Annotated in this window: 115 protein-coding genes and 2 pseudogenes (2 of these 117 only partly in view); 69 read left to right on the top strand and 48 right to left on the bottom strand. The window is 54.5% G+C overall.

Annotated features, from left to right (window positions below; all coding sequences use genetic code 11):
• Positions 1-91, top strand: the final stretch of a protein-coding gene (locus tag OSB_RS10600; protein WP_074202224.1) for a LysR family transcriptional regulator. Its footprint begins 836 nt before the window's first position; the window shows 91 of its 927 coding nt (coding positions 837-927); its start codon lies beyond the left edge, outside the window; it ends in the stop codon at positions 89-91.
• Between the two features lie 503 nt (positions 92-594).
• Here OSB_RS10600 and OSB_RS17015 read toward each other — a convergent pair.
• The 4 genes and pseudogenes from OSB_RS17015 to OSB_RS10585 all read right to left on the bottom strand — a co-directional run.
• A pseudogene (locus tag OSB_RS17015) lies at positions 595-987 on the bottom strand (tyrosine-type recombinase/integrase); the annotation flags it as partial.
• 664 nt (positions 988-1,651) lie between these two features.
• Positions 1,652-2,446: a metal ABC transporter permease gene (locus OSB_RS10595; protein WP_049834976.1), complete on the bottom strand. Its 795-nt coding sequence runs from the start codon at positions 2,444-2,446 to the stop codon at positions 1,652-1,654.
• The gene (locus tag OSB_RS10590) at positions 2,446-3,207 is read right to left on the bottom strand and encodes an ATP-binding cassette domain-containing protein (RefSeq protein WP_049834975.1); all 762 of its coding nucleotides are present in this window, start codon (positions 3,205-3,207) and stop codon (positions 2,446-2,448) included. Before OSB_RS10590 ends, OSB_RS10595 begins: the two co-directional genes overlap by 1 nt.
• The gene (locus tag OSB_RS10585) at positions 3,204-3,716 is read right to left on the bottom strand and encodes a transcriptional repressor (RefSeq protein WP_049834974.1); all 513 of its coding nucleotides are present in this window, start codon (positions 3,714-3,716) and stop codon (positions 3,204-3,206) included. Before OSB_RS10585 ends, OSB_RS10590 begins: the two co-directional genes overlap by 4 nt.
• Positions 3,717-3,772: 56 nt before the next feature.
• Here OSB_RS10585 and OSB_RS10580 point away from each other — a divergent pair, with 56 nt between their 5' ends.
• The 4 genes from OSB_RS10580 (at position 3,773) to OSB_RS10565 (ending at position 7,456) form a co-directional block, all read left to right on the top strand.
• Positions 3,773-4,774 (top strand): zinc ABC transporter substrate-binding protein, encoded by a 1,002-nt coding sequence (locus OSB_RS10580; RefSeq protein WP_049836124.1) that lies wholly within the window; start codon positions 3,773-3,775, stop codon positions 4,772-4,774.
• Positions 4,775-4,890: 116 nt separating this feature from the next.
• Positions 4,891-5,994: a CobW family GTP-binding protein gene (locus tag OSB_RS10575; protein ID WP_049834973.1), complete on the top strand. Its 1,104-nt coding sequence runs from the start codon at positions 4,891-4,893 to the stop codon at positions 5,992-5,994.
• The gene (gene zigA, locus OSB_RS10570; protein WP_049834972.1) at positions 5,991-7,199 is read left to right on the top strand and encodes a zinc metallochaperone GTPase ZigA; all 1,209 of its coding nucleotides are present in this window, start codon (positions 5,991-5,993) and stop codon (positions 7,197-7,199) included. Before OSB_RS10575 ends, zigA begins: the two co-directional genes overlap by 4 nt.
• Positions 7,199-7,456, top strand: coding sequence for a DUF6525 family protein (locus OSB_RS10565; protein WP_049834971.1), 258 nt, complete (start codon positions 7,199-7,201; stop codon positions 7,454-7,456). The genes zigA and OSB_RS10565 overlap by 1 nt, the downstream gene beginning before the upstream one ends.
• A 20-nt stretch (positions 7,457-7,476) precedes the next feature.
• Here the strand turns inward: OSB_RS10565 and OSB_RS10560 are convergent, their stop codons facing one another.
• Genes OSB_RS10560 through OSB_RS10535 form a run of 6 tightly spaced genes read right to left on the bottom strand, consistent with a single transcriptional unit; the run spans position 7,477 to position 11,588 of the window.
• Entirely contained in the window at positions 7,477-7,989 is a 513-nt protein-coding gene (locus tag OSB_RS10560; RefSeq protein WP_049834970.1) for a DUF3299 domain-containing protein, read from the bottom strand.
• The gene (locus OSB_RS10555) at positions 7,983-8,486 is read right to left on the bottom strand and encodes a DUF3299 domain-containing protein (protein ID WP_049834969.1); all 504 of its coding nucleotides are present in this window, start codon (positions 8,484-8,486) and stop codon (positions 7,983-7,985) included. Before OSB_RS10555 ends, OSB_RS10560 begins: the two co-directional genes overlap by 7 nt.
• Positions 8,487-8,504: 18 nt before the next feature.
• Positions 8,505-9,755, bottom strand: a complete 1,251-nt coding sequence (locus OSB_RS10550; RefSeq protein ID WP_049834968.1) for an ABC transporter permease — start codon at positions 9,753-9,755, stop codon at positions 8,505-8,507.
• The gene (locus tag OSB_RS10545; RefSeq protein ID WP_049834967.1) at positions 9,752-10,453 is read right to left on the bottom strand and encodes an ABC transporter ATP-binding protein; all 702 of its coding nucleotides are present in this window, start codon (positions 10,451-10,453) and stop codon (positions 9,752-9,754) included. The genes OSB_RS10550 and OSB_RS10545 overlap by 4 nt, the downstream gene beginning before the upstream one ends.
• Before the next feature lie 12 nt (positions 10,454-10,465).
• Positions 10,466-11,173, bottom strand: a complete 708-nt coding sequence (gene zrgA, locus OSB_RS10540; protein ID WP_049834966.1) for a zinc uptake protein ZrgA — start codon at positions 11,171-11,173, stop codon at positions 10,466-10,468.
• A gap of 28 nt (positions 11,174-11,201) precedes the next feature.
• The gene (locus tag OSB_RS10535) at positions 11,202-11,588 is read right to left on the bottom strand and encodes a Fur family transcriptional regulator (RefSeq protein WP_049834965.1); all 387 of its coding nucleotides are present in this window, start codon (positions 11,586-11,588) and stop codon (positions 11,202-11,204) included.
• Positions 11,589-11,796: 208 nt separating this feature from the next.
• On the opposite strand from OSB_RS10535, the gene OSB_RS10530 reads away from it, so the two are divergent.
• The 5 genes from OSB_RS10530 to OSB_RS10510 all read left to right on the top strand — a co-directional run bounded on the left by OSB_RS10530 (position 11,797) and on the right by OSB_RS10510 (position 17,183).
• Positions 11,797-12,291 carry a hypothetical protein gene (locus OSB_RS10530; protein WP_049834964.1) on the top strand — a complete coding sequence of 165 codons (495 nt, stop codon included), beginning with the start codon at positions 11,797-11,799 and terminating at the stop codon, positions 12,289-12,291.
• A 9-nt stretch (positions 12,292-12,300) separates the two neighbouring features.
• Positions 12,301-13,560, top strand: coding sequence for an imelysin family protein (locus tag OSB_RS10525; RefSeq protein ID WP_049834963.1), 1,260 nt, complete (start codon positions 12,301-12,303; stop codon positions 13,558-13,560).
• 75 nt (positions 13,561-13,635) lie between these two features.
• Positions 13,636-15,168, top strand: a complete 1,533-nt coding sequence (locus OSB_RS10520; protein WP_049834962.1) for a di-heme oxidoreductase family protein — start codon at positions 13,636-13,638, stop codon at positions 15,166-15,168.
• Positions 15,169-16,122 (top strand): imelysin family protein, encoded by a 954-nt coding sequence (locus tag OSB_RS10515; protein WP_049834961.1) that lies wholly within the window; start codon positions 15,169-15,171, stop codon positions 16,120-16,122.
• Entirely contained in the window at positions 16,122-17,183 is a 1,062-nt protein-coding gene (locus OSB_RS10510; RefSeq protein ID WP_049834960.1) for a DUF1513 domain-containing protein, read from the top strand. Before OSB_RS10515 ends, OSB_RS10510 begins: the two co-directional genes overlap by 1 nt.
• A gap of 91 nt (positions 17,184-17,274) precedes the next feature.
• Here the strand turns inward: OSB_RS10510 and OSB_RS10505 are convergent, their stop codons facing one another.
• The 4 genes from OSB_RS10505 to OSB_RS10490 all read right to left on the bottom strand — a co-directional run bounded on the left by OSB_RS10505 (position 17,275) and on the right by OSB_RS10490 (position 20,897).
• Positions 17,275-18,597 (bottom strand): TRAP transporter large permease, encoded by a 1,323-nt coding sequence (locus OSB_RS10505; protein ID WP_049834959.1) that lies wholly within the window; start codon positions 18,595-18,597, stop codon positions 17,275-17,277.
• Position 18,598: 1 nt separating this feature from the next.
• Entirely contained in the window at positions 18,599-19,159 is a 561-nt protein-coding gene (locus OSB_RS10500) for a TRAP transporter small permease (RefSeq protein WP_049834958.1), read from the bottom strand.
• Positions 19,160-19,244: 85 nt separating this feature from the next.
• On the bottom strand, positions 19,245-20,228 hold the full coding sequence (locus tag OSB_RS10495; protein ID WP_049834957.1) for a TRAP transporter substrate-binding protein: 984 nt from the start codon (positions 20,226-20,228) through the stop codon (positions 19,245-19,247).
• 150 nt (positions 20,229-20,378) lie between these two features.
• On the bottom strand, positions 20,379-20,897 hold the full coding sequence (locus OSB_RS10490; RefSeq protein WP_049834956.1) for a redoxin domain-containing protein: 519 nt from the start codon (positions 20,895-20,897) through the stop codon (positions 20,379-20,381).
• A gap of 103 nt (positions 20,898-21,000) precedes the next feature.
• On the opposite strand from OSB_RS10490, the gene uxaC reads away from it, so the two are divergent.
• On the top strand, positions 21,001-22,407 hold the full coding sequence (gene uxaC, locus OSB_RS10485) for a glucuronate isomerase (protein ID WP_049834955.1): 1,407 nt from the start codon (positions 21,001-21,003) through the stop codon (positions 22,405-22,407).
• 69 nt (positions 22,408-22,476) lie between these two features.
• On the opposite strand, the gene uxuA is transcribed toward uxaC, so the two are convergent.
• Both uxuA and OSB_RS10475 read right to left on the bottom strand, forming a co-directional pair.
• A complete protein-coding gene (gene uxuA / locus OSB_RS10480) occupies positions 22,477-23,625 on the bottom strand; it encodes a mannonate dehydratase (protein ID WP_049834954.1) in 1,149 nt (382 codons plus the stop codon).
• A gap of 82 nt (positions 23,626-23,707) precedes the next feature.
• A complete protein-coding gene (locus tag OSB_RS10475; protein WP_049834953.1) occupies positions 23,708-24,670 on the bottom strand; it encodes a sugar kinase in 963 nt (320 codons plus the stop codon).
• 314 nt (positions 24,671-24,984) lie between these two features.
• Between OSB_RS10475 and kduI the strand changes: the two genes are divergently transcribed.
• Genes kduI through OSB_RS10460 form a run of 3 tightly spaced genes read left to right on the top strand, consistent with a single transcriptional unit; the run spans position 24,985 to position 27,574 of the window.
• On the top strand, positions 24,985-25,812 hold the full coding sequence (gene kduI, locus OSB_RS10470; RefSeq protein WP_049834952.1) for a 5-dehydro-4-deoxy-D-glucuronate isomerase: 828 nt from the start codon (positions 24,985-24,987) through the stop codon (positions 25,810-25,812).
• Positions 25,809-26,534 carry a 2-dehydro-3-deoxy-D-gluconate 5-dehydrogenase KduD gene (kduD, locus tag OSB_RS10465; protein ID WP_049834951.1) on the top strand — a complete coding sequence of 242 codons (726 nt, stop codon included), beginning with the start codon at positions 25,809-25,811 and terminating at the stop codon, positions 26,532-26,534. The genes kduI and kduD overlap by 4 nt, the downstream gene beginning before the upstream one ends.
• On the top strand, positions 26,531-27,574 hold the full coding sequence (locus tag OSB_RS10460; protein ID WP_074202260.1) for a Gfo/Idh/MocA family protein: 1,044 nt from the start codon (positions 26,531-26,533) through the stop codon (positions 27,572-27,574). Before kduD ends, OSB_RS10460 begins: the two co-directional genes overlap by 4 nt.
• Positions 27,575-27,618: 44 nt before the next feature.
• Here OSB_RS10460 and OSB_RS10455 read toward each other — a convergent pair whose 3' ends face one another.
• The 8 genes from OSB_RS10455 to OSB_RS10420 form a co-directional block, all read right to left on the bottom strand.
• Positions 27,619-28,362 carry an SDR family NAD(P)-dependent oxidoreductase gene (locus tag OSB_RS10455; protein WP_049834949.1) on the bottom strand — a complete coding sequence of 248 codons (744 nt, stop codon included), beginning with the start codon at positions 28,360-28,362 and terminating at the stop codon, positions 27,619-27,621.
• A gap of 76 nt (positions 28,363-28,438) precedes the next feature.
• A complete protein-coding gene (locus tag OSB_RS10450; protein ID WP_049834948.1) occupies positions 28,439-29,320 on the bottom strand; it encodes an NAD(P)-dependent oxidoreductase in 882 nt (293 codons plus the stop codon).
• Positions 29,321-29,356: 36 nt separating this feature from the next.
• Positions 29,357-29,689, bottom strand: a complete 333-nt coding sequence (locus OSB_RS10445; protein ID WP_049834947.1) for a cupin domain-containing protein — start codon at positions 29,687-29,689, stop codon at positions 29,357-29,359.
• Between the two features lie 24 nt (positions 29,690-29,713).
• A complete protein-coding gene (locus OSB_RS10440) occupies positions 29,714-32,044 on the bottom strand; it encodes a DUF4962 domain-containing protein (RefSeq protein ID WP_049834946.1) in 2,331 nt (776 codons plus the stop codon).
• A gap of 76 nt (positions 32,045-32,120) precedes the next feature.
• Positions 32,121-33,683, bottom strand: a complete 1,563-nt coding sequence (locus tag OSB_RS10435) for a type 2 periplasmic-binding domain-containing protein (RefSeq protein WP_049834945.1) — start codon at positions 33,681-33,683, stop codon at positions 32,121-32,123.
• 32 nt (positions 33,684-33,715) lie between these two features.
• The gene (locus OSB_RS10430) at positions 33,716-34,597 is read right to left on the bottom strand and encodes a carbohydrate ABC transporter permease (RefSeq protein ID WP_049834944.1); all 882 of its coding nucleotides are present in this window, start codon (positions 34,595-34,597) and stop codon (positions 33,716-33,718) included.
• A 12-nt stretch (positions 34,598-34,609) separates the two neighbouring features.
• Complete coding sequence (locus tag OSB_RS10425) at positions 34,610-35,578, bottom strand: ABC transporter permease (protein WP_049834943.1); 969 nt, start codon at positions 35,576-35,578, stop codon at positions 34,610-34,612.
• Positions 35,575-36,678 carry an ABC transporter ATP-binding protein gene (locus tag OSB_RS10420; RefSeq protein ID WP_049834942.1) on the bottom strand — a complete coding sequence of 368 codons (1,104 nt, stop codon included), beginning with the start codon at positions 36,676-36,678 and terminating at the stop codon, positions 35,575-35,577. Before OSB_RS10420 ends, OSB_RS10425 begins: the two co-directional genes overlap by 4 nt.
• Positions 36,679-36,831: 153 nt before the next feature.
• Here OSB_RS10420 and OSB_RS10415 point away from each other — a divergent pair, with 153 nt between their 5' ends.
• A complete protein-coding gene (locus OSB_RS10415; RefSeq protein WP_049834941.1) occupies positions 36,832-38,094 on the top strand; it encodes an enolase C-terminal domain-like protein in 1,263 nt (420 codons plus the stop codon).
• An 81-nt stretch (positions 38,095-38,175) separates the two neighbouring features.
• Positions 38,176-38,859 (top strand): GntR family transcriptional regulator, encoded by a 684-nt coding sequence (locus tag OSB_RS10410; RefSeq protein ID WP_049834940.1) that lies wholly within the window; start codon positions 38,176-38,178, stop codon positions 38,857-38,859.
• A 10-nt stretch (positions 38,860-38,869) separates the two neighbouring features.
• Here the strand turns inward: OSB_RS10410 and OSB_RS10405 are convergent, their stop codons facing one another.
• From OSB_RS10405 to OSB_RS10395, 4 genes and pseudogenes are all read right to left on the bottom strand, one after another.
• Positions 38,870-40,237 carry an MATE family efflux transporter gene (locus tag OSB_RS10405; protein ID WP_049834939.1) on the bottom strand — a complete coding sequence of 456 codons (1,368 nt, stop codon included), beginning with the start codon at positions 40,235-40,237 and terminating at the stop codon, positions 38,870-38,872.
• A gap of 75 nt (positions 40,238-40,312) precedes the next feature.
• Positions 40,313-41,356, bottom strand: coding sequence for a dTDP-glucose 4,6-dehydratase (rfbB, locus tag OSB_RS10400; RefSeq protein WP_049834938.1), 1,044 nt, complete (start codon positions 41,354-41,356; stop codon positions 40,313-40,315).
• Positions 41,353-41,927 (bottom strand): annotated as a pseudogene (rfbC, locus tag OSB_RS16520) (dTDP-4-dehydrorhamnose 3,5-epimerase). Before rfbC ends, rfbB begins: the two are co-directional and overlap by 4 nt.
• Positions 41,928-42,045: 118 nt before the next feature.
• Positions 42,046-44,781, bottom strand: a complete 2,736-nt coding sequence (locus tag OSB_RS10395) for a calcium-binding protein (protein ID WP_049834937.1) — start codon at positions 44,779-44,781, stop codon at positions 42,046-42,048.
• A 254-nt stretch (positions 44,782-45,035) separates the two neighbouring features.
• Between OSB_RS10395 and OSB_RS10390 the strand changes: the two genes are divergently transcribed.
• The 4 genes from OSB_RS10390 to rfbA all read left to right on the top strand — a co-directional run bounded on the left by OSB_RS10390 (position 45,036) and on the right by rfbA (position 48,082).
• A complete protein-coding gene (locus tag OSB_RS10390) occupies positions 45,036-46,025 on the top strand; it encodes a DUF2793 domain-containing protein (protein WP_049834936.1) in 990 nt (329 codons plus the stop codon).
• Positions 46,026-46,061: 36 nt separating this feature from the next.
• Complete coding sequence (locus OSB_RS16705) at positions 46,062-46,220, top strand: hypothetical protein (RefSeq protein WP_158454116.1); 159 nt, start codon at positions 46,062-46,064, stop codon at positions 46,218-46,220.
• Between the two features lie 130 nt (positions 46,221-46,350).
• Positions 46,351-47,190 carry a dTDP-4-dehydrorhamnose reductase gene (rfbD, locus tag OSB_RS10385; RefSeq protein WP_049834935.1) on the top strand — a complete coding sequence of 280 codons (840 nt, stop codon included), beginning with the start codon at positions 46,351-46,353 and terminating at the stop codon, positions 47,188-47,190.
• Between the two features lie 25 nt (positions 47,191-47,215).
• Entirely contained in the window at positions 47,216-48,082 is an 867-nt protein-coding gene (gene rfbA, locus OSB_RS10380) for a glucose-1-phosphate thymidylyltransferase RfbA (protein WP_049834934.1), read from the top strand.
• 18 nt (positions 48,083-48,100) lie between these two features.
• Here rfbA and OSB_RS10375 read toward each other — a convergent pair whose 3' ends face one another.
• A complete protein-coding gene (locus OSB_RS10375) occupies positions 48,101-49,525 on the bottom strand; it encodes a mannose-1-phosphate guanylyltransferase/mannose-6-phosphate isomerase (protein WP_049834933.1) in 1,425 nt (474 codons plus the stop codon).
• A 174-nt stretch (positions 49,526-49,699) separates the two neighbouring features.
• Here OSB_RS10375 and OSB_RS10370 point away from each other — a divergent pair, with 174 nt between their 5' ends.
• Entirely contained in the window at positions 49,700-50,563 is an 864-nt protein-coding gene (locus OSB_RS10370; protein WP_049834932.1) for a sulfotransferase, read from the top strand.
• Here OSB_RS10370 and OSB_RS10365 read toward each other — a convergent pair.
• The 5 genes from OSB_RS10365 to OSB_RS10345 all read right to left on the bottom strand — a co-directional run bounded on the left by OSB_RS10365 (position 50,560) and on the right by OSB_RS10345 (position 57,164).
• Positions 50,560-51,414, bottom strand: a complete 855-nt coding sequence (locus tag OSB_RS10365) for a DUF6473 family protein (protein WP_049834931.1) — start codon at positions 51,412-51,414, stop codon at positions 50,560-50,562. The two genes, OSB_RS10370 and OSB_RS10365, sit on opposite strands and share 4 nt — an antisense overlap.
• 12 nt (positions 51,415-51,426) lie before the next feature.
• Positions 51,427-52,245, bottom strand: coding sequence for a sulfotransferase family protein (locus tag OSB_RS10360; protein WP_049834930.1), 819 nt, complete (start codon positions 52,243-52,245; stop codon positions 51,427-51,429).
• A 6-nt stretch (positions 52,246-52,251) separates the two neighbouring features.
• On the bottom strand, positions 52,252-52,989 hold the full coding sequence (locus OSB_RS10355; protein ID WP_049834929.1) for a sulfotransferase family 2 domain-containing protein: 738 nt from the start codon (positions 52,987-52,989) through the stop codon (positions 52,252-52,254).
• Positions 52,990-52,993: 4 nt separating this feature from the next.
• A complete protein-coding gene (locus OSB_RS10350; protein WP_049834928.1) occupies positions 52,994-56,206 on the bottom strand; it encodes a glycosyltransferase in 3,213 nt (1,070 codons plus the stop codon).
• Positions 56,207-56,336: 130 nt separating this feature from the next.
• On the bottom strand, positions 56,337-57,164 hold the full coding sequence (locus tag OSB_RS10345) for an ABC transporter permease (RefSeq protein WP_082166454.1): 828 nt from the start codon (positions 57,162-57,164) through the stop codon (positions 56,337-56,339).
• Positions 57,165-57,256: 92 nt separating this feature from the next.
• On the opposite strand from OSB_RS10345, the gene OSB_RS10340 reads away from it, so the two are divergent.
• Genes OSB_RS10340 through OSB_RS10320 form a run of 5 tightly spaced genes read left to right on the top strand, consistent with a single transcriptional unit; the run spans position 57,257 to position 62,704 of the window.
• Positions 57,257-58,456 carry a KpsE/RkpR family capsule polysaccharide export protein gene (locus tag OSB_RS10340; RefSeq protein ID WP_234967373.1) on the top strand — a complete coding sequence of 400 codons (1,200 nt, stop codon included), beginning with the start codon at positions 57,257-57,259 and terminating at the stop codon, positions 58,454-58,456.
• A gap of 8 nt (positions 58,457-58,464) precedes the next feature.
• On the top strand, positions 58,465-59,133 hold the full coding sequence (locus OSB_RS10335) for an ABC transporter ATP-binding protein (RefSeq protein ID WP_049834927.1): 669 nt from the start codon (positions 58,465-58,467) through the stop codon (positions 59,131-59,133).
• A gap of 48 nt (positions 59,134-59,181) precedes the next feature.
• Entirely contained in the window at positions 59,182-60,498 is a 1,317-nt protein-coding gene (locus OSB_RS10330) for a glycosyltransferase (RefSeq protein ID WP_082166453.1), read from the top strand.
• A complete protein-coding gene (locus OSB_RS10325; RefSeq protein ID WP_158454115.1) occupies positions 60,495-61,727 on the top strand; it encodes a glycosyltransferase in 1,233 nt (410 codons plus the stop codon). The genes OSB_RS10330 and OSB_RS10325 overlap by 4 nt, the downstream gene beginning before the upstream one ends.
• Complete coding sequence (locus OSB_RS10320; protein WP_049834924.1) at positions 61,724-62,704, top strand: glycosyltransferase; 981 nt, start codon at positions 61,724-61,726, stop codon at positions 62,702-62,704. The genes OSB_RS10325 and OSB_RS10320 overlap by 4 nt, the downstream gene beginning before the upstream one ends.
• On the opposite strand, the gene nagA is transcribed toward OSB_RS10320, so the two are convergent.
• The 3 genes from nagA to OSB_RS10305 form a co-directional block, all read right to left on the bottom strand.
• Positions 62,701-63,858, bottom strand: a complete 1,158-nt coding sequence (nagA, locus tag OSB_RS10315) for an N-acetylglucosamine-6-phosphate deacetylase (RefSeq protein WP_049834923.1) — start codon at positions 63,856-63,858, stop codon at positions 62,701-62,703. The two genes, OSB_RS10320 and nagA, sit on opposite strands and share 4 nt — an antisense overlap.
• 91 nt (positions 63,859-63,949) lie before the next feature.
• On the bottom strand, positions 63,950-64,171 hold the full coding sequence (locus OSB_RS10310) for a DUF1653 domain-containing protein (protein WP_049834922.1): 222 nt from the start codon (positions 64,169-64,171) through the stop codon (positions 63,950-63,952).
• A complete protein-coding gene (locus tag OSB_RS10305; protein WP_074202222.1) occupies positions 64,168-65,892 on the bottom strand; it encodes an adenosylcobalamin-dependent ribonucleoside-diphosphate reductase in 1,725 nt (574 codons plus the stop codon). Before OSB_RS10305 ends, OSB_RS10310 begins: the two co-directional genes overlap by 4 nt.
• A 183-nt stretch (positions 65,893-66,075) precedes the next feature.
• Between OSB_RS10305 and OSB_RS10300 the strand changes: the two genes are divergently transcribed.
• The 3 genes from OSB_RS10300 (at position 66,076) to ade (ending at position 70,596) form a co-directional block, all read left to right on the top strand.
• Positions 66,076-66,747, top strand: a complete 672-nt coding sequence (locus tag OSB_RS10300; RefSeq protein WP_082166452.1) for a glutathione S-transferase family protein — start codon at positions 66,076-66,078, stop codon at positions 66,745-66,747.
• Positions 66,748-66,792: 45 nt separating this feature from the next.
• On the top strand, positions 66,793-68,838 hold the full coding sequence (locus OSB_RS10295; protein ID WP_049834920.1) for a putative bifunctional diguanylate cyclase/phosphodiesterase: 2,046 nt from the start codon (positions 66,793-66,795) through the stop codon (positions 68,836-68,838).
• A 63-nt stretch (positions 68,839-68,901) separates the two neighbouring features.
• Positions 68,902-70,596, top strand: a complete 1,695-nt coding sequence (ade, locus tag OSB_RS10290) for an adenine deaminase (protein ID WP_049834919.1) — start codon at positions 68,902-68,904, stop codon at positions 70,594-70,596.
• Here the strand turns inward: ade and OSB_RS10285 are convergent.
• The 4 genes from OSB_RS10285 to glmU are packed head-to-tail and all read right to left on the bottom strand — an operon-like array spanning position 70,593 to position 75,150.
• On the bottom strand, positions 70,593-71,237 hold the full coding sequence (locus tag OSB_RS10285; RefSeq protein ID WP_049834918.1) for a nucleoside/nucleotide kinase family protein: 645 nt from the start codon (positions 71,235-71,237) through the stop codon (positions 70,593-70,595). The genes ade and OSB_RS10285 overlap by 4 nt on opposite strands.
• 54 nt (positions 71,238-71,291) lie before the next feature.
• On the bottom strand, positions 71,292-71,981 hold the full coding sequence (locus OSB_RS10280; protein WP_049834917.1) for a DNA alkylation repair protein: 690 nt from the start codon (positions 71,979-71,981) through the stop codon (positions 71,292-71,294).
• Positions 71,978-73,795, bottom strand: a complete 1,818-nt coding sequence (glmS, locus tag OSB_RS10275; RefSeq protein ID WP_049834916.1) for a glutamine--fructose-6-phosphate transaminase (isomerizing) — start codon at positions 73,793-73,795, stop codon at positions 71,978-71,980. Before glmS ends, OSB_RS10280 begins: the two co-directional genes overlap by 4 nt.
• A 2-nt stretch (positions 73,796-73,797) precedes the next feature.
• A complete protein-coding gene (gene glmU, locus OSB_RS10270) occupies positions 73,798-75,150 on the bottom strand; it encodes a bifunctional UDP-N-acetylglucosamine diphosphorylase/glucosamine-1-phosphate N-acetyltransferase GlmU (RefSeq protein ID WP_049834915.1) in 1,353 nt (450 codons plus the stop codon).
• 117 nt (positions 75,151-75,267) lie between these two features.
• On the opposite strand from glmU, the gene OSB_RS10265 reads away from it, so the two are divergent.
• The 35 genes from OSB_RS10265 (at position 75,268) to OSB_RS10095 (ending at position 103,544) form a co-directional block, all read left to right on the top strand.
• Positions 75,268-75,936, top strand: a complete 669-nt coding sequence (locus tag OSB_RS10265; RefSeq protein WP_049834914.1) for an HAD-IA family hydrolase — start codon at positions 75,268-75,270, stop codon at positions 75,934-75,936.
• Positions 75,937-75,977: 41 nt separating this feature from the next.
• Positions 75,978-77,198 (top strand): DegT/DnrJ/EryC1/StrS family aminotransferase, encoded by a 1,221-nt coding sequence (locus tag OSB_RS10260; protein ID WP_049834913.1) that lies wholly within the window; start codon positions 75,978-75,980, stop codon positions 77,196-77,198.
• Between the two features lie 161 nt (positions 77,199-77,359).
• Positions 77,360-77,788: a hypothetical protein gene (locus tag OSB_RS10255; RefSeq protein WP_143831247.1), complete on the top strand. Its 429-nt coding sequence runs from the start codon at positions 77,360-77,362 to the stop codon at positions 77,786-77,788.
• Positions 77,785-78,279 (top strand): lysozyme inhibitor LprI family protein, encoded by a 495-nt coding sequence (locus OSB_RS10250; protein ID WP_049834911.1) that lies wholly within the window; start codon positions 77,785-77,787, stop codon positions 78,277-78,279. Before OSB_RS10255 ends, OSB_RS10250 begins: the two co-directional genes overlap by 4 nt.
• Entirely contained in the window at positions 78,276-78,794 is a 519-nt protein-coding gene (locus tag OSB_RS10245) for a lysozyme inhibitor LprI family protein (protein WP_049834910.1), read from the top strand. The genes OSB_RS10250 and OSB_RS10245 overlap by 4 nt, the downstream gene beginning before the upstream one ends.
• 44 nt (positions 78,795-78,838) lie before the next feature.
• Entirely contained in the window at positions 78,839-79,294 is a 456-nt protein-coding gene (locus OSB_RS10240; protein WP_049834909.1) for a hypothetical protein, read from the top strand.
• A 162-nt stretch (positions 79,295-79,456) separates the two neighbouring features.
• The gene (locus tag OSB_RS10235) at positions 79,457-79,822 is read left to right on the top strand and encodes an NADH-quinone oxidoreductase subunit A (RefSeq protein ID WP_049836120.1); all 366 of its coding nucleotides are present in this window, start codon (positions 79,457-79,459) and stop codon (positions 79,820-79,822) included.
• Entirely contained in the window at positions 79,822-80,346 is a 525-nt protein-coding gene (locus OSB_RS10230; RefSeq protein ID WP_049834908.1) for a NuoB/complex I 20 kDa subunit family protein, read from the top strand. The genes OSB_RS10235 and OSB_RS10230 overlap by 1 nt, the downstream gene beginning before the upstream one ends.
• A gap of 5 nt (positions 80,347-80,351) precedes the next feature.
• Positions 80,352-80,963, top strand: a complete 612-nt coding sequence (locus tag OSB_RS10225) for an NADH-quinone oxidoreductase subunit C (RefSeq protein WP_049834907.1) — start codon at positions 80,352-80,354, stop codon at positions 80,961-80,963.
• A gap of 109 nt (positions 80,964-81,072) precedes the next feature.
• Positions 81,073-82,299: an NADH-quinone oxidoreductase subunit D gene (locus OSB_RS10220; protein ID WP_049834906.1), complete on the top strand. Its 1,227-nt coding sequence runs from the start codon at positions 81,073-81,075 to the stop codon at positions 82,297-82,299.
• A 109-nt stretch (positions 82,300-82,408) separates the two neighbouring features.
• Complete coding sequence (locus OSB_RS10215; protein WP_049834905.1) at positions 82,409-82,672, top strand: hypothetical protein; 264 nt, start codon at positions 82,409-82,411, stop codon at positions 82,670-82,672.
• Positions 82,669-82,962 carry a hypothetical protein gene (locus OSB_RS10210; RefSeq protein ID WP_049834904.1) on the top strand — a complete coding sequence of 98 codons (294 nt, stop codon included), beginning with the start codon at positions 82,669-82,671 and terminating at the stop codon, positions 82,960-82,962. Before OSB_RS10215 ends, OSB_RS10210 begins: the two co-directional genes overlap by 4 nt.
• On the top strand, positions 82,955-84,091 hold the full coding sequence (locus tag OSB_RS10205) for an NADH-quinone oxidoreductase subunit E (RefSeq protein ID WP_049834903.1): 1,137 nt from the start codon (positions 82,955-82,957) through the stop codon (positions 84,089-84,091). The genes OSB_RS10210 and OSB_RS10205 overlap by 8 nt, the downstream gene beginning before the upstream one ends.
• Positions 84,092-84,260: 169 nt before the next feature.
• Positions 84,261-85,487: an NADH-quinone oxidoreductase subunit E gene (locus OSB_RS16805; RefSeq protein ID WP_049834902.1), complete on the top strand. Its 1,227-nt coding sequence runs from the start codon at positions 84,261-84,263 to the stop codon at positions 85,485-85,487.
• Between the two features lie 84 nt (positions 85,488-85,571).
• Positions 85,572-85,790, top strand: coding sequence for a DUF5337 family protein (locus tag OSB_RS10195; protein WP_049834901.1), 219 nt, complete (start codon positions 85,572-85,574; stop codon positions 85,788-85,790).
• A 41-nt stretch (positions 85,791-85,831) separates the two neighbouring features.
• Positions 85,832-87,115, top strand: coding sequence for an NADH-quinone oxidoreductase subunit NuoF (gene nuoF / locus OSB_RS10190; protein WP_049834900.1), 1,284 nt, complete (start codon positions 85,832-85,834; stop codon positions 87,113-87,115).
• 186 nt (positions 87,116-87,301) lie between these two features.
• Positions 87,302-87,571 (top strand): hypothetical protein, encoded by a 270-nt coding sequence (locus tag OSB_RS10185; protein WP_049834899.1) that lies wholly within the window; start codon positions 87,302-87,304, stop codon positions 87,569-87,571.
• Complete coding sequence (locus OSB_RS10180) at positions 87,568-87,798, top strand: hypothetical protein (RefSeq protein ID WP_049834898.1); 231 nt, start codon at positions 87,568-87,570, stop codon at positions 87,796-87,798. Before OSB_RS10185 ends, OSB_RS10180 begins: the two co-directional genes overlap by 4 nt.
• Positions 87,795-88,280 (top strand): hypothetical protein, encoded by a 486-nt coding sequence (locus OSB_RS10175; protein ID WP_049834897.1) that lies wholly within the window; start codon positions 87,795-87,797, stop codon positions 88,278-88,280. The genes OSB_RS10180 and OSB_RS10175 overlap by 4 nt, the downstream gene beginning before the upstream one ends.
• Entirely contained in the window at positions 88,280-88,729 is a 450-nt protein-coding gene (locus tag OSB_RS10170) for a DUF3291 domain-containing protein (RefSeq protein ID WP_049834896.1), read from the top strand. The genes OSB_RS10175 and OSB_RS10170 overlap by 1 nt, the downstream gene beginning before the upstream one ends.
• Positions 88,730-88,859: 130 nt before the next feature.
• Entirely contained in the window at positions 88,860-89,258 is a 399-nt protein-coding gene (locus OSB_RS10165; protein ID WP_049834895.1) for a DUF5333 domain-containing protein, read from the top strand.
• A gap of 198 nt (positions 89,259-89,456) precedes the next feature.
• Positions 89,457-91,475: an NADH-quinone oxidoreductase subunit NuoG gene (nuoG, locus tag OSB_RS10160; protein WP_049834894.1), complete on the top strand. Its 2,019-nt coding sequence runs from the start codon at positions 89,457-89,459 to the stop codon at positions 91,473-91,475.
• Positions 91,475-91,855, top strand: a complete 381-nt coding sequence (locus tag OSB_RS10155) for a hypothetical protein (RefSeq protein WP_049834893.1) — start codon at positions 91,475-91,477, stop codon at positions 91,853-91,855. Before nuoG ends, OSB_RS10155 begins: the two co-directional genes overlap by 1 nt.
• A gap of 9 nt (positions 91,856-91,864) precedes the next feature.
• Complete coding sequence (gene nuoH / locus OSB_RS10150) at positions 91,865-92,905, top strand: NADH-quinone oxidoreductase subunit NuoH (protein WP_049834892.1); 1,041 nt, start codon at positions 91,865-91,867, stop codon at positions 92,903-92,905.
• A gap of 1 nt (position 92,906) precedes the next feature.
• Positions 92,907-93,401 (top strand): NADH-quinone oxidoreductase subunit NuoI, encoded by a 495-nt coding sequence (nuoI, locus tag OSB_RS10145; RefSeq protein WP_049834891.1) that lies wholly within the window; start codon positions 92,907-92,909, stop codon positions 93,399-93,401.
• Positions 93,398-93,787: a carboxymuconolactone decarboxylase family protein gene (locus tag OSB_RS10140; protein WP_049834890.1), complete on the top strand. Its 390-nt coding sequence runs from the start codon at positions 93,398-93,400 to the stop codon at positions 93,785-93,787. The genes nuoI and OSB_RS10140 overlap by 4 nt, the downstream gene beginning before the upstream one ends.
• Positions 93,784-94,221 (top strand): carboxymuconolactone decarboxylase family protein, encoded by a 438-nt coding sequence (locus OSB_RS10135; RefSeq protein ID WP_234967371.1) that lies wholly within the window; start codon positions 93,784-93,786, stop codon positions 94,219-94,221. Before OSB_RS10140 ends, OSB_RS10135 begins: the two co-directional genes overlap by 4 nt.
• Entirely contained in the window at positions 94,218-94,823 is a 606-nt protein-coding gene (locus tag OSB_RS10130) for an NADH-quinone oxidoreductase subunit J (protein WP_049834889.1), read from the top strand. Before OSB_RS10135 ends, OSB_RS10130 begins: the two co-directional genes overlap by 4 nt.
• Before the next feature lie 2 nt (positions 94,824-94,825).
• The gene (nuoK, locus tag OSB_RS10125) at positions 94,826-95,131 is read left to right on the top strand and encodes an NADH-quinone oxidoreductase subunit NuoK (RefSeq protein WP_049834888.1); all 306 of its coding nucleotides are present in this window, start codon (positions 94,826-94,828) and stop codon (positions 95,129-95,131) included.
• Between the two features lie 5 nt (positions 95,132-95,136).
• The gene (gene nuoL, locus OSB_RS10120; RefSeq protein ID WP_049834887.1) at positions 95,137-97,329 is read left to right on the top strand and encodes an NADH-quinone oxidoreductase subunit L; all 2,193 of its coding nucleotides are present in this window, start codon (positions 95,137-95,139) and stop codon (positions 97,327-97,329) included.
• Positions 97,329-98,873, top strand: coding sequence for an NADH-quinone oxidoreductase subunit M (locus OSB_RS10115; protein WP_049834886.1), 1,545 nt, complete (start codon positions 97,329-97,331; stop codon positions 98,871-98,873). Before nuoL ends, OSB_RS10115 begins: the two co-directional genes overlap by 1 nt.
• Before the next feature lie 12 nt (positions 98,874-98,885).
• Positions 98,886-100,325 carry an NADH-quinone oxidoreductase subunit NuoN gene (nuoN, locus tag OSB_RS10110; protein WP_049834885.1) on the top strand — a complete coding sequence of 480 codons (1,440 nt, stop codon included), beginning with the start codon at positions 98,886-98,888 and terminating at the stop codon, positions 100,323-100,325.
• Entirely contained in the window at positions 100,315-101,073 is a 759-nt protein-coding gene (locus OSB_RS10105; RefSeq protein ID WP_049834884.1) for a biotin--[acetyl-CoA-carboxylase] ligase, read from the top strand. The genes nuoN and OSB_RS10105 overlap by 11 nt, the downstream gene beginning before the upstream one ends.
• Positions 101,074-101,095: 22 nt before the next feature.
• Positions 101,096-101,872: a type III pantothenate kinase gene (locus OSB_RS10100; protein ID WP_049834883.1), complete on the top strand. Its 777-nt coding sequence runs from the start codon at positions 101,096-101,098 to the stop codon at positions 101,870-101,872.
• Between the two features lies 1 nt (position 101,873).
• On the top strand, positions 101,874-103,544 hold the full coding sequence (locus OSB_RS10095; RefSeq protein WP_049834882.1) for a ribonuclease J: 1,671 nt from the start codon (positions 101,874-101,876) through the stop codon (positions 103,542-103,544).
• Positions 103,545-103,612: 68 nt separating this feature from the next.
• On the opposite strand, the gene OSB_RS10090 is transcribed toward OSB_RS10095, so the two are convergent.
• From OSB_RS10090 to OSB_RS10065, 6 genes are all read right to left on the bottom strand, one after another.
• Positions 103,613-103,834, bottom strand: coding sequence for a DUF2798 domain-containing protein (locus OSB_RS10090; protein ID WP_049834881.1), 222 nt, complete (start codon positions 103,832-103,834; stop codon positions 103,613-103,615).
• A gap of 3 nt (positions 103,835-103,837) precedes the next feature.
• Entirely contained in the window at positions 103,838-105,364 is a 1,527-nt protein-coding gene (locus OSB_RS10085; protein WP_049834880.1) for a DEAD/DEAH box helicase, read from the bottom strand.
• 129 nt (positions 105,365-105,493) lie between these two features.
• Positions 105,494-106,051 (bottom strand): hypothetical protein, encoded by a 558-nt coding sequence (locus OSB_RS10080; protein WP_234967370.1) that lies wholly within the window; start codon positions 106,049-106,051, stop codon positions 105,494-105,496.
• 35 nt (positions 106,052-106,086) lie between these two features.
• Positions 106,087-106,527 (bottom strand): hypothetical protein, encoded by a 441-nt coding sequence (locus tag OSB_RS10075; protein WP_049834878.1) that lies wholly within the window; start codon positions 106,525-106,527, stop codon positions 106,087-106,089.
• Between the two features lie 101 nt (positions 106,528-106,628).
• Positions 106,629-108,224 carry a peptide chain release factor 3 gene (locus OSB_RS10070; RefSeq protein ID WP_049834877.1) on the bottom strand — a complete coding sequence of 532 codons (1,596 nt, stop codon included), beginning with the start codon at positions 108,222-108,224 and terminating at the stop codon, positions 106,629-106,631.
• A gap of 58 nt (positions 108,225-108,282) precedes the next feature.
• Complete coding sequence (locus OSB_RS10065) at positions 108,283-109,266, bottom strand: Hint domain-containing protein (RefSeq protein WP_049834876.1); 984 nt, start codon at positions 109,264-109,266, stop codon at positions 108,283-108,285.
• A gap of 137 nt (positions 109,267-109,403) precedes the next feature.
• On the opposite strand from OSB_RS10065, the gene OSB_RS10060 reads away from it, so the two are divergent.
• Both OSB_RS10060 and OSB_RS10055 read left to right on the top strand, forming a co-directional pair.
• Positions 109,404-110,183, top strand: coding sequence for an SDR family oxidoreductase (locus OSB_RS10060; RefSeq protein ID WP_049834875.1), 780 nt, complete (start codon positions 109,404-109,406; stop codon positions 110,181-110,183).
• A gap of 112 nt (positions 110,184-110,295) precedes the next feature.
• Positions 110,296-111,339, top strand: a complete 1,044-nt coding sequence (locus OSB_RS10055) for an ABC transporter ATP-binding protein (RefSeq protein WP_049836118.1) — start codon at positions 110,296-110,298, stop codon at positions 111,337-111,339.
• Here the strand turns inward: OSB_RS10055 and OSB_RS10050 are convergent.
• Positions 111,286-111,972, bottom strand: coding sequence for a helix-turn-helix transcriptional regulator (locus OSB_RS10050; RefSeq protein ID WP_049834874.1), 687 nt, complete (start codon positions 111,970-111,972; stop codon positions 111,286-111,288). The genes OSB_RS10055 and OSB_RS10050 overlap by 54 nt on opposite strands.
• Positions 111,973-112,167: 195 nt before the next feature.
• Between OSB_RS10050 and OSB_RS10045 the strand changes: the two genes are divergently transcribed.
• The 3 genes in view from OSB_RS10045 to tatC are tightly spaced (at most 38 nt apart) and all read left to right on the top strand, a layout consistent with a single transcriptional unit that may run on beyond the window.
• Entirely contained in the window at positions 112,168-112,380 is a 213-nt protein-coding gene (locus OSB_RS10045; protein WP_049834873.1) for a twin-arginine translocase TatA/TatE family subunit, read from the top strand.
• A 38-nt stretch (positions 112,381-112,418) separates the two neighbouring features.
• Positions 112,419-113,015 (top strand): Sec-independent protein translocase protein TatB, encoded by a 597-nt coding sequence (gene tatB / locus OSB_RS10040; RefSeq protein ID WP_049834872.1) that lies wholly within the window; start codon positions 112,419-112,421, stop codon positions 113,013-113,015.
• On the top strand, positions 113,012-113,117 hold the beginning of the coding sequence (tatC, locus tag OSB_RS10035; RefSeq protein WP_049834871.1) for a twin-arginine translocase subunit TatC. It continues 827 nt past the right edge of the window; 106 of the gene's 933 nt are visible here — the first part of the coding sequence; it begins with the start codon at positions 113,012-113,014; its stop codon lies off the right edge, out of view. Before tatB ends, tatC begins: the two co-directional genes overlap by 4 nt.

Raw genomic sequence — 113,117 nt, 5'->3', positions numbered from 1 at the left:
ATCCGGGCACAGCACAGTCGTGCGAGACCGCGTCCGAACCCTGATAACCGATGCCCTGAGCCAATTCAGGGAGGCTAAACTTGAATGCTAAGCCTGCCCTAAGGATGCGCGCATTGAGCTCGAAAATGACGCGCGTTGGCCCGTAGTTTATTACCTGGAAAAATTTACTTAGGTGGTCCGCGTTCGCGGCATCCGCCCCTATCGGCCGCCGCAATTCGCCTCTGGATTCATGTCGCAATGTGCACGAATGGCCGCTTGTCCCGCTGCACGAAATTCTTCGCTCACGCCGCATTTTGTCGCTCGGAGCGTATGCAGCCATAAAATCAAAATAACAGTGTGGGCGGTTTGCTGCCGTTCGCTGCTATCTGCACGAACGGTCGTTTCAGCGAAATCGCGCGATTGATGACGGTGTATGAAGCAGATCAAATTGTTAACTCTGTCTCGACGTAGGCTGCTCGGCCTTGAATTATTCTACCAGGTGGTCAAATTCACATAAGGGTCAATATGTTAGTTGGGCCCGAACGATGCCCTGCTTCTCCAGTTACAGCGCACTCCCTGCATATTGCGACATAACCCAATCCGCCCAGTCTTGCATCATGGCTCTTCATTATTCGAGTTAATCCCTGCGGTGATAAGCGGCCTTGTCGTGTACTTGATTGTGTGGGCAAGGGCGCGTTCGGCTAAATCTCTCACACAAGCGTTCTCTGAAGCCCAGTGGCGAAAACTTGATCGAAACCCGTGCGCCCTTGCAACGCGACCCAGAACATCGCTTGAAATTCGGTTGTCGCGGAGGACCTTGGTCAGCGTCATATCACTCAATTCGACATCGGGACGCGTTGAAAAGACAAACTCGCAGCCAAGATGATGAGGTTCGCGATACCGAAGAAGATCCATCGCGTGGGTAGAAATTGGTATTCGATGCTGGCGACCAGCTTTCATTCGAGCTGAGGGGATGACCCAGACATGTTCAGCGAAATCAATTTCAAGCCATTTAGCCCCTCTGACCTAACCAGATCGCGCTGCGGTTAAGATCAAGAATAATTGGGCTTGTCGTCCGGCACTTACAGAAGCCCCCGGAAAAATCTGCATAGAACCGTGAGGCATTTCCCGCCAAGGCACCGCTGGAAAATGCACGACTATATCATGCTTCGCTTTCTGCTTCGGCAACAGAGCTGTCACTGAAGAATCAGGTTTTGCGCTTCAATAGCGGCAATGCGTGCGGCTGCTAAGCTGATCGCAGGGTAGGTTCCAAGCCCCATGCTGCTTCCCTGACTTAGGTGAAACAAAGCGAAATGTATATTTTCCTGTTCCGACTCAAAAGCCTGCCCGAAAGTAAAGGTCAGTTACACCACCGACCGCTAACGGTTTTTACCCGGTCGTATTTTGCGAGCCTTTGTGTCAATTAGCATGTGTTCGTGTCGCTCCATTAGCCCTTAGGCCCCACATCTGGACCCACATTTCTCTTGAGTTAGGGTGATGCAATATGAGACCAAACTAAATCAACAACGTGTTAAAAATCGCAATAAATAGAAATCTCCCGTTCTTATTGTACAAGATGATACGAGACTATTCATGCTTATGGCGGACTGAGCCTTAGCCATCTCACCATTCAATTGATATATGGATGCTTATTTTAGAGCGAGTAGAGGGCTTAAGCTGTCGTTCTGAAGGTTCTAAGTATGCTCGACATCACGAAGCTGAGGGCCGCGACGCAGACGATAGATGGGCCCGCAGGGGTGTCGAACACAAAGGCTGCGCGTAGGCCGACGATCACTGAGGTCATGCCGATCAACCCGGCTGTCACTGCCATGCCCTCAGGTGTTCGTGACAAAGGTCGTGCTGCTGCTGCGGGGATGATCAGCATTGCGGCAATCAACAAAACACCGACGACCTTAATCGCGACGGCCACGGTGATTGCCAATGCTAAAGTTAGGACAAGCTGCTCACGTTTTGGGTTGATGCCGTTCGCATAGGCCAGGTCTTCGTTCAAGGTTGTGGTCAAAAGGGCCGACCAGCGCCATCCGATCAGCGCTACGACAATAGCTGCGCCGGACCAAATCACACCTAAGTCCACGCGCGATACGGCAAGAATGTCACCAAATAGATAGGCCATAAGATCGATGCGAATACCCGATAAAAACGATACGGCGACCAAACCAAACGCAAGGGCAGAATGTGCCATTACCCCCAGCAATGTGTCCATTGCGTAGCCTCTGCCGGACAAGAAATTCACGGTCAGCGCCATCAAGAGGGCCACAACCATTGCACCGACAAAGACTGACATTGAAAATGCGAGCGATAGGGCGACCCCAAGGATCGCGGCATGAGCAGTTGCGTCGCCGAAATAGGCCATCCTGCGCCAGACCACGAAACACCCAAGCGGGGCCGCAGCCAAAGCCACTCCAGTCCCTGCCAATGCGGCGCGCACCATAAAATCATCAAGCATTATTCGGCGGCCTCTGTGTGATCGTGGTCGTGGTGATTATGTGCATGGTCATGATCGTGCCCGTGGTCATGTTCATGACGGTAAAGCGCCAATGCGCCACCGGTTCCAGTTCCGAACAAGGCACGGTATTCTGGTGCAGAAGCCACAACAGCCGGCGTGCCTTCGCAGCACACATGACCGTTCAGGCAAATCACACGGTCAGACGCACTCATCACGACGTGAAGTTCGTGGCTGATCATCAAAATCGCGCATCCGGTTTCTTTTCTAACTTGTTCAATCTGCTGGTAAAAGGCGGCAGATCCGCGTTGGTCAAGGCCCTGCGTTGCCTCGTCTAATAGCAATACATCCGGCGTCCCAAGTAGGGCGCGGGCCAGCAGGACACGCTGGAATTGCCCACCGGATAATTTGGATAATTGTGCGTTTAATAGATCTGGCGCACCGGCTTGCGTCAGCGCTTGATGGATCATGTCGGGCTTTGCGCCATTTGGCAGGCGCAGGAACCGTGCGACGGTCATCGGTAGCGTTTCATCAATATGGAGCCGTTGTGGCACATAACCAAGCGTCACATTGCGCCCGAGTTCCACAGTGCCGCGAACAGGTTTAACCGCCCCGATGATAGCACGCAAAAGGCTCGTCTTGCCGGATCCGTTCGGCCCGACAATCGTAACGATTTCCCCAGCTTCAACAGAAAGAGAAACGCGCGACAAGACAGTGCGCGCACCGTAATTGATGCTCAGGTCTTTGACAGTGATCAGGCTCATGCTTCGACTTTATCCACACATGCAGGACAAACGCCTTCCGCCTCTACGACAGTCCGTTCAATTTTGAAACCTGTGGCTTGGGCGGCCTCGCCGAGTGCGCCACGTGCGGCTGAAGATTGTGTTTCAGCGACGGACTCGCACAAGCGGCAAATCATGAAGGCGGGTGTGTGGGCGTGATTGGGATGAGAACAGGCGATAAAAGCGTTCAGGCGCTCAATCTTATGGGCCAAACCATTCGCGACAAGGAATTCCAGCGCACGGTATGCGACGGGTGGTTGTGACCCGAACCCGTCTTCGCGCAAGTGATCCAGAATTGCGTATGCACCCAGTGCACGGTGTTCCTGCAAAAGGATTTCCAATACCTTCCTGCGAACAGGCGTGAAACGCTGACCACCTTGTGCGCATAGCGTTTCAGCGGCCAGAAGACCGTCGCTCACGCAGGCACCATGGTTGTGTTCGGCGAACCCAAGGGGGCCGGTGTCGTGTTTATTTTTTGAATCACTTGTCATGTTATTACATTTTGTTTAGGAGGCCTGTAATGTTATACAATCACATAGGTGCGATGATGTCCAGAAACCTTCTTTCACTCTCCTTAACGGCAACTTTGATGGGCGGAACGGCCTTCGCCGATGCACCTAGCGTTGCGGTAGATATTGCGCCAGTTCATTCTTTGGTCGCCCGCGTCATGGATGGGGTCGGCACCCCTGATCTTATCGTTCAATCCGGCGCGAGCCCGCATGAATACAGCCTTCGCCCGTCTGAAGCATCCGCGCTTCAGAATGCTGATCTTGTGTTTTGGGTTGGTGAGGATCTGAGCCCTTGGTTGGAAGACGCGATTGAGAACTTAGCACCAGATGCCTCCGTTACTGAGCTGTTGGAAGCTGATGAAACGTTGAAGTTGGAGTTCCGTGAGGGCGCATTGTTTGAAGCGCATGATCATGGGGATGAAGACGACCACGATGATCATGACGAGGATCACGACGATCATGATGAGGATCACGACGATCATGATGATCACGCTGAAGCAGATGGGCACGAAGGCCATAACCACGGTGCGCATGATCCGCACGCATGGTTGTCACCAAACAACGCCTCCGCTTGGTTGAACGTGATTGCTGCACAATTGTCCGCTGCAGACCCTGAAAATGCAGGCACTTACTATGCCAACGCAACCGCAGGCCGCGCCGAGATCGAAGCGATGATGGCCGAGGTCAACGCGACGCTTGAACCTGTTCGTGGCGGTAAGTTCGTGGTCTTCCACGACGCCTATCAATATTTTGAGACCGACTTTGATTTCGCGGCATCTGGCGCGATCTCGATTGGCGATGCGTCCGACCCGAGCCCTGCGCGGATCGCAGAAGTTCAGGCCCGTGTTGCGGAAGAGGGTATCGCCTGCGTGTTGTCCGAGCCGCAGTTCAATGCCGGCCTTGTCGCGACTGTTCTGGATGGTTCAGAGGCCAAGACAGGCGTGATCGATCCGCTTGGTTCTGAACTTGAAGTTGGCGCTGACCTTTATCCGCAGTTGATCTCCAACATTGCGACCGTTCTAAGCGAGTGCCTTGAGTAACACGTGCGACTGACCTCTGCCGCGTCCTGATCGGATGTGGCAGAGGTTTAAACGACCCCTGAAACGTTCCCATTTTCGCAAATTATGTTATGTGATAACATTGAGTTGAGGCCGATTTGAATACCCCGCAATCCCCGAATGATACGCGTATACCGATCACCCTGTTGACGGGGTTCTTGGGGGCAGGGAAGATCACGGTTCTTAACGGGATTTTGGCCTCGGGGCAGGGGCCAAAGATTGCTGTTATTGTCAACGAATTCGGTGATGCGGGTTTGGATCATGATCTGATCGAAGCGGTCGATGAAGATGTGATCCTGATGCAGTCGGGATGCTTGTGTTGCTCGATGCGCGACGATCTGGTGCAAACCCTGCACGACCTGATGGACCGACGTAAGAGCGGCGAAATCGCGTTTGATCGCGTCGTGATCGAAACGACGGGCCTCGCTGATCCGGCACCCGTATTGCAGACGCTTTTGATGAACCCCGCACTTGCGCGGCGCGTTCGGATGGATGGCACGGTAACAGTTGCTGACGCCGCCGCAGGGCCGGACACGCTGGATCGCCAGTTTGAATCTGTGTCGCAGGTCGCAATGGCCGATCTTATTCTTTTGACGAAAACGGACCTCGTTCTTGAACCCAAATGGCGGGCTTTTGAAGAACGCTTGCGCGGGCTTAATCCAACGGCTGAAATTCGTCGCACGGATCATGGCAGGGTCGATCCGGCTGGGCTTTGGAACCTCAACGGGATGCTTCCTGGGATCAAGCAAGAGCAGGCGACAGACTGGCTGTCACTTCCGGTTTCTGCTGATCCGCTACAAAATCTGTCAGGGTTCGCTGTCAACGCGGAACCCAATGAAATTCAATCCCCCCATGATGCGCGTATCGGATCCGTTTCGGTTGTTTTGGACGAACCAATTGCGGTCGAAGCTTTCGATTTGTGGTTGGACACGTTGATCGCCTTGCGTGGCCCCGACATTTTGCGCGTCAAAGGGATCGTGCATCTGGAAGGCGTCGACACGCCGTTTGTTTTTCACGGCGTTCAGCACCTGTTTGATCCGCCTGTACCCATCAATGACTGGGAAGGGGACGTTCGCCAGACTCGCATCGTTGTTATTGCCCGCGACATGACTCGCCCAGAACTGACGCGCAGCCTCGACATGCTGCGCGCGCAACAAACTGAACCAACATCTGGCCTCATATCTGAAGGAGTTCTCTTATGAGTAAAAAACTTCCCGTAACTGTTCTCTCTGGCTTTCTTGGCGCTGGAAAAACGACCCTGCTTAATCGCGTCCTGAACAATCGCGACGGCCGCCGCGTCGCGGTGATTGTCAATGATATGTCCGAAGTGAACATCGACGCGGACCTCGTGCGCGTGGACACAGAGCTAAGCCGCACAGACGAAACGCTGGTCGAAATGTCGAACGGCTGCATCTGCTGCACCCTGCGCGATGACCTTCTTGAGGAAGTGCGTCGACTGTCGGCAGAAGACCGTTTTGATTACCTGTTGATCGAGTCCACGGGGATTTCCGAACCGCTGCCTGTCGCTGCGACGTTTGATTTCCGCGACGAGCATGGCGAGAGCCTTTCGGATGTGGCCCGTCTGGATACGATGGTGACCGTTGTTGATGCCGTGAACCTTCTGCGTGACTATTCCAGCCATGATTTCCTGAGCGATCGGGGAGAAGTTATGGGCGAAGAAGATGAACGTACTTTGGTGAACCTGCTGGTTGAGCAAATTGAATTTGCCGATGTCGTGATCCTCAACAAAGTGGCTGACGCCGAGCCGCATCAGGTGCAGGCGGCCCGTCAAATCATTCGCAGCCTGAACGCGGATGCCGAAATTATCGAGACTACCCATTCTGATGTTCCTGCCGATGCGATCCTGGACACGGGGCTGTTTGATTTTGAAAAAGCGCATGAGCATCCGCAGTGGGCCAAAGAGCTGTATGGTTTCGCAGATCACGTGCCGGAAACTGAAGAATATGGCGTCGGATCGTTTGTTTACCGCGCGCGCAGACCGTTTGAGCCTGAAAAAATCATGGATGTACTGAACGGCGAATTGGCTGGTGTGATCCGTGCCAAGGGGCATTTCTGGATCGCGACGCGCCCTGAATGGGTGGCCGAGTTTTCATTGGCTGGTGCGCTGTCATCGGTCAAACCGCTGGGAACCTGGTGGGCGACGGTTCCAAAAGAACGGTGGCCAGATCACGAATCCGGTCAAGCCTACATCAACCAACACTGGCAGGAGCCATGGGGTGATCGTCGTCAAGAAATCGTATTTATCGGTGCAGGTATTGATTGGGCAGATATCAAAGCGCGGTTGGATGCCGCCCTTATTCCGGATGATCAGGACATAACGCCGGAAACGTTGCCGGATTATCCTGATCCGTTTCCAAACTGGCAGCGCGCGGAAAATGCCGCCTAATGAAACGGAACCTTGGCGAAATGAGTTTGGCACGTCGAAAGAGAGCGGCAGATCCAATGCGCGCATATGATGCGCTGCCAAAACCGTTGCGTGAATGGCTGTCGAATGCGGCTTTGCCTTGGTCGCCTGTGTCCTGCAAGCGCATTTGGAACAAGGCCTGCAAAGAAGGCCTAAGTCTTGATGACGCGCTTGCACGGATGATGACGGCCGAACGAAAAACGCTTGAGCGGGACAAGTTCAATCGTTTGAATTTTTAAACGGGCTGATGTTGCGCTGTCTAGGTGGGGAAGGGTTCGATTGAATCGGCCGAGAGTGCATAGGAAATGTCTGCAAGCTGCGTCGAGGTGGACGCTGTTCCAAACATGCCCACGACGGTGACGGCTTCAAACATGCCGGAGCTTTCGTAGGGCTTTGACGTTGTGACAAACACCAACTGGTTGGCGGGTGGTGGCGGCACGTGAACACAGGCCCCGACATATGGAACAAGAATAAATGCCGTAACGCCTGAGCCTGAAAAGTCGATTGGCACGATAAACCCCGGAAGGCTGACGACCTGTCCGTTCCAATCCGTCCGCACGCCACTTGAACGGGGTTGCTCGCTTGTCAGGGTGTCTGTTTCGTCGTGCTCAAATAGTCCTTGGACGGAGGGCGGAATAGGGATTTCCGTTTCCGGAACCAAATCACGCCATTTCAAATCTATAACGTCATCGGCAAGTGCGCCGCGGGGGGCGCAGGCAAGTGCCGCTAAGCCGACAAGCAATGAACGTCGATTTGGCGGTAGGGTTACCATACATAGATTTCCATAAACTCTGCCTCCAAAACATAACCCGTTTCCGCGACCTCCGTCGTTTGGATGTCATGTTGCATACGGCCTGTGACCCAGACCGCGTCCCACAAGTTGTCAGAAGGCCACGGTGTAATTGTGTTTACGAAGACGAGCTGATTGGGCGGCGGAGGGGGCGTGTGAAGGCAGGCCCCGACATAGGGCACCAGAACGAAATTGGTCACGCCCGTGTTTGAGTACTCAATCGGGAGAATATAGCCGGGCATCTTGATGTACGCCCCGTCGAGGGCGGGATTAAGTTTGGTCGCGTTCGCGTCAAACTGGGGAAGCCAAAGATCGTTGCGTTCATCCATCACGCCTTCGCCGATGATTTCCGAGTAGGGAACACCTGGCGGGATCAAATCGTCCCAAGTGATTTCCGTTGCGCGATTGGCGAGCGCGGCCTTCGGCAATGCGGCACTTGCTGCGGACAGCGCCATCAATTTGCGACGTGATATGTTCATTAACGGGCTCCTGCGGCGTTAAATTCGCACCATCATACCATCGGCAACGGACATTCGGTAAGCCCTGATTGCAGGAACCATGCTCACAATTGCGCCAGCGAGGATAACTGCGAGGAGAACCCAACCCTCGCGCATGCTGGGCGCGGTGATGGGAATCCACAGGCCAAATGCGCTGTCGATCAATGGTTGCGCGACGAGTAGGCCGAGGTAGAGCAAGGCAAGGCCAAGCAGTGCGCCAATCGCGGACATCACGGTGGCTTCGAGCACCAGCAGGCTAAATATTACCCGTGGCCGCGCGCCCATCGCCCGAAAGATTGCCATTTCTCTGCGTCGTTCACTAAGGCTGGAAAAGATGGTCGCCATCATGCCGATCAATGCCGTCACGATGACCATGGCTGAAACGGCGATCAGTGCGGTTTCCGCGATCCCGACGATCTGCCAAAGTTCCTGAAGCGCGATGCCGGGAAGAATGGCGAGAAGCGGTTCTTGCGCGTATTCATTGATGCTGCGTTGCAATCCGAACACCTGAAGGCGACCTTTTACACCGACTAAGGCCGCCGTAATGGCTTGGGGTTGTAGGTCCATCTGGCGGATCACATCCGCAGGTGTCGATTGGCCAGGAATTTGCGCGCCGCTTTGCCAATCAACGTGGATCGCCTCAATCGCTTCGAGGCTGACAATGACCGTGCGATCCACAGGTGTTCCGGTCTTTTCCAAGATCCCCGAGACGCGAAATGGCTGGTCTTTGTGTTCGGAAAATGAGGCCAATCCGTGGGCCACAACAATCGGGTCACCTATGGAATAGCCTAGTGTTTCAGCGACATCGGCCCCAATCGTTGCATCAAACAGGTCATCCATGAGCGCGCCGTCGCGCACAGCTAAGGATTGGCCTGAGCGATACTTGTAGCGCTCGAAAAACGCCGTGGTTGTCCCCATGACGCGGAACTGGCGGTGGCTGTCGCCCAATGAGATCGGGACGATCCAATCAACAGCGTCGTTTTCGGCGATGTCTTGATAGCTTTCCCACGTCATGTTGTTGGTCGCATTGCCGATGCGAAATACGGAATACAAAAGCAACTGAACTGACCCAGATCGCGCACCGACAATCAGGTCCGTCCCCGAAATAGTGTCGGCAAAACTGGCCTTGGCGCCTGTGCGAACTTTTTCAACGCCTAAGAACAGCATGACCGACAGGGCGATCGCCAAAATGGTCATCGCGACGGTCAAGCCGCGTGCCAACAGCGATGCAAAGGCCAGACGCAGGATCATGCCGCGTTCCTGTCTGTCTGAGCGACATCATCCATATGAATAACGCGGTCAAATTGATCTGAAAGGCGTGCGTCGTGGCTGACCATCAACACGGTTGAGCGGTGCGCACGAGATTGCGAGAACAGCAATTCAAGAAACGCAGATTGTGTTGCCGCGTCCAACGATGACGTGGGTTCATCTGCGATGATTAGGGGCGGTGCGCCGATCAAGGCGCGTGCTGCGGCCACGCGTTGTTGTTGGCCCACGCTTAGCTTGCCCGCTTGTTCGTTCATGACGTTGTTGGGTAATCCCAACGCGCGGCACAGTGTTTCTGCTTCGGTTTCGGGGTCTGACACCCGCGCGGCGCGGTCTGGTGCGAACCGAAGCGGCAGCAAGATGTTGTCGCGCACATTGGCAAAGGGCAACAGATTGAACTGCTGAAAGATAAGGCCGATTTGTTCGGCGCGAAAACGATCGCGTTTACCGGCAGACAAAGATGAGATGTCCGTGCCCGCAACCGCCACCCTGCCGCTTTGTGCGGTGATTGTTCCGCAAATCAGCGACAGGAGTGTCGATTTTCCGGATCCACTTTCGCCCAACAACAGCACCGTTTCAGCAGGTGCCAATGCCAGTTTAGGCACCGATAGCTCAAACGGTGCCCGCCCCGGCCAGCGAAACTGGACGTCCTTTAACTCAAGGGTGGGGGGCGGTGTTGGCAACGATCACTCCGATTAGTTTAGATCGCTAAGGTCCAACATTGGAGAGTCGCGTTCAACCTCAAATGCAGTCGCGCCCGCGTTTGATACAATCTGTACTTCAACTTCGAGAGCATTTGGGAAGACAGCGAAGTAGGCGAATGAAATCTCGCTGAGGGCCGAGATGTCACCGCATTCAAGTAGGTATTCCGCGTGAAATTCGGTGTGGGACCCTGCGTCGGCTTCATCTGCGTGATCATCGTGGTCGTGTTCATCATGATCGTCTTCGCCGTGGTCGTCATGGGCCTCGTGCTCTTCATGATCAGCGTGGTTGTCTTCTTCGTGACCATCTTCATCATGGTCATCATGGTCATCATGGTCATCATGGTCATCATGGTCATCATGGTCATCATGGTCATCATGGCTGTCTTCGCTTTCCAGTTCGGCATGCGCTTCAAGAACGGTGCATTCAGCTGCGTCCGGTGTGCCAAAAAGATCAAGTGGCTGCGCCAGAACCGCCAATGCAGCGTCGACCTTGGCAACATCTTCTGCGCTTTCCGCGATGTATTCGAAACCAACAATGTCAGCGCCAGGGGCGTGCAGTTGCATTGCGATCTGTGATCCTTCGATTGCGATATCGAGTTGGCCGACACCGTGCTCGTGGCTGTCCAACTCGCGCGTTTGTTGGGCAAGTGCAGGTGCGGCAATGATTGTTGTCAGGGCGAGGTAGGATAGAATTTTCATTGGGAGTTCCTAGTTGAAAACGGGAAAATTAGGCAGAACATTCGTCACACAGCCCGTGCATTTCAACGATATGGCGCGTGGCTGTGAATTTGGATTTGCTTGAGATTGCGGATAGCTCAGCTAGCAGGGGCGAGCTGTCGTGCTCTTCAACGGTTCCACAATCTTCGCAGATGGCGAGGACAGGAACCGCAGAATGGTGGTCGCATCGACACGGCACGAATGACTTGGTGGACTCAAGTTTGTGCGCGCGTCCTTGGTCGGTAAGGGCGGCCAGTGCGCGGTAAATTGTTGGGGCCGCAAGATCAGGCTCTTCGCGCTTTAGGCGATCCAGAATGGCATAGGCTGTCATGGGTTTGTCTTGATCGTTCAGGATGTTGAGAACGTCAGACTGCCGAACGGCTGCTTGTTTGCGCATTTGATCTATCTCCATCGGTGTCAGTAGTTTGTTATTTTATAAAGTAACAAATCACAACGTTTGTAAATTGTACGCTGTGAAATGCGCAGGATTGGGTGATTCTGTCAGGTCTGTTGGCCATGGTGTTGGTTGGAGGCTGCTTTGTTCAATTATACCTGAGTATTTTTATAGGGTTTACAGTTCTGACTATTTTTGTCAGGTACTCAGTATGAAACACGAAACCATATCACGAGGCGGCGCGCCAGTCGGTCATCTGGGCGAGCTAGACGCAGTCGAAGCAGCGGCGGTTATCTACTGGCGGCTGTGGTCGCAAGGGATCGACGGGCAACGGCAAACCAAGGCCGACCTCCACCGCGTTCTTGGCGAAAAGCACGGGTTCGAGGCGGCCAGCGCTTTGGCCCAGATTTTTGATCTGTGCGTGCGACATGGCCGACGCCCGCTTATGCGCCATGACATTAATTGCAAATGCCTTGGTGCGGATGAAAGCTGTATCGCGAATTTCATCGGCTATGCGTCCGAGTGCAAACGCGAAGACGCAGCCTTGATTGCCAGTCTAATCGTCACACCCGATTTGTGCCTGCCCATGGCTGCGCTCGCCCAGACGTTTGGGTTGGCGCTGCGGCGGATGGCATTGGCGGAATTACCACGCGACGCGACCCGCGTTGCGTTTGAGAGCAACCCAACTTCAAAAACAATCCACTAAGGGAACACCATGAAGAAGATCCTACTTTCCACGGCACTGTCGTTCGCTGCTCCTATGGCATTCGCCGACGTTAATGCATCTGAGGTTTTGACGAACTACGCCAACATCGCTGAAGCGAAATATCAAGACAGCCTTATAACGGCCCAAGCGCTGCAAACGGCAGTCGATGCGTTGATTGCGGACCCGTCAGAAGGCAACTTGCAAGCTGCGAAGGCCGCTTGGTTTGCGGCCCGTGTTCCATATCAGCAGACTGAAGTTTACCGTTTCGGCAACGCGATCGTTGACGACTGGGAAGGCAAGGTGAACGCTTGGCCGCTGGACGAAGGTTTGATCGATTACGTTGACGCATCCTATGGTGGACCGTCCGATGAGAACGAATTCGCAGCACTAAACGTCATCGCGAACCCGTCGTTCACATTGTCCGGTGAAGAAATCGACGCATACGAGATCACACCTGCGTTCCTTGAAGGTCAGCTGCACGAAGCAGATGGCGTAGAAGCAAACGTTGCGACGGGCTACCACGCAATCGAGTTCCTGTTGTGGGGCCAAGATTTGAACGGCCACGGCACTGGTGCTGGCAACCGCGCATGGACAGATTATGCCTCCGGTGAAGACTGCACGAACGGCAATTGTGATCGTCGTGCTGACTACCTGAAGGCGGCGACTGATCTGTTGGTGTCTGATCTTGAATGGATGACGGCGCAATGGGGCGTTGAGGGCGACGCGCGCGTTGAAGTGCTGGCTGACGAAACAGCTGGTCTGTCCGCAATGCTGACTGGAATGGGATCTTTGTCTTACGGTGAAGTGGCCGGTGAACGCATGCGTCTTGGCGTCATGCTGAACGACCCAGAAGAAGAGCATTCTTGCTTTGCCGACAACACTCACAACGATCACTACTATGACGGATTGGGTGTGCAGAACGTCTACCTTGGCAGCTACACACGGATCGACGGTTCAGTCGTTTCTGGTGCGTCCCTCGCGGAGCTCGTTGCTGAAACGAATGGCGAACTGGATGTCGAAATGCGCACCAAGCTGTCCGCAACGATGCGCGAGCTGGGCGACATTAAGCATGCGGCAGAAGCTGGCTTTGCTTACGACCAGATGCTTGAAGCGGGCAACGCGGCTGGCGAAGATTTGGTGATGGGTGGTGTGAACGCGTTTATCGATCAGACGCGTAGCATTGAACGGATTGTTGGTGCTCTCGCGGTTGGGGACGTCGCGATTGAGGGTTCCGACAGCCTTGACGACCCGGATGCCGTTTTCCAATAGAGCGCCATCACCAAATATGGCATGCGCCGCGGGATCTCGCAGCGCATGCCGTTTCTTATTCGGATACCAATACCTATGAATACGCGTTTCATCTTTGCGGCTATGATTTTGCTCCTGACCACCCCGTTTGCCGTGGCGGAACTGGATCGTTATGCGCTCATCTCGGGTGATCCGCATCTAAACGTTGTTGCGCGAACGCAAGATGAACAGGCACGTATTGCGAACGTTACAGCCCTAAGCACTGATTTCAGCGTGCCCCAACAGTTTGAGGAACGTCCAGCAGGTGCCGCGACAGTTCGTGTAACGTCAGATGCAAACGCGTTCAGCATGCCGTCTGGCAACATCACGTTTGAGGATGAGTTGTTGTTTAAGGTCGGTAACGGTTTGTTCCGTAAAATCTGGGTGTCCTCACCGTCCTCAACATTGGCGTCAGACGGGCTTGGCCCGCTGTTCAATGCGCGATCCTGCCAGCGCTGCCACATCAAAGACGGTCGCGGGCATGCCCCCGAAGGCGAAGATGATACGGCTATTTCCATGTTCTTACGGGTTTCGGTGCCATCTGTGGACGCGCCCTATGCAATCGACGGATATCACGCGACGCAGGGTGACCCGATCTACGGTTCGCAGTTGCAAGACTTTTCATTGGCAGGCCTTGCTGCCGAATACCGACTTGAGATTTCCTATGAAGAAATCCAAGTGGCTTTGGCGGGCGGCGAAACCGCAAATTTACGCGCCCCGACCTATACGGCCGCCGATCTTGGATATGGCCCCTTGGCTGACGGCGCGATGTTGTCTCCACGGATTGCCCCGCAGATGATTGGGCTTGGCTTGCTTGAGGCAATTCCTGCAGCAGATATCCTTGCTCTTGCTGATCCGGATGACGCGGACAGTGACGGCATTTCTGGCCGTCCTAATATCGTCTGGTCGCAAGTCTATGATCGGCCAATGTTGGGCCGCTTTGGATTAAAAGCAGGTTCGCCATCAATTCTGGAACAATCCGCTGCGGCCTTTGCAGGTGACATCGGAATATCCAACCCGCTACATCCCAACGGTGCAGGCGAATGTACCAACTTGCAGACGGACTGCATCAACGCACCGCACGGCGACGGGGATGCGCGGGTGTTTGAAGTCGATCAAGAAATCCTTGACCTCGTGACGTTCTATAGCCGCAACCTTGGTGTGCCCGCGCGGCGCGATGCAGGCAGTGATGATGTGTTGCGCGGCAAAGAGGTTTTTAACGATATCGGGTGTGTCGGGTGTCACCAGCCATCGTTCGTGACGCATCGACTGGAAGATCAGGTTGAGCAAAGCTTCCAGCTCATTTGGCCCTACACCGATATGCTGTTGCACGACATGGGCGATGGGTTGGCCGATAACCGCCCAGAAGCGATTGCCAATGGCCGGGAATGGCGCACGCCACCTTTATGGGGGATCGGGTTGACCGAGCAGGTCTCGGGGCATACCCAGTTTTTGCATGACGGACGTGCGCGCAACCTGTTGGAAGCCGTGTTGTGGCATGGCGGAGAAGCGCAAGCTGCGCGGGACCGCGTTGTTGATCTACCGCCAGAAGACCGCGCCGCGTTGATTGGTTTTTTGGAGAGCTTGTAAATGAAGTATGTCGTAGCCCTGCTTTTCGCGCCAACGCTTGCCATTGCTGACCCGCGTATTGATGCCGCACTGGACGATCACATCTTGCCCAAGTTTGCTGCGTTGACGGAAGCGAGTGAAGCCCTAGCGAATGCGCAGACCTGTTCAGTTGAAGATGAATGGAACGATGCCGCCGCCGCGTGGATCGCAGTTTCTCATTTGCGATTTGGCCCGACCGAAGCAGATAGTCGTGCGTTTTCACTCGCGTTCTGGCCTGATCCACGTGGGTCTACGCCCACGGCGTTACGAGGCCTTTTGGCCGATGACGCGCCCGCGATCGTCGATGCCTCCGTTGCGGGGCGCGGGTTTTATGCGATGGAATTCTTGCTGTTTGATCCGGCGTTTGCGAATGCGGTGGGGCGATGTGAACTGATCGCTGCCCTAGCAGATGATGCGTTTGAAACGGCGCTAGCGATCGAAACCGATTGGCAAGATCGCTACGTGGACCTGATGCGTCAGACCGGAAATGACACGTATCGTGATGATACCGAGGCCCTTCAGGAACTTTACAAATCGCTGACGACGGGTCTGGATTTCACCGCTGATATGCGTTTGGGCAGGCCCCTTGGAACGTTCGACCGTCCGCGACCGACACGTGCGGAAATGCGGCGATCGGGCCGGTCATTGGCGAATATTTCGGTGTCGCTTTCCAGCCTTGAAGAGCTTTCTCTGATCCTGTCCGGCGATGCGCTTGCTGCCGCGCTTCAAGAGAAGTTTGAAGCGGTGCAAGCGCAAGTTGGCTCAATCTCTACGCTCGAGGGCAGCGCAGATTTGAGCCTCGTGGCGAATGCTGGGGATCGCTTTAAGGTCGAGGCACTGCAACAACGGATTGCTGAGGTGCGCGTTTTCTTGGGCGAGGAGCTTGGGCCGGAGCTGGGCGTGATCGAGGGCTTCAATTCGCTGGACGGTGATTGATGGCGACCCGTCGTGGATTTCTAGCTGGGCTGATCGCAAGTGGAATTGCGCCCGCTGCGACATGGGCCGACGCGGGCAATCCGTCGTTCCTGTCGGCAGCGCGCACGCCTGACGGCGCATATGTGCTGGTGGGGCTAGACGGGCAGGGGGCGGAGCGGTTTCGCATTCCACTGCCCACACGCGGACACGCTGCTGCAGCGCATCCAACACGCCCTCACGCCGTGGCATTCGCCCGCAGGCCAGGGACCTATGCAGTGGTGCTTGATTGCCAAAGTGGCGATGTCATTGCGCGCCTGAACAGCCCGTCGGGGCGACATTTTTATGGCCACGGTACGTTTGATGCCACGGGTGATTTGTTATTCACCACAGAGAACGATTATGAACTGGGCCAAGGCCGTATTGGCGTTTGGGACGCACGCCATGGTTATGTGCGCGTCACCGAGATGCCATCAAACGGGGTCGGTCCCCATGATTTGCGCCTGATGCCAGACGGAACCCTTGTTGTCGCCAATGGCGGGATTGATACCCATCCGGCGTCGGGGCGTGAAAAGCTAAACATTCCAACGATGCGCCCAAACCTAAGCTACTTGGAATTCGACGGGCGGTTGATTGAGCAAATCGAACCAGATGATCATCTGGCCAGTATCCGGCATCTCAGCGTGCGTGCAGATGGGCTGGTTGCCGTTGGGATGCAATGGCAGGGGGATATGGCGACGTCGCCGCCCTTGGTTGCCACGCACTCCCGCAATGGTCCAATGCAATACATGGGCGACGGGGTTGAGGTTGAAGGCTACGTGGGTAGCGTCGCGTTTTCTGGGGATGGTTCGCGGGTCGCGATCACATCGCCGCGGGCCGGCGAAGCGCAGATTTTTGAGGCCGCAAGCGGCGCGATACTTGAACGGATGTCGAACCGTGATGTTTGCGGCGTATCTGCGTTAGGGCGCGATATGGTTCTGACGAACGGGGCAGGGCAGGTCTACCAATTGGCAGGCGACGCGTCATTGCTGTCATCCCATGACCTGTCTTGGGACAATCATCTTGTGGCGGTTGGTAACGTGTAACGTGAACACAGCTCAGGCGGCAGACTAGAAAAGCAAACGGCCCCGCAGAAAACTGCGGGGCCGTCTTTTTGTTAACCGTGATGCTGCTCTCTTAGATGAACGGCACCAAGTTCGAAATCCAAAGCCATACGACCGAGAAGTCTACCGATGGGAGCCAGAGCGAAACCGCAGGCACATAGGTAACAAGGATCAACGCACCGAGAATAGCCAGATAGAACGGCCAGATCGACTTAAGCGCTTCCTCGATCTTGATCTTACCGACGGCGCACCCAACGAACAGGCAGGTCCCGACTGGTGGCGTACACAGCCCCAAACCAAGGTTCATCAGCATCATGATACCGAACTGGGTTGGGTCCATGCCAAGTCCCTTGGCGATTGGCAGGAAGATCGGCGTACAGATCAGGATCAGTGCTGCCATGTCCATGATCATACCGAGGATCAGCAGGATCACGTTGATCATCAACAGGATCATGATCGGGTTGTCAGAGATCGTTACGAGTGCGTTGCTGAGAGTTGCAGGCACTTGGTAAAGCGCAAGAAGATATGCGAACGAGCTGGCGAATGCGATAAGGATCATCACCATCGACGTTGTCCGTACAGTCCCGACAATGGCGGTCTTGAAGGATTCCCATGTCAGGCTGCGGTAGAAGAACGTGGTAAGCAGGATCGCGTAGATCGCGCCGAATGCACCGGATTCTGTTACTGTGAAGATACCCGACAATGTACCACCAACGATGATGACAGCCGTCAAGAAACCTGGGATCGCGTCACCGGCACTGCGGCCAACTTCTTTCCATCCGGGGAAGGGCTCGGACGGGTAGTTGTGCTTGACCGACATAGCGTAGGCTGCAATCGCAAGGCTGACGCACATGATCATGCCGGGGATAACCCCTGCGAGGAACAGCTTGGACACCGAGATCCCGCCACCAGCCGCCACAGCGAAGATGATCATGTTGTGGCTCGGTGGAATGACGATGCCGGCGATAGATGACGTCACCGTGACGTTCACCGCAAAGTCAGGGCGATAGCCGCGCTCTTTCATAACCGGCACAAGGATCGAACCCAGCGCTGAAATGTCAGCAACCGCTGAACCAGAAATCCCGCCAAACAACATGGACGAGAAGATATTCACCATCGCGAGACCACCCTTGAGGTGACCGACAAGCGCGGAGGCGAGTTTTACGAGCCGCACGGCGATACCGCCGTGCAGCATGATCTCACCAGCCAATACGAAGAATGGAATGGCGAGAAGGGAGAAAACAGACACACCAGCTGTCGCACGCTGGAAGGTGATGAGCATCGGGAAGCCTTCGTACCAGAAGGCGGACGCTGCAGCGATACCCATCGCAAAGGCGACAGGCATGCCGATAACGACGCCAACGCCAAAGACGAGCATAAGAATTGTAAGGCCCATATCAGATCTCCTGCCCGGAATTGTCGATTTTGGCTTCGGTATTGGCTTCTGGGTCTGGGAGCCAATCGGAATAAGAAAGAATGCGGATGATACCGCGTGAGCCCGCGTGAAGAACGATCAGAGCGCCACAAATGGTGATTGCCATCGTGCGGAAGCTTTCTGGAACGTCCAGCATCGGAATAAGGGAGTCCCAACCAAATGCCATTAATTGCGTACCAGCCAAGAACATGATGGCACCAAACGTGGCGAGCATGAAATCAATGATGATAATGACAGTCTTTTGGACGTGGATTGGGGTGATGTCGCGGAACAGCGTCACTCCAAGGTGGGTGTCATCGCGGACCCCAGCGGCGGCGCCCAGAAAGGCGATGTAACAGATGAGCATAAGGGCCAATTGTTCAACCCAAGTCGGTGTTACGTTCAAAACGTAGCGGCCAAACACCAGCCAGCCAAACGTGACGATCAAGACGACTAGGGCGATAGATGCTGTGAAAATACTGGCCCATTGGACCCCTGCGAGCACGGTTTCACACCGCTCAATTATGGTTTTCCGGCTACTCATAGTCGCCCCTCGTGGATTTTGTTGGTGGATTGCAAAACGGCCCATGCCACATCAGGGCACGGGCCGCCTACAAAAGCAAAGGTGCTTAGCCGCCGTTGCGGATCAGGTTAACCAGATCAGCAAGGTCAGGGTTCGCTTCGAGGAAGCCGTCGTAGACTGGAGCCATTGCGTCCTGGAACGGGCCTTTGTCTGCGATTGTGTTCACGACTGTGCCGCCAGCTTCAACGATTTCCATGGAAGCCGCTTCACGGGCCTGCCACAGTTCACGCTGCAATGTTGCAGAGTTCGCGCCAGCTTCTTTCAGGATTGTCTGCTGCTCTTCTGTCAGACCGTCGAATGTGATCTTGGACATGCAGAGACACTCAGGAATGATCAAGTGCTCAGTCAGGGAGTAGAAGGAAGCAACTTCGTAGTGGGAAGTTGACTCGTAGGATGGTGGGTTGTTTTCCGCACCGTCAACAACGCCAGTCTGGATAGACTGATACACTTCGGCGAATGCCATTGGTGTCGCGTTACCGTCCATGGATTCAACCATCTGAACAAACAGATCGTTGGACATGACGCGGATCTTCAGACCTTCAACATCAGCAGGTGTGTTGATTGGACGTACAGAGTTGTAGAAAGAACGAGCACCAGCATCGTACCAACCGAGAGGCTCAACGCCACGTGCACGCATGCCTTCAGAAATTGCTTCACCGACTTCACCGTCCATCATTTCATACATCGCTGGGATGGATGGGAAGATGAATGGCAAAGAAACAACGTTGGCTTCAGGTACAGATGTACCGAATGGGCCAAGGCTGAATTCACCAAAGTCGATTACGCCAAGACGAAGCTGTTCGATCGCGTCAGGCTGGCTGCCCAGAACGCCGTTGTGGAATGTTTTAGCAGTCAGTTCACCACCAGTACGCTCCGCAACTTCAGTTGCGAACGATTCCATCGCGATGGATACCGGATAGTCTTCTACGTGGATGTTCCAGCCGCGAAGTTCTTCAGCGGAAACTGCTGTAGATGCGAGTGCTAGGCAGCTGCCAGCGATGGCACTGCTAAGTGTGAAACCTTTAGTCATGTGATCCTCCCAGATACATTGTTTTTGCAAGTTGACCCTACGTGAATGAACCAGTCGGGTCGCCAACAGGTATACTAGTATTGCCAGATCGGCGGTGAGTCAATCAAACCCGTGCCAGAAGCGGCGAAGAAACTTAACATGCCTGTGAGTTTAGACTTTCCCGCGGGCAGGTCTGTCGTTTGTTTTGTTGAAAATCATACCATCTAGAAGCTCTGACAGGTCAGGGCGCACGGCGGGACCATTTGAAATCGCAACAATAATTTGGCTGCCGTCTGGACGCAGCACGAAGGTGCCGGGCTCAGCAAAGCGGCCGTCAGCTTCAGCAGGGGAAAGGGGGTCGGTAACGTATACGCCGAGTTGATCCATCTGTGCCTCGCTCAACCCATAGCCGAGATCGAAGTCCCAACCGAACTCTGTTTGGTCGGCTTGCGCCTTTTCGAGCGAATCTGCTGAGACAACGGCAATGTCGAAGCCAGCGTCGGTCCAATCGTTTCGCATGTTATTCAAAACATTGAGGTACTTCTTGCAACGCGGGCAGTGCTTGCCACGGTAGACGATAAGAAGCGTCCAGTTTTCTGTGTCCCCACCAACTGTAATTTCGCCACCACCGACACGGGGGAATGACATTGGCGCAAGGATACTATCGGCGACTGGTTTTGGCGTTGGCATTTGAATGGCTCCAATTGTTTGCAATGAGTAGGGCTTGTTTACGGAGTGACAGATAACACTCTGGGGACTAGGATACCAGTTTACAGGGCTTTAGGGGGATGTCATGGCATTATTGAACGAAGACCGCTTATTTCCGGTTGAACCCGCCGTGCGCGACATTGCTCGATCGCTTTATCAGGACGTGCAATCCCTCCCAATCATTAGCCCGCATGGGCATACCGACCCCCAATGGTTCGCTGAGAATAACGCGTTTCCCGATCCCGCAAAGCTGTTCGTGACACCGGATCATTACGTTTTCCGCATGCTGAATTCACAAGGTATCCCCCTTGAGGCGCTGGGCGTGCCGCGTATGGATGGGGGCGAAACGGAACAGGACCCGCGTAAAATTTGGCGCCTCTTTGCGGACAATTATCATTTGTTCCGCGGCACGCCGTCTCGCATCTGGGTCGATCACGCGTTGCAGAAGGTTTTCGGTGTAACGCAGCGGTTATCGACGCAAACGGCGGATGAAATTTATGACCAAGTTGCAGATTGCCTGACGCAAGATGCCTATCGCCCACGCGCGTTGTTTGAGCGTTTCTATATTGAGGCGATCTCAACCACTGAAAGCGCGATAGATGATTTGCGTTGGCACAAGATGATCCGCAAAAGCGGTTGGTCCGGCAACGTCGTTACGGCCTATCGCCCTGACGCCGTTGTTGACCCAGACTTTGAAGGCTTTGCTGGAAACGTCGAAAAGATGGGTGAGATGGCAGGCGAGAATGCGACAACATGGGCGGGTTATCTGGCCGCGCATCGCAATCGCCGCGCATTCTTCAAAAGTTTTGGTGCGACATCGTCGGATCACGGCCATCCGAATGCGCGCACTGAGGATCTACCTACGGATGTTGCCGCAGCGCTGTTTGATAAAGCCCTTCGTGGGGCCTGCACACCAGATGAAGCGGATGCCTTTCGTGGGCATATGTTGACCGAGATGGCGCGGATGAGTTTGGATGACGGGTTGGTTCTGCAAATCCACCCTGGATCATTCCGTAACCACAGTGACGCAGTTATGGCGCAGTTTGGCCGTGACAAGGGCTACGATATTCCAACACGCACCGACTATGTTCACGCGCTAAAGCCGCTGCTTGATGCGGTGGGGCAAGAACCGAGCATGTCGATCATTGTGTTTACCTTGGACGAAACATCGATTGCACGTGAACTGGCACCATTGGCGGGTGTGTATCCCGCGTTGAAGTTAGGCCCACCTTGGTGGTTCCACGACAGTGCTGAAGGCATGCGACGGTTTCGCGAAACCGCGACGGAGACGGCCGGCTTTTACAACACGGTTGGATTCAATGATGACACCCGCGCGTTTTGTTCGATACCTGCGCGCCATGACGTGGCGCGGCGCGTGGATTGCGCGTTTTTGGCGACTTTGGTCGCAACGGGGCGGCTTGATTTGGATGAAGCACCGGACGTGGCGCATGATCTTGCGTATGGCTTGGCCAAGAAGGCCTACAAATTTTGAACGCCTGTTGGCTGACTTAACCTACATTGCCACAACAGGCTTCACGCACGTCGCCGATTCAAAAATCCGTTAGCTTAGCGCGGCAATCACGCCCCTTAGTTCGGCAAGTCCACGCAGGCGTCCGACAATCGGATAGCCAGCTTGGGTTTTCAACGCTGCGTCATTCAACAGGTCGTGCCCATGATCAGGTCGGAAGGGGACCGACGTTTGGTTGCGGCTTTCTGCCTCAAGCAATTCGTCGATCAACGCGACCATGTCCGTGTCGCCCGACAAATGGGGCGCTTCCTCGAATGAGCCGTTCGGTTCCTTGGCGACATTGCGAAGATGCGCGAAATGAATGCGGTCTCCGAACGTGCGTGCGATTGCGGGAACGTCATTGACAGGGTTGGCACCAAGGGAGCCGGAACACAGCGTCAACCCGTTTTCAGGTGCATCAACCGCACCCATGATCCAAGCAATATCATCGGCGTTTGATACGATACGAGGAAGGCCCAAAATGTCGCGCGGCGGATCGTCGGGATGAACGCAAAATTTCATGCCAAGGTCTTGGGCTGTCGGAATGATTTCTTCCAAGAAACGTTTGTAGTTCTGTCGCAGCTCGTCACGTCCGATGCCGTCATAAGCCGCCAAGGCGGCTTGCAGTTGCGGGATGTCATAGCGATCAAACGCGCCGGGCAGGCCGGACATAATGGATCGCAAAAGCTCGTCGCGTGCAGCGTCGTCGCTGGCTTGGAACCAAGCATCGGCGGCTGTGATCGTCGCCTCAGAAAACTCATCGCGGGCGGCGTCGCGCCCAAGCATATGGATTTCGAATGCGGCCATTTTTGGAGCATCAAAGCGCAGGCACGTACCACCACGGGCAACGGGTGCGGCAAGGTCCGTACGGGTCCAGTCGAGAACTGGCATAAAATTGTAGCAGATGGTCTTGATACCCTCGGCCGCGAGGTTGGCCATGGATTGGCGGTAGTTGGCGAACAACGTGCTTAGATCGCCTTCGCCTTTTTTGATGCGCTCATGGATCGGTAGGCTTTCGACCACATCCCATGTGAAACCCGCTGCTTTAATCTCATTGTGGCGCGCTGCGATGCTGTCTTGCGACCAGACCTCGCCGTAAGGGATTTCGTGCAAGGCAGTGACGATACCCGCCGCACCCGTCTGGGCGATGTCGGGCAGGGTGATTGCGTCAAACGGGCCAAACCAACGCCAAGTTTCTCTCATGTCTTATCCTTTGAGTTTCGCGATAGTGTCGTCGCTTATCGGGATTGCGCTGGTTGGTGCCGGGGGCGTCATTTTCTGTCCTTTAGGTTCCGATAAAATCCGCGGGCAGGGGCACAAGCGCGCCTTTTTGACTGATCACGTGCCCGGCGACTTGGGCGGCTTTCAAGATCGCGCCGCGAACAGACCCAGTTTGGTGAAGGCTAACCAAGAAACCAGCGTTGAAACTGTCACCCGCAGATGTCGTGTCGACGACGGCGGTTGCAACAGGTGGCGACACATGGCCGGATTGTTCACCGTGTGTGAAGTGCACATCGCCTTCACCATTCTTAACGATGACGGTCGTGGCACCGGTGGCCAGGTAACGGTCGCGGGTGGCTGTGATGTTGGCATCGCCGAAATGATCTGCCTCGTCGTCGTATGACGGCAGCACAATGTCACTGACCGCGGATGCACGCATCACGGTGTCGCACATGGTTTTTGGCGAGTCCCAAAGACGTGGGCGCAGGTTGGAATCAAAGACGGTCGTTTTGCCGTCCGCGCGTGCTTTCGCAACGGTATCAAGCAGGGTTTCACGCCCCTTTGCATCCAGAATGGCCATAGTGATTCCAGAAAAATAGATCACGTCGCTGTCGTCTGTTGCGGCCTTTAGTGCTGCGGCATCATCGGCCAATTGCCGGGCTGCAGACGAGTCACGCCAATACGAAAAGCTGCGTTCGCCGTTGTTTAGACTGATGAGGTAAAGCCCGACCGAGCGATCAGGGCTGCGCAACATGTGTTCCGTGTCGATGCCTGCATGCGCCATCATATCAAGCATCTTGTCAGATGCGTCATCCGTTCCGACGCGACTGACGAAGCGCGACTGACAACTTGGGAACAAGGCTTTAGCGTACCACGCCGTGTTGAATGTATCGCCCGCGAACCCGAGCTTGTATTCGTCTGCGTTAATGGTTGGTGCCATTTCAACCATGCATTCGCCAATGGAGACGAACCGCAAGGACTGGTCAGCTTTCGTAGAGGAGGTCGAATGTTTCAAGAGCGAGGACATGGTGCGTAGGGCTTCCTTTTGCGGAACTGGTATACTATCATACCAGTTATTGAAAGTCCTGTGGTTTTGCCAGTCGAATGGCGCAAAAATGTTGGACTTTCCTAAGTTAGTTATCAAAAGATATAGCAAATCAGAGGAGCATTAAAATGAGCATTTTGCAGCAGCCTGTGCAGGCAAAACGTTCATTTCCAAGCTCTGTTTGATTGCCCAGACCATATTCGCGTTGAAGTTAGCCGTTTTGTCGGTTGCGACACGCCAGACCTCGACTGTTTTCTCTCGCGCGTTGCGCGCGACGTCCTTTGAAAGGGAACTTCATGACACTTAAGACCGAAACACGTTACGCAATTGATCCGACCACTGCCAAGGCGTTTGATACCGATGGATTGCGTCAGCATTTCCACAAGGATGGTTTGTTTGAGGATGGCGAAATCAACCTCGTGTACACCCATTATGACCGCTTTATCCTTGGGTCCGCTGTGCCTGCTGGAAAAGCCCTGACGTTGGATCATATGGCGGAAACGGGAACGGCGACTTTTCTTGAACGCCGCGAGATGGCTGTTTTGAACATCGGGGAAACGGGTTCGGTATCCGTTGCAGGCGAAACCTATACGATTGAGAACGGCGAGGTTCTTTATATCGGTATGGGCGCGGGAAAGATCGAATTCAGCGGGGCGGGGCGGTTCTACATCACGTCTGCTCCGGCGCACCAAACCTACCCGACAAAGCTGATCAAGATTGCCGATGCGCGCCGCGTGGAACTTGGCGCAAAGGAATCCGCCAACGAGCGGGTGATCATTCAGCTGCTGCACCCAGATGTTTGCCGGTCCTGCCAATTGCTGATGGGATACACACAGTTCGCACCGGGAAGCGTTTGGAACACGATGCCCGCGCATGTGCATGACCGCCGCATGGAGGCCTACTTGTATTTTGACGTTCCAGAAGACGCACGCGTGTTCCACTTCATGGGTGAGCCAAGCGAGACGCGCCACATTGTGATGGGCAATGAAGAGGCGGTCATCTCGCCGCCTTGGTCGATCCATTCCGGTGCTGGTACGGCGTCTTATACGTTCTGTTGGGCGATGGCGGGCGACAACGTCGACTTCACCGACATGGACATGGTTGCCATGGATGAATTGCGATGAACCCGTTTTCGCTAGCTGGTCAAACAGCATTGGTAACAGGTGCTAACACGGGCATCGGCCAAGCGATTGCCGTCGCGATGGGCCGCGCAGGTGCGCACGTAATTTGCGCGGGTCGTTCAAACTGTGATGAAACCGTCGGGTTGATCGAGAGCGGAGAAAGCCTGTCTTTGAATTTCGCTGACCCAATGGCTGCACGGGATGTTTTTGCGGATCGTAAGATCGATATCCTTGTGAACAACGCAGGTATTATTCGTCGCGATGATAGCGTTGATTTTTCGGAGACTGATTGGGACGACGTGATGGATGTAAACCTGAAGGCGGTGTTCTTTACCTGTCAGGCATTCGCAAAAGCGGCACTGCCACGAGGTACCGGAAAGATCGTCAACATCGCTTCATTGCTTAGCTTCCAAGGCGGTATTCGTGTCCCAAGCTACACCGCATCCAAGCATGGTGTGGCGGGGCTGACCAAAATTTTCGCCAATGAGTGGGCCGCCAAGGGGCTGAACATTAACGCGATCGCACCGGGGTATATTGAGACGAACAATACCGAAGCGTTGCGTGCGGATCTGGATCGCAACAAAGCCATTCTTGACCGCATCCCAGCAGGGCGTTGGGGGAAAGCGGATGACATTGCGGAAACGGCGGTGTTCCTGTCCTCGCCTGCTGCAAACTACATCAACGGTTCCGTCTTGAACGTTGACGGTGGATGGTTGGCACGGTGAGTAATCCGCGCACAGGTGTCGCCCTGATTGGTGCGGGCATGATTGCACCGACCCATCTGGCGGCGCTTGAAGGCGCGAATAACATCGCGCGCTTACACACGGTTGTCGTGCGCGATGTTCCCAAAGCCAGTGGGCTGGCCAAGCACCTGAAGGCACAACAACCGAACTTCACATCTGATCTGGCCGAGGTGACAGAGAACGCAGATGTGGATGTTGTGATCGTTGCCACGCCGCCCAGCGTGCGTATCGATCTGATCACGCAACTGACGCAGGCCGGTAAACATATTCTGTTGGAAAAACCGATTGGCCGAACGGTTTCCGAGGCTGAGCAGGTCGTTGAAATCTGCGAAACGGCGGATGTTCAACTTGGCATATTGGTGCAGCATCGCATGGGGCCTGCGGCGACTGCAGCCGTGCAGGTCATTAATGAGGGCCAACTTGGGGCGCTTGGGCATGTTGAGATCGCCGCCGCGCTTTGGCGCGACCAAACCTATTACGACGAACTGGGACGCGGGACCTACGAGCGCGACGGTGGAGGCGTGCTGATTACGCAAGCGATCCATCTGATTGACCTTGCGCTTAGCCTGACTGGGCCGGTGATGTCAGTACAGGCGATGACGGCAACGACGCCACTGCATAGTATGGAGGCCGAAGATTTCGCGGTTGCAGGATTGCAGTTCACCAATGGCGCGGTTGGTTCGCTTGTCGCGACCACCGCGACGTTCCCACATCGCGAAGAAACGATCACGCTCCATTTTGCGGCCGGGTCGCTGCGAATTGAACGGCGTCGGCTGGTGGTGTCTTGGCGGGATGGTCGGATCGAGACGCACCCGATGACGCCAGAGGCTGTCACCGATGAGGGTGCGGCGAGTGTGTCCAAGCACGATCTACATCAGGCAATGATCGAGGATTTTATCGGGGCGGTCCGAAAGGGCAGCCAACCGATTGCGACGGGGCGCGATGTTCTGGCGTCTCACCGCTTGATTGAAGCGATTGAGGTGTCGTCACGGACGGGACGAAAAGTCGAAATGCCAGGGTGATTTAGTTTGGGCAGCGCAGTTAAACCGCGCTGCCCAAAGTTGGTTTAGCTGAACAGCATACCGCCGTTGATATCAACGTTTGTGCCAGTCAGGAACGCGCTGTCTTCACAGGCGAGGAACAGCACAAGGTTGGCCACATCTATAGGCAAACCTTGGCGTTTCATCGGAGCTGCTGCTTCGTAGCCGCGACGACCTGCGTCTGGTGTGTGGATGTTGTGGAAATCCGTGTCGATCATGCCTGGGCAAAGACCATTCACACGCACATTAGGGCCAAGCTCTTTGGCCAAGCCGCGTGTGATTGTCATGACAGCACCTTTGGACGCTGCATAAGCAACGGAACCGGGGCCGCCGCCATCACGTGCCGCTTGGCTGGCGATGTTCACAATCGCGCCTGTCTTCATGTGCGGGCCAACAGCCTTAATCATCAGGAACGTGCTTGTAAGGTTCAACGACATCACGTCATTGAAGTGCTCAAGCGACATTTCAGCGAAGGTCTTGCGTGCGATCAGACCGCCGGAATTGTTGACCAGAACGTCGACGCTGCCAAATTCGGCAACCGTTGCGTTCACCAGCGCATCGACGCCTTCTTGGGTTCTCAGGTCGCCCTGCAAAGCAATGGCATTGCCGCCCGCTGCTTTGATTGTCGCAACTGTTTCGTCGGCCCCTTTGGAGCTGGCGAAGTAATTGATCGCGACGTTCGCGCCTTCAGCGGCGAGCAAAATTGCTGTTGCCGCACCGATATCACGGCCACCGCCTGTGATGATCGCTGTCTTTCCTGCGAGTTTCATAAGGAACCCTTTCCGTTTCTTGTTGTCCGGCGCGTCATGTTTTCATGAGCGCCGGAGTATGCGTTTGTTGTTTAGATTAGCTTTTAAGCGTCATGAAGTAGTCAAAGATTTCAGGAACATTGCCTTCACCCATGCCCGCGTCGACCGCCGCTTGGAGGTTGTGCGATGTGCCTTCTGCGATCTCAGCCCGTGTGCCGAGGTCTTCTGCCATTTTAAGGAAATAGCCAAGGTCTTTGTTGGCGTTGTTTATGGAGAAGCCCAAGTCACTGACGCCATCAACGGCGTAGTTCTTACAGAAGCCCATGAACGGTGAATTGGACGGGCCAGCCGACATGATTTCGAACAACTGTTGGCGATCAACACCAGCGCGGTCAGCTACGGCAAACGCCTGTGACATGGTGGCGACTGTTGTCATGCCCATGAAGTTGTTGATGAGCTTGGTAACGTGACCAGTGCCGAGTGCGCCGATGTAAAAGACGTTTTCGCCTTGCTCGTCGAGGACAGGCTTAACCTTTTCGAAGGTCGCCTTGTCGCCGCCAGCCATAATGTTGAGCAAGCCATCTTTGGCGTGTGCAGGTGTGCGGCCGAGCGGTGCATCAACCATGCCAGCGCCCTTGGCTGCCAAGTCAGCACCAATTTTGCGCGTCGATGCAGGAATGGATGTGCCGAAGTCGATCAGCACGGACCCTTCTTTGATGCCTGCAAGAATGCCGTGGTCGCCGTAAACCAATGCTTCAACAACGTCGGATGTCGTCAGTGCCAACATTACGATGTCACTTGCTTCAGCAAGTTCCTTTGGCGTGGACGCTTCCGTCGCGTTGCCGCGATCAAGAACCGCTTTCACAGCGTCCTTGTTGAGGTCCATAACAACCAGCTCAAAGCCACGCTTCTGAAGGTTCTCAACCATATTGCCGCCCATAAGGCCGAGTCCGATAAATCCGATGGTAGGTTTGGCCATGCCAAGTTCTCCCTTAAGTCTTTTCTAATTATTGTTTCAGAGAAAATCTTCACGGTGTGGTGTGAAGATATCCAGCAAGGTGCCTGCTTCTAAGCAAGTTGCACCGTGTATGATGTCGGGTTGTTTGTAGAGCGAGTCACCGGCCGCAACGATGTAAGTCTCGTCGCCGACTGCGAACTCAAACTTACCCGAAATGACATAGGTAATCTGTTCGTGCGGGTGGCTATGAAGCGCGGCCACGGTACCTTTTTCAAAGTGTACTTCGACGCACATCGCATTGTCGTTGTACGCAGCGACCTTGCGTGTCAGCCCGCCGCCAGCATCGAACAGTTTGTTTTCGCTTCCAGGAAAGTAGTTCTTTACGGTCATTTCGCGTTTCCAGTTTGAGTATTGTTACGTGTTCGCCAGCTTTTTCATGACCACTTTGAATGTGTTTTCATCGGGGTCGGTGAAATAAAGGTCGGCGTCATAGCCTTGGTCATCCATGAAGTGGAAGATGCGTTTCGGGTCTTTGTGGCTATAGGGCACAAGCAACGTTGCAATTCGGTGCCGTGTTGATGCCGGATATTGTGCGTGCAGGCAGGTGCTGACAGGCAGGCCTTTGTAATCGGCAGGGTCAACATCAGGGAAACCCGTTTCCTGCGTGAGGATTGGTTTACCTGCTTCGGACCAAACGACCTGACCGTAAAAACCAGCCTTCTCGCCGTTGTTGCGGAAGGATGTTTTGCCGAGGTCGTATTTTTCGTTCGCGTGCAACAGCCAGTCGATGGTGACGGGTGTTTCAGCATCTACTTTGTCGACGATCACGAAATAGCTGCCACGCACGAAGTAGATCTCACGCTCGGCCAGGGTCACTTCTGGCGACAGGCTTTGATATGCTGCCGTTGCATCGCCTTTGATATAGATGTGGTCGTCGTGTTCTTCGGCGGCAAGGATTTTACCACGCGCCTTCATCGCCTTGGACTTGTCCTTGTCGGCGTACTGGCCTTTGCCGTTGATCAGGATCGCGTTCTTGGAACGGGTCTGACGACGCCAATTGCGGTGCATCGTTGAATTGAAGGCCACGTAGTGGCCCGATTGGATCGCCATGTCTTCGCCAAAAGCAGCCATACAGAATGCGTTCTGGTCGCCGTGGCTGTGGCTGATTGATCCGAATTGCGAGGACTTGAACACCAGTTGGATATTCTTGTCGGCGTCCGCCATTTCATGCTGAACGCCGACCCAGCCGATGCCCTTAAAGTGTCGCAAGCCGTTAACGGGAGAAGTTGCTTGAACAGGGGCACAGCTGGAATTGTAAATGAGATCGTCGAAATTGGTGTCCCACCAACCCCAGTTGTAAAACGCCATCTCGGTGCCTGGGTTCAGACGTTCGAGTTCTTCGTAATACCACTGGTAAGCACCATTGCCGGTTTCACCCGCGAATTGACGCAAGTTAAGGCCGGTTTTAATGCAAGGCAGATCGCCTTGTGTTGAGTCATCGCCAAAGGTCGAGCGGCGCGTGCTTGGGGCTTTGCAATAGAGCGGGAAGTCACCTGTGTTCTGGAAGAACGGGCGCTTGTACAAATCAAAGCCTGCATATGATTTCAGCAGGTTCGCTGCATCGATCAGATAGGCCATGCCCATCATCCAATAGTTCGTGCCTTCGGCCCAGCCGCCGTCGCTGTCGCCCCAAGGCGAGTAGACGGTGAACAGGAATTCGATGCAGTAATCTAACCATTCACGAGCTTCGTCATCCTCGTCGTCCCCAAGAAGCGCGATACAGGCAGGGATGAGCGTCAAAGACACAGACCGAACAGCATGGCTGTCGTAAGGGAAAAGGTGGATTTTGGCGTTGATGATGGCGTGTTCTGCGATGTCGCGGGTGCGTTCCAGCAACGCGGCGCGAACTTTCGTGCGTTCCGCGTCATTCATTTGATCGTAGAGCCAATCATAGCCCCACGCCAAAGCGTTACACACGCGGTAGGCCCATTCGTCCGTGTATGCGCGGGACGTATTACCCATCGGGTTCCATTCGGCCGTGGACAACAGCCATTCCTTGGCGCGGTCCAGCATGGCTTGGTCTTGCGTGACCTGACCACCAATCGCAAGGTGGCGTATCGCGTAAAGCAATTCCTGACAGTCGATATAGGTTTGACGCCAGACAGGGGCGACGCGTTTGTTGTCAGGATACCCAGCCGGCTCTTTATAAACGTCTTTGTCCATCCACGGCAGGACGGATTTTTCATAAAAGTTCGACCAAGTGCAGTGGCTCGCATCTTTAGACACGGCTTTGCGGAAGTCGCCCAACTTGTCAGGTGTCAGCCAAAGGCGTGGATGGGCGCGGGTGGCGCTATCAAGACGCGCCGCGCGCAGGGGCAGGGGTGTTTCGGGCAGGTCAGCAGTGATCGTAAATGCGCGATCTTTGCTCCAGCTTGTAAGTGCCTTTCCGGCCTCATCGCAAACGGCGTATGACCAGACATAGTCGCCCACTGGCAACGTGACGTCAGGTGTGAAGAAGTTCAGCGGTAGGCATGTGTAGTTGGTCGTCGTTTTGGCGGGGTACTTCGGGTCCGTCGAGATGCGCAAAGCATACTGCGCCTCATCTTCGATCACCGGAAGCCAAGTAAAACGGGGTGGGTTTTCAGCCACAGGGGCCGCGTCGTCCACATTTGAATCCGGTCCATACTGGATCATCAAACGGCCTGGGTTTGGTTCATCTAGTGTCGGAAGAGCTTGTGTGGACATGAGAATTCGGTCTTTCGGATAAAGGGAAAAGTAGGAGGAGCGACTGTGCCGCTCCTCCCGATCGTGAGTGGCTAAATTACTCGCCGTACTGACGGGCGTATGCGGAGTTCATAACTTCAAGAAGCTCCTGGTAGCCCATGTCGTTGAGTGTCGCGATGTATGCATCCCAGTCCTCGTTGACGTCGGAGTTACCAAGGATCCAACCCTGCTGACGCTCAAGCATGTAGTCACGGATTGAAGAGAACGTGCGGTCATAAACGCGCTGTTCATCTGCGTTGAATGCGACGCCGAGGAACTGATCTACGAGGTAGTCGCCTTCGTCATAAAGCGCGATGCCTTCGAGGGCGAACTCGTTAGACCACTGTGCTTCGTAACCGTAGTCTTGGTAGTAACCACGTGCCTGAAGTTGGGAGCCAACACGGTACAGCTGGTTGTTCACCGGCTCGCCATTTGTGAGGAACTCTTCAGTGAACGTCGCTTCGCCATCGACCATTGTGTACTGCTGGCCTTCGACGCCGAAGTTAGCCAAACGACGGCCTTCTTCTGTGAACCAGAAATCAAAGTACTTGATGGTTTCGATTTGGTGCTCGTTGGTTGCGCCAATCGCCCAGCCATCTGGCTTGATTGGAATACGGCGGTGCTCTTCCATGCGAACGCCGGACACGGATGCCGGTGGCGCAAGCGCTTCGAATGCAAAGCCTTCGATGTCAGCGGACAGACGGTTGTAGCCACCTGTAGATGCGAACCAATCGTGTGTCATGCCGCCAAGGTTTTCACCCAGCAGATAGTCACGAGAAGAACCGCCACGGGTGAAGACTTCAGCGTCGATCAGACCTTCAGCGTACCAACGGGACAGGTTTGCGATACCTTCACGGTAGCCTTCCTGTGCGTATGGGTGAACCAGCTGGTCACCTTCAACGTAGAAGTCGTGGTACGTGTCAGAACCGGAAGAACGACCGTCCCACAGTGTTACGAGACGGATAAGCTCAGGCCACTGACGTGCGAAGTAAGGCACTTCGTCAGCCAAGCCGTTGCCGTTTGGATCGCCGTCACGGAATGCAACGAGAACTGCTTCGAGTTCTTCAACGTTCTCAGGGCGCTCAAGGCCAAGTTGCTCGAGCCAGTCGGTGCGGATGAAGTACGCACGGCCGTATTTGCCATCTGGAAGATACGGAATGTAGTACATGTTGCCGTCTGCCGCAGAGATCGCAGATGCGATTTCAGGGCGTTCGTCAAAGAACGCCTGTAGGTTTGGCGCGTGCTCAGCGATCAGGTCGTTCAGTGGAACGAACGCACCTTCTGGACCGTACTGGTTCACGAAGTCTTTGATGCGGCTGGAACCAACGATGTCAGGGATCACGCCACCAGCAAGCATCAAGTTCAACGCTTCGGTTTTACCTGTGTTTTCGTCGGTGCGCATGTTCGCACCAACGGTGTCGTCCACGAGGTGGATGTTTGTCATCGCGCGTGCTGCGACTTCAACAGGCCAATCTTCGATGTACGTCGGGTAGCGAACGTGGTTCATCTGAATGGTTAGTTCCAGAGGCTCGTCCACGATCAGCAAGTGACCGTCGGCAAACGCCGGAGCTGCCATTGCGGTACCCGCAAGGAGAGCTGAGGTTAAAGTTAGTTTACGCATAATGGTTTCCTCCCAGAAAAGTTGCGTTTTCGTTATTCTTTGACCCCACCCATCAGAATTCCTTTTTCGAAATACTTCTGGATGAAAGGGTAGACGATGATGACTGGAATGATCGAACAAACGATAATTGCAGCAGACACCGTTTCGGCCGAGTAGTTGGTTGATGCGAGTGTTGCCCCGAATTCGTGGTCATCCGAAAGCGTCGCAATTGTGTGGCGCAGGTAGACTTGCAACGGGATCTTGTCTTCGTCGCGCAGCAAAACCATCGCCCAGAAAAAGCCGTTCCAGCGAGACACGAGGCAGAACAGAGCTACGGTAGCGATGGCAGGTTTGGCTAGCGGCACATAGACCTTCCACAAAACCTGAAAGTCGTTGGCGCCGTCCATTCGTGCGGCTTCTTCAAATGAACTTGGAACGCCTTCAAAGAAGTTGCGCAGCAAGATCAGGTTAAAGCCGTTCACTGCGAAACCGATGATGATGCCGATATAGCTGTCCAGCAATCCAAGGTCGCGCATGTTTAAGAAGAACGGGATCAGGCCCGCGTTGAACCACATGGTGAACGCTACCATCAGGTTGAAGAAACGGCGGCCAAACAGCTGTGGACGTGACAGGGCATAGGCGCCCGGGATCAAGAACAGCAGGGAACAAATCGTGCCGAAGATCGTGTAGAAGAATGTGTTGCCGTAAGACACCCAGAACATGCGTTGTGACAGGATGTATTTGTAGGCTTCGAATGTTGTCTCAATCGGGGTCAGAACGACCTGCCCAGCACGTGCCGCAAAGCCAGAGCTGAAGGACAGAGACCCGATATAGATGAACGGATACATGGTTGAGACCGTAAAGACCGCAATCAGGATCATGTTGATGATGACGAAACGCTTATCGCCAGCGGAATAGAGGTTGAGATTAGCCACGTTGATATCCTCCTACCACAGTGATGTGCGCGAGTAGCGCTTAGCGATTGAGTTGGCGCCGATGACGAGAACGAATGCGACGACAGCGTTGAACAAGCCCGCAGCAGCAGCAAAGTCGTACTGACCGTTCTGCAAACCTTGACGGTAGATGAAGGTGTTCACGACGTCGGCGGTTTCATAGGTGCTTGGCTGATAGAGCAGGATGATCATCTCGAAGGAAACTTCGAGCATGTTACCGATGCGGATGATCAACATGATGATCAGCGTCGGTAGGATGCATGGAATGGTGATTTTCCACATCATCTGCCAACGCGTGGCCCCATCAACAACCGCCGACTCGTAAAGTGTGGGAGACACGCCAGCGATGGCAGCAAGGTATACGATGGATTGGAAGCCCGCCTCTTGCCAGATGGTCGTGCCGATAAAGATCGGGCGGAACCATTCGGGTTTTGTCAGGAAGTAAACAGCATCCATTCCAAACCAACCCATCACGGTGTTCACGATACCCGCAGATGGAGAGAACGCCGTGATCACGATACCCGCAATGATAACGGATGAGATGAAGTGCGGCAGGTAAACGATTGTTTGAGCTGTGCTTTTAAACTTACGATTCAGGATTTCGTTGAACATAAGCGCAAGAATGATCGGCACAGGGAAGCCAATAACAAGGCTCCAGAAACTGATCGCGATGGTGTTTCTTAGCGCCCGCGTAAAGCCTTCGCTGCCGAACAACGTCTCGAAATGTTCAAACCCGATCCAAGGGCTGGCCGCGACGCCTTTAAAGATACTGTAGTCCTTGAACGCGATCTGCAGGCCGTACATTGGCTTATACAGAAACACGATCAACCAGATGATCGTTGGGAGAAGCAGCACATAAAGCTGCCAGTCGCGTTTGAGGTGATCGGCGATACGCGTCACTCGTGAGCGTTGCGTGTAGGCCACTTTGGGCGTGTCGGCCTTATGCCCGTCCGCGCCGTTCATGCTTCACGCGTTTGGCCAGACAGGGCCAAGCCAGTTTTCGCGTCAAATACTTTGATCAGGTCTGGCTTCGCCGTAAAGCCAGTGACGGCCTCGAGCGTGTCCATGTTGCCGAGCGTATCGGTGCGGATCACAAAGGGCTCATCGCCAACAGTCGTGTGCAGCAGTGCTTCGGACCCGAGCGTTTCAACCAGCTCAAGATCACAGGCAACAGAACCAGGCGTCGCTTCAGTAGCGATCTGCGCATATTCAGGACGGATACCGACAGTCACCTTGCGGCCAACTGAGTTTTGCAATCCTGAGAGCTTTGACAGGGCCAGCTGCCCACCAGCAAAACTAGCAACCGGAGACGTATCCCCTTCGCCAATCGTGGCTTCGATCATATTCATCGGGGGTGCGCCCAAGAAACCAGCGACAAAAGCATTTACTGGATTGAGGAATAGCTCCATCGGCGTGCCGATTTGCTCAATCCGGCCATCGTTCATCACAACGATACGGTCAGCGAGAGTCATCGCTTCGACCTGATCGTGCGTCACATAGATGGACGTAACGCCAAGGCGCTTGTGCAAACGTTTGATTTCAGCGCGCATCTGCGTGCGCAGCTTGGCGTCTAGGTTTGAAAGGGGCTCATCGAACAGAAACACTTTCGGGCGGCGAACAATCGCACGGCCCATAGCAACGCGCTGACGTTGCCCACCAGACAGATCAGACGGCTTGCGTTCTAGGTAATCTGTGAGCCCGAGAATGCCGGCAACTTCGTCAACGGAAGCTGCGATTTCTTCTTTGCTGTTCTTGCGGATTTTAAGGCCGAACGCGATGTTGTTTGCCACATCAAGGTGCGGATAAAGTGCGTAGTTTTGGAAAACCATCGCCACATCGCGGTCCTTTGGGGCGACACGGTTCATGACGCGACCATCGATGGTCAGCTCACCACCAGAAATTTCCTCAAGACCTGCGACCATGCGCAACGTCGTGGACTTACCGCAACCGGACGGTCCGACAAGAACGACAAATTCTTTTTCTTTAACTTCAAGGTCGATTCCGTGAACGACCTGCACCGCGCCATACGCTTTAACGATGCTCTCCAACTTTACGCCAGACATTAGTATCCCCCCTAGTGCGCTTTCGCGCTGTGCCTCCCGAGTGGACGAAAGAATCGCCCAATTTGATCTGGTATACCAGTTCTCAATCTGGACTACTAGTATTGATTTGTGCGTAAATTGCGGCTCTGATGGCTGGGATACAATGAGGCTAGCATGCGTATAACGAATGTAAAGATCACACCGATCGCAATTCCCGATGTTCCATTGGCGAATACTAAAGGCGTGCATCCGTCCGTGTTCTTACGTGCTATTATTGAGGTTGAGACTGACACAGGTTTGACGGGTCTCGGTGAGGCGTATGGTGCAGCTCGTACGTTGAAGGGACTGCAAACTGTGGCGCCTACACTTGAAGGTCTCGACCCATATAACCTTCGTGACTTGCGCCAGCGCGTTGAAACCGCATTGCCAGAAGGGGGTGGCGTCAATGCGCCAACTGCCTTGGCAGATCATAAGGTTGTCGATGTTGTCTACAGTGCGTTCGAGATCGCGCTGCTGGATATTCGTGGCAAAGAAATCGATCGGCCTTTGTATGATTTGCTCGGCGGTGCTGTGCGTAAGACCATCCCGTTTGGGGGGTATTTGTTTTACAAGTTTGCCAAGCAGGACCTAACGTTCGGTCCCGACATCATGGGCGAAGTGATGACGCCGGATGCGCTGATAGAACAAGCGAAAGAGTTTTCTGCCAAATACGGGTTCAAGTCGTGGAAACTGAAGGGCGGAGTTCTTCATCCCGACCTAGAGGTCGAAACCATGTTGAAGCTGCGCGAAACGTTTCCGACACATGGATTGCGCATTGACCCGATGGGCGCTTGGTCTCCGAAGACAGCACTGAAAGTCATCAAAGATCTTGGGGGCGTTGAAGGTGGGGTGCTGGAGTACCTTGAAGATCCTTGCCGCGGTATGGATGCGATGGCGGAGCTTTCGGCGCAAACGGATATGCCTTTGGCCACGAATTTGGTCGTCGTCGAGTTCGACGAGATCATCGAGGCCGTTAAAAAGGACGCGGTGCAGATCGTGCTGTCGGACCATCACTATTGGCGCGGAGCGACCGGAGCGATTCACCTTGGTGAGATGTGTCGCGCGGCGAACTTGGGTGTTTCGATGCATTCTAACTCGCATCTTGGAATTTCCCTCGCTGCGATGTGTCATGTGGCCGCTGCGACACCAAATCTGACCTATGATTGCGATACGCATTACCCATGGTCCGCCAAAGAGATCATCAAAGGTGGGCGTCCGACGTTCCAGAATGGCACGCTTCAAGTCCCTGAAGGGCCCGGACTAGGGGTTGAACTGGATCATGAAGCCGTCGCGCAACTGCATGACCTTTACAACACCGCGATGGTTCAAGATCGTGACGATACTGACGAAATGCTGAAGTACATTCCTGATTACGTTCGAAAGGTACCTCGTTGGTGAGCCAACCTTATACGTCCGTTCGAAAGGTTTGTCTTTTGGGACAAACCTTACTAGAAAGCCTGCAATTGTGGAGAATTAATCATGCCTAGCGCAAACCAAGTTCGTGATCGACGCACCAGTGTGGATGTTGTGTTCGACCATCTGCGCGATGAGATCGCCTCTTTGAATTTGCTGCCAGGGGACAAGATTTCCGAAGCAGAGATTGCTGCGCAATTTGGCGTGTCGCGTCAGCCGGTCCGAGATGCATTCAGCCGCCTTGAGAACCTTGACCTTCTGTTGATCCGCCCGCAGCGCGCTACGGAAGTGAAGCGCTTTTCCATGCGTGAGATTGAAAAATCACGATTTGTACGTGCTTCTGTTGAGTCTGAAATACTGCGCCGTGCAGCGCAGCATTGCGATGCCATTGGCGCGTCCCAATTAGACGCAAGCCTAATCCAGCAAACCGCAGTTGTTGAAGCCGATGACTACGATCGATTTGGCGCGTTGGATTATCAATTCCACCAAACCCTATGTGAAATCGCCAAAGTCGACTTCGCGTTCGAAGTCATCAAGCAAGAGAAAGCCAACGTAGACCGTTTGTGCATGTTGAGCTTGTCCAAAGTGAACCGTTTGAGCCAGCTTTTGGACGACCACAAAGCGATTACAGAATGCGTCCGCAATCACGATGGTGACGGGGCTGTCGCAGCTGGAATGATTCACCTCTCACGTTTGGATGCCACGATCGACGCAATCTTGGATGCACACGGGGACTATTTCGACCCATAGGGCGGATAAATCAGTCGTCAAAAACCTGTGCGCGTTTCCAGTTGCCCGTGAAAAGGCGTAAGTGGAATGGCGGAAACTTGACCAGTTCTTCGATCAGGACCAGTGCAAATACCCATGCGATGTGCAGATCCAAATAGATCACGAACAGAATGGTTAGTGGGACTTTGAATACCCATTGCCCCAATAAGAATATGTTCATAACCCGCACCGTATCGCCCGCCGCACGTAGCGTTTGACCGCAGATGGCGTTCGATCCCTTTGGGAACGGCAAAAGAAGCAGCACAGGTAGGAATGTCATCAGGTACGCGCGGGTCTGTTGCTGAAGGTCATCGTAAAGACGATCCGACATTAGGATTATCACCAAATATGCAAGCGCCACAAAAACGGATGCAACAAATGAGGCGCGCCATGCGCGGCTGAGGAATTCATCCAAGCTCGCCTCGTCGAGGTCTTTGCCGAGCAGTTGTGCCACCGCGATGCCGACGGCCTGTGCCCAAGCCATACCGAAGACGCCAGCTGTCTGGACCCACGGCATGATGAGCGTCATAGCGGCGAATTCGTTGACCGTCATCGTAGCGTAAACAAGCATGCTTACCTGCGTGCCGATAGACATGCTGATAAAGGTCGCGGCAATCGGTAACGAGAACAGCCAGTGCCGTTTCAGCGCATGGCGAAACGTGTCTTTCGACCACCCCTTCGCGGCAATGATATCGCCTTCGCTGCGCCAGAACCGCCAGCCCAAAAACGCGACCCGCGCGGCCGCTGCCGCCGCACTACCATAGGCCGCGCCAACAACGCCAAGTTCTGGGAAACCGTATAGGCCATAGATCAACACAATGCTGAGCCCGATGTTGATCGGCATCGCGATTAGGTAGCTATAAAACGACAGCTTTGTGTTTCCGCAACCGTTGAAATGGCTGGACAAGCATTGGCCGACGGCTTCGAACACAACCAACCAAAGAAAGACGTGAAGGTAGCCAATTGCTTGGTCGGCAATTTCGGGTGTGTGGGCAAAGTAGTCGATTATCTGATCGCCAAAGAATATGACCACGACCAAGCCAAGGGCGGTTGCTGCAAGGTTGATCAGCAGTCCGCAAAAAAAGCTGGTCTTCAGAGCAACGGGACCCGCTGCACCAAAGGCTTGCGCAATTCTGATCTGGGTTGCGTTCGAGAAAGAAAACAGGATGCCCAACAGCAAACCTGCAAGCGCGCCGGCCAATCCCATCGCCGCAAGGGCGGCCTCACCGAGGGGCGCGACGAGATAGGCATCAACGACAATGATACCGTGCAGCATGATCGCTTTGAGGCCAAGCGGCCAAGCCAACCCAAACAGATCACGCGTTGAAGGGGTGCCCCGATTTTGGGCCGTCTGTGACAAAACGCGATCCTCGGGTTTGTGGTTTGAGGGTGCTTAACACGAACTCTGGGATACTAGAATTGAAAAGGGTGTGGTTTAGGCCGCAATCGTACCCAAACGCGTCCCAACGCCGTCTCGGGCTAAGATCGCGCGCCACCAGTCCTCGTTATCAAGGAACCACTGAACGGTTTTCTCAAGGCCTTCATGTAACGTCACGGAGGGCCGCCATCCAAGTTCCGCCGAGATGCGGGATGCGTCAATTGCAGTACGTTCATCGTGGCCGGGACGGTCTGAAACAAAGGCGATTTGATCCGCATACGGACTGCCCGTAGGGCGTTTATCGTCCAATAGCGCGCAAATGGTTTTCACCAGATCAATATTGCGGACTTCGTTGTTGCCCCCGATGGTGTAGCTGCGGTTTGCCGCACTGCCTTTTAAGACGGCTAACAAAGCATCCGCGTGGTCGTCAACAAACAGCCAGTCACGAATGTTCTCCCCAGTGCCATAGATTGGAATGTCTTTGCCCGCCAATGCGTTGATAATCACCACAGGGATCAGCTTTTCGGGGAAATGGTATGGCCCGTAATTGTTTGAGCAGTTCGTAAGGAGAACTGGCAGGCCATAGGTCTCGCCCCATGCGCGCACGAGATGATCGCTCGCAGCCTTCGAAGCGGAGTAGGGCGAGCGAGGCGCGTAGGGCGTGGTTTCGCTGAACTTGCCGGCTTCGCCAAGCGAGCCGAAAACTTCATCCGTTGAGACATGTAAAAACCGGAACGTCCTGGGCTTTCCTTGGGAAACCCAATGGGTCCGCGCCGCTTCGAGGAGATTAAAGGTGCCGGTCACATTGGTTTCAACAAAAACGCATGGGCCGTCAATTGATCGGTCTACATGGCTTTCGGCAGCAAGGTGCATAACTGCGGTCGGGCTATGGGCTTCGAATACCTGCGATAGGGCTGCGGCGTCGCGAATGTCGGCTTTGACGAAGGAGTAAAGGGGATTGTCTTGCACGTTTTTGAGGTTGTTGGAGCAGGCGGCGTATGTGAGGGCATCGACATTCACCACGCGCATCCCACGTGCAATTGCAGCGCGGACAGCGGCAGATCCGATAAACCCAGCACCACCAGTTACCAACAAGGTCATTGGGTAACGTCCCAGGTGAACGGGCTTTGCAGGTCGGCGAATTTCCCTGCGACCGCGTCTTTATCAGAGAGGACGGCGTCGGTTGCGTGCACGCCCCAATCAAACCAATGTCTGGATCATTCCAAAGGAGACCATGTTCCGCTTGGGGTGCGTATTCGTGCGAACATTTGTAGACGACCTCGGTTTGCGGTTCACGTGTTACGAAGCCGTGCGCGAACCCTGCTGGAACCAATAATTGACGCCCGTTTTCGAAACTAAGTTCAACCCCTGTCCATTTTCCGTAAGTTGGAGAGCCCGCGCGAATATCAACTGAAACATCAAAACACGACCCGCGCCCGCAGCGCACCAGCTTTGTTTGGGCGAAAGGTGGAGATTGGAAGTGCAGCCCACGCACTGTGCCAGCGGCCAATGAAAACGAGTGATTGTCTTGAACAAAAGCGATGTCGATACCGCCCTTTGTGAGTGCGTTAAGATTGTAGGATTCAGAAAAGAACCCGCGTTGGTCTGTGAAGCGGTCGGGCGTGATGACAAGCACGCCGTCCAAATCAGTCGTCTCGATTTTTACAGCCATTGCGAACCCTTCGCGGAATACCAACACCAGTGACAAGACGTCGATAGGTGTTGGTTAACGGATACTGGATCGCGGTTAATGAAGTGTTACGACGAGTATCCAGGGAACGGAAATCTCTTTAAAATAAGAAGTCACCTTCATCCAGCAGGTTGATGTCCACGTTCTCGATCAGCACAGAGCTATTTGTGCCAGTTATGATGACCACATGATCGCCGATTTGCGTCATGGCGTTCAAAACGTCGGCGTAGTTCACGATCTGATCAACGCGTGCAAAATCAATACGTTCCAAGGTGTTGTTCGCGTCGAAGTCCAGAATGATATCGTGACCGTGATTGTCTTCGAACACAAAACGATCCGCATTGAAATTTCCGGCAAGAGTGTCGTCCCCTGCGCCGCCGACAACCGTATCAAAACCTGATCCACCATAGAGCGTATCTGCGCCGTCTTCCCCAAGAAGCATGTCGTTACCAGAGCCGCCAAAGAAGCGGTCATCGCCAGTCCCACCCCATGCAGTGTCATTTCCATCGCCGCCAAAATGCCCGTCATTTCCGTCGCCGCCAGAAAGAAGATCATCGCCCACACCACCGAAAAGCCGATCTAACCCAAGATCGCCAAACAGGGTGTCGTTGCCTGCGTCGCCATAAATATTGTCGGCCTGATGTCCGCCATCCATGATGTCGTCACCATCGCCACCCACCAATAGGTCGTAACCTGCGCTGCCGAACATCGTGTCATTGCCCGCGCCGCCCCAAAGGCCGTCAACGGTGATGCCGTAGTTGCTCCCAGCATCCATGTAGTCATCCCCGTCACCGCCATAAAGTCGGTCCGCCGTGGTGCCAGCCCACAGGAAATCATCGCCGTTGCCGCCAAATAGCCAATCGTAGCCGTCGCCCCCAATAAGCTGATCTGCGCCATCATCACCGTACAGCGTGTCGGCGTGATCTTCGCCATAAAGGACGTCGTCTCCTGTGCCGCCATGCAACGTGTCAAAGCCAATACCGCCAAATAGGTGATCGTTGCCGCTTTCGCCCTCAAGAATATCCGCACCACCGTCACCAGCGAGTTGGTCGTTGCCAGACCCGCCCGCAATGGTGTCGTCCCCAGAAAGCCCGAAAACAGTATCATTGGTGCTTGAGGCGGCGATGTCATCGGGCGCATTGGTGCCGTTGGTCACGGTGCCGTTGGTCGACGGAACCATGTTCGGTGTCCCTAAACGGTTCAATTGGTCTGGGGGCGTACCAGGTAAGATAGTTGGCGAGAGTTCCTGAACAGTCGGTGTGACCGGCCCATAAAGCGACGTGTCATAGAGCGACGGATCGACGCCCATTCGATTGCCGATGATGACATTCAAATGCGTGAAATCATCGGCACCAAGGGCCGTCCCATCAGAGCTATAGACGTCGAGCACGGAGTCGAAAAACTGTAGTTCAGCGCCCCAAGTGTAGGACGTGATATGCAAATTGTTGAGCCCGCCAATGAGGCTGAGCGCGGAAAGATCTAGCACGTCTTCGTTGGGATCAAAGTCGGTGATGATGTCGGTGTATTCATCTTTCACCAAAATAAAGAGGTCCGCGCCGATCGAGCCAGTCATGACATCAAGGCCATTACCGTCGATGATGGTGTCCTCGCCGTTATTTCCGGTCAGTGTATCGTTTCCATCGCCGCCGATGATGATGTCGTCATTGGCTTGGCCATTAATCGTATCATCGCCACCAGTCCCGAGCTTAACCTTACCAATGTCATCAAAGGTGATGTCATACTCGACAAGGTAGGGCGCGCCTTGGGTCGTTGCGAAGACACGCGCGCCGTTTACTGTTTGGGTCGCGGTGATGCCCGTAATCCCCTGCAACGGAGAACCGACACTGCCCGCAATTGTTTCAACGTGTTGGAGACGACCTTCGCTGAGCAGTGCAAACAGGCTGATGCCATCATCCGCGCCCGCGGCAAGAACGTAATCCACTCCGTTCATAGTGACCGTCGTGACGTGGGATGCAGATTCAAACCGCGTGTCGAGCGTATCAAACAGGTGATCGACAACCCGCATTTCTTCGCCATTGTTCGCAATTTCCAAAACCGAGAGCGTGCTGCTACCAGATGATGCGAGGATCGCGTAAAGCCCGCCGTCAATTCCGTTTGCAAAGGTTATTGCTCCGGGGTCGTTAACCCAAAGCCCGTTGTCGTTGGTCAGGTTATGCAGATGCACAAGGTCGCCGTTACCGTTTTCGTGAAATAGGGACACAGTGTCAGACGCACCGTAACTGACCAGCGCAATCGCATCACCGTTGTGGGTCGCCGTTTCAATATGGGTCGCAACCGCGCTGGACAGGGAATTCGGGACGGATATGGTTTCATATCCCAGCGACCCGTTCGCGTTGAACGTAACCTGCGCCAGTCCTCCATCGTTAAGCGCGACAAGTCCATTTGAGGAGCCATCCCAAAGAGCGATCGTGCTGATGTTTGCGGCATCCATACCGGACGCGGACCAATCAGTTGCTACATCAAAGGGCGATGTTGCGCCGTCGGGGGAAAGGGTAACGCCTTGCAAGTCGGCATCGTTGAGGCCGGCCAAAAACAGCTCAAACGTGTTAGCGCCCGTGTCGCGGATCGCTAGGTCGGTGGTTTCCAAATGCAAGTACGACGCATCAATTTCCCAAGCACCAACTTCAATGGCATCGCCAGCATCACTGCCCAAATCAAACGCGGTCAGCCAGCCATCCCCACGCGTTGCAACGAACAACATCGGGCCGTCAGCGGTGTCCAGAATTTGCACGTCCGTAATCCCGATATGCGGATTATCCTCAATCGGACCGCCGAACACGGAGACGGCACCATAAGCTGAAAAAGACGCTAGCATTTTAATCCCAAAACCATCTCACCGAAGACACTTGTGCGGTTTCGTTCGGGCAAAGAGCGGCGCCAAATCGGGGCAGAGGGGGGGCAATCCCGGCGAATTTTAGATGATCTTTCAGGAGTCGAGGTGTTGCATAGATCCGCTTTGGTGCGAACGCAGGGTTTTCATCTTCTTAAGTTGGAAATCGGACGGTGCAGCAAATGCACCTCAATGCCATTTTCTGAACGCGCCAGATATTTCCTTGAAAGGACGCCCCTATGTCAGACCAATCCCAGATTCTATCGATGCCTTATATTCAGCCAGCTCAGGCGCAAAAACACGTCACGCACAATGAGGCGTTATTCTTGTTGGATGCGGTCGTGCAGTTGGCGGTTGAAGATGTGAACCTGACCGCGCCACCCGCTAGTCCTGGGGCGAATGAACGCTACATTGTCGGTGCGTCCGCAACGGGGGCCTGGGCAGGTAATGACAACAGTGTTGCGCTTTACGCAAATGGCGCATGGACGTTCTTTACCCCCGTCGCGGGTTGGCATGCAGATATTCTATCAACGGGTGAAACACTGCGATTTGATGGCACGAACTGGGTCTACCCAACCAGCGCACCGCTACAGAATGTGGATCATGTGGGCGTGAATGCGGCTGCAGATGACACCAACCGATTGACGGTTGCCGCTGATGCGACGTTGCTGACAAATGATGGTGACGGCCACCAGTTGAAAGTGAATAAGGCCGCGCCGGCGGACACCGCTAGCCTGTTGTTTCAAACCGGTTACTCGGGGCGCGCTGAAATGGGCACGACGGGGGGCGATGACTTCACAATCAAGGTCTCGGACGACGGCTCAAGCTACCGCGATGCAATCGTAGTTGAGGCGGACACAGGTGCCGTTCAGATGCCGCAAGGCCAGTGTTACTTTGAAGACCTCTTTATTTTGAACGACACTTCTTACAACATGCCAATCCCGTTCTCGGACCCTGCGCGGATTTTGATGTGGCTGTCTGTCAACATCATCGGTCGCTTCTACCTTTTCTCGATCACAGGTAACCTGAGTGGTGCGAATAATTTTGGGTCGATGTTCATCAGCCCTCCAGGATCGTTGAACTTCCTGAGCGGGCCGCTCACCGGAACAACAGGCCCCGCCAACGCAATCAACATTTCTGTCGATACAACGGCGGCAACCAAGCAGCTGTACATCGAAAACCGCCTCGGTTCGAACCGGTTCTTCACACTGTCCACGATGGGCAAGTAAGGCGTTTCCCAACCAAACTTCTGAACGGAGAAAAACATGTCCACGACAAAACCAATTGATGATGCACCAAAAGTTGTTGAATACCGAATTTTCAATTTACCCGGCCACGGACGGGTGCGCGCACCTGTTACGATGACAGAAGAAAGCTTGATCGCAGCATTGCACGCCGATGACCCGACGGTCGCGTTTAAGTAACGTAAACGCATGTTAGTAACTGTTAACGATTGTGAAAGTTTTCGAATTTAGTGTGTGTTCCTTAGAAACAGGACCCTGAACACATGAATAGTTTGAGACGTCATTCGTCCTCTGGTTTTGGAAACCCGCAATGACGATTTTAGTCTTTGGAAAAACGGGGCAGGTGGCGACTGAATTGTCGCCCCTGTCCGACGTGCTTTGCCTTGGTCGCGCGGATGTTGACCTGACTGACCCGATGGCCTGCGCCAATGCGATTGCGTCACATCGCCCGCGCGCCGTGATCAACGCCGCTGCCTATACCGACGTCGACGGCGCCGAGGTTGAAGAAAACATCGCGCAGGTCGTGAATACACGTGCACCGCATGCGATGGCACGGGCTTGCGCCGACATCGATATCCCGTTTGTGCATATTTCAACCGACTATGTCTTTGACGGTTCTGGTTCGGAACCGTGGACGTCAGATCACCAGCCGAACCCGCAAAATGCTTACGGGCGAACCAAGATTGCCGGTGAGGCTGCGATACGTGAAATTGGGGGCCGCTTTGCGATTTTGCGCACGTCATGGGTGTTTTCGGCCCATGGCAAAAACTTTGTGAAATCCATGCTCAAATTTGGCGCGACACGGGGCGAGCTTTGTGTGGTGTCAGACCAAATTGGCGGCCCAACCCCAGCGCGCGAAATTGCGTTGGCCTGTCATGCCATTGCCAAAGCGTTAATGGATGCACCTGAAAAGGCCGGCGTGTATCATCTGTCTGGGACGCCTGATTGTAACCGTGCCGATTTCGCCCGCCAAATTTTCAACGCCGCTAAAGTGTCCTGCAAGGTAGATGAAATTCCGTCATCGCAGTTCCCTACGCCAGCGGAACGTCCGTTGAACTCGCGGTTGGACTGTCAGGGATTAGAGCAAACTTTTGGTGTACGACGCCCAGATTGGCGTGCATATTTACGCGACCAGTTAACTGAAAATTAACGACGCTTCGACACTACTGGCGGACATGCGCAAAGGTATAATTCTAGCTGGCGGAACGGGCTCTAGGTTGTATCCAATAACAATTGGCGTGTCCAAGCACCTTTTGCCGATTTACGACAAACCGATGATCTATTACCCGATCAGTGTTTTGATGTTGGCAGGCATCCGTGTCATCGCGATCACCACAACGCCCCAAGACCAGTGCCAGTTTCAACGCACGCTTGGCGATGGCAGCCAATGGGGGATTTCGCTTTCCTATATTGTGCAGCCGTCCCCGGATGGGTTGGCGCAGGCTTATTTACTGGCAGAGAATTTCTTGAACGGCGCGCCTTCAGCGATGGTGTTGGGGGACAATATTTTCTTTGGGCATGGTTTGCCTGAGATACTGCATGACGCAAATCAGCATACCGACGGCGGAACTATCTTTGGCTATCGCGTTGCCGATCCAAACCGCTATGGCGTTGTCGACTTCGACGACAATGGCGTCGCGCAGCAGATCATCGAAAAGCCGATCGAGCCGCCGTCAAACTACGCAGTTACAGGTCTATATTTTCTTGACGCAGATGCCCCCAAACTTGCGCGTGATGTTCGCCCATCTCAACGTGGTGAGCTTGAAATCACCTCCCTGTTGGAGATGTATTTGGAGGCCGGAAAACTGCGGGTGAATAAAATGGGGCGCGGCTATGCATGGTTGGATACCGGTACGCACGCAAGCCTGCTGGATGCTGGAAACTTTGTGCGGACACTAACGCAGCGACAAGGGCTTCAAACCGGTTGCTTGGAAGAAATCGCCCACGCGCAGGGTTGGATTTGTGACGAAACGCTTTGCGCATTGGCTGCACGGTTCTCAAAGAACAGCTACGGCACGTATTTGAATGGTTTGCTCGACTAACGCGAGGCTCCGCGCACCTTATTCGCGCGCATAATCATCCTCATAGCGGACAATGTCGTCTTCACCCAAGTAACTTCCAGTCTGCACTTCGATGAGTTCCATCGGCACATGGCCAGGGTTTTCAAGTCGGTGTTTAGCACCCAACGGCACGTAGATTGACTGGTTTTCAGATACGAGGCGCACATCATCCCCAACCGTAACGCGCGCGGTGCCTGCGACGACGATCCAGTGCTCCGAGCGATGAACATGGCTTTGCAAGCTAAGCGCAGCACCGGGCTTTACGACGATCCGTTTGACCTGAAAACGGTCGCGCAGGGTTAGCGTTTCGAAATAGCCCCATGGCCGATAATCGCGGGGGAAGGTGTCTGCTTGGCGGACCTTTCGCGCGCGTATTTCCTTTACCACGACACCCAAATCAGCCACGCGGCTGCGGTCTGCAACCAACACCGCATCCGGCATCGCAATCGCAACGATATTGTTAAGGCCAAGACCGACAAGCTGCACATCATCGCTTTCAGAACGCAGCAAGCTGTCCGTGCAATCCACCGCCAAACTTGGGCCATGTGTGCTTACACCCGCGTCATCAACGGGCATTTGTTTTTGGATCGCATCCCAGCCGCCGAGATCAGACCAATCGCCTTCGTGTTCGATCACGGCAAGATTGTCCGCCTTTTCCATGATGGCGAAGTCGATAGAAATATCTTCGCAAGCCGCCCAAGCGGTCGGATCAAGGCGCAAAAAGCCTAGATCATGACGGGCGTCGGCAACCGATGTTTTGACGGTCTCCAGCATATCAGGTGCGTGCTTTGAAAACGCCGTTACCAACGTGCTGGCCTTGTACAAAAAGATACCAGCGTTCCAAAGGAACCGATCCGTTGCCAACATGTCCTGCGCAGTTTGCAGGTTCGGTTTTTCAACGAAACGGCGCAAGGCGATGCAGCCGTCAGGCGTTTCATCCGCGAGTTCAAGGTAACCATATCCAGTTTCGGGATGTGTTGGCATTATGCCAAACGTCACGATCTGCCCGCCGCGGGCACAAGGAATGGCGCGTTCAACGCTGGCGAGGAATGCCTCAGTATCTTTGATGAAATGGTCAGACGGGGCGGCAAGTATCAGAGCGTCCGGATCGTCATCTGCCACTTTCAACGCTGCCGCGAGGAGCGCAGGGGCGGTGTTTCGTGCTTCCGGTTCAATCAACACCGCGCCAGGATCAATGCCGACATCAGACAGTTGTTGGGTCGCCGTGAAACGAAAGTCGGAGTTGGTCACAATGACAGGGGCAGCAAAGGATGTTGATGTAAATCGTGAGGCTGACTGCTGAAACAGGCTGCTGTCCCCAATGAGTTTGGTGAACTGCTTGGGGTAGCTTTTGCGCGAAAGGGGCCACAGCCGCGTACCTGATCCGCCGCATAGAATGACTGGGGTGATGGTGTGCTTTGTCATTGCTCTCACTCAATACTCATTTCAGCGCTTCGCGGCTGCCTGCCTGTGTTTTGCATAACATTTGGCCGAAGTTATGGCCAATTCCCAAGTTTTCTTATTGTTCGTTAACCTTAACGGCGTCTTAAGATTTCGCAGGTAGCCTGTGCTGGTACGTAAGAAGTCTGGACATCACGCATGGCGGCCACAAAAATGTTTGGGAACCTGTTTTTAAGCATTGGCGCAATGAAAGCGGGGACCACATGGCTTTATTCTGTGCTGGCCCGCCATCCGGAACTGCATTTTGCGATGGAAAAGGAAATTCACTACTTCAATCATCGCTATGTGGACGACTCGCTTCTAAGCGAGGAACGCCGCCTGTCTGAAGCACGAGAGAGGTATTTGTGGCGGTTTGATCCGCAAAAGGCCAACATCGATGCGATCCGCCAGAACCTGCATTGGGTTGCCGCATATCTTGACCGGCCGGTCGACGATTTCTGGTATCGCAACCTGTTTCAACTGCGCAAATTTCAAACCTATGCGTGTGATTTTTCCAACCTGAATGCCCATCTTCCAGCTGAGGTTTGGCCAAAGATTGCGTCGAAATGTGACACCTTGCGCGTGCTTTATACCATGCGCGATCCGGTGAAACGGCTTTGGAGCCATACCAAATTCCATCTGCAAGTGACGGGCGAACTAGACAAGTTGAACACGTGGTCAAAGTCTGAATTTGAGGCCTTCATCCGCCAGCCGCATATTTGGGACAACGGGGAGTACGGCGCGGTATTACGGCGGTTGTCACAGGGGTTGGATCAGGTGCAATATAAAGCGATCTTTTATGAAGACTTGCACGATAATCAGCGCGGAATTTTGCATGATATTGAAGGGTTCTTAGGCATCACGTCGTTTGACTATCCGCAAGCGGAACTGGACAGACGAGTCACCGAAAGCAAAAAGCATAAGATGCCTGATTTCTTCCCTGAATTGGTTGCAGGAGACGTCGCGCGCATCCGACGTGAGGTTGAAGCGCAAGGATACGTTTTGCCGTTATCGTGGGGTTAAAGCAGTGCTTTGCACAGCATACGTGCCGCTTTGTCATGTAGGGCGGGCGTCGCGTAATAAACATTTAGGGCGCGCAGTTTGTCTGGTCGGTTCGGGAACTTCTGGGTATCGAAAACCCGCTCAACCATATGGCTATGGTCGTTTATCAAAATTTGAACCGGTTCTGGGTTCAGGACACATTTAATAACCTCAAACCCCATGTCGGGCAGCTTTGAAACCATTTCACCAGTGACCATGTGGGGAAACTGCCCAATCGCTGAACGGGAGTAATCAAGGTTGTCGTTAGGCGCTTCATTGGACAGCCACAGGAAGACCTTGCGGCCTGAAATCTGGTCTGCAAGTTCTCGATGTTGTTCAAGCCATTTGTCTTGCACGGCTTTGCGTTGGGCCAGCAATGCATCCTCGCCGTAATCGGTTTTCACTATTCGATATGCTTCTTCCGCCATATAACTTTCGCTTTTGCAGGGGCCGGTTTGGAACTCAAGGACACCATTGTTGCGCGCCGTTTTGAATACGCCTGCGCTGACGGATCGTGCGGACATGCTTTGCACAACCACGGTGTCGGACGTGGCCAGAAGTGCCATGAGTTCGGGGCGCTTTAGGTAAAACTCGGCCCCGGCACCGGAAAACCCGAGGTTCGCAACAGGGCGTTCAAGAAAACGCCCGACTTGCTGCGGGAAAGGGTGCTTTACGAAGCGCCCAAAGGTTTGCGCGGCGCCGATGAAGCTAATGCGATTTGCGGCGTCTAACTCACATTGGGGTCCGCGCAGTGCGAGGTTGGGAAGGCCTGCGTCAAACCAGATATCATAGTCAAACGCGTTGCGGTCCGTCTTTTGATAGCCAAGCCCCATGTCAGCCCCCCTTCAAAGCGCGAGCGCGGTTAGCGCGTCGAGTTTTTCGATGTCGGTCATTTTCTTTGGGTTCAGCGCAATCAACGCCCGTTGCGCCACCGCGAACTTTACGGATGGCAAATGTTGGTACGTTTCAATCAACTGCTCCACCGCCGTTGCGCGATCGGTCTTCTTAACCCCCCCGTGCGAACTCGCAAACTTTGGATCAGCAGCGCCGACAATCGTTTCATCAGGCATGAGGGCTTTTTGATGCGGTTCGAGCGAAACCGGTATAAGCGCCATAAGTCGCGCAATCTCGGTTTCCGGCGCGGCACAAAAGCGATCATAGCTTGCAATCCGGAAATGAAACCGCCGTGCGTTTTCGCAAATCAGCCGGATCGCCGCGCGCTGCCGTGTAAAAAAATGTGCAACATTATCCTCGGTGATTTCGGTGAGCTTCTTTTCTTCCCAATGTTCACGGGAGGCCTCGACTTGAGACAAGAAGGCCTCAAACGGACACCGTAGGATTAGGACCAGACCGGTGTAGATGCCATTTTGCTGAGCGTTCTGGGCAAGCCCCAATGATAATTCAACATTGCGCAAACGGGTCGTCGTTTCCTTCATTGCCAGATTGGGCGTTTTGGCGAAATCTAAATCATAGTCGTTTTGAAATGCGGCAAGGTTGGTCGTTTCATATCCGTCTTTGCGCACGCGTTGATACGGTTCATGAATGCCGCAGACAGTGGAGTGCGACATGAACGCATTGCCAATCAAAGTGGTGCCGCTGCGTGGTGCCCCGATCAGCAAGGTTAAGCTGTCGGGCGGAGAAGTGGGGGGATCTGTTTTAGCCATAGTGTTTTATCCGCCTTTCTGCGCAACCAGCAGGTCACGCAAAGTGCGCAAAACCACGAGGTCATCGGAGTTCTTTTCGCGCAGCAATTGGGTCAGTTCTGGCGAAATGGGCGTGTTGTCAGATTTGGACGAATTCGCGCGGGCTGGGCTCCAATTGAAGTTCGGGGCTAATGTGCTTAGCCGTTTGGAAATCAATTTCATTGCCGCATCAAAGTTCGACACAAGGCCGATAACGCCAGACGTATTTATCAAGCGAATGCCATCAAACGCGCGCATGAGTTCGGGTTGATTGCTTGGGCAAAATGCGGCGAGGCGGCCGGTTTGAAAGTTACGGCACTGCCGGTCTTTTGCGCGGGCAAGTCGTGCGCGAACGTAGCCACCAAAATCGTTTTGCTTGGCGAGTTGCGCGCCCCAGCTGTCAGAGGTCTGATTGCGTTCAAATTGATAGGCCGAGCGGATACGTGCAACGGGATCGCGTAGCAGCATAACGGGGATAATTTGAACGCCCTCGATAGACGGAAGCGGCCCGACGATTGTGTGGGATGAGAACGCGCTGGCCGTCGGGTTTTGGGTGATCCACTTCTCGACCGCTGCGGTATTGGACCCGTTACTTGTGTCAAATTCTGCTGTGACCCAACTGTCTGGAAAGTTCCGTTTTAGGATTTGGTCAAGAGAGGTGCCGGCGTTCTTGAACAGATGGTAGTGCAGCATGACGGTGCGTGTGGGGGACGTTGTCGGGTTCATAAAATCAGTCGACGGTGTTGTAGAGATCAGCGGCCTCAAACGCGGATCGCATCTGCGCGCGACCTTGGTTGAATGAAAATGCATCCCACATATAGGCTTGCGCATTGGCCGAAATCGCGTGCCAAAGATCGTCGTCCTCGGTTAGCCGTGCGATTGCGTTTGCCCACTCGGACGGTGTGTTCACGATAAAGCAATCATGGCCATTGCGCAGGCCAATCCCTTCGGCCGCGGTAGGGGACAAAACGCAGGGAATACCATGGGCGAGGGCGCTCAGCACCTTGCCTTTAATTCCGGCGCCAGAGCGCAGTGGGGCGACAAAGATGCGGTGGTTATCATAGGCGTCGCGAATGTTCTCTACGAAGCCAATCGGGTTAACCGCATCGCTGGCCAGCGCTTTGATGTCGTCCGTCATGGCGGCACCATAAATGGACAGATCAACGGGACTGGGCGTTGCATGAATCGCTGCGGGTAAAATGTCGCGGATGAACCACGAAACACCCTCGCCGTTGGGATGGTGGCGAAAGCTGCCAAGGAAAGACAAGCCGCGCCGCTTGCTTAGGGGCGTGCGCATCTCGGGCACATCGACAACCCACGGGCATTTCACAACTTTCGCCGCACCATCCGAGTAAGCCTGAATGACCGAATGTTCGACGTCGTTATACGACAACACCACATCGACATTGTTGATGATCTCCATCTCATCCGTGCGGGTTTGGCGGGCCTTCTCGAGCATGGTTTCGTCGTTTTCGGACTGTGCCGCGCGGATTTCGCGCAGGAAATGCAGGTCAGCGTTATTGAACAACACACGCGCTTCTGGGGCGAGTTTGCGCAGCTGGCTTAATACATCACGGGCCACGTAATAGCGGGTGATGTAGAAGGCATCAAAATCAACAGCGTGCTGCGCGAGGTATTCCGATTGGCTGAGGTAGAAGGGCGCGTAGATCATCTCAACGCCCATCTTTTGTAACTCTTCGGTGTAGCTGCCAAGATGCGCCATGTTGGAGGGAAGAAAGCTAACTTTATAGCCAAGCGACTGCACCAAACGGATTTCCTGCAACGCCGCGTAGGACCCTGCGTCTTGGTCGGGGCGCGGCGTTGAATAGTCGATGAACAATACCCGCCCGACAATCCCACGGTCTTTTTCAAGGTCAGGTGTGCAGCCTTCCTTGCCGAACTTGGCAAAGTCCTTGGCCCAGCGGCGTTTGAATTTCGGGCGGTTCACTTCTTGGTATTTCTTGAAGCCTGTCGTGACGTCTGTGCCAGATGTCATGCCTTCGAAATGATATACGACCGAGGAGGGGACGAACCATGTGCTGTAGCCGGCTTCACGGACCTTAAAGGCGAAATCGGTGTCCTCAAAATACATCGGCTCCATGTAAGATGAGAACCCATCAAGCGCGCGCCACAGATCGGCAGGAACCATCATCGCGGCACCACAAAGGTAGTCCGTTTGGCGGGCATAGCTGAAGCGCGGGTCTTCGGGGTTTTGGCGGTTGCCATAGTTCCACGGGTTGCCAGTTCCCCAAACGATCCCGCCAGCGTCCTGTAATGCGCCGTCCGGATAGAGCAGTTTTGAACCTGCCAGCCCGACATTGTCGAACCGATCAAATGCGTTGAGAAGTTCATCGAGCCAGCCAGATGTGACTTCGACGTCATTGTTCAGCAGCGCGATGAAGTCCCCTTTGGCCTCTGCCGCACCTTGATTGCACGATCGGATGAAGCGTTGGGCGGTGTCGTTGTGCAGCACCGTGATACCGCTGACGATGTCTTCAAGGTGGCGGGTTTCATCGGTTGATGCGTCATCAACTACGATAACTTCAAAGCTGGCATGGTTATGGGCCACCAACAGCGAACACAGCGCGAGGTAGGTCACCTCGACCTTGTTGTGCGCGGGAATTACGACCGTCACTTTGGGTGCATCGGGCTGCGCGAACGTCAGCGGTTTGAGTTTGACGTTGTCATGACCGCCCTCAAGCACCGACATCGCGTAAGCAACCTGCGCCATATCCACCGACGCGTCGGCGTTTTCCATATGGGCCTTCAGGCTTGCGTAGCGGCGCGGCGTTTGTGCAAAGACGGTTGAGGGGAAGGGCGCGGCGGCTTCGCGCTGCAACACGTCGGCAGGCGTGATGATCGCAGGGGCGAGGTGTTGCGTTTCCCAATAGGTGATCGAGCCTGAACGATCCTTGAAGCACAGGTGCCGCGTCGTGCCTGTCAGATACTTGGATGGAAGGCGTACAACGTTATGACTGGTCCCGAAGTTGACCTGTTCAATAGGTTCGCCGTCGATGAGCAACAGCAGTTCTATCGCTTGATCCGATGCAATGACCAGCGTGTGGCCGTAGTCTTCTTTCAGGGTCAAAATTGGGGGCGTGATGTTCAGTAAGATCTGCTCGTTACCGCCGATTGAGAGCCTGATTTCGTCGCCGTTCATAACGTGACATGGGATGTCGCCCTCCATCCAAACCTTGGTGCGTTCTTCACCGGGTTTACCGATGCGGATCGGGTCAACCAAGGACGTTGACGGGATTGACGGGACGCTTACGCGTGTGTCCGCCAAGAAGAAAAACGGTTCAACATCGTGACCATCAGGAACGTACCCTAGGTAATCAACTGCAAGCCAGACTTGCCCAGCATCAAAACCCTCAGGGAGCGGAATGCGTACATGTTGGTAATTCTCACGCGCAATTCCACCCTGAAAGGTGGGGTCAAAACTGATCGAGTGGGACGTCGTGCGTTGGGTTTGTGAGCAGGTGAAATGCACCAAAAGGTTGGCGCGGCCACGATGCTGCGCCAGCCAAGTTTCAAACACCATACCGGCGGTGGTGGCTTCAATGTTTATGGTGCGCTCAATCTCAATCCGGCTGGGCGTGTCGCGATCTGTCATCATCAGTTGCACGGTTTGCGCGCCGGCCAACACCCAGTCCGTCAGATGGTTTACCCAGACCGAGTAGATTTCGCCGGGGGACTTTTCCTTCGGGTCCGACGAAATGGCGGCGGCCAGATGATCTACATCCAACACAATATCTGCGTCCATCGCATAGGTTCGCAGCGGGTTGTTGCTGCTTGGGTTGAGCGGCGCAGTGATTGCGCCAACCGAAACCTCAACCCGCGATTTTGCCTGCACTTCGGACACGGCTGCATAGACGGATCCGTTCACGATTATTGCAGAACTGTCGTCCGGTTTTGCGAGGGGTAAATTAACGCGAGGGATCATCTAGGTTACTTTCTTACAGCCAAGTGCGCGTAATCACGGCACAAAAGAGTTAACGCCCTCTCATTTGCGCGAAGGGAGGTTAATAAACCGTAAAAGGGACATTAATTTTTGGTGGGTTGCAGGCGAGAGATCAGCGCTGAAGAATGTCGCGGTGATAACGGTTGAGCAAAAACAAACCGACCACTAGCAGACCGAGCCCCAAGGCGATTGGATACGCAACGGAGACGTATGTTGGTTGGTAGTATGGGTAGTACCCGTCCCGCATCATGCCCACGATATGAACCAGTGGATTGTACCAGAGGATATCCCGGTAGGGCTGTGGGACGACCTCGAACAAAAAGAACAAACATGACGCCAAGAACAAGGGGCGGTTCAACACAGCCCAAGCGGTCGCCCAGATCGGAAAGGACAGGGTGAGGAAACTGTTCAACGTCCCGACGCCCGCGCTCAGCACGATGATCATCGCATAGGCGGTTAGGATTTTGGGGAAATCGATTGCCGTGTCGGGCGCGCTGAACCAAAGAATGAACCCCAACACGATGCAATGCACGATCAATTGCGTCAGCGTATTCAGCGCCATCCGCGCAATCAGTGCATCTACAAACGTCACGCGCGGGTATTCCAGCAAGGCGCGGCTGTATTGGATCGTTTGGCCCAGCTTCGCTGAAACATCTGAATACATCAGAAACGGGAGCAAACCGGTTGCGTAAAAGAACGCAAAGTCCACGCCAAGAGGCGGCGCGCGAAATCCGATCGAAAAGATGACTGTAAGAAGTGCGATGCCCGCCGCGGGTTCAAGGATCGCCCAAAGGTACCCACCAGGAGATCGCCCATAGGTCGTCGATATTTCGCGCAAGATGAGGGCGATGATAGCACGCGGCGTTGCAAAGGGGGCGCGAAGCCGCCGCAAAGGTGCAGGCGGGGTTTGCGATACCGCGGGGCGCGTGGCGAAACCCATCTGACCCGTCTCCTGAGGTTTAATGCTCGTTAATAACTTTTGGTTAACGCTTCGGTCATAAGTATGAACGCTCATTGATTGAAGAAGTGTTAATGTCGGACAGCAACCAAGACGCACCTGCGAGGGAGGCCCTAAAATCGGCCCCAGAATCAACACCAATACCGCCCACCTTCGGCCCCGCGCGGCGCAAGCGTCGGCATGTGTTTTTGATCCTGTCGCTGATCTGGATCGTGCTCGTCCCGATTGCGGTCAGTGCTTACTATCTTTGGGGAATGGCGGCAGACCAATACGCGTCCAAAATCGCGTTTTCTGTCCGCTCGGAGGAGCAAAGTTCCCCGATTGAACTGCTGGGAGGAATTACTGATCTCTCCGGTTCCAGTTCATCTGATACGGACATTCTGTACGTTTACCTCAACAGCCAAGAGCTTGTGGCGAAGGTTAATGAACAGGTGAATTTAGCGAATATCTGGGGCAAAGTGTCCACCGATCAGGACCCCGTATTTGCCTATGATCCAAGCGGAACCATCGAGGATTTACACCGGCATTGGGACCGGAAAGTCGACATCATTTATGACAGCGGGACCCAGCTGATTGAGATGCGGTTTCTTGCCTTCAACCCCGAAGATGCACGCGCGATTGCGGTCGCTGTTCTCGCGGAAAGCACAGCGATGATTAACAATCTATCCGCCTTAGCACGTGAAGACGCGGTGGGATATGCACGTGAGGATTTAGAGACTTCGCTTGCTCGGCTGAGGACTGCGCGGCAGGCGTTGACGTTGTTTCGCAACCGCACTCAGATCGTTGACCCGACCATTGATACGCAAAACCAGATGGGTGTGCTTGTGACATTGCAACAGCAACTCGCAGATGCCTTGGTCGAGGGGGACCTGCTGCGTGATACCACAAGCGCGGGCGATGCGCGGATTGCGCAGGCCAACCGCCGCGTTGAGGTTATTCAAAACCGGATCGATGCAGAACGACAGAAACTGGGCCTTGGAAATGAAGGCGAGGGCGGCGTGGTGTTCGCCGATTTGGTCGGCGAATACGAGGGGCTGATTGTGGATCGCGAATTCGCGGAAGTGGCCTACACAACTGCGCTCGCCTCCTTTGACGGTGCCCAAGCAGAAGCCCGTCGGCAAAGCCGGTATCTGGCCGCCCATGTTCAGCCGACCTTAGCGCAAAAGGCGCAGTATCCGGAACGTTTGAAATTCATCTTATTGATCGCATTGTTCTGCACGCTGACATGGTGCGTTTTGTGCCTCGTGTTTTACAGCCTTCGCGATCGTAGCTGAGGCGCACTATGATCCAGCTTGACCGTCTCACAAAAAGTTTTGCGACCCGTGGTGGGCGTAAGATGATTGTCAAAGACCTCAACGTTATTTTTCCGACAGGGGCGAGCGTGGCTCTGCTGGGGCGAAACGGCACCGGCAAAAGCACGCTACTGAAACTTATCGCTGGAACGATAAGGCCCGATTTTGGACAGGTGTTGTCAACGGGGACCGTGTCTTATCCGGTCGGCTTTGCGGGTTCGTTTCACGCTGATTTAACCGGCCGCCAAAACGCCCGTTTCGTTGCACGCCTTTATGGTGCTGACACGGATGACCTTGTGCATTTCGTGAAAGACTTTGCTGAACTGGGCGAGCATTTTGACATGCCGTTTCGAACCTATTCCGCGGGCATGCGATCACGGCTGTCTTTTGGTGTCTCGATGGCGATCCCGTTCGATACATATTTGGTGGATGAAGTGACGTCCGTTGGCGACGGCGCGTTTCGCCAGAAAAGCATTCGGATGTTTGATAAACGACGTGAAACCTCTGGCGCGATCGTCGTGAGCCATTCGCCCCCAATGGTGAGGTGTATTTGCGATATGGGGGCGGTGTTAGAAGATGGCGCATTGCATTTTTACAACGACGTTGATGCCGCTTTAACCCATCACGAAGAGACCCTGAAACGTCCCGTGACCACCTGACAGTAAATCAAATGTTAACACTTTTGCCGCATTTGAGAATGTAGACCTATGACACGTTTGCTCGCTCAGATATTCCGACCCACCTTGGTCCAACGCTTCCTCATGGCTGCGCGTCATGAAGGGCTTGGTGTTGCCTTGCGAAAGGCTCGTATCTACGTCGGTATGCTTTGGCGCGGCGAAGGTCGCAGTGCGCTGCAAGCAGGGGGAAAGGACGACGTCGCGCCCGAGGAATACCTGCAAAGCATCTGGCAGCAACTGGCGCAGGGAAGCGCGTTTCATCCCGCGCCCCCACATAAAGGAAACAAACCATTTGTCTCCATCATTGGTGATCTGAATTTGCCGCAGTGCCGCAAGTATCGTGTTGAGCAACTGGCGCAGTTTTGGGAAAGCCAAGGTGTGGCTTGCGACTTCGCGCATTACCAAGACCTGCCGCGCGTCACGCGGCTTTTGACCCGTGCGACCCATGTGATTGAGTACCGCCTCAAATCCTCTCCCGTGACCGATATGATCCGCTATGAGGCCCGACGCCTTGGTTTACCAATTATGTATGATATCGACGATCCGTTGTTCTCGATTTCGGCCTATGAAACCTATGGCAATATGGGCGCGCTTGATCCCGGATTGAAAGCGCATTTCCTGAGTGAAGCGCCGAAGTATTTGGCGATGATGAACGGCGCGGATTTGATCTCTGTTTCCACGCCCAAGCTTGCGGATCACGCGCGTCTGTTTACCAAACGTCCTGTTCATGTCCGTCGCAACTTTGCGGATGAGGCGACCCTAAACGCGGGTGCTTCGGCGATGGAAGGGCGCGAAGCGCAGGACGGTATTTTTCGCGTTGGTTTCGCCAGTGGATCGCAGGGCCACGAAATCGACCTTGCCAGTATTTACGACCCGTTAGAGGCGTTCATGGCCGAGAGTGACAGCCGCCGATTGGTGTTGCTGGGGCATTTCAACCTCGACCTGCTCCCGAAGGGGTTGCGCGAAAAGGCTGAGGTGAAACCGTTCACGACATATGAGGCGTATTTAGGTGAACTTGCGCAAACCGATTGCGCCGTGATGCCGCTGTGTGATGACATGTTTAACCGCTGCAAAAGCGCAGTGCGTTTGATCGATGCCGCATCGGTCGGGGTGCCCTCAATCGTTTCACCCGTTGGGGACCTGCCATCGTTGATTGAACAGGGCAAAACGGGGTTTGTCGCTAAGAACCAATCTGAATGGCTCACGGCGTTGCGACGCTATGAAGGTGCGCGTGAAACCACACGCGCGATTGGTCTCGCGGCACGCAACAACCTCGAGGCTAAATGGGTTGGCGCAGCTAATCCCAATATCATCGACACAGAAATACTGGATTGGATGGTGTCTTGACTAAATGCCATATCCTTTTGGCAAACGTGTTTTTTGCACCCTTCACATACGGGGGCGCGACGGTTGTCGCAGAGGAAGTCGCGAAAGCCTTATTGGCGACAAAAAGCGCCGCGTTCGAATATCAGATCACCGCCGTGTCATTGTGTTGCCACAGCGGGTTGGCCAATTACACGATGGTCAAATCCGAACGGGATGGCATCCAGAACTTTGTTATCAATGTTCCGTCTAACCGCACCTATAAAGAGCTTTATAACAACCCACATGTGACCCGCCTTATCGAGGAACTGATGGATGATCTGCGGCCCGATGTTGTTCACGCCCACTGTATTCAGGACATCGGCGGCGGGGTTCTTAGGGCAGCGCAGGCGCGTGGCATTCCAAGCATTCTAAGCGTGCATGATTTTTGGTGGCTTTGTGAACGGCAATTCATGATTAAGCCTGATAGGACGTACTGCGGACAAAACCCGATCAAGATTGACGCGTGTCGCGGCTGCGTTTCGGATTTTGACGCAGCGCAATCGCGATTTACCTATTTGCAAGACATCTCGCGCATACCAGAGCGTGTGACTTACCCAAGTAAATTTGCCCACGATCTGTACGTATCATCCGGCTTTGCAGCGGGCCGCAGTGTCATTTGGGAAAATGGCGTTCACCTGCCTGAGCCTGATTTTGAAGCAAAGCAAGCGGCCCGCCGAGAACGAGATCCACGGCTAACGTTCGGGTTTGTTGGCGGACCATCCCAAATCAAGGGTTGGCCGCTAATACGTGCTGCGTTCAAATCCTTTGAACGTGATGACTTCCGCGTACTACTGGTAGATGCCTCTGCCGAGGGTGATTGGTGGAAGGGCGAGCGGTTTGATGACCTTCCGGGAGACTGGGAGGTTTACCCACGTTTTGATCAGTCAGAAATGGACGCGTTTTATTCTGAAATTGATGTTTTGTTGTTCATGTCCCAGTGGAAGGAAACGTTCGGGTTGGCGGTGCGTGAAGCATTGGCACGGGGCGTTGGTGTCATTCAAACAGACAGTGGGGGGAGCGTGGAACATGGGGCTTTAAGTCAAAGTGACCTCATTCCAATTGGTGCATCGTCTGACGTGCTGTTAAGCGCCTTGGTCAAAGCGCTTGAACAGCACCCAAAGACCGTAACGCCACGGGCCGTGACAGGGTTTCAAGCGCAAGCGGCGGCATTCGAAAACATCCTTCAAGATGTACTTGAGGGCGCATCATGATGTTGCGCCCAAACGATCTTCACAAAGAACACAGCACCTTTGTTGGTACCGCAGGCAATAGTTCTGCCTGCGTCCATATATTGATGGCAGTGCATCAGGGCGAAAAGTACCTGCCGCAACAATTGTCGAGTTTCACGACGCAAACCTATCCGAACTGGGCCTTATGGGCTGGTATTGATGCGCCCAAAGCAGGCGAGGATCAGAGCCGCGAAATTTTGAATGCCTGCGTTAAGAAACCAGTTGTGCTTGACGGACCAGCGCTTGGTGTGGCCGCGAATTTCATGGCCCTTATGTCCGCCGCTCCAGCTGGAGAGATCTGGGCGCTGGCGGACCAAGATGACGTCTGGTTGCCCGATAAGCTGGCGCGCGCAGTTGAGCAATTGAACAAAATTTCCCCAGATACTCCGGCGCTTTATTGCGCCCGTACCTTGATTGCCGATAATCGCCTTGGTCGAATGCGACTGTCCCCGATGCGCCGTCGCGGTCCCAGTTTTGCAAATGCACTGGTTCAGAATATAGCCAGCGGAAACACGATCGTTTTGAATAGCGCCGCCACGCAGTTGGTGGCTTCGGTTATTGCGGATACGCCCACGCCGGTCATTCACGATTGGTGGCTTTACCAGCTCATCACAGCTGTGGGCGGACAGGTGATTTGTGATGAACAACCCGTTCTGTTGTATCGCCAGCACAGCAACAACGTGCTTGGCGCGAATGACTGTTGGCGTTCGCGATTGCGCCGCGTCAAGCTGATTTGGCAGGGTGTTTGGGCTGGGTGGACGGATCGAAATATCGATTGTTTGACGGCGATCTCAGGCCAAATGACCCCGCAGAACCAACAGCGCTTACGAACATTCACGCAAGCGCGAGAGGCATCTTTGTGGCGAAGATTGTTCCAGTTGCGCCGCTCTGGTATTTATCGTCAAAGGTCGGCCGCTGGCGGTGTTATGTGGCTCGCGGCGTTGTTCGGTCGCCTTTAGGTTTGGACACGTAAGACCGATGCGGATGTTGCGTCTTTCGCAAGGTACACAGCCATCTTCGCACCAGTTCCCAAACGGCCCAAAGACCCCGCATCCCGCAGCAATTGCGCGGGTGTTGATGTTGCACGCATGACTGTTCTTTCAATGGCGTCTTTCGCATCGTTGACCATCACGGATAGGGCCTTTGGCATGTTTAGGTCAGCTCCTGCGAGTGTGCCATCAGCCAGCGTCAAACGGTTCTCACTGCGAAAAATTTCGCGCCCGTTGAGGGTGAAGGACGCGATCTTGGAGTCAACGGTCGACATAGCGTCGGTCACCAAGAACATGCGTTCTGGTTTTGAGGTCAGCGCGATGGAAATAGTTTCGGGGTGAACATGGATGCCATCGGCAATGAGCCCCGCAAAAATTTCAGGGCGTGCGAGCGTCGCGCCAACAAGCCCGGGTTCGCGGCTTCCGAGCTGGCTCATGGCGTTGAACAGGTGGGTGACACAACGCGCGCCAGCATCAAATGCGGCATGGCACGTGTTCGTATCAGCATCGGTGTGGCCCAGGGAAACAACGATACCGGCCTGCGACATTGCTTTGATTTGCGTCAGCGTAACGTTTTCGGGGGCAACGGTGACTATGATGTTGGAAATTCGCGTCGCCGCGTCTAGCAGAACTGACAGGTCATCATCCGTCATTGGCCGGATAAGTGCTGGGTCATGGGCACCTTTGCGAGCCACGCAAAGATGCGGGCCTTCAAGGTGGATGCCGGCAATACCGGGCACTCCTTGCTGAATTGCGTGTTCGACCGCGTCGATTGCGGCTGAGGTTCGGGCAGGGGTGTCGGTGATCAGCGTGGGTAAAATCGCGCCGGTTCCTGTCTGGGCATGGGCCGCGGCAATGGTGCGCAACGTGTCCACAGATTGGTCATCATTGAACATCACGCCGCCACCGCCATTAACCTGCAGGTCGACGAATGCAGGTGTGATTATGCCGCCATCTAGTTTTTCGAGGGGACAATCGTTGGGCAGCGCAGCAACAGGAACAACGTCAAATACCCCGTGCTTTAACAGAGCCAAAGCGTGATCCGCGTGCAGGGTTTCCCCGTCATGTATTGCCGCGCCGATATAGGCTTTGGTGACGGTCGACGGGGTCAGTAGGGTCGGCATGGCGTCGCTCCTCTCGAATGCTCGGCGAATCCTTGTAAGGGATATACCAAACCAAGTGGCGACACATCGACTACATTGTTGTCACGCGCGCCTAGAGGGGGGTGAAGCGGCCATCGTTGAACTCATCCGCTGAACGCACCCAGACTGTGCCGTCCGCATCATCGTAAATTACCACGGCTGAGCGGTCCGCCTCGAGGATCGCAGGCCCAACCACGCGGTACAGCCTGCCTTTGCGGTGACGATGCGTGGCCTTCCATCGTGCGTTGCCTGAGCCATCAGTTAGTCGGCGCAAGAGGGCGGTGACTTTTTTCATAGGGACAAAATAGATCCAGTGACATTGTTGGGCCTATAAGTCGTACACCCTTTGCAGCCTGTATTATAGGCGTCTCGGTAGATGGTTTTGAAGTCGTCAAAAGCAATGTCTTCGGGGCAGTTCACAGTCTTGGAAATCCCGCTGTCGACCCATTTTTGCGCGGCGGCTTGCATCGCGACATGGTCTTGTGGTGTCAGATCGGCAGTGGTGACGAAACTCTCGGGTAGAGGAGTGTCAGGTCCATGCATCTGGCTGAACTGCCACGCTGCGAAATCCATGACCCGTTCACTGGACTTGGTGCCATCCGGATTGGTGACGACGCGGCTGAAAGACGTCGAGAAGATAGGCTCGACACCTGATGAAACGTTTCCGGCAAACATCGATGTCGTGCCCGTCGGGGCAATCGTGGTGAGTGTGCCGTTACGCAGCCCGTGTTTACGCACCAGTTCCTGCACTTCAGGGTCGAGGTTTTGGATATTGGCACCCGACAAATGTGCATCCGCATCATAATGCGGAAATGTGCCGCGCTCTTTCGCGAGGAGGGCTGAGGCTTGATAAGCGGCGTTCTGGATAGTTTGCATCCAGCTTCCAAGCAGGAACACGGCCTTTGCAGACCCATAGCGCGCTCCAAGCATTGCGATCGCATCCGCAACGCCTGTTACACCAATGCCGATACGCCGCTGGTTTTGTGCTTGCTGCCACTGTGCATCAAGTGCGTAGCGCGAGACATCTAGTGTATTGTCGAGCATACGAACGGCGACTCGCACAAGGTTGCGAAGCTCACCCACGTCAAGGCGTGCATCAGGGCTGAAGGGAGCAATGACCAGCTGTGCCAGATTCACAGAGGCGAGTGGACAGGTCCCATAGGGCGGAAGTGGTTGTTCGGCACAAGAGTTCGTCGCCGATATAGTTTCGAGATACCGGAGAGGATTGTGGGCGTTGATGCGATCAATGAACAGCACGCCAGGTTCGGCTGTCGCGTAGGTCTGTTTCATGATCGAGTTCCACAGATCACGTGCCCGCAGGCGGCGCATCACAGTCCCTTCCCAGACCAAGTCCCAAGCATCGTCTTCGGTGACCGCATCCATAAACGCATCAGTCACCATGACCGACAGATTGAAATTGCGAAGGCGTGTGCGATCAGACTTCGCAACGATAAACGCTTCGATGTCGGGGTGGTCACAGCGCATCGTCGCCATCATTGCGCCGCGCCCCATCCCCTTTACGATCATTTTGCAGGTGGTGTCGAAAATATCCATCGCTGCAAGCGGCCCGGCAGCGAGGCAATCCAACCCACGGACATGCGTACCGGTCGGGCGGATGGTTGAGAAATCAAAGCCAATTCCGCCACCCATTTGCATCGTAAGTGCGGCGTCCTTGAGCGTATCCATGATGCCGTCAACACTGTCCGGAATAGTGCGCATAACGAATGTATTTGAGAGCGTCACATTGCGCTTGGTCCCGCAACCAGACAAAATTCGCCCCCCTGGCAGAACTTTGAAATTGCGCATCGCAGCAAGGAACGCGGCGCTCGTCGCGGATTGATCTGATGGCGCTTCGATCTCAGCGAGGCCCCGTGCCACACGTTCCCAGGTGTCCTGCACGGTATCGTCGATAACTTGGCCGGCGGTGGAATATCGATATTTAGTTTGCCAAATACGTTCAGCTATAGGTTGTGAAAAGAAGGATAGAGATGTCTGTTCTTGATTTACATCATACATTGATATTTCCACTTAGGCAGCTTATTTTAAACAAATATTTACTAATATGGTTAATGAAGTGTTATCTGGATATTAATCTTATAGTTGAGTTTGAGATAGTCGAGTCTGTTTTTTGGAAAAGTGCTCTCACGGGGGATTGAAAAGATACGTCCGCAGTTAGGCGACTGTTAAGCAACTAAGAATATGAAGGCATCGGAGGCGCTTTTTGAAAGGCAAATACTGATGACGGAATTGTATGCATGCGTAGGGTCGGGGAATTGCATGAAGCCTTGGTTGGCGTTGAAACAATTGGGTAAGGACTTTAATTTGAAGATGGTCGACGTTTTGAAAGGGGAGCAAAAGGACGCGCATTATCTTGCCGTGAACCCGATGGGTGTTGTTCCGTTTCTTGTCACATCTGAAGGAGAAGGTATCGGGGAGAGCAACGCAATCCTCTGGTATCTCGCGGAAGGCTCTTACCTCATGCCTCAAACGGAAAAAGCGCGCGCAGAGGCGCTGCAATGGATGTTTTTCGAACAATCCAAGCTCGAGCCTTACATCGCGCCAGCACGGTTTTTCACTCATATTGTTCCGCAAGAACGCGAGTCTCATCTCGATGATATTGCCGCTTGGCAAAAGGCGGCGCGCCCTGGCTTGGCGAAACTTGACACGCATTTGGCAACACGTCGGTTCATCCTTGAGCAAGGGTATAGCGTCGCGGACATTGCCTTGTTTGGCTATGTCCACGTTCTGCAGGAAGCAGGATTGGATATGAACGAAACTCCAAACATTGCGCGTTGGATTGAAGACGTAACCCAGACGGAGAACTTTAGCTCCCTCGATGAACTTGGAACCCGGGTTCGACGGGCATCGTGATGCATTGACACGCACCGCGATTGTGAAAGGACTTTTACGGAACTGATGAAAATCTTGTCGATCATGCAGCAAGAGCCAACGCTTTCAGTGCGCTCTATTTCTGACGCAGGCGCGGGGGATATTCTTGAACGCCTCGACGTTGCCGTTTGGATATTCGATATCGACAATTCGCGGATAACATTTGCAAATCCGGCGGCGCTTGAATTGTGGAAAGCCCCGTCGGCTGAAAAACTTTATACGCGTGATTTGAAATCCGACATGACTCCGACAGTAGAAAAGCGGCTGAAGCAATATCAAAACGATTTCTCGCGATCTGACGCTACTTTCACTGAACTTTGGACGATTTATCCCAACGGAAAACCCAAAAGCGTGATGGTTGTGTATCGTGGGTATCAGCTCGCGGATGGCCGAATGGCGATGCAGTGCGAAGCCATTGGCGATGTCGAAAATCAGCCCGATAACTTGCGCAGCGCAGAGGCGCTTTTGCACACGGACGTGATGATCACAATGTTCAGTATGAAAGGGCCGCCTCTTTATCTGAACCCTGCAGCAAGAAATGCTTTCCTCGCGCCAATCGAGAGCTTTAGCGGCCTGTTTGATAATCCTGCCGACTTTGAGAGGGTCATTGCCCATGTCGAAACGGCCGGCGAACATAGGTTGGTCACGAAACTGCGAACCGTGCAGGGTAAGCGCTGGTTTGATTTGTCCCTGAAAAGCTGTTCTGATGCCGTGACCGGCGAACCGGCAATCCTTGTCACAGCGATCGATGTGAGTGAGTTGAAAGAGGCCCGCGACACAGCGCGCCATCTCGCCAATCGCGACCAACTGACGAACCTGCACAACCGATCGTATTTGCAGAACTTCCTAGCGCAATTGGAAGAAGAAGGCGCAGCGATCGGAAGTACAATTATCTTTTTTGATGTGGACCGCTTCAAGCTTATCAATGACAGGTACGGTCACGAGGCCGGGGATACAGTTCTTAAACAGATCGCGGAGCGTGCGCGCGCCGCATTGCGCGCGCAAGATATGATCGCACGCCTAGGTGGCGACGAGTTTGTGGTTGTCATCGAGGGCCGGTGTTCACGCGTCGCCCTAGAAAAACAAATTCAGCGACTTCGTAGCGCGATTTCCGCTCCGATCCTTCATGATAAAACGCGTATCGATTCAACAATTAGTGTTGGTGTTGCAGGATACACGGATGAGACGAAGCGCTTCACTGATGTCTTACGAGAAGCCGATATTGCGCTATATGCGTCTAAGCAGGCCGGGCGAAACTGCGTAACATTCTTTAACACCGAAATGGGCGCCGCAGCGCTTGCGCGTGATCAAACAGAGGTCGCACTGAAAAGGGCGGTCCAGACCAAGGAATTCATCCTTCATTACCAACCTAGGCTCGACATTCGGTCAGGTAAGATTGTTGGCGCAGAAGGGCTCGTCCGTTGGAATCGACCTGAACATGGGCTTGTGATGCCGGATGCCTTCATTTCGATATGCGAGGAAACTGGCCTGATCGATGAGCTGGGCAAGATGGTCCTTGAAATTGGCTGCGCTCAAGCGATTGCATGGCGCCATGCTGGGCTTGATTTGGACTTGTCTCTCAACGTCTCACCCCGCCAATTCTCGGATTCCGGTTTTTTGCCGTTACTGAAAAAACTCGCGTCGCAAACGGACTTCCCCCATGGTCATATTGAATTGGAAATCACGGAAACGGTGCTGATCGGCGATCACGTGTCGATTGCCGAGAAGCTAAAAGCCATTACCGCGATGGGATATCGCATTGCGATTGATGATTTTGGAACCGGTTATTCCAACCTCTCTTACATTTCACGTTTTCCTTTGACCTGTTTGAAGATCGACAGATCATTCGTTGACCAGCTTCCCACGTCCGGCCCGATTGTTCAGTTAATCTTAACTCTTGGTCAGCAAATCGGCGCGCGTGTTGTGTCGGAAGGGGTTGAAACCCAAGAGCAGCTTGATTGGTTGATTGAGCATAACTGCGAGGAAGCTCAGGGCTATCTGATTACACGTCCCCTCGACGTGGATGGGTTTGAAGCATTCTTACAAGGGAATGCCCCGACTGGCGTGGCCTAAAACTGTACGATCTGGACGCCATGCCGAAACTGCTGTCTGTTGCGCGAAACGCAGGAGAGCACTATGGCCGATCTTACTCATCAAATTTCGCAAGGGCGCGGCGATGCGCCTGCGGATGTGGTTTTGCGCGGGGCGCAGGTTTTTGACGTCATAACTGGTGCGATGTTGGAGGGCGATGTCGCGATTTGTGGCGACACGATTGTCGGGACCTGCGCGTCTTATGATGGTCGCGAAATCGTTGATGTTAGTGGTTTGACGCTTGTTCCAGGCTTTATCGACACGCACCTTCACATCGAAAGCAGCCTTGTCACCCCGTTCGAATTTGACCGTCTCGTAACGCCACTTGGCGTCACCACGGCGATCTGCGATCCGCATGAAATTGCAAACGTTCTTGGCGTTCCGGGTATCCAATATTTCCTAGACGCCGCACTTGAGACGGTTTTGGATATTCGCGTGAACCTGAGTTCCTGCGTGCCATCAACGAATATGGAAACCTCTGGTGCGCGGATTGAGGCGGACGATCTTGAACCGCTACGTTCCCATCCGCAGGTCATCGGATTGGCTGAGGTCATGAACTACCCCGGTGTCATTCACCGAGATTCCGGGATCATGGCGAAACTTGAAGCCTTTCGAGGCGGGCATATTGACGGTCATGCGCCAATGCTTTCGGGCAAAGACCTAAACGCCTATATCGCCGCAGGAATTCGCACCGAACATGAGGCGACGTCGGCCGATGAAGCCCGTGATAAACTGCAGAAAGGGTTGCGGGTTCTGATCCGAGAGGGGTCAGTTTCCAAGGACCTCGACGCGCTTTTGCCGCTGCTGGATGAACGCACCGCGAGTTATATGTGTTTTTGCACGGATGATCGAAATCCGCTTGATATCGGCGAACATGGCCATCTTGATTATCTCATCAGAACGGCCATCGCGCGTGGCGTGTCGCCTGTTGCTGTTTATCGTGCTGCGTCCTTGTCGGCGGCTGAAGCGTTCGGTTTGAAGGATCGCGGCCTAATTGCGCCCGGACAGCGGGCGGATATAGCCGCCCTTGGCAGCTTAGAGAATTGCGATGCGAAACTGACGTTTTGCGGTGGCGTTCATGCAGCCGAAGCGGCATTTAAGGCACGCAAAATCACACCCACCATCGGCCGCAACTCAGTGAATGCGCCAACTGTACAGGCGCAGGATTTCCGAACGGCTTCAAATCGGAGCGACACGGATGTCATCGGTGTTATCCCTGGCAAGATCATTACCGAACATCTGCATGAGAAAATCGAGCCGAAAAACGGCGACAAGGCACCGGATATTGCGCGCGACCTCATCAAGATCGCCGTGATTGAGCGCCATGGCATAAACGGGAATATCGCGACTGGATTTGTTAAAGGATTTGGTTTGCAAAGCGGGGCCATCGCGTCAACGGTTTGCCATGACCACCACAATATCGCCTGCGTCGGTGCGGACTACGACGACATGGCGCTGGCCAGCAATCGCATGACTGAACTTGAGGGTGGGTTTGTGGTGGCGCAGAACGGTAAGATCCTTGCCGAATTGGCGCTTCCGGTCGCTGGCTTAATGAGTTTGGAACCGTTTGAGGTTGTGCGCGAGACGTTGGAAGACCTGCGAGATGCCGCCAAAAGCCTTGGTGTGACGCTCGAAGAACCTTTCCTTCAGCTTGCGTTCCTCGCGCTGCCTGTGATTCCGATGCTCAAGATTACGGATCGCGGCATGGTTGATGTCGCGAAGTTCGAGATCATCAGTTAGGCGATCTGACCGTCCGCAGTGAGGGTCAGCATTGCGGGCAAGGCCTTGTCCAATACGTCTTGTGCGTTGGGAAGGTCGTTCATTGTGGCACGTCGCGTGGCGGCGGTTTGGCTCAAGCCGTGACCAAGCCATCGTTGAATAAGCCGCGCACGAAGGTCTTCCATTGGTACGTCAAGGCGCACCGAAAGTGTCCAGAGAGGGGCGAGGTTGAACCATGGGGCGTCGTCAAACAGCAGGTAATTGCCTTCGACAATGACCACCTCGGCGCTGGCTGGCACGATCCGCGCGCCTGCGATTGCGATATCACGGGTGCGGTCGAAAACTGGAACAGCAACGTCTGCGCGTTCCTTAAGACGGCGTACCAAATGAATGAACCCCGCTCCGTCAAAGGTATGCGGTGCACCCTTGCGATTTAGATCACTACGCACTTCAAGCACTTGATTGTCCAAATGAAAACCGTCCTGCGGTACGATTACGGTTTCACACTTCTGGGCGTTCAACCGCCGTGCGAGTTCTTCGGCAAGCGTAGTCTTACCGCTTGCGGGCGGGCCTGCGATCGCGACAAGAATGCGCGTTGGCCCTTCGCGAAGGGCGTGAATGTGCTCGGCCAGAATGTTGATTTGGGGCGTTAGGTCTAACAAAGAGATCTCCAGTTCAACTCATTTGAATCGATGCTGGTTTGTTCCGCAAGAGGTTTACGAGCGCGGCGGCAAGTTTCGGCTGGCATCCTTGCGAAGGGACGGTTTCATCTTATCGCCGTGAGCATCCAGAAATGTCCAAACACGCGGCGCATCATGGCGGCCTAATTCACGTAACCACCACGAAACTGACTTTTGGATGAACCAAGCTGGGTCATTGGTGTACTCAGCAGCCCAGCCCAAAACACGCTCGCGTATTTCCAAGTCCTGTGGTTTTGGGTTGTTCATTTTGGTCCAGGGCAGGGTCATGACCATGGCGGCGCGTTTCGTCCATAGGTGTTCGGATGTTGTCCATGCCTCAAGTGTGTCGATGCGCGATGGATCGGCCAGTAGGCGACGTGAGCCTGCGCCGCTGACGTGATCAGCGATCGCCCAGGAATCAAATTGTGGAACCCATGACTGGATCAGGTCCCAGACAGCATCATCTGGATTGATACGGGCCTGCACCATCAGTTTTGCTGCAGCGACGCGGGCTTCATGGATGTTGCTGTCCCAAAGCGCGGCGGCAAGCGTTGTACGATCTTCAAGCGAAAGCGCGGCACGCCACTCTTTGACGGCGTCATAAATCACCGGGTTCGCCACGCCGAAATAGGGGCGGTCCACCTTGTGATAGGCTTTCATCTCAGCCGCTTTTTGCGGGTTTGCGTGGATTTGCAACGCCGCAATCGCGTCCTCAAGAGGGATCATTCTACTGTCACCGATTTCGCCAAGTTACGCGGCTGGTCAACGTCTGTTCCTTTGGAAACGGCGGTGTGATAGGCCAGCAGCTGCGCGGGGATCGCATAGACGATGGGGGCGACGAAAGGGTCAACCTCTGGCATCAAGATCGTGTCCCAAACGCCGGGGCCGGCTTCCTTGGCGCCTTGCTCGTCTGTGATCAAAAGCACCTTGCCGCCACGGGCCATTACTTCTTGCATGTTGGAAATCGTTTTGTCGAACAGTGCGTCACGTGGCGCCATAACGATGACGGGAACGTGTTCATCAACCAGTGCGATTGGCCCGTGCTTAAGTTCACCTGACGCATAAGCTTCGGCGTGTATGTAGCTGATTTCTTTTAGTTTAAGCGCACCCTCGTGGGCGAGGGCATACATCGGACCACGGCCCAAAAACAGAATATCGCGTGCTTCTGCAAGATTGCGCGAAACCGCCTTTGTACGTTCGCCAAGCGCCAAAGCATGGTTCATGATACCCGGAACAGACTTCACTTGCTCAAGCGCCTCGGCGACTTGTTTTGCATCCATATGGCCACGGTCCTGCGCGGCTTTGATCGCAAGGATCGCAAGAACAGTCAGTTGGCATGTGAACGCTTTGGTCGATGCCACGCCGATTTCAGTACCGGCCAATATGGGCAACGGCAGATCGCTTTCGCGTGCGATTGAGCTTTCGGGGACGTTCACCACAGAGATGATTTTGTCAGCCTTGCCTTCGCAATAGCGCAACGCGGCCAGTGTGTCCGCGGTCTCTCCGGATTGGCTGACGAACAGGGCCGCCGTGCCTTTGGTGATCGGTGGTTCGCGGTAACGGAATTCGGAAGCAACGTCGATTTCGACGGGCAGGCGGGCGACCTGTTCAAACCAGTACTTCGCCACAAGACAGGCGTAGTATGCGGTACCGCAGGCGACCATTGTCAGGCGCTCAATCTTTGTGAAATCAAGTCCCGGATCAGGAAGTTCGATCTTGCCGTTCTTTATGTAGTAGCCGAGCGCGTTGGTCAGCACAGACGGCTGCTCAGCAATCTCTTTGGACATGAAGTGTTTGTGGCCACCTTTGTCGACAGACGCGGTGTCGATGTTGATGACGCGCATTTCGCGATTGGCGATGCGGCCTTCACCGTCGCGAATTTCAACTGACGTGCGGGTGATGATCGCCCAGTCGCCTTCATCCAGATAGGTGACTTTGTCGGTCATCGGGGCAAGTGCGATGGCGTCTGAGCCGACGAAATTCTCGCCGTGACCATGCCCAATCGCAAGGGGGGAGCCCTTGCGCGCTGCGATCATCAGATCTTCTTCGCCCTCAAAGAGGAAGCAAAGCGCATAAGCGCCTTCCAGCCGCGCGATTGTTTTCTCAGCGGCGTCGCGTGGGCTAAGTCCTTGATCCAGAATACTTTGAGCGAGCAGGGCAACGGTTTCGGTGTCTGTGTCTGTCTCGTAGCCGATGCCTTGTTCTGCAAGTTCTTCACGCAGCTCGCGGAAGTTTTCGATGATCCCGTTGTGGACAACCGCAACTTGCCCAGATTTGTGCGGGTGGGCGTTGTTGACGTTCGGCTGGCCGTGGGTCGCCCAACGGGTGTGGCCAATGCCGGATTTTCCGGCAAGGGGCTCATGCACCAGCAAATCTTGCAAGTTCACCAGTTTGCCAACGGCGCGGCGGCGATCAAGCGCGCCGCTGTTTACCGTCGCGATACCCGCGCTGTCATAGCCGCGATACTCAAGCCGCTTGAGCGCCTCAACAAGGATTGGGGCCGCTTCATGCTGTCCAAGGACACCTACAATTCCACACATTTTCAGGACTCCTTAGCGGCGTTTGCCTTCTTAGACTTTAACTTTTCGAACATCCGACGGGCAAAACCTGTCTTGTTCTCTTGACGGGCGCGACCAACGGCCAAATCACCATCGGGTACGTCTTTTGTGACGATTGTTCCGGTGGCAGTCATGCTCTCGTCGCCCAGTGTGACAGGGGCGACAAGCATTGTGTTCGACCCGACAAACACGTTTTTGCCAATCGTTGTGCGATGTTTAAACACGCCGTCGTAATTACACGTAATCGTACCTGCGCCGACATTGGATTTCTCACCGATCTGTGCGTCACCAATGTAGCTGAGGTGGTTCACCTTCGCGCCCGCATCGATCGTCGCATTTTTAACTTCCACGAAGTTTCCGATTTTCACGCCTTCAGACAGTTCGGCGCCGGGGCGCAGGCGCGCATAGGGGCCAACGACGCTTTCACGCGATACATGGCAGCCCTCAAGGTGGCTAAAAGCACGGATGGTGGCGTTGTTTTCAACGGTCACGCCTGGGGCAAATACGACATTTGGCTCAATCACCGTGTCCGCACCAATATAGGTATCATGGCTGAAATAGACGGTGTCAGGGGCATGCATGGAAACGCCATTTTCGAGAGCATCCGCACGGGCGCGGGTTTGAAAGGCAACCTCGGCGACGGCCAGTTCAGGACGTGAATTGATGCCCATGGTTTCGGCTTCATCACAGCGCACAACAGTGGCGGATAGGCCTTTGGAACGGGCGATACCGATGATGTCTGTAAGGTAATATTCGCCGGACGCGTTTTCGTTTGAAACGCTGTCGATAAGGTCGAACAGAACGTCGGACTTTGCGCAAATCACACCTGAATTACAAAGCGTTATGGCACGTTCGGCGTCAGTCGCGTCTTTGAATTCTACAATCGCGCTTAGCGCATCACCATCCATAACCAAGCGCCCGTAGCGACCAGGATCAGCGGCGTCAAAGCCCAAAACAACCACATCATGCTCGGCACGTGCTGCCAACATCGCATCAAGGGTTTCCGGCTGAATGAACGGTGTGTCACCGTACAAAACAATCGCGTCGCCGCCGAAACCTGCAAGCGCATCGCCCGCTTGCTGCACTGCATGCGCTGTGCCGAGCTGTTCTGTCTGCAAAACAACATCAACATCGTCGGACCAATCGCGTGCAGCGACTTCCACCAGCTCAGCGCCGTGGCCAGCAACAACGACAGTTTTCTCAGGCTCAAGGGTTGCACCGGCCTTCATCGCGTGAACCAAAAGCGGCGCACCAGCGATTTTGTGCAGGACTTTGGGCAGATCGGATTGCATCCGAGTGCCTTTTCCTGCGGCCAAAATAATAAGAGCGACTGTCATATTTGCCTCAAGGTTGTAATTTTTCCACCTTCATACGCAGGAATGCTGATTGCGCAAGTCTGGGGGCTTCACATCCCATGTCGCTGCGTTACAGAAGGGTAAACAGGGGAAAACATCATGCGCTCAGTCATTTTTGATTTAGATGGAACACTGGCGGACACGTCGGGCGATTTGATAGCGGCCGCGAATGTCTGCTTTGAGGGGCTCGGTCTGGGCGCTTTGCTTGATCCGGCAAAGGATGCAGGGACGGCCCTGCGTGGTGGGCGTGCGATGCTGTCGCTTGGGTTTAGCCGCGTTGACGGCTTTGGCGAGGATGAAATCTTGCGCCAGTATCCGGTGCTGCTTGAAACCTATGCAAAGGATATCGATACACATACGGTCATGTATGATGGGGCGATGGATGCTGTTGAGGCTTTAAAATCAGCGGGTTACGGCGTGGGCATCGCGACGAACAAGCCAGAAGGTCTGGCTGAGGAGTTGATGAAACGGTTGGGTGTGCGCGATGCGTTCGCATCCCTTGTGGGGGCCGACACGTTGCCCGTCCGCAAGCCTGATCCAGAGCATTTGTTTGAAGCTGTGCGGCGTTTGGGCGGTGATACTGCCAAGACTTGTTTGGTCGGGGACAGTGATACGGACCGCAATACGGCATTGGCCGCAGGGGTTCCGTCGATCCTTGTGACGTTTGGCCCATCCGGTGAGGATATGGCTGCGCTCAAGCCTGAAGCATTGATTGATGACTTCGCAGAACTTCCGTCAGTTGTTGAGCGGCTTTTGGCCGGCGCGTAAACACCATTGACGCGTGAGGCGTGCACCCCCACACATGCCACATGACAAAGAATTACACAGAACAGTTCACCGGTAGTTTCACCCAACAAGAACCTATTGCGCAGGCGGGCATTGATGCGGTCTTGGCTGTAATGGGGCATGGACGGTTGCACCGCTATAACACCGTGGATGGTGAAATTGCCGAAGCGGCGTTGCTGGAAGAAGAGTTCGCCACCTACACGGGGGCAAAGTACTGCCTTGCTGTGGCGTCGGGTGGCTATGCGATGACCACGGCTATGCGGGCCTGTGGCGTCAAACATGGTGACAAGGTTCTGACCAATGCGTTCACTCTTGCCCCTGTTCCGGGCGCGATTGCCGCAGTTGGGGCCGCGCCTGTTTTTGTTGGCGTGACTGAGAATCTGGTGATCGATCTTGATGATCTCGCCGCAAAAATCGGCCAAGCCAGCGTGCTGTTGCTGTCCCATATGCGCGGTCATATCTGCGACATGGATGCGCTGATGGCGCTTTGTGACGGGGCTGGGGTGACAGTGATTGAAGACTGCGCCCATACAATGGGGGCCGAGTGGAACGGCAAACCTTCTGGGCGTTGGGGCAAGTTTGGCTGTTATTCGACCCAGACCTACAAGCACATGAATTCCGGCGAAGGTGGCTTGCTGATCTCTGACGATTCTGACGGAATGGCCCGCGCGATCATGATGTCGGGCAGCTATATGCTGTTTGAACGTCACCGCGCAGCACCGCCGCCCGAAACCTTTAAGCAGATCAAATATGAAACGCCCAACATTTCAGGGCGAATGGACAACCTGCGCGCCGCGATACTTCGCCCACAACTCGCTGGTTTAAAAACGCAATGTGACCGTTGGAATGCGCTGTACCGCGAGGTTGAAGCAGGCCTGAAAGATACCCCAGGTTTAAAACTGATCGATCGTCCGGCAGCTGAAGACTTCGTTGCGTCCTCGTTCCAGTTCTTGCTACTGGACTGGAAGCCCGATGCGGTTCAAGACGTCATAACACGCTGCCTTAAGCGTGGAGTCGAACTAAAGTGGTTTGGCGGGGCTGAACCCACAGGCTTTACATCGCGCTATGACAGCTGGCGCTATGCTGCGTCCGAGCCGATGCCAAAGAGCGACCGTATTTTGGCAGGGATCATCGATATGCGCCTTCCGCTGACGTTCTCGACGCAAGATTGTGCTCAGATTGCACGCATCATTCGCGCCGAAGTTGGTGCTGTTTGGCAAAGCGGGGCTGGGGCGATCACATAGTCGGCCCACCGCTATTTCAATCCTGAACGTTATCTTGCAGAAAGACCGCAATTGATTGAAGCCATTGCCGGGACGTTTTGGCTTCGATGTGACAAAGGTAAATGGGAACGAATATGCGTGTTTTAGCTCTCGTAGTCACAACTATGTTTGGGTCATCCGCCATGGCTGAAGATGCAGACATTCCGCAGGAAGACGTGACTGGGTTTGAGGCCTGCTTCATTCAGTTGATGATCGACAATCCGGACAACGCGATGCTGGAAGTGATGGGACCGATTGTGTGCGGTGAACGTCATGTACCAATGGGACAATCATGCGATGCGCTGGGCTATGTGCTGTTTGATCGCCGTGATGCGTGCAAGCAAGATGATTTGGTATTCTGGCAAACCCAAGTTGAGACTCGTGCCGCTGCTGCTGTTGATGCGGGGCGTGCGGGTGTTGGGATGCTACACCTATCTGGGCTTGAGCGTTGCCAAGACGAAATCGACGACGGCCCAGAACGGCTTGAATGTGAGATCGAGATAAACTGGCGCACGTCTATGGAGTTCATCGCAGCTGATCTGGTCGCGGAACTTGTCGGGGATACAGAATGAAACATCTGTTGAGCGTTCTCCTCATCGCACTTGCGGCACCTTCCGCCGCGCAGGATTTCAACATTGATCCGCATCTGATTGATCGTTGCCTTGCGATAAACGACGAAACCCCAATGCGGTGCGTTGGGCGTCAGGCGGACGTGTGTGCACAGCGCAATGGGGGCGGGGCCGACATGGTGATTTCCGCCTGTCTGGCTGCCGAAGCCGAGGTTTGGGATGGTTTTCTCAACAATTCCTACGCGCGGGTTCTTGAACACGCTAAAACCCATGAGGGTATGGATGTCGGATATGAGCAAGGCCAGCTTACAGACGCTGTCCGCGATATGCAGCGCGCATGGATCGCGTACCGTGACGCAACGTGCGGTCATGCACTTGCGCGGGCCATGCCATTTGGCTCTGGTGCGGGGCCTGCAGCGAATGAATGTCAGTTGCGTGAAACAGCGCGGCAGGTTTTCCAGCTGCAATATGTCGAAAGGTCGTACCGCCAATGATTCGTCTATTGGGGCTTTCATGCCTTGTTCCATTTGCCGCCTTTGCCGAACCGCAGCCAGCGGTCCTTGCGTTGATGCCCCATATGGATGTCACGGCTGCCTGTTTTGATGGTGCTGAAGATCGCGCAGAAGCAACAGCTTGTATTGGGCTGGGATCGTCGATCTGCATGGAAGCCGATCCTAACGGCTATACGACATTGGGAATGGCATTCTGTGCGCACGCTGAAGCCGAAGCGTGGGACCGATTGTTGAACCGCGACTATGCAGAGATGATTGCAGCGTTTCAAAGAATCGACGCGGATACCGCAAAGCTGTTTCCCGAATTCGCGAACCGCGAAGACTCTCTGCGTGATGCGCAGCGCGCTTGGATCCCAGCACGGGATGCCGATTGCACGCTGGCCTATGCAATCTGGGGCGAAGGATCTATGCGCCAAATAGAAGGGGCCCAATGTCGCATGCGAAAAACTGCTGAGCGTGCTATTTATCTCCGGTTCCTTGAAGACCACATTCGGTAATCAATTTCGCGCCTAGCTCGCACCAAAACCAAAAGGCACTTCTTATGTCCGATAAACCAAGCCGCCGCGATTTTTACTCAGGTATTCCGTGGGTTAACGTGACTGCGCAGGAAGCACATGCGCATCCACTTGGTAAACTGGGGCCGATTGAGTGGGTGATCGTTGTCTATTTCATAGGGATTTCGATCCTCAAATTCTGGCTGTCATTTGACTACGGCATGGGCTTAGGCGGCGCGTTCTTGAACAGCATTTGGCCCTTCCTTGTTGGCTTGGGCTTAGCGCTGCGCGTGCCGTGGGCTGTGATTATGGCGATGATTTCCGCGGCGTTGACGGCCTACGCATTGGTGCGCGGTTTGGGCGGTGGTGGCGACTTAATCACCCTGTTTGAAATGATCGCAAGTGTGGGTATTCTGTTCTACCTGATCGACGCAGACCGCCCGAACCTGATCTATCGTCACCGCTATCGTAAATACTCCGTTGAGGACGATAAAGCGGCCTAAATCTGTGTCGCGGGGGCGGGGCGTTCAAAAAACACCCGAATAGGTGCAATTGCGTCCATATGTGACGTCTCGGCCCGTTGACCCTCAAAGGTCCGCGAGATAAACGAGCAAGCAACATTAGGGCCCGCCGCTGCGTGCCCGCCAACGTTGGAGTTGTCGCTCGTGGACGAGATGCTCAGAGAATACCTGCCAATCATCATCTTTTTAGGGCTCGCCATCGTGCTGGGCATAATTTTGATCCTTGCCGCTGTCGTTCTGGCGGTGCGCAATCCTGATCCGGAAAAAGTGTCTGCGTATGAGTGCGGATTTAACGCCTTTGATGATGCGCGCATGAAGTTTGACGTGCGTTTTTACCTTGTTTCGATCTTGTTCATTATTTTCGACCTCGAAATCGCGTTCTTGTTCCCATGGGCTGTCGCCTTTGGTGACATCAGCATGGCGGCATTCTGGTCGATGATGGTGTTCTTGGCGGTCCTGACGGTTGGCTTTGCATACGAATGGAAGAAGGGAGCGCTCGAATGGGAGTGATGGCAGGCGAGAATACCGCTGGTGTTGACCGTGAGGTTGCGACCCAAGGCTTGAACAATGAGCTGAACGACAAGGGTTTCCTTGTTACGTCTTCCGCGGATCTGATCAACTGGGCCCGTACGGGGTCCCTGCACTGGATGACCTTCGGGTTGGCCTGCTGTGCGGTTGAGATGATGCACACCTCCATGCCGCGCTATGATGCTGAACGTTTCGGTATCGCGCCCCGTGCCTCCCCACGTCAGTCCGATGTGATGATCGTCGCGGGTACGCTGACCAACAAAATGGCCCCCGCACTGCGCAAGGTTTATGACCAAATGCCAGAGCCACGCTACGTGATCTCAATGGGGTCCTGTGCGAACGGTGGTGGTTACTACCACTACAGCTATTCCGTTGTACGCGGCTGTGATCGCATTGTGCCCGTGGACATCTACGTTCCGGGTTGCCCGCCAACAGCAGAAGCCCTGCTTTATGGCATCCTGCAATTGCAACGCAAAATGCGCCGCACCGGCACAATCGTAAGGTAACCGCTATGTCTGATGCTTTGAACGAGCTTGGCGAACACATTGAACTCAAGCGCCCTGATTGTGTGCTGTCTTGGGATGTCACCGGTGGTGAGCTGACGGTTGATGTCGCCCCTGCGAACATCGCTGGGTTTGTGGAATTCTTGAAGGTCGATAACACCTGCAAGTTTTCATCCTTGGTTGATATCACCGCAGTTGATTACCCGGGCCGCGCCCAGCGGTTTGACGTGGTTTACCATTTCCTGAGCATGTACCAGAACCACCGCATTCGCCTGCGTGTGAAAACCCGTGAAGACGAGATGGTGCATTCCATCATGGATGTTCACCCGTCCGCCAACTGGTTTGAACGCGAAGTGTTCGACATGTTCGGCATCATCTTTAAGGGCCACCCGGACCTGCGCCGCATCCTGACGGACTACGGTTTCCGCGGCTATCCGCTGCGCAAGGATTTCCCGACAACGGGTTACACCGAAGTTCGCTACGACGACGTACAAAAGCGTGTTGTCTACGAACCTGTGTCACTGGTTCAAGAATACCGCCAGTTCGATTTCATGTCCCCGTGGGAAGGCGCTGAGTACATCCTTCCGGGTGATGAGAAGACCAAGGAGGAGGCGAAATGAGTGGATGGGCTGTTTTACTTTGCATCTTGTTGCTTGGCCCGTTCGCTTTGTTGATCAGCGGAGTTCGGGAAAAACTGTTTGGCGCGAATAGTGCTGCCGGAGGAATGAAATGATGGACGGAACCAAGAACTTCGATGACGCCCTCACAGGCGAACAGAAGATCCGCAATTTCAACATTAACTTCGGCCCGCAGCACCCTGCGGCGCACGGGGTTTTGCGACTTGTTCTGGAACTTGACGGCGAAATCGTTGAACGCTGCGATCCTCACATTGGCCTGCTACACCGTGGCACTGAAAAGCTCATGGAAAGCCGGACGTACCTGCAAAACCTGCCGTACTTTGACCGTCTTGATTACGTCGCGCCGATGAACCAAGAACATGCTTGGTGTCTGGCGATTGAAAAGCTGACAGGCACGGTCATTCCACGTCGCGCGTCCTTGATCCGTGTATTGTTCTGTGAGATCGGCCGCGTGCTGAACCACTTGATGAACGTCACCACACAGGCGATGGACGTTGGTGCGTTGACCCCACCTGTTTGGGGCTTTGAAGAACGCGAACAATTGATGGTGTTTTATGAACGTGCCTGTGGCGCACGTTTGCACGCTGCCTATTTCCGCCCCGGCGGTGTTCACCAAGACCTGCCAGCTGGCTTGATGGAAGACATCGAAGCTTGGGCCGATCAGTTTATGGCCAAGTTCATGGTCGACATTGATGGCCTGCTGACCGAGAACCGGATTTTCAAACAGCGTAACGTCGACATCGGTGTTGTGACGGAACAGGATATCCTTGATTGGGGTTTCTCTGGTGTGATGGCACGCGGTTCCGGTCTTGCGTGGGATTTGCGTCGCGCGCAGCCTTATGAATGCTACGACGAATTTGATTTCCAAGTTCCAGTTGGCACGAACGGTGACTGCTACGACCGCTACCTGTGTCGCATGGAAGAAATGCGTCAGTCTGTTTCCATCATCCGTCAGGCCATCGCTAAACTGCGTGAACCTGAAGGGCAGGGCGACGTTATGGCGCGCGGCAAGATCACGCCGCCAGCTCGCGCTGAGATGAAGACATCAATGGAAGCGCTGATCCATCACTTCAAACTTTACACTGAAGGCTTCCACGTACCTGCGGGCGAAGTTTACGCCTGCGTTGAAGCGCCAAAGGGCGAATTCGGCGTGTTCCTTGTGGCAGATGGTTCAAACAAACCGTACCGCGCCAAGATCCGCGCACCTGGCTTCTTGCACCTGCAAGCGATGGATCACATCGCGTCCAAGCATCAGCTTGCTGACGTTGCGGCGATCATCGGCACCATGGATATCGTTTTCGGGGAGATCGACCGTTGATGGCCGCTTCCCCAATCATCTTATTCATCGTGGCTGGACTGGGATCGCAGGCATTGCCAATGGCAGTGTTCGCAGCACTCACTGGACTCGCATTTGGGGCAGGGATGTGATGAAGCGTTTTGTTTTTGCCAGCCTGTTGATTGCTACGCCTGCGTTCGCGCAAGACGCTGATGAAGCGTCCGTTGCGGCGATGAAAGCTGCAATTCTGGATGCGGGCTGTGTTGTTACGGCTGAGAACGGCGACGCGGTTCTTGAAGCGTCCGGTCTGACCGAAGAAGAAACCATGTCCGTGATCGCGACAATGTACGCGGCGGGTTCCGTAGCTCTGGAAGCGGACGGGTCCATGAAACTAATCGACGAGGCGTGTGAGTGAAATACGCCGTGCTCCTCCTTGCGGGCTTCGCGCTTGCTGGCTGTGACGGCCAAAACGGGCAGACCTTGCCTGATGGTGTCACGGCTGCGGATGTCGCACTTTTCAGAGCCGCAGTTGCGGATGCGGGCTGCAGCATCACATCAGATGCGCAAGCGGCCCCCGTTGAAGCCCGCACCGGGTTTAGCGAAGACAAACTTAGATCTATTACACAATACCTTCGGCTGAATGGCGAAACCGACGTGGGCGCCACCGGCTTTAGACTGACTTCAGGAACTTGTGCCAATGCTTAGACGCCTCCACTTAGACCAACCTGCAAGCTTTGCTTTCACGCCAGACAACCTAGCGTGGGCTGAGGCCCAGATCACGAAGTACCCTGAAGGCCGTCAGGCTTCTGCGATCATTCCATTGCTGTGGCGTGCGCAGGAACAAGAAGGCTGGTTGACTCGCAAGGCGATTGAAACGGTCGCTGAAATGCTGGGCCTTGCCTATATGCGTGCCCTTGAAGTGGCGTCGTTCTACTTCATGTTCCAGCTTCAGCCTGTTGGCACAGTTGCCCACATTCAGGTGTGTGGCACGACGTCTTGCATGATTTGCGGCGCGGAAGACTTGGTCGCTGTCTGCAAAGAAAAAATCGCGTCTGAACCGCATGAAGTATCTGCCGACGGTAAGTTTTCTTGGGAAGAGGTTGAGTGCCTTGGATCCTGTTCAAACGCGCCAATGGCCCAGATCGGTAAAGACTATTACGAAGACCTGACAGCCGCCAAAATGGGTGAACTGATTGACGCGCTTGGCCGTGGTGAAGTTCCACTACCTGGCCCGCAAAACGGTCGCTACGCTGCTGAACCTTTGAAAGGCCTGACCACGCTGACAGAAATGGACAGCGGCAAGCACCAGTACAACGCATCCGTTCAGTTGGCCCATGATATTGGCGACACTGTTAAGCGTATCGATGGCACTGAAATTCCGTTGCTTGCTCCATGGCAGGGTTCTGGCAAGACAGCTAAGAAACCGGCTGCAAAGAAGGCTGCTGCTAAAAAGCCTGCCGCGAAAAAAGCGGCAGCACCTAAGGCTACTGCAAAGCCCGCTGCAAAAGCCGCCAAGCCAGCTGCTAAAACGGCAAAGCCGGCCGCGAAAGCAACGCCTGCTGCGAAAGCTTCAGCTGCAAGCACGGCCACTGAATCAAAACCACGCACCATGTCTGCGCCACGCAAATCTGGTGCTGATGATCTGAAACTGATCAGCGGTGTTGGCCCGAAACTTGAGGGCGTTCTGAACGAATTGGGCTTCTGGCACTTTGACCAAATTTCAAAGTGGGGCGTAGGCGAAGTGGCTTGGGTCGACAGCCGTTTGAAGTTCAAAGGCCGCATCGAACGTGATGGTTGGATCGCACAAGCGACCAAACTTGCCGCCGAGAAGTAGAATTCAGACATAAACCACACGAATTAGTCGAAATGCGCCGCCCAAATACCACATTTGGGCGGTTTTTCGTGCTTCTCCCCCTTATCAAGTGACACCCGCTTGTCTAAGGTCTGCGCAACTATGACGCAGGGTTGGGAAAAGCTGTGTTTGAAACAGGAAGGGTTAATAAATGAAAACGTCCTCTAACAAGATGGGTATCCTCGCAATTGCCGCCATTCTCGGCATTGTTGCTTTGATCGTGGCCTATAAGGCGCTGCACTATGCGGGTTTCACGTCCTTTATCATTGGCTTGATCGTTGCGATTATCGCTTGGATCATCCTTTGGCTCGGTTGGGGCAAGACAGACGATGGCGCTTCTTTGGGCGGCGACGCATCTGCGTCCGGTAGCCGAACTGCGGCAGCAGGCGCAGCGACGGCCGCAACTGCAGCTGGTCTTGTTGGCGTAGCAGCTGGTGCAACATCCAAAGCAGCTGGTGCTGCAGGCGATGCGGCAACATCCGCGGCAAGTGCAACAACTGGCGCAGCAAAGAGCGCGGCGTCCACTGCGAAAGCGGGTGCGACAACTGCAGCTAAGGGCGCAACTGGTGCTGCGGCGACGGCAACGAAAGCGACGAAATCTGCGGCGAAGTCCACAGCGGGTGCTGCGAAAACAGCAGCTAAGTCTGCGACGAGCACAGCCAAAACAGCAGAAAAATCTGCAAAAGGCACAGCCAAGACCGCAGCCAAGTCAGCAACGGGTGCGGCAAAGTCAGCAGCGAAAACTACGACTGGTGCGGCGAAGACAACTGCTAAGAAAGCAACAGGCGCTGCGAAGACTGCGACAGGCACTGCGAAGACAGCAACAAAGGCCGCTGCTAAACCAGCAGCTAAGACGGCTGCGAAAAAAGCAGCAAGCACAACGAAGGCTGCGACAAGCACTGCTAAAGCGGCTTCGAAACCTGCCGCAAAAGCGAAACCTGCCGCAAAAGCGAAACCAGCTGCGAAAGCCGCAGCAAAGCCTGCCGCTAAGGCGAAGCCCGCTGCAAAAGCTAAAGCATCCACTGCAAAGGCAACCACTGCGAAATCCACAACGGCGAAAGCTGCCAAGCCTAAGGCGGCTCCGGTTGCTGCCGATGGTAAGCCAGCAACGCTAACCAAGGCACGTGCGGGTGGCGCGGACGATCTTAAGCAGCTTAAGGGTGTCGGTCCGGGTCTGGAAAAAACACTTAACGAGCTTGGTTTCTATCACTTCGATCAGGTCGCCGGCTGGCGCAAGAAAGAAGTTGAGTGGGTTGATAGCCGCTTGAAATTCAAAGGCCGCATTGAGCGCGATGAATGGATCAAGCAAGCGAAGACACTGGCCAAAGGCGGAACGACTGAGTTCGCCAAGAAGGTCAAAAAAGGTAAAGTCTACTAGGACCCCCGAAATAATCGTAAAAGGCCCGCCGCAGAGATGCGCGCGGGCCTTTTCTTTTGCGCGCACACGCGGCACATATAGCCAATGACCAAACACCATGACCAAGACACCGCCCGCATGGGTCGCCAAGTTGCAATTGTGATTGCCTGTGCAGGTTTGCTTAGCATTTTTGCGCCACAACTGACGCGACTATTGGGGGCAACACCACGCGTTGAGATGTTGTTTTACCTTATCTCGCTCGCTGCGTTCATTTGGTCACTGGTGGTGACGTGGAAGCTATGGCAAAAGACACGCGATAAATGATACCTTCGCACCAGTGTGAAGAAGACTGAGGAAACCGTTCCATGCTCGCAGATAAAGACCGCATTTTTACGAACCTGTACGGGATGCACGATCGCACGCTAAAAGGCGCGCAAAAGCGGGGCCATTGGGATGGCACGGCTGGCATCATCAAAAAAGGTCGTGAGTGGATCATCGACAACATGAAGGCCTCTGGCCTGCGTGGTCGTGGTGGCGCGGGTTTCCCGACAGGTCTTAAGTGGTCCTTCATGCCAAAAGAATCTGATGGCCGTCCTAGCTACCTAGTTGTGAACGCTGACGAATCCGAGCCGGGCACATGTAAAGACCGTGAAATCATGCGCCACGATCCGCATACGCTGATCGAGGGTTGCTTGATCGCGTCTTTCGCGATGAATGCGAACGCCTGCTACATCTACATCCGCGGCGAATACATCCGCGAAAAAGAAGCGCTTCAGGCTGCAATTGACGAAGCCTATGAAGCTGGCATGGTCGGTAAGAACGCTGCGAAGTCCGGTTGGGATTTCGACATCTATCTGCACCACGGGGCAGGGGCATACATTTGCGGTGAAGAAACTGCATTGCTCGAATCCCTTGAAGGCAAAAAGGGCATGCCACGCATGAAGCCGCCATTCCCGGCTGGTGCTGGTCTGTACGGTTGCCCAACAACAGTGAACAACGTCGAATCGATTGCTGTGGTTCCGACAATTTTGCGTCGCGGTCCTGAATGGTTCGCAGGCATGGGTCGCCCGAATAACGCGGGCACCAAGCTGTTTGCGATTTCTGGCCACGTGAACAACCCGTGCGTCGTCGAAGAAGAAATGTCGATTTCTTTCGAAGAGCTGATCGAGAAGCACTGCGGCGGTATTCGCGGCGGTTGGGACAACCTTAAGGCTGTGATCCCGGGTGGGTCGTCTGTGCCAATGGTGCGCGGTGAAAACATGCGCGATGCGATCATGGATTTTGATGCGCTGAAGGAAAAGGGGTCTTCCCTTGGCACCGCTGCGGTCATCGTGATGGACCAGTCTACTGACGTGATCAAAGCGATCTGGCGTTTGTCTAAATTCTACAAGCACGAATCTTGTGGTCAGTGTACGCCGTGTCGCGAAGGTACCGGCTGGATGATGCGCGTGATGGATCGTCTGGTTAAAGGCGATGCGGATCCTGCGGAAATCGACATGCTGCTTGATGTGACCAAACAGGTCGAAGGCCACACAATCTGTGCGCTTGGCGACGCTGCGGCTTGGCCGATCCAAGGTCTCATCAAAAACTTCCGCGACGAGATCGAAGACCGCATTGCTCATAAACGCGGACCTGTGGCTGCGGAGTGATAGATGCGGGTGAGCCGAATTTCACAGTTTGGAATATTGTTACCCGTACTCACGGCGCTTAGTTCATGCTCTCCTGCTGGATATGCCGGCCCCCTCAGATCTGCTCTCGGGGTCAGCATACAAAATGATGCAGAGTATGAACGCGATGGCAGGGTTTTCGCAGCAGACTTTACAAACAATGCAATCATGTATCGCTTCGCTGTTGATGAGAACAATGTTCAACGCGAAGATGGGGTACATGTCGTTTCTTCTGATGTGCGTGTCAAAGACGTGCGAGTAAGTTTGGCGTCACCCGATGTTATAGGGCCAAACGACCGAGCCATAGCAGCTGAAATCGTGGCAACCTTCTGCGATGAAATCTCACGACGTATCGTCCGCGACCCGTTCGAATTTGGAATTTTACAAACGCAGGGGGGCGGCGCACCGGAGTGGCGTTATTCACAGGTTTGCGAATGAAAGCGTTTCTAGACGGCACCGCGAGTTTTCTCGCAGCTTTAGCAACATTAGCGATCTGCGGATTGCCGAGCTGGTTCACTTACAAAGCTATTGAGGCGAACGTCGCGCCGTGGTGGGCGTGGTTTGCGGTTGCTGCATTGTGTGGTGTTGGGATTTTGATGACGTTTGCTTTCTTACGCAAAGCTGCGGGTGGGATCGCCCCGTCGCGTGAGAGAAAGAGGCGATGAAGCTTTCGGTACCAGCGGCAATCGCGGCATTGGCTTTCGGAACGATGTCCTACGCAGATGGGCAGGTCGTTTCAGTCTCGCCATTGGAAACGTTGGAAGCGTCGACACGGATCGTCGAAATGCGCCAACTTAATAATGTGATTTATGTTCACGGCGGGGTTTTTGATGGCGCGGCAGCGGATCAAGTTGCGACATTCGCGATTACGCCTGACGACCAAGGGATTTGTTTGTTTCTTGTCGATGGATACCCTGCACAAGTGAATGGGTATGAATTCGAGTTGGCAAATGGTTACGCTGAATTGTTGGACATTCTGCTACCAAACTCTGGGAAACCTTCAGACGGCCACTACGAGAATTTTGTTGTCGAGATCGCGCAGAATGGAACGAAGACGAGCACTGAGATGTCGTTAAGTGATCCGCGAGCAAATCCGATGCTACAATACCTGACGCTAAATCGTTCGCCGTGTTGGACATTCGGATAATGCATCTCGCTGAACTCAACATTGGTCGCCTTTTTGCCCCTGTCGATGATCCGCGGGTTAAAGAATTCATGGATAACCTTGACCGTGTGAACGGCCTTGGGAAACGGATGCCCGGTTTCGTTTGGATGTCCGAGGGTTCTGGTGAGCCGGGGACGGGGAATACTGAAAACAGCATCGACGGTGATCCGCAGTTGGTATTCAACCTCACCGTCTGGGAAGACCTGCCCAGCCTTGAGGCGTTCGTTTACAAAACCATCCACGCTAAGTTCATGGACCGCAAAGCCGAATGGTTTGAAGTCTTGGACCAGCAGCACTTCGTGATGTGGTGGGTTGAAGAAGGCCACCAACCAACCCGCGATGAAGCTTTAGCGGTTCTGGATGATCTGCGGAAAAACGGTCCAAGTGAGCGGGCCTTCGGTTGGGACGAAATTCGCAAGAAATCGACATAAGGGCCGGTTAATAGCGGTATTTCCGCCGTAAAAGCGGATAACGCAGCTCTGCTATTGAATAGCAATCCCACTTATCCGACATCTACACCAACCACTGAGACCCCCTCAGTCTGTTTTGGAGACGAGCAAGATGATGACTTTGAAAAACACAATTACAGCGGCCGTTGTTGGGCTAACCCTCACGACATCCGCAACCGCGAACCCTGCAAACGTTGAACGCGTGACAGAAGGGCTGATTGCGGCAGGCATGGCGATCGAACTTGATGACAACTGCGGCAGCGTCAGCGTTCGCATGTTACGCGGTTTGAATTTCCTGCAAGGATTGAAGTCTCACCTGCAAGACCTTGGCTATTCCAATGACGAGATCGACGCTTACATTGACAACCGTTCCGAAAAGGCGCGCCTGGAGACAATAGCCCGTCAGCGTCTGAATTCGCTGGGGGTGCGTACGGATGATCCTGCGACCTATTGTACCGTCGCGCGCGCACAAATCGCACAAGGCACACAAGTCGGACAGTTGTTGCGTTAAAAACAACGGGTTTTTCAATGAGGCAAGGGCGGGGTTTTCGGACTCCGCCTTTGTTGTTTCCCTTAATTTTTTCTGGCAGTTTTTCGTAGGTTTCGGGCTAGCAAATCACGCGCGTGCGGGATAGAACGCAGGGGAATTTGGCAGCCCTGTTTTGGGCCTGCTTGGTGCATAAGCCATACGGGAACAGGGAACACGCCCATGTCCGATCTGCGCAAGATCATCATCGACGACAATGAAGTAGAAGTGTCGGGCGCTATGACGCTCATTCAGGCTTGCGAAGAAGCCGGCATTGAAATCCCACGGTTCTGTTATCACGAACGCCTTTCCATCGCTGGCAACTGCCGCATGTGTCTGGTCGAAGTTGTAGGTGGCCCGCCGAAACCCGCAGCATCCTGTGCGATGCAGGTGCGCGATTTGCGCCCCGGTCCGGAGGGGCAACCCCCTGTAGTTAAAACAAATTCTCCGATGGTGAAGAAAGCACGCGAAGGCGTGATGGAATTCCTCCTCATCAACCACCCGCTTGATTGCCCGATTTGCGACCAAGGTGGTGAGTGTGATTTGCAAGATCAGGCGATGGCTTATGGCGTCGACTTTTCCCGTTACCGAGAAGCCAAACGTGCGTCTGATGACCTCGATCTTGGCCCGCTCGTAGAGACTCACATGACGCGCTGCATTTCTTGTACGCGCTGCGTTCGCTTCACGACTGAGGTCGCGGGGATTTCGCAGATGGGTCAAACAGGACGCGGTGAAGATTCGGAAATCACAAGCTATTTGGGTGAAACACTCGACAGCAACATGCAGGGTAACATCATTGATTTGTGTCCTGTTGGTGCGCTGGTTTCAAAACCTTACGCGTTTACGGCCCGTCCTTGGGAGTTGACCAAGACAGAATCCATCGACGTAATGGATGCGCTTGGCTCTAACATTCGTGTCGACACCAAAGGCCGCGAAGTCATGCGCTTCTTGCCGCGCAACCACGACGGCGTGAATGAGGAATGGATTTCCGATAAGACACGTTTCGTCTGGGACGGTCTGCGTCGCCAGCGTTTGGACACGCCCTACATCCGTGAAAACGGCAAGCTGCGCAAAGCAGGTTGGGATGAGGCGCTGAAAGCTGCGGCTGCTGCGATGTCCGGCAAAAAGGTTGCAGGTTTGATCGGTGATCTGGCCAATACGGAAAGCGCGTTTGCGCTGAAGGCCTTGGTTGAAGGGCAGGGCGGTGTTGTTGAATGCCGCGTTGATAGTGCCAAGCTGCCAGCGGGTAATCGTTCCGGCTATGTGGGCAACGCCACGATCGAAGATCTTGATGATGCGCAATACGTGATGTTCATCGGCACGAACCCCGTTGTCGAAGCGCCAGTGCTGAACGCCCGCGTTCGCCGTGCTTGGACCAACGGCTGTAATGTCGATCTGATCGGTGAAGCCGTTGATCTGACATATGACTACAACCACAAAGGCACGGATCGCGCAGCGCTTCAGGCCATTCTGGACACGAAGCCTGCCAAGAAGATTGTCGATAACCCATCTGTTGTCGTGCTTGGCCAAGGCGCTTTGCAAGAGGCGGACGGCGCGGCCGTTCTCGCTGCGGCGATGCAAATGTGTGAGGCATCCAAGTCCAAACTGTTGATCCTGCACACGGCTGCTGGTCGCGTTGGTGCGATGGATGTGGATGCGACGAACAAGGATGGCATGAAAGCCGTCGAAGCGGCGGAGGTTGTTTACAACCTTGGCGCTGACGAAGTTGAAATCGCTGCCGGTCCGTTTGTGATTTACCAAGGCTCGCACGGGGATCGTGGTGCGCATCGCGCTGATATCATCCTGCCAGCTGCGGCCTACACTGAAGAAAACGCGCTGTTCGTGAACACCGAAGGCCGCCCGCAATTGGCGATGCGTTCTGGGTTTGCACCTGGTGAAGCCAAAGAAAACTGGGCGATTTTGCGTGCGCTGTCGTCCGAGCTGGGCGCGCAGCAACCTTGGGATAGCCTTGCAGGTCTGCGCCAAGCGCTTGTCGCCGCGCACCCGCATTTGGGTGACGTTGACGGTGTTGCTGAAAATGAGTGGCAGCCGGTTAAGACGGGCAAGTTTGGCAAAGCGACGTTCCGCAGTGCCGTGAAGGACTTCTACCTAACCAACCCGATTGCCCGCGCATCCCAGCTTATGGCTGAGCTGAGCAGCAATGCCAAAAAGCGGGCTGAAGCCCCGATCGCTGCGGAGTAATGATGCGTCCAGCGATCATAGCAATGTCAGCGCTCGCAGCCTGTGAGACGACCCCAATCGTGCCGGAAGGCGCGGTGAGCTATGATGGTATTGAGACGCGTTTGCTGGACGGGGATTTGGTGAACTTTCGCGTGAAAGTGACCAACACAATTGAACGCCAAGACGTGGCGGACTACGCGGAATGTGCGGCCGCACAATACGCACTAATACGTGGCTACGGGTTTGCACGAAATGTGCGCACGCTCGTGGATGAAGAGGGTGGCATTTGGACGGGGGATGCTGTTTACACCATCTCGCCCGCTTTGCCGCGTGGATCGAGAACGATAGACGCAGAAGTGACCGTTGCCGAATGTGCGCGCCGGTCCATTCCGACGGTCTGAGGGAAGCGAATGATTGAATTTTTCACAACCACAAATCTTGGGATCATCCTGTTGATCCTTGGTCAATGTTTGTTGGTTTTGGTTCCACTTTTGGTCGCCTTGGCGTTCCTTATGTATGCTGACCGCAAGATCTGGGCAGCCGTGCAAATGCGCAAAGGCCCCAACGTGGTTGGCGCGTTTGGCCTGCTGCAATCCTTCGCGGATTTCATCAAATATATCGTCAAAGAAGTCGTTGTGCCTGCGGGTGCTGACAAGGCGGTGTTCTTCCTTGCGCCGATGATCTCGTTCACGCTGGCTGTGGTCGCGTGGTCGGTTATCCCGTTCAACGATGGTTGGGTTATTTCCAACATCAACGTGGCCATTTTGTTCGTGATGGCTGTGTCCTCATTGGAGGTTTATGGCGTGATCATGGGCGGTTGGGCGTCCAACTCGAAGTATCCATTCCTTGGCTCGTTGCGCTCAGCGGCGCAGATGATTTCTTACGAAGTCTCGCTCGGGTTGATCATCATCGGTGTGATTATTTCCACGGGTTCGATGAACTTCGGTGCAATCGTTAACGCACAAGAAGGCGATTTGGGCCTGTTGAACTGGTACTTCATCCCGCACTTCCCGATGGTATTCCTGTTCTTTATCAGCGCCTTGGCTGAAACTAACCGCCCGCCGTTCGACCTTCCGGAAGCGGAATCAGAATTGGTTGCAGGCTATCAGGTTGAATACTCATCCACGCCGTTCCTGTTGTTCATGATCGGTGAATTGATGGCCGTTGTGTTGATGTGCGCCCTCGTAACCCTGTTGTTCTTTGGTGGCTGGTTGTCCCCAGTTGGCTTCTTGCCGGATGGCATCTTGTGGTTCGTCGGAAAAATGGCCTTGGCGTTCTTTATGTTCGCAATGGTGAAGGCGATCACGCCGCGCTACCGCTACGACCAACTGATGCGCGTTGGTTGGAAAATCTTCCTACCGCTGTCCCTGTTCTGGGTTGTGCTGGTCGCGTTCCTTGCAAAATTCGAAGTAGCTGGTGGCTTCTGGGCCCGCTACGCGATTGGAGGCTGATATGAGCCAGATTGATTACACACGGCACGCCAAGTATTTCTTGATGACGGATATCATCAAAGGGTTCGCCCTTGGGTTCAAATACTTCTTCGCGCCTAAGGCGACGTTGAACTATCCGCATGAAAAGGGGCCACTTAGCCCGCGTTTTCGTGGTGAGCACGCGTTGCGCCGTTACCCGAACGGCGAAGAGCGCTGCATTGCCTGTAAACTGTGCGAAGCGGTTTGCCCGGCGCAGGCGATCACCATTGATGCGGAACCGCGCGATGATGGTTCGCGCCGCACCACACGCTATGACATCGACATGACAAAATGCATCTACTGTGGTTTCTGCCAAGAAGCCTGCCCAGTGGACGCGATTGTCGAAGGCCCGAATTTCGAGTTCTCCACGGAAACACGTGAAGAACTCTACTACGACAAAGAAAAGCTCTTGGATAACGGCGACCGTTGGGAAGCCGAAATTGCACGCAACCTTGAACTGGATGCACCGTACCGATGAACGCGGATACCACTACATATGAACGCGGTCAGGCCCTGTCGGAGACGGTAAATCCCGGCATGGAGCAGGCTTTGGCGAAGCGCTACGATGCGCTTGTGCCTGGGCTGTCGCGTATGGTGGTTGAGGTGCCTTATGGTACGTTCTACAGCCGTGGTGTTGTGGACGAAAAGACGCGCCTGCTGGCGACCGTTGCTGCATTGACGGCACAGGGCGGGCAGACAAAGCCACAGTTGAAAGTCAACATTGCAAGCGCGCGCGCCGTTGGTGCGAGCCGTGAAGAAATCTGTGAGATTATTTACCAGATGACGCTCTATGGCGGCTTCCCTGCGATGATCAACGGTATGAATACCGCGATCGAAGTTTTCGAAGCGGAGGATTCCGCGTGAACGACAACAATCCCTTTGATGCATGGATGAAGGCCGGTCAGGACTGGGCTAAGGGCGTAAGCCCTGAGTTCGCTGACGTGATGGCCGAGTCTATGAAAGGGGTAGAAGACCTATTTCCTACGATGTCCAAGGACATGATGGAAAAGTTCATGGGCAAGGGGGCGAACCCTGATGCGCTGGACGCGAAGACCAAACTGTTGTTGACGCTGCAAGGCCTGACTATTCAGGGCGCCTTAAACGCGACAATGATGGCGGAACCACAGATCAAGCTGACCGTACGCCACGCACTTGAGGCCAGCGCAACCCAGCAAGAAGTGACTGAGACGATTGCACTGTCGGGCATGTTCGGCGGCGCACCTGCAATGACCAAGGCCATGGAATTGGCCCAAGAGGTGTTCGCTAAGAATGCCGCCAAGAAGGACGACGCGACATGACACCTTTAGTGATTGCCTTTTACGCCTTCGCGGTGACGACAATTTCAGGCGGTTTGATGACCGTGCTGGCACGCAACCCTGTGCACTCTGTGCTTTGGTTGATCCTTGCGTTCCTGTCGTCAGCGGGTTTGTTCGTGCTTCTCGGCGCTGAATTCGTCGCGATGCTGCTGATCATTGTTTATGTCGGCGCCGTGGCCGTGTTGTTCCTGTTCGTCGTTATGATGCTTGACGTGGACTTTGCAGAACTCAAGGCCGAAATGGCGCGCTATATGCCGCTGGCCCTGCTGATTGGCGTTGTTTTGTTGATGCAACTGGCAATTGCCTTTGGCGTCTGGGGCTTCTCGGACGGCGTTGATAGCCGTCTTGCGCAGCCGATTACTGATGCTGAGAACACCAAACAGCTTGGCCTGATCATGTACGATCAATACTTCCTGATCTTCCAACTCGCGGGTCTAATCCTGCTGGTCGCAATGATAGGTGCGATTGTACTGACACTGCGCCACCGCACAGATGTGAAACGCCAAGACGTGATGACCCAGATGTCGCGCGATCCGGCGCAGGCGATGGAACTCAAAGACGTTAAACCGGGGCAGGGGCTGTAATCATGATCGGACTTGAACATTACTTAACGGTCGCAGCATCGCTGTTTGTCATCGGCATCTTCGGGCTTTTCTTGAACCGTAAGAACGTCATCATCCTGTTGATGAGCATCGAATTGATGCTGTTGGCAGTGAACATCAACATGGTCGCATTCTCATCCTTCCTGGGTGACCTCGTCGGGCAGGTCTTTACCTTGTTCGTCCTGACGGTCGCCGCCGCTGAGGCCGCGATCGGCCTTGCGATCCTCGTATGTTTCTTCCGCAACCGCGGCACCATCGACGTTGAAGATGTCAACGTCATGAAAGGCTAAGACTAATGGAACAGATAATCCTATTCGCCCCATTGGTCGGCGCCATCATTGGCGGCTTTGGCTGGAAAATCATCGGTGAGACAGCGGCACAGTGGCTGACCACGGGCTTGTTGTTCTTGGCGGCGTTCCTGTCTTGGGTGATCATGCTGACGTTCGATGCGTCCGCACATGATAATGGTTACTACACCATCGACATCATGCGTTGGATCCAATCCGGCACATTGGACACATCATGGGGCATCCGAATTGACCGTCTGACCGCGATCATGCTGGTCGTGATCAACACGGTTTCTGCGCTGGTTCACCTCTATTCCTTTGGCTACATGGCCCACGACGAACAGTTCCCAGACACCCCGTATAAGGCGCGCTTCTTTGCGTATCTGTCGTTCTTTACTTTCGCGATGTTGATGCTGGTGACAGCGGGCAACCTTGTGCAGATGTTCTTTGGCTGGGAAGGTGTGGGCGTCGCGTCTTATCTGTTGATCGGCTTCTACTATAAGAAACCATCCGCCAACGCCGCTGCGATTAAAGCGTTTGTTGTCAACCGTGTGGGTGACTTTGGCTTTGCGCTCGGTATCTTTGCGATTTTCTACGTCACGGGTTCCATCAACTTCGATGTGATCTTTGCTGAAGCAGGGACGATCGCGGAAACAACGCTGCACTTCTTGTGGCGCGATTGGAACGCGGCTGAGGTTATTGCCCTGCTGTTGTTCATCGGTGCGATGGGTAAATCGGCGCAGTTGATCCTGCACACTTGGCTTCCAGACGCGATGGAAGGCCCGACACCTGTGTCCGCGCTGATCCACGCTGCGACAATGGTTACAGCGGGTGTTTTCCTTGTCTGCCGCATGTCCCCGATCATGGAATTCGCACCATCAGCGACATCCTTTATCGTGTTCCTTGGCGCGACAACCGCGTTCTTCGCCGCGACGGTTGGCCTAGTGCAAAACGACATCAAACGGGTCATCGCCTATTCCACGTGTTCGCAGCTCGGGTACATGTTCGTGGCCGCTGGTCTTGGTGTGTATTCCGTCGCGATGTTCCACCTGTTCACACACGCCTTCTTTAAGGCGATGTTGTTCCTTGGTGCGGGTTCTGTGATTCACGGAATGCACCATGAACAAGACATGCGGAACTATGGTGGTTTGCGTCACAAGCTTCCGTGGACTTTCCGTGCCATGATGATCGGCACCTTGGCGATCACGGGCTTTGGTATTCCGCTGCTGTATATCGGCTTCCCGGTTGGGTTCGCGGGCTTTGTGTCCAAAGATGCGATCATTGAAAGTGCTTATGCTGGCACCGCTGGCGGCTACGCCTTCTGGATGCTGGTTATCGCGGCGCTTTTCACATCATTCTACAGCTGGCGCCTTATTTTCCTGACGTTCTACGGCAAGCCACGTGGCGACAAGCACACGCATGAGCACGCCCATGAATCGCCAAAGGTTATGCTGGCTCCGCTCGCGATCCTTGCTGTCGGTGCAATCTTTGCCGGTATGGTTTTCTACAAGCCGTTCTTTGGGAACGCGAAATACGTGGGCCAGTACTTTGGTGTTGCTTACGCTGAGCAAGGCCATGGCGATGATCACGCGATGGACGGTCACACAGACGAAACACATGCAGACGATGAACATGCAGCAACCGTTGACGAACATCACGGCGACGAAGAAGTTGCGCACGCTGACGACGCTCACGCGACTGAAACGGATGACCACGGCGAAACGCACTACGTGTTCGACGGTGAGCCAGGGCAGGGCGCGATCTATGTGGCGCATGACAACACCACATTGGACGATGCACACCTCGTTCCGGTTTGGGTAAAGCTGTCACCGTTCTTTGCGATGATCCTTGGTTTTGCGACGGCATGGTTGTTCTATATCCGCAGCCCGCATCTGCCGCGCAAGCTGGCAGAACAGCAGGCACCGCTGTACAACTTCTTGCTCAACAAATGGTACTTTGATGAGCTTTACGATGCGATCTTCGTGAAGCCAGCGATGTGGCTTGGTAACTTCTTGTGGAAGCGCGGCGATGGCAATGTCATCGACGGCAGCTTGAACGGGATTGCACTGGGCATCATTCCAAAACTGACAAAACTCGCGGGCCGCGCGCAGTCCGGTTACGTCTTCACCTACGCGTTTGCGATGGTGATCGGGATCGTGGTGATCCTGACCTACTTTACCATCACGGGGAGCTATGAATAATGGATAACCTTCTTTCCATCACCACATTCATCCCCGCAATCGCGGCGGCAATTTTGGCGCTGTTCCTGCGTGGTGACGACGAAGCTGCACAGCGCAACGCCAAGTGGGTAGCAATGGCCGCCACGGCGATGACGTTTCTTGTGTCGCTGTTCATCTTGTTCGGGTTTGATGCGAGCAACACTGATTTCCAGTTCGTTGAAGAACGCACATGGATCATGGGCTTCACCTATAAGATGGGTATCGACGGAATTTCGATCCTGTTTGTCATGCTTACTACGTTCTTGATGCCAATCGTGATCGCGTCCTGCTGGACCGTGAACACCCGCGTTAAAGAATACATGATTGCATTCCTGTTGCTTGAAACGCTGATGCTGGGCGTGTTCATGGCGCTCGATCTGGTGCTGTTCTACCTGTTCTTTGAAGCTGGCCTGATCCCGATGTTCTTGATCATCGGCATCTGGGGCGGCGCGAACCGCATCTATGCTTCTTTTAAGTTCTTCCTCTACACCTTCCTCGGCTCTGTGCTGATGTTGGTTGCGATGGTCGGCATGTATTCAGCGGCAGGCACGACGGATATTCCATCCCTGATGGGCTTCCCGTTCGGCACTGACACGTTCTCAATCCTTGGCATTCAGATCATCGGTGGCATGCAGACACTGCTGTGGCTGGCGTTCTTTGCCTCCTTCGCGGTGAAAATGCCGATGTGGCCTGTCCACACATGGCTTCCAGATGCGCACGTTCAAGCGCCAACAGCGGGTTCTGTCGTACTGGCTGCGATCCTGTTGAAGATGGGTGGCTACGGCTTCTTGCGCTTCAGCTTGCCGATGTTCCCAATCGGGTCTGAGGTCATGGGCACAATGGTGCTGTGGATGTCCGCAATCGCGATTGTTTACACATCGCTTGTTGCGCTCGTTCAGGAAGATATGAAAAAGCTGATCGCCTATTCATCCGTCGCCCACATGGGTTTCGTAACGATGGGTATCTTCACGTTCAACCAACAGGGCCTTGATGGTGCGATCTTCCAGATGCTGTCACACGGCTTTATCTCTGGTGCGTTGTTCTTGTGTGTTGGCGTGATTTACGACCGCATGCACACACGCGAAATCGATGCCTATGGTGGTCTTGTGAACCGGATGCCGGCCTACGCGCTGATCTTCATGTTCTTCACGATGGCCAACGTTGGTTTGCCTGGCACGTCTGGCTTCGTTGGTGAATTCCTGACGTTGATGGCGGTCTTCCAAGTGAACACTTGGGTTGCGGCTGTTGCGACAACGGGTGTGATCTTCTCGGCGGCTTACGCGCTGTGGCTGTATCGCCGCGTTGTCATGGGCGATCTGATCAAGGAAAGCCTGAAATCCATCACTGACATGAACACGCGTGAGCGTTGGATCTTTGCGCCGCTCGTCATCATGACCCTTCTGCTGGGTGTCTACCCCAGCCTTGTCACCGATATTATCGGGCCATCGGTCGCCGCTCTGGTTGACCAAGTTGAAACTGCACAAGCGGCCTTCACGCCGTCCGCTGCATCTGTGGCCTCGCATTAAGGAACTGAATTGATGTTGTCCCAAGACCTGAACACCATCCTGCCCGAAATCATCCTGTCGCTGTTTGCGATGGCTGCAATGCTGGGCGCGGTTTACACGGTGAAAGACAAAGCGGCGACGCTGCTGGTCTGGATCACGTCCGGCCTGTTTGTCGCTTTGGCATTCTGGATCGGCACCACGGGCGAGGGGACAACGACAGCCTTCAACGGCATGTTCGTGGATGACGCATTCAGCCGCTTCGCCAAGGTTACGATCTTGCTGGCTGCCGCTGCCGTTCTGATCATGAGCCAAGAATACATGGCGAAGCGTGACCTGCTGCGGTTCGAATACCCGATCCTGATCGCACTGTCCGTTGTCGGTATGATGATGATGGTGTCGGCTGGCGATTTGATGTCGCTTTACATGGGCCTCGAGCTGCAGTCATTGGCACTGTATGTCGTTGCGTCTTTGCGTCGCGACTCTGTGAAATCCACTGAGGCTGGCCTGAAGTACTTTGTGCTTGGCGCGTTGTCGTCCGGTTTGCTGCTTTACGGGGCGTCCCTGACATACGGTTTCGCAGGCACCACCGCGTTTACGGGCATCATAGAGGCGACGTCTGATGGCGTGTCCCTTGGGTTGCTGTTCGGTCTTGTGTTCATGTCCGCTGGCTTCGCGTTCAAAGTGTCCGCAGCGCCGTTCCACATGTGGACGCCAGACGTTTACGAGGGTTCACCAACACCGGTGACTGCGTTCTTTGCGACGGCCCCGAAGGTCGCTGCGATGGGCTTGTTCGCCCGGGTGATGCATGACGCATTCGGCAATTCAGTTTCCGACTGGCAGCAAATCATCGCATTCCTGTCTGTGGTTTCCATGTTCCTTGGTGCGATCGCCGCGATCGGCCAGACTGACATCAAGCGCTTGATGGCGTATTCCTCCATCGCGCACATGGGCTTTGCCTTGATGGGCCTGGCGTCTGGTACGGCGTTTGGCGTGCAGGCGATGCTGGTTTACCTCGCGATCTATGTCGCGATGAACATCGGTACCTTCGCGTTCATCCTGTCTTTGCAAAAAGACGGCGTTCCGGTCACAAATATCGCGTCCTTGAACATGTATTCCAAGCGTGAGCCTGTGAAGGCGCTCGCGATGTTGATCCTGTTGTTCTCACTTGCAGGCGTTCCACCAATGCTCGGCTTCTTTGGTAAGTTCTACGTGCTGCAGGCCGCTTACGAAGCAGGCCTCGCTTGGTTGGCTGTTGCCGGTGTTGTCGCATCCGTAATCGGCGCGTTCTACTACCTGCGCATCGTGTTCTTCATGTACTTCGGCACTGAACAGGACGAGCAGTTGGATGCCAGCGGATCACCTGTTCTCTGGGGCTTCTTGGTGGCATCTGCTGCTGTGATGATCCTCGGCGTGATCAATCTGTTTGGGATTGAGCCACTGGCCGAAGCTGCGTCGCTCGCACTTGTTAACTAAGGTTCCTGAATGGCCAGCTGGGGTTGGCCATCAGCAATTCCTAGAAGTTTCTTCGACACTTGATGTTGCTCGCCAAGAAGCGGGGCAGTTCCCGAACGCGACTTGGTTCACAGCCACACTCCAAACTGCGTCGCGGGGGCGTCGTGGTCGCTCATGGGTCGCGCCCGAAGGCAATTTCTACGGCACGCTATCAATCCCTTGTACGAACCCCGTAATCGCGCCATTGCGCAGCTTTGTCGCTGCATTGGCACTGCATGACGCGCTTCGCGGCGTGATGGGCGAGGGGCCAACACTGGCGTTGAAATGGCCCAATGATGTTTTGCTAAATAGCGGAAAAGTTGGCGGCATCCTTCTTGAAAGTCTGATGGTGCAGGGCCAGATGTGGGGCGTGGCGGTTGGCATCGGGGTAAATCTGATCGCAGCCCCAAGCATCGCCCAAGTCGAAGGCGGCGCGGTTTACCCGGTGTCCGTAAAGGGCGAATCTGGCGAGGACGTCACGCCAGACGCCTTCCTCAAACACTTAGCGCCAGCATTCGCGCATTGGGACGCTCAACTAACATCTTACGGTTTTAACGGGATCCGCACCGCTTGGCTTGATCGCGCTGCCCGTATTGGTGAGACAATTACGGCACGTCTTTCAAACGAAGAAGTTACGGGGCGCTTTGAAACTGTGGATGAAAACGGTTATCTGGTGCTCAACACACCCAAAGGCACGCGCCAAATCGCGGCAGGGGATGTCTTTTTCTAAAAGGCTACACTAAGGAACGACCATGCTATTGTGCATTGATACAGGAAACACCAACACAGTCTTCGCCCTTTGGGACGGGGATGAATTCCTATGCACATTCCGCACCTCAACCGAATGGCAACGCACGGCGGACCAGTATTTCGTTTGGTGGACCACGCTGCTGACGCATCACAAGATTGATGCGCAAGTCGACGAGGTTATAATCTCGTCCACGGTGCCGCGCGTTGTGTTCAACCTGCGCGTCATGGCGGACCGTTATTTCAACACGCGTCCCTATGTGGTGTCCAAGCCAGATTGCCTGCTGCCCACGCCGCCGCGCGTGGACGAAGGCACTGCGATTGGGCCCGACCGTTTGGTCAACACCGCTGGGGCATATGATCGCCACGGCGGAGATCTGATCGTCGTAGATTTCGGCACTGCGACCACATTTGATGTGGTGGCAAGCGATGGTGCCTATGTGGGGGGCGTCATTGCGCCCGGTGTGAACCTCAGCCTTGAGGCACTGCACCAAGCGGCCGCAGCGTTGCCCCATGTCGATATTACCAAACCGCAATCCGTCATCGGAACCAACACCGTGGATTGCATGCAATCAGGCGTTTTCTGGGGCTACATCGGCCTCATCAATGGCGTCTGTGAAAGAATTAAGGGTGAGTACGACCGCCCCATGACTGTCGTAGGAACTGGAGGGTTAGCCCCACTGTTTTCAAGTGGTTACGCCCTTTTTGATACAATTGAAGATGACCTGACGATGCACGGATTGACCGTGATCCACAGGTTCAACAAGGACAACAATAACTAAAATGACTAAAGCTAGATTGATGTATCTCCCCCTCGGTGGCGCGGGCGAGATCGGTATGAATTGTTATGTCTACGGCTATGGCCCTGCGGATGCAGAACGCCTGATCGTCGTGGACCTTGGGGTCACGTTCCCCGATATGGACGGCACACCTGGCGTGGATTTGATCCTGCCAGACGTAAGCTGGCTTGAAGAACGCAAGAACCAGATTGAAGCGATCTTTATTACCCACGGCCACGAAGATCACGTTGGCGCTGTCGGGCACCTTTACGAACGCCTTGGCGCGCCGATTTATGCGCGTGCGTTCACGGCCAACCTTGCACGCCGCAAGATGTCCGAACACGGGTATTCCGACAAAACGGTTAAGACCGTCGGCAAGTGGCCTGAAACCGTGAAGGCGGGTCCGTTTGAAGTTGGTTTCGTGCCAATCTCACACTCTATCCCTGAAAGCTCCGGTCTTGTGATCGACAGCAAGGGCGGGCGCATTGTTCACACAGGCGATTTCAAAATCGACGTGAACCCCGGTATTGGTGAGCCGTTCGACCACGATCTTTGGGAATCCCTTGGCAAAGACGGCGTTAAGGCGCTGGTGATCGATTCCACCAATGTGTTTTCCCGCGAAGAGGGGCGCTCGGAGTCCACTGTCGGACCTGAGATTGAACGTTTCTTGAAAGAAGCCACAGGCATGGTAGCCGCGACAACATTCGCGTCTAACGTCAGCCGTGTTCGCACGATCGCACAGGCGGCGGACCGTGCGGGTCGTTCCGTGTGTTTGTTGGGCCGTTCCATGCGCCGCATGGTCGAAGCCGCGACTGAAGTCGGCATTCTGGATGATTTCCCAACGGTGATTTCACCAGAAGACGTTGGCAGCATGCCGCGTGAAAACGTGTTGCTGTTGGTCACCGGATCGCAGGGCGAGCGCCGTGCAGCGTCCGCGCAATTGGCGAATGGCAAGTACATGGGGCTGACGATGAAAGAGGGCGACACGTTCCTGTTCTCTTCCAAAACCATTCCTGGAAACGAGAAGGGCGTCATCCATATTATGAACCAATTCAGTGAGTTGGGCGTTGATGTCGTCGACGATTCCAGTGGCGGACTTTACCACGTTTCCGGCCACGCGAACCGTCCTGATCTGGACGTCATGCGTGATCTTATCAAACCACAGACCGTGATCCCAATGCATGGTGAACACCGTCACCTGCGCGAACACGTCAAAGTCGCGGAAACCGCTGGCGTGCAGGGCGTGCTGGCTGTGAACGGGATGATGATCGATTTATCTGGCAACAAACCAAAGGTGGTTGAGCACATCGAAACCGGCCGCATGTATCTGGATGGCTCCGTAAAGGTCGGCCAGTTTGACGGCGTGATCCGCGACCGTATCCGTATGGCGCTGAACGGCCATGTGCTGGTGACGTTGATCATCGATGAAAACGGCGACCCGCTTGGCGATCCGTGGTGCGAAGTGTCCGGTCTGTCCGAAATGGGCCGCAACAACGCGCCTTTGGTGGACGTGTTGGAAGAAGACCTGAGCCAGTTCTTGGGTCGTGCTGACGACAAGACGATTGCGGATGATGTGAGGCTTGAAAAAGAGCTGCGCACCGTAACCCGCAAAAGCGCCCAAGGTGAGATCGGTAAAAAGCCAGAAGTGACGATTGTGATTTCACGTCTGGCTTAAGACCTGACGACATAACGCAAAAGGCCCGCACAGTGTGCGGGCCTTTTTTGTTTAGGTATGTTCGTCAATTACTTAGTGAGTTTGGCAACCAAGCGACGCGTGATTGGTGCAACGAACAGCACGACCGGAAATCCGATCGCCCAACTCGACATCCATGAACCGAACCATGCGCCCAAGAACGGGATTTCGGGCGGGAGCGCACGCACTGTCACGATGGCAGACACAACCCCTGTCATCAGAAACGACAGAATTAAACCAAACAAGATATGTGAGTAACGTGCTGGTATCATTGGTTAGCTTCCGTGGCGCTCGTCAAAGCTTTTGGCGATAAAATCGGGGGCACTATCCCCCATGCCGACGATCTTAGGACCGCGATCATTGTTGTCACGGTTTCCGCCGCCACCACGATTGCGCCCGCCGCGTGAACGCTTGGGCTTGTCTGTTGTGTCCTGACGTGGCGCTTCAGCTGCTTTTGGTGCTTCCACCTTAGGCTCTTCGGCTTTGGGCGCTGGTGCGTCTTGCTTCGGCGTTTCTGCCTTAACTTCAACGGGTGCAGCTTCAGCTTTTGCAGTATCGCTTTTACGACCACGTCCACCACGAATGCGAGTCCGCTTTGGCTTGTCCTCAGCTGGAGCTGAATCCTGTTTGGATTCATCCGCAGCGACAGCTTTCGGCGTTCCGCCAGGCATTTCGACCCGTGGGATTGTCATTTCGACAAGACGTTCGATGTCATCGAAGTTCTTCTCGTCGCGCGGGGTGCAAATCATGATTGTTGTACCCTTTTTGCCCGCACGACCCGTGCGACCAATCCGGTGAACATAGTCTTCAGCATGGCTCGGAACGTCGTAGTTGAACACGTGGGACACGTTCGGAATATCAAGACCACGGGCTGCCACGTCAGACGCCACGAGGAAGCGCAACGTACCATCGCGGAACCCTGCAAGGGTCTTCATCCGGTGCGTTTGGTCCAGATCACCGTGAATAGGGGAGGCATCAAGCCCCGCCTTGGTCATGGATTTTGCAACAGCATCTACGTCGATCTTGCGGTTACAGAAGATGATCCCATTGCGGCATTCATCGCCTTCGCTTTTGATCAGGTCACGCAGCAGCTTCTGTTTTTCAACGGCCTGCTTTTGGCCGCCTTTGAACATCACCACACCTTGCTTGATGTTCTCAGACGTCGTCGCCGCACGGGCCACTTCGACTTTGGCTGGGTTGGACAAGAACGTATTGGTAATGCGCTCGATTTCCGGTGCCATCGTCGCAGAGAAGAACAATGTTTGGCGCGTGAATGGTGTCAGGCCGAAAATGCGTTCGATATCTGGGATGAAACCCATGTCGAGCATCCGGTCAGCTTCGTCGATGACCATGATTTTCACGTCAGACAGGATCAGCTTGCCGCGCTCAAAATGGTCAAGCAGGCGGCCAGGCGTCGCGATCAGAACGTCAACGCCGCGATCAATCAGCGCGTCTTGTTCTTTGAACGAAACGCCACCAATCAGCAGGGCCTTCGTCAGTTTTGTGTGCTTGGCATAGGCATCGAAGTTTTCGGCAACCTGTGCTGCCAATTCACGCGTTGGGGCCAGCACCAAGGAACGCGGCATACGCGCCCGTGCGCGGCCGCGCTTAAGCATGGAAATCATCGGCAGCGTGAAGCTGGCGGTTTTACCGGTACCCGTTTGGGCAATGCCAAGAACGTCACGACCTTCAAGGGCAGGGGGAATCGCCCCAGCTTGAATAGGGGTCGGCGTTTCGTAGCCGGTTTCTTCGACGGCCTTGAGGACCTTCTTGTCGAGGTTTAAGTCACTGAATTTGGTCAATTTAATCCTTTCGCGGAGTTTGCAGCAGTAAGCCGCAATCGTCACGCGGCTGGGCTGGCCGTATTGCCTGCCCTTTTGGGTGGCAAACACCTACGTCCGAGGCGTGATAACGTCAAGTAAACAAAGGGGTTAGCCTGCGGAGGGGTGCAAATGGGGGGTATATCCGCCACGCAACACGGCAATCATCGGGGGCGCGGTCAGAACGCAAACAAGGCCCGTTGGCCGTGGTTTCGCTGCGCCGTAACCCGTCGGCGCGTAAGGGAAAGCCGCCCCATTCGACAGCAAATAGGCTCGGTCAGTTTTGATAAACGTCCCATCGGGCAGGTCACGTGCTTCGGCTTTGTGGGTCTGAAGGCGGCGGGCCCCGTGAACAGCGCGCGCATTGTGCAGCACGGCGTCCATTTGCGGGGCTTTCAAGTTTTCACCCCAAGCATCTAAAAACGCGTTATAATGTGATCGTCTGCAATATGCGCAGGGGCGGTGGCCGGCCGCCATTGCGACAGCTTCATCTAGGAAAAACAGCTCCGTCCAGTTACGCCCGCTCATCACATCGCGGCGCCTATTTTGCCAGTTCAGCGTGCAACAAATCCATGCGCGGTGCTTCCACAGCGCCGCGCCCATGACTTTGTCAGAGGTATGCAATATCCCGCGATTACCAGTGAACAACCCGCGCGACGGGACATCCAAGATTTGGCCATCAGGCTGGACGCGGTTGCGTAGGGTCAGAGCGCGTGCGCGCCGCTAAGAAGCGTGGTCTGCCATGTTTCGGGATCTGTTACCGTTTCCAATGCGCCACGAAGGGTCACGCGTTTACCTTCTTCAAAGGCAATCGGGGCGGCCATGGACACCTGCAAAGACGTGCCGTGTTCGGGCGATCCGCAGAACGGGCAGAAGCCCATGTCTGAAATCAAAATGAAATCCGAAATCTCGGCGCCTTCATTCAGCGGAACGAGGTAGCCGCTGATGTCGAACTGCTCAACGCCGTTTTCGATGGAAGACGGGAATACTTTGCGCACTTCGTAGGACGTTTCAGTGACAATCTCTTCGATTTCGATTTGCGAAAGGAGGTCCCATTGGGCCGCGTTGTCATCTGCCCAAACAACAGACGCCCCGATGGTCAGGGGGGCGGAAAGGGCAAACATTGAAACTGTGGGCTTTGGCATTTGGAAACTCCGTCACTGTTGGTCGAGATTCTAAGACGCTTACGGCACGTGAACCAGCACAAGATTTTCTGATCGGCGAGTTGTTGCGGATCGGACTCAGGCTAGGCCATCATTTCCTTGGTCGCGGTGAGGGCAACATCTGGGTAGTCGCGTGCAACGCGGTCGATGTCCCATTGCAGGCGCGTCAGGTAAACGGTGTCGCCGTCACTGTCCGTGCCGATGTGCTGTTTGTTGGCCGCAGCAAATTTATCAACCGCGTCTTTGTCGCCAGACACCCAACGTGCTGATGTGAACTGGGATTGTTCAAATCGGACGGGCAGGCCGTATTCCAATTCAATGCGGCTGGCCAAAACTTCAAACTGAAGCGGGCCAACAACACCAACGATGAAACCGGAACCGAATGATGGCTTGAAGACCTTCGCGGCACCTTCTTCGGCGAATTGCATCAGCGCCTTTTCAAGGTGCTTGGACTTCAACGGATCGCCTGCGCGCACGCCCTGCAACAGTTCCGGTGCAAAGGACGGGATGCCCTTAACCTGCAACGCTTCGCCCTCGGTCAATGTATCCCCGATGCGCAATTGGCCGTGGTTTGGGATGCCGATGATGTCGCCGGCCCATGCTTCTTCAGCCAGTTCGCGGTCTGATGCGAGGAACAGAACGGGGTTCGAAATCGTCATCTGTTTCTTGCTGCGCACGTGGGTCAGTTTTTGCCCACGGGTGAAGTGACCGGACGCCATCCGCACGAACGCTACGCGGTCGCGGTGTTTTGGGTCCATGTTGGCCTGAACTTTGAACACGAAGCCCGCGACCTTCTTTTCTTCGGGCAGAATGGTACGCGGCTGTGCGGTTTGTGGCTGGGGTTCGGGGCCGTAGTTGGCGATCCCTTCCATCAATTCACGCACGCCAAACGAATTCACGGCAGAGCCGAACCAGATCGGGGTCATCGTGCCCTCAAGAACCGCTTTTGGGTCGAGTTTCGGCAGCAGTTCTTTCGCCATCTCAATCTCTTCGCGGAACTGCGCGAGGAGGGGAGCTGAGACATGCTCTTCCCATTTCGGGTCATCGAGCCCGTTGATCTCAATGCTTTCGGCAACTGTGTTGCGATCCGCGCGGTCCATAATATCAAGACGATCCCGCAGGATGTCGTAACAGCCAATAAAATCGCGGCCAACGCCGATGGGCCAACTGGCTGGGGTTACATCAATCGCAAGGTTTTCTTGGATTTCATCAATAATCTCAAACGTATCGCGGCTTTCGCGGTCCATCTTGTTACAGAACGTCAAGATTGGCAGATCGCGCAGGCGGCAGACCTCAAACAGCTTTTGCGTTTGGGATTCCACGCCTTTGGCGCCGTCAATCACCATAACAGCCGCGTCAACGGCCGTCAGCGTGCGGTAGGTGTCTTCCGAGAAGTCAGAGTGACCCGGTGTATCCACAAGATTGTAGCGGAAGTGTTTGTAATCAAACGACATCGCAGAGGCCGAAACGGAAATGCCGCGGTCCTTTTCCATCTGCATAAAGTCGGACCGCGTGCGGCGCGCTTCGCCTTTTGCACGCACTTGACCCGCCATCTGGATCGCCCCGCCAAACAATAGGAACTTTTCCGTCAGGGTCGTCTTACCGGCATCGGGATGCGAAATAATCGCAAAGGTCCGGCGGCGGGCAATTTCAGCGGGAAGGTCAGGGCGATTTGTCATGTGTCGCGCTATATCGGGACACCTCGACAAGAGCAATCAAGACTACGTGTTGATAGGACTAGCTTGAGGACGCCTTTTTCAAAAGCGACACAATATCTGGGCGGTTGGCGAGGCTTTCGGTCACTTCGAAATCGCGATGCGGAGCGTCCATGTGTTCGGCCGCGCCTGCCTCAGCCGGCAGAGCAGCGCGGGTGCGGGCATCAACCAGCAACGTTTCAGCGGCAATGCCTTCGGCGTAGATAATCTGATGATCGTCAAAAAGGATCTGGAAGAAATCAACAAACCCACCATCCTTCTGATAGACGGTGTCGTCATTGATGAGGTGGCGCACTTTGACAAGAACCTCAGATCGGCCAGCACCAAGCTTGTCTTCGCGTTGATAGATAAACAGGCGGTGATCGGGGCTGAGAACCAAGTCGCGGGTGTTGAACAATGCGCCCTCGGTAATCACGACGGGGGCGTAATCCCCGACTGCGCGCAAAGTGGTTTCCCCGATCCAGCGGATTTCTTGCGGTCCAGCGTCGCGGGTCAGCACGCGGTCACCGATTTTGAGATCTTCAATTGGAACCTGTGCGCCGGATGCCAGCGTGATGTGCGTACCACGGGCAAATCGCACACAAGCAACATCGCCGAACTTGGCCGCAGCCGTATCGCGGTCCGCACCGACAAGGCGGTAATCATATTCAGCCTGCAGATTGGCCAGTGGCATTAGATAAACTTCTGCCGCTTCATCGCCTTCGACTTCAACCAAGATCAGCGCTTCGTAGGTTGTGCTGTCTGGCGCCATAAGCGTGATGACGCAGTCGAGGTAGAGCAAATTTCCTGGCGCTCCGATCTCGGAGTCGTCGGCGATCACAAACGCAGTTCCGTCACCCTTTTCGTAAGTTAGGGCCTTACGGGGCGTGTCCGCGATCATTTGATAAACGTCATCAAGGACGAGCTCGTCCATGAATGCAATGCCGTCACCCTCAGCGACGCCGTCAGTGACAACGAACATGTCGGACGCGAAAACAGCGATGGTGTTGCGGGCAGTTTCAGGCATTCGGGGTACTCTACTCAAACAAGGGTGGCCATTACTAAGAAACTTACCTTAGAAATGGGGCGAAATATGGTCAACGATCGGTCCTGTGATGGGCGATTGCTGATGAAAGCTAATGACCTCAAACGGGAGACTTTTCAATGGACATGGGCATCAAAGGTAAGCGGGCATTGGTTTGCGCGTCATCAAAGGGTTTGGGGCGCGGCTGTGCCGAGGCATTGGCAGCTGAAGGCGTTGATTTGGTTATGAACGCGCGCGGTGTCGACGCGCTGGAGGCAACTGCCGCAGAGATTCGCGAAACCTACGGCGTTGATGTTGTGACAGTGGTCGCGGATGTAACAACGGCTGAGGGCCAAAAGGCTGTGATTGATGCGGCCCAAGATGTTGATATTCTTGTGACAAACGCGGGTGGGCCGCCTCCGGGGATGTGGTCTGATTGGGACCGCGATGATTTCATTGCCGCGCTTGATGCCAACATGCTGACACCGATCGCGCTGATAACGGCACTGATGCCTGCCATGATTGATAAAGGCTGGGGCCGTGTCGTGAACATCACGTCCGGTTCGGTGAAGGCCCCCATTCCTGCGCTCGGCCTGTCCAACTCTGCCCGCACGGGATTGACGGGGTTTGTAGCGGGAACATCGCGCCAAGTTGCGGGCAGTGGTGTCACGATCAACAATTTGCTTCCGGGTATTCACGCGACGGACCGTGCGATCCAGCTGGATACGGGCGTTAGTACGGCGCAGGGCATTTCCATGGATCAGGCCAAAACAAACCGCGAAGCGACCATTCCAGCGGGGCGTTACGGCACCCGTGAGGAATTTGGCGCTGCTTGTGCGTTTCTGTGTTCCCAGCACGCAGGCTTTATCGTTGGGCAAAACCTGTTGCTCGACGGCGGCGCTGTAAACGCGACGCTCTGACACTTGCCCTGAGCTGGGTGCGTTGCTATCTGCGATCTATACCCGATTTATTCGGTAAGGATTAAAGGCTTAGTTAGTGACGGATACGCCCCGCCTCGAAATTCGCAATCTGATGCGCAGCTTTGGTGGGCGGCGTGTGGTGGATGATGTGTCGCTGTCAGTGATGCCGGGGCAGGTGACCTGTCTGCTTGGGCCGTCTGGCTGCGGTAAGTCGACCACGCTGCGCATGATCGCAGGGATTGAGACGCAGGAGTCTGGGTCGATCTTCGTTGATGGGGAAATGATCTGCGACGGCAAGTACCGTGTCCCGCCTGAGGGGCGCGGTATCGGCCTGATGTTTCAAGATTTCGCGCTATTCCCTCATTTGTCCGTTGCTGGAAATGTTGCTTACGGGCTGAAAGGTCGTGCATCAAAAAATCGCGCTCGGGTAGAAGAACTGCTGGGCAAAGTCGGCATGCTGTCCCACATCGACAACTACCCGCATGAGCTTTCAGGTGGCGAGCAGCAGCGCGTGGCCCTTGCCCGTGCCCTCGCACCACGCCCGCGCATCATGTTGATGGATGAACCGTTCAGCGGGTTAGATGACCGCCTACGCGACGATATTCGCGATGAAACACTGGACGTGTTGAAGGCAGAAGGCACCGCCGTTTTACTGGTCACACATGAACCTGGCGAAGCCATGCGCATGGCGGATGAGATCGCGTTGATGCGCAACGGTAAGATCGTTCAACGGGGCGCGCCCTATAACATCTACAATACACCCGTTGATAAAGAGGCCGCTGGTTTCTTTAGTGATATCAACAGTGTGTCCGCTAAAGTTAACGGCGCTTTGGCGCAAACTGACTTTGGTCAATTCCTTGTGCCAGGCATGGCTGACGGAACGGTTGTGGATATTGTTATCCGCCCCCAACACGTCAAAATCGACTTTGACCGCCACGGTAAAGGCCCGAATGCGACCATCGCCGAGGGCACGCCTGTGCGCGGCACGGTGAAGCGCGCACGCTTTATGGGGTTTGAAAGCCTTGTGGAGTTCAGCTTGGATGACGGAACTGAAATGAAGGCGGTCATTCCGTCAGTCTTCTTGCCCAAGAAGGGTACGATCCTATGGTTGATGATCCGGCGCGACCGCTGTTTCATCTTCCCGCGCACGGCCTGAACGGTAGTCCTCAAGTCGTTTACCTTCTTCTTCGACAAACAAGCTCGGCAAAATGCGCAGTGACGTGATCTGGTCAATGCGTAGCTCGTCAAATTTGCGGGTCGTGTCACACCAAACGATGCAGGTCCAAAGCCGGCCCCAATAATCCAATTGAAGCGGGCGCACTGTGCGATCACGCACCCCCAAATTGATCAGTAGCTTTTGGCGTGCACGAATGGCGCTGCGAATTTTGGGTAAATGCTGAAAGCCCCGTGCGGCGTCCGCGAACGGATACACGGCCAAGGACCGTGGGGCGTTTTCTTCGGGCAAGACGCCATCCAGTTTTGATGCAAGGCTTGATGCGGCCGCTGCAAGGTCGGTGTCCTGTGCTTGGCTCATCGCGGCAAGACCAACGTGCAAGGCTTCAAGCTCTGCCATCGACAGGTTCAGCGGGGGCAGGGTGATTGCGGCTGTGACGCGGTAGCCTGTGCCGCGCTCCCCCTCAATGGGTACGCCCGATTTCGCCAGCGTGTCCATGTCGCGATAGATTGTACGCACGGATACTTTCATCGCCTCAGCCAAGTCGCTGGCGCGGTGCAAGTGCCCGTCGCGCAGGTGTCGAATCAAGTTCATCAATCTGTCGGCACGTCGCATGGAAAGGCTCCTTTGAAGTCAACTTATGCCAAAAATCTGTCAACTGCCAGAAAAGTGTCACAATACCAGCCAAACCCTTGTGTATTAGGGGACCAAAATGCACTTTTCCCCTTCCAAAACACGAGATGCATCACTACTTCTATGTTCTGCAAAGCCAATGCGGGCAAAACCGCCTGCCACTCTTGGAGAGAATACATGCTTAATAATATCGGCCTTCCGGGTCTTCTTTTGATCGCAGTTGTTGTGCTGGTCCTGTTTGGACGCGGCAAGATTTCGTCGCTGATGGGCGAAGTTGGCAAAGGCATTACAGCGTTCAAAAAGGGCGTTGATGATGGCGGCAAAGAGCTTGAAGAAACACTCGCTGAAGACGCTAAAGACGTGACACCGTCCGACGAAGACAAAGTTTAAGTCACCTGTGAACACCTACACAGAGCGGGGGGCGTAGAATGCCTAATCTAAGCTGGATGGAGATGTTGGTTGTCGGGGTCGTGGCGTTGATCGTCATCGGCCCGAAAGACCTTCCGAACCTGTTTCGACAGGTCGGCCAATTCGTTGGTAAGGCGAAAGGCATGGCGCGGGAGTTTTCCAGCGCAATGAATGCCGCTGCCGATGAAACGGGCATGAAGGACATCAACAAAACCATCAAAGCCGCTGCAAACCCGCAAAAGTTCGGCGTCGATAAGATCCGCGAAGCATCACAGGGGGCCGTGAAGTCGACCCTTAAGGGCGGCGGTGAAACGGAAGCGTTGAAATCCAAACTATCGGATGAGCGCGCTGCCAATAAAGAAAAGATCGACAAAGCAATGGCGAAAGCCGCCGAAGACCGCATGGCGTCTGAAAAGGCGCAAGAGGCTGCTGAGGCGGCGTCGGTTGCGAAATCTGAGGCTGCCAAAGCGACGCCTAAGAAGGCGGCTGCTAAGAAACCGGCAGCCAAGAAGCCAGCTGCGAAGAAAAAGCCTGTTGCGAAGAAGGCGGCTGCTAAAAAGCCTGCCCCCAAGAAAACCACGCCGAAGGCTAAGACGCCGAGCAAGGACGCGAAATGAGCGATACCGACACAAACGAAGACGGCATTGAAGACAGCGCAGCGCCGCTGATCGAACATTTGGCTGAACTGCGCACGCGACTGATCCGTGCGGTCATGGCGT

Origin of the sequence: Octadecabacter temperatus (assembly GCF_001187845.1) — a bacterium.
Taxonomy (GTDB): domain Bacteria; phylum Pseudomonadota; class Alphaproteobacteria; order Rhodobacterales; family Rhodobacteraceae; genus Octadecabacter; species Octadecabacter temperatus.
Note: the sequence above shows the minus strand (reverse complement) of the source record. Positions and strands in the feature narration are given on the sequence as shown.

Excerpts from the sequence above, each read along its gene's own strand:
- OSB_RS10595 (WP_049834976.1), bottom strand. The coding sequence starts at position 2,446 with ATGCTTGATGATTTTATGGTGCGCGCCGCATTGGCAGGGACTGGAGTG.
- OSB_RS10590 (WP_049834975.1), bottom strand. The coding sequence starts at position 3,207 with ATGAGCCTGATCACTGTCAAAGACCTGAGCATCAATTACGGTGCGCGC.
- OSB_RS10585 (WP_049834974.1), bottom strand. The coding sequence starts at position 3,716 with ATGACAAGTGATTCAAAAAATAAACACGACACCGGCCCCCTTGGGTTC.
- OSB_RS10580 (WP_049836124.1), top strand. The coding sequence starts at position 3,773 with ATGTCCAGAAACCTTCTTTCACTCTCCTTAACGGCAACTTTGATGGGC.
- zigA (WP_049834972.1), top strand. The coding sequence starts at position 5,991 with ATGAGTAAAAAACTTCCCGTAACTGTTCTCTCTGGCTTTCTTGGCGCT.
- OSB_RS10565 (WP_049834971.1), top strand. The coding sequence starts at position 7,199 with ATGAAACGGAACCTTGGCGAAATGAGTTTGGCACGTCGAAAGAGAGCG.
- OSB_RS10560 (WP_049834970.1), bottom strand. The coding sequence starts at position 7,989 with ATGGTAACCCTACCGCCAAATCGACGTTCATTGCTTGTCGGCTTAGCG.
- OSB_RS10555 (WP_049834969.1), bottom strand. The coding sequence starts at position 8,486 with ATGAACATATCACGTCGCAAATTGATGGCGCTGTCCGCAGCAAGTGCC.
- OSB_RS10550 (WP_049834968.1), bottom strand. The coding sequence starts at position 9,755 with ATGATCCTGCGTCTGGCCTTTGCATCGCTGTTGGCACGCGGCTTGACC.
- zrgA (WP_049834966.1), bottom strand. The coding sequence starts at position 11,173 with ATGAAAATTCTATCCTACCTCGCCCTGACAACAATCATTGCCGCACCT.
- OSB_RS10535 (WP_049834965.1), bottom strand. The coding sequence starts at position 11,588 with ATGCGCAAACAAGCAGCCGTTCGGCAGTCTGACGTTCTCAACATCCTG.
- OSB_RS10530 (WP_049834964.1), top strand. The coding sequence starts at position 11,797 with ATGAAACACGAAACCATATCACGAGGCGGCGCGCCAGTCGGTCATCTG.
- OSB_RS10525 (WP_049834963.1), top strand. The coding sequence starts at position 12,301 with ATGAAGAAGATCCTACTTTCCACGGCACTGTCGTTCGCTGCTCCTATG.
- OSB_RS10520 (WP_049834962.1), top strand. The coding sequence starts at position 13,636 with ATGAATACGCGTTTCATCTTTGCGGCTATGATTTTGCTCCTGACCACC.
- OSB_RS10515 (WP_049834961.1), top strand. The coding sequence starts at position 15,169 with ATGAAGTATGTCGTAGCCCTGCTTTTCGCGCCAACGCTTGCCATTGCT.
- OSB_RS10510 (WP_049834960.1), top strand. The coding sequence starts at position 16,122 with ATGGCGACCCGTCGTGGATTTCTAGCTGGGCTGATCGCAAGTGGAATT.
- OSB_RS10505 (WP_049834959.1), bottom strand. The coding sequence starts at position 18,597 with ATGGGCCTTACAATTCTTATGCTCGTCTTTGGCGTTGGCGTCGTTATC.
- OSB_RS10500 (WP_049834958.1), bottom strand. The coding sequence starts at position 19,159 with ATGAGTAGCCGGAAAACCATAATTGAGCGGTGTGAAACCGTGCTCGCA.
- OSB_RS10495 (WP_049834957.1), bottom strand. The coding sequence starts at position 20,228 with ATGACTAAAGGTTTCACACTTAGCAGTGCCATCGCTGGCAGCTGCCTA.
- OSB_RS10490 (WP_049834956.1), bottom strand. The coding sequence starts at position 20,897 with ATGCCAACGCCAAAACCAGTCGCCGATAGTATCCTTGCGCCAATGTCA.
- uxaC (WP_049834955.1), top strand. The coding sequence starts at position 21,001 with ATGGCATTATTGAACGAAGACCGCTTATTTCCGGTTGAACCCGCCGTG.
- uxuA (WP_049834954.1), bottom strand. The coding sequence starts at position 23,625 with ATGAGAGAAACTTGGCGTTGGTTTGGCCCGTTTGACGCAATCACCCTG.
- OSB_RS10475 (WP_049834953.1), bottom strand. The coding sequence starts at position 24,670 with ATGTCCTCGCTCTTGAAACATTCGACCTCCTCTACGAAAGCTGACCAG.
- kduI (WP_049834952.1), top strand. The coding sequence starts at position 24,985 with ATGACACTTAAGACCGAAACACGTTACGCAATTGATCCGACCACTGCC.
- kduD (WP_049834951.1), top strand. The coding sequence starts at position 25,809 with ATGAACCCGTTTTCGCTAGCTGGTCAAACAGCATTGGTAACAGGTGCT.
- OSB_RS10455 (WP_049834949.1), bottom strand. The coding sequence starts at position 28,362 with ATGAAACTCGCAGGAAAGACAGCGATCATCACAGGCGGTGGCCGTGAT.
- OSB_RS10450 (WP_049834948.1), bottom strand. The coding sequence starts at position 29,320 with ATGGCCAAACCTACCATCGGATTTATCGGACTCGGCCTTATGGGCGGC.
- OSB_RS10445 (WP_049834947.1), bottom strand. The coding sequence starts at position 29,689 with ATGACCGTAAAGAACTACTTTCCTGGAAGCGAAAACAAACTGTTCGAT.
- OSB_RS10440 (WP_049834946.1), bottom strand. The coding sequence starts at position 32,044 with ATGTCCACACAAGCTCTTCCGACACTAGATGAACCAAACCCAGGCCGT.
- OSB_RS10435 (WP_049834945.1), bottom strand. The coding sequence starts at position 33,683 with ATGCGTAAACTAACTTTAACCTCAGCTCTCCTTGCGGGTACCGCAATG.
- OSB_RS10425 (WP_049834943.1), bottom strand. The coding sequence starts at position 35,578 with ATGAACGGCGCGGACGGGCATAAGGCCGACACGCCCAAAGTGGCCTAC.
- OSB_RS10420 (WP_049834942.1), bottom strand. The coding sequence starts at position 36,678 with ATGTCTGGCGTAAAGTTGGAGAGCATCGTTAAAGCGTATGGCGCGGTG.
- OSB_RS10415 (WP_049834941.1), top strand. The coding sequence starts at position 36,832 with ATGCGTATAACGAATGTAAAGATCACACCGATCGCAATTCCCGATGTT.
- OSB_RS10410 (WP_049834940.1), top strand. The coding sequence starts at position 38,176 with ATGCCTAGCGCAAACCAAGTTCGTGATCGACGCACCAGTGTGGATGTT.
- rfbB (WP_049834938.1), bottom strand. The coding sequence starts at position 41,356 with ATGACCTTGTTGGTAACTGGTGGTGCTGGGTTTATCGGATCTGCCGCT.
- OSB_RS10395 (WP_049834937.1), bottom strand. The coding sequence starts at position 44,781 with ATGCTAGCGTCTTTTTCAGCTTATGGTGCCGTCTCCGTGTTCGGCGGT.
- OSB_RS10390 (WP_049834936.1), top strand. The coding sequence starts at position 45,036 with ATGTCAGACCAATCCCAGATTCTATCGATGCCTTATATTCAGCCAGCT.
- OSB_RS16705 (WP_158454116.1), top strand. The coding sequence starts at position 46,062 with ATGTCCACGACAAAACCAATTGATGATGCACCAAAAGTTGTTGAATAC.
- rfbD (WP_049834935.1), top strand. The coding sequence starts at position 46,351 with ATGACGATTTTAGTCTTTGGAAAAACGGGGCAGGTGGCGACTGAATTG.
- rfbA (WP_049834934.1), top strand. The coding sequence starts at position 47,216 with ATGCGCAAAGGTATAATTCTAGCTGGCGGAACGGGCTCTAGGTTGTAT.
- OSB_RS10375 (WP_049834933.1), bottom strand. The coding sequence starts at position 49,525 with ATGACAAAGCACACCATCACCCCAGTCATTCTATGCGGCGGATCAGGT.
- OSB_RS10370 (WP_049834932.1), top strand. The coding sequence starts at position 49,700 with ATGGCGGCCACAAAAATGTTTGGGAACCTGTTTTTAAGCATTGGCGCA.
- OSB_RS10365 (WP_049834931.1), bottom strand. The coding sequence starts at position 51,414 with ATGGGGCTTGGCTATCAAAAGACGGACCGCAACGCGTTTGACTATGAT.
- OSB_RS10360 (WP_049834930.1), bottom strand. The coding sequence starts at position 52,245 with ATGGCTAAAACAGATCCCCCCACTTCTCCGCCCGACAGCTTAACCTTG.
- OSB_RS10355 (WP_049834929.1), bottom strand. The coding sequence starts at position 52,989 with ATGAACCCGACAACGTCCCCCACACGCACCGTCATGCTGCACTACCAT.
- OSB_RS10350 (WP_049834928.1), bottom strand. The coding sequence starts at position 56,206 with ATGATCCCTCGCGTTAATTTACCCCTCGCAAAACCGGACGACAGTTCT.
- OSB_RS10345 (WP_082166454.1), bottom strand. The coding sequence starts at position 57,164 with ATGGGTTTCGCCACGCGCCCCGCGGTATCGCAAACCCCGCCTGCACCT.
- OSB_RS10340 (WP_234967373.1), top strand. The coding sequence starts at position 57,257 with ATGTCGGACAGCAACCAAGACGCACCTGCGAGGGAGGCCCTAAAATCG.
- OSB_RS10335 (WP_049834927.1), top strand. The coding sequence starts at position 58,465 with ATGATCCAGCTTGACCGTCTCACAAAAAGTTTTGCGACCCGTGGTGGG.
- OSB_RS10330 (WP_082166453.1), top strand. The coding sequence starts at position 59,182 with ATGACACGTTTGCTCGCTCAGATATTCCGACCCACCTTGGTCCAACGC.
- OSB_RS10320 (WP_049834924.1), top strand. The coding sequence starts at position 61,724 with ATGATGTTGCGCCCAAACGATCTTCACAAAGAACACAGCACCTTTGTT.
- nagA (WP_049834923.1), bottom strand. The coding sequence starts at position 63,858 with ATGCCGACCCTACTGACCCCGTCGACCGTCACCAAAGCCTATATCGGC.
- OSB_RS10310 (WP_049834922.1), bottom strand. The coding sequence starts at position 64,171 with ATGAAAAAAGTCACCGCCCTCTTGCGCCGACTAACTGATGGCTCAGGC.
- OSB_RS10305 (WP_074202222.1), bottom strand. The coding sequence starts at position 65,892 with ATGTATGATGTAAATCAAGAACAGACATCTCTATCCTTCTTTTCACAA.
- OSB_RS10300 (WP_082166452.1), top strand. The coding sequence starts at position 66,076 with ATGAAGGCATCGGAGGCGCTTTTTGAAAGGCAAATACTGATGACGGAA.
- OSB_RS10295 (WP_049834920.1), top strand. The coding sequence starts at position 66,793 with ATGAAAATCTTGTCGATCATGCAGCAAGAGCCAACGCTTTCAGTGCGC.
- ade (WP_049834919.1), top strand. The coding sequence starts at position 68,902 with ATGGCCGATCTTACTCATCAAATTTCGCAAGGGCGCGGCGATGCGCCT.
- OSB_RS10280 (WP_049834917.1), bottom strand. The coding sequence starts at position 71,981 with ATGATCCCTCTTGAGGACGCGATTGCGGCGTTGCAAATCCACGCAAAC.
- glmS (WP_049834916.1), bottom strand. The coding sequence starts at position 73,795 with ATGTGTGGAATTGTAGGTGTCCTTGGACAGCATGAAGCGGCCCCAATC.
- glmU (WP_049834915.1), bottom strand. The coding sequence starts at position 75,150 with ATGACAGTCGCTCTTATTATTTTGGCCGCAGGAAAAGGCACTCGGATG.
- OSB_RS10265 (WP_049834914.1), top strand. The coding sequence starts at position 75,268 with ATGCGCTCAGTCATTTTTGATTTAGATGGAACACTGGCGGACACGTCG.
- OSB_RS10260 (WP_049834913.1), top strand. The coding sequence starts at position 75,978 with ATGACAAAGAATTACACAGAACAGTTCACCGGTAGTTTCACCCAACAA.
- OSB_RS10255 (WP_143831247.1), top strand. The coding sequence starts at position 77,360 with ATGGCTGAAGATGCAGACATTCCGCAGGAAGACGTGACTGGGTTTGAG.
- OSB_RS10250 (WP_049834911.1), top strand. The coding sequence starts at position 77,785 with ATGAAACATCTGTTGAGCGTTCTCCTCATCGCACTTGCGGCACCTTCC.
- OSB_RS10245 (WP_049834910.1), top strand. The coding sequence starts at position 78,276 with ATGATTCGTCTATTGGGGCTTTCATGCCTTGTTCCATTTGCCGCCTTT.
- OSB_RS10240 (WP_049834909.1), top strand. The coding sequence starts at position 78,839 with ATGTCCGATAAACCAAGCCGCCGCGATTTTTACTCAGGTATTCCGTGG.
- OSB_RS10230 (WP_049834908.1), top strand. The coding sequence starts at position 79,822 with ATGGCAGGCGAGAATACCGCTGGTGTTGACCGTGAGGTTGCGACCCAA.
- OSB_RS10225 (WP_049834907.1), top strand. The coding sequence starts at position 80,352 with ATGTCTGATGCTTTGAACGAGCTTGGCGAACACATTGAACTCAAGCGC.
- OSB_RS10220 (WP_049834906.1), top strand. The coding sequence starts at position 81,073 with ATGATGGACGGAACCAAGAACTTCGATGACGCCCTCACAGGCGAACAG.
- OSB_RS10215 (WP_049834905.1), top strand. The coding sequence starts at position 82,409 with ATGAAGCGTTTTGTTTTTGCCAGCCTGTTGATTGCTACGCCTGCGTTC.
- OSB_RS10205 (WP_049834903.1), top strand. The coding sequence starts at position 82,955 with ATGCTTAGACGCCTCCACTTAGACCAACCTGCAAGCTTTGCTTTCACG.
- OSB_RS16805 (WP_049834902.1), top strand. The coding sequence starts at position 84,261 with ATGAAAACGTCCTCTAACAAGATGGGTATCCTCGCAATTGCCGCCATT.
- OSB_RS10195 (WP_049834901.1), top strand. The coding sequence starts at position 85,572 with ATGACCAAACACCATGACCAAGACACCGCCCGCATGGGTCGCCAAGTT.
- nuoF (WP_049834900.1), top strand. The coding sequence starts at position 85,832 with ATGCTCGCAGATAAAGACCGCATTTTTACGAACCTGTACGGGATGCAC.
- OSB_RS10185 (WP_049834899.1), top strand. The coding sequence starts at position 87,302 with ATGTATCGCTTCGCTGTTGATGAGAACAATGTTCAACGCGAAGATGGG.
- OSB_RS10180 (WP_049834898.1), top strand. The coding sequence starts at position 87,568 with ATGAAAGCGTTTCTAGACGGCACCGCGAGTTTTCTCGCAGCTTTAGCA.
- OSB_RS10175 (WP_049834897.1), top strand. The coding sequence starts at position 87,795 with ATGAAGCTTTCGGTACCAGCGGCAATCGCGGCATTGGCTTTCGGAACG.
- OSB_RS10170 (WP_049834896.1), top strand. The coding sequence starts at position 88,280 with ATGCATCTCGCTGAACTCAACATTGGTCGCCTTTTTGCCCCTGTCGAT.
- OSB_RS10165 (WP_049834895.1), top strand. The coding sequence starts at position 88,860 with ATGATGACTTTGAAAAACACAATTACAGCGGCCGTTGTTGGGCTAACC.
- nuoG (WP_049834894.1), top strand. The coding sequence starts at position 89,457 with ATGTCCGATCTGCGCAAGATCATCATCGACGACAATGAAGTAGAAGTG.
- OSB_RS10155 (WP_049834893.1), top strand. The coding sequence starts at position 91,475 with ATGATGCGTCCAGCGATCATAGCAATGTCAGCGCTCGCAGCCTGTGAG.
- nuoH (WP_049834892.1), top strand. The coding sequence starts at position 91,865 with ATGATTGAATTTTTCACAACCACAAATCTTGGGATCATCCTGTTGATC.
- nuoI (WP_049834891.1), top strand. The coding sequence starts at position 92,907 with ATGAGCCAGATTGATTACACACGGCACGCCAAGTATTTCTTGATGACG.
- OSB_RS10140 (WP_049834890.1), top strand. The coding sequence starts at position 93,398 with ATGAACGCGGATACCACTACATATGAACGCGGTCAGGCCCTGTCGGAG.
- OSB_RS10130 (WP_049834889.1), top strand. The coding sequence starts at position 94,218 with ATGACACCTTTAGTGATTGCCTTTTACGCCTTCGCGGTGACGACAATT.
- nuoK (WP_049834888.1), top strand. The coding sequence starts at position 94,826 with ATGATCGGACTTGAACATTACTTAACGGTCGCAGCATCGCTGTTTGTC.
- nuoL (WP_049834887.1), top strand. The coding sequence starts at position 95,137 with ATGGAACAGATAATCCTATTCGCCCCATTGGTCGGCGCCATCATTGGC.
- OSB_RS10115 (WP_049834886.1), top strand. The coding sequence starts at position 97,329 with ATGGATAACCTTCTTTCCATCACCACATTCATCCCCGCAATCGCGGCG.
- nuoN (WP_049834885.1), top strand. The coding sequence starts at position 98,886 with ATGTTGTCCCAAGACCTGAACACCATCCTGCCCGAAATCATCCTGTCG.
- OSB_RS10100 (WP_049834883.1), top strand. The coding sequence starts at position 101,096 with ATGCTATTGTGCATTGATACAGGAAACACCAACACAGTCTTCGCCCTT.
- OSB_RS10095 (WP_049834882.1), top strand. The coding sequence starts at position 101,874 with ATGACTAAAGCTAGATTGATGTATCTCCCCCTCGGTGGCGCGGGCGAG.
- OSB_RS10090 (WP_049834881.1), bottom strand. The coding sequence starts at position 103,834 with ATGATACCAGCACGTTACTCACATATCTTGTTTGGTTTAATTCTGTCG.
- OSB_RS10075 (WP_049834878.1), bottom strand. The coding sequence starts at position 106,527 with ATGCCAAAGCCCACAGTTTCAATGTTTGCCCTTTCCGCCCCCCTGACC.
- OSB_RS10070 (WP_049834877.1), bottom strand. The coding sequence starts at position 108,224 with ATGACAAATCGCCCTGACCTTCCCGCTGAAATTGCCCGCCGCCGGACC.
- OSB_RS10065 (WP_049834876.1), bottom strand. The coding sequence starts at position 109,266 with ATGCCTGAAACTGCCCGCAACACCATCGCTGTTTTCGCGTCCGACATG.
- OSB_RS10060 (WP_049834875.1), top strand. The coding sequence starts at position 109,404 with ATGGACATGGGCATCAAAGGTAAGCGGGCATTGGTTTGCGCGTCATCA.
- OSB_RS10055 (WP_049836118.1), top strand. The coding sequence starts at position 110,296 with ATGCGCAGCTTTGGTGGGCGGCGTGTGGTGGATGATGTGTCGCTGTCA.
- OSB_RS10050 (WP_049834874.1), bottom strand. The coding sequence starts at position 111,972 with ATGCGACGTGCCGACAGATTGATGAACTTGATTCGACACCTGCGCGAC.
- OSB_RS10045 (WP_049834873.1), top strand. The coding sequence starts at position 112,168 with ATGCTTAATAATATCGGCCTTCCGGGTCTTCTTTTGATCGCAGTTGTT.
- tatB (WP_049834872.1), top strand. The coding sequence starts at position 112,419 with ATGCCTAATCTAAGCTGGATGGAGATGTTGGTTGTCGGGGTCGTGGCG.